101 protein-coding genes, 1 pseudogene and 1 riboswitch are annotated in these 115,343 nt (G+C 57.9%); of the genes and pseudogenes, 35 read left to right on the forward strand and 67 right to left on the reverse strand.

Going from position 1 to position 115,343, the window contains the following annotated elements; genetic code table 11:
* The first annotated feature begins 183 nt into the window (after window positions 1-183).
* Entirely contained in the window at window positions 184-435 is a 252-nt protein-coding gene (locus tag IDH41_RS11390) for a helix-turn-helix transcriptional regulator (protein WP_190861096.1), read from the forward strand.
* On the opposite strand, the gene IDH41_RS11395 is transcribed toward IDH41_RS11390, so the two are convergent.
* Window positions 423-1,172: an SDR family NAD(P)-dependent oxidoreductase gene (locus IDH41_RS11395; protein ID WP_190861099.1), complete on the reverse strand. Its 750-nt coding sequence runs from the start codon at window positions 1,170-1,172 to the stop codon at window positions 423-425. The two genes, IDH41_RS11390 and IDH41_RS11395, sit on opposite strands and share 13 nt — an antisense overlap.
* Window positions 1,173-1,534: 362 nt before the next feature.
* On the opposite strand from IDH41_RS11395, the gene IDH41_RS11400 reads away from it, so the two are divergent.
* Together IDH41_RS11400 and IDH41_RS11405 are read left to right on the forward strand one after the other, a co-directional pair.
* The gene (locus IDH41_RS11400; protein WP_190861516.1) at window positions 1,535-2,863 is read left to right on the forward strand and encodes an FAD-dependent oxidoreductase; all 1,329 of its coding nucleotides are present in this window, start codon (window positions 1,535-1,537) and stop codon (window positions 2,861-2,863) included.
* Between the two features lie 157 nt (window positions 2,864-3,020).
* Window positions 3,021-3,935: an ArsR/SmtB family transcription factor gene (locus IDH41_RS11405; RefSeq protein ID WP_190861100.1), complete on the forward strand. Its 915-nt coding sequence runs from the start codon at window positions 3,021-3,023 to the stop codon at window positions 3,933-3,935.
* Window positions 3,936-4,127: 192 nt separating this feature from the next.
* Here IDH41_RS11405 and IDH41_RS11410 read toward each other — a convergent pair whose 3' ends face one another.
* A complete protein-coding gene (locus tag IDH41_RS11410; RefSeq protein WP_190861102.1) occupies window positions 4,128-4,328 on the reverse strand; it encodes a cation transporter in 201 nt (66 codons plus the stop codon).
* Window positions 4,329-4,830: 502 nt separating this feature from the next.
* Between IDH41_RS11410 and IDH41_RS11415 the strand changes: the two genes are divergently transcribed.
* A complete protein-coding gene (locus IDH41_RS11415; protein ID WP_190861518.1) occupies window positions 4,831-5,577 on the forward strand; it encodes a glycerophosphodiester phosphodiesterase in 747 nt (248 codons plus the stop codon).
* A complete protein-coding gene (locus tag IDH41_RS11420) occupies window positions 5,574-6,776 on the forward strand; it encodes an SLC45 family MFS transporter (protein ID WP_190861104.1) in 1,203 nt (400 codons plus the stop codon). Before IDH41_RS11415 ends, IDH41_RS11420 begins: the two co-directional genes overlap by 4 nt.
* 922 nt (window positions 6,777-7,698) lie before the next feature.
* On the opposite strand, the gene IDH41_RS11425 is transcribed toward IDH41_RS11420, so the two are convergent.
* From IDH41_RS11425 to IDH41_RS11460, 8 genes are all read right to left on the reverse strand, one after another.
* On the reverse strand, window positions 7,699-8,565 hold the full coding sequence (locus IDH41_RS11425) for a YitT family protein (protein ID WP_190861106.1): 867 nt from the start codon (window positions 8,563-8,565) through the stop codon (window positions 7,699-7,701).
* A gap of 500 nt (window positions 8,566-9,065) precedes the next feature.
* Complete coding sequence (locus tag IDH41_RS11430) at window positions 9,066-10,433, reverse strand: MATE family efflux transporter (RefSeq protein ID WP_190861107.1); 1,368 nt, start codon at window positions 10,431-10,433, stop codon at window positions 9,066-9,068.
* Between the two features lie 4 nt (window positions 10,434-10,437).
* Window positions 10,438-11,277, reverse strand: coding sequence for a sugar phosphate isomerase/epimerase family protein (locus IDH41_RS11435; protein WP_190861109.1), 840 nt, complete (start codon window positions 11,275-11,277; stop codon window positions 10,438-10,440).
* 1,346 nt (window positions 11,278-12,623) lie between these two features.
* Window positions 12,624-13,679, reverse strand: a complete 1,056-nt coding sequence (locus IDH41_RS11440; protein WP_190861111.1) for an oxidoreductase — start codon at window positions 13,677-13,679, stop codon at window positions 12,624-12,626.
* A 43-nt stretch (window positions 13,680-13,722) separates the two neighbouring features.
* Window positions 13,723-14,619: an AraC family transcriptional regulator gene (locus IDH41_RS11445; protein ID WP_190861113.1), complete on the reverse strand. Its 897-nt coding sequence runs from the start codon at window positions 14,617-14,619 to the stop codon at window positions 13,723-13,725.
* Between the two features lie 24 nt (window positions 14,620-14,643).
* Window positions 14,644-15,402, reverse strand: coding sequence for a sugar phosphate isomerase/epimerase family protein (locus tag IDH41_RS11450; RefSeq protein WP_190861115.1), 759 nt, complete (start codon window positions 15,400-15,402; stop codon window positions 14,644-14,646).
* Window positions 15,403-15,490: 88 nt separating this feature from the next.
* A complete protein-coding gene (locus tag IDH41_RS11455; RefSeq protein ID WP_190861117.1) occupies window positions 15,491-16,603 on the reverse strand; it encodes a Gfo/Idh/MocA family protein in 1,113 nt (370 codons plus the stop codon).
* Between the two features lie 178 nt (window positions 16,604-16,781).
* Complete coding sequence (locus tag IDH41_RS11460; RefSeq protein WP_190861119.1) at window positions 16,782-17,615, reverse strand: AraC family transcriptional regulator; 834 nt, start codon at window positions 17,613-17,615, stop codon at window positions 16,782-16,784.
* A gap of 140 nt (window positions 17,616-17,755) precedes the next feature.
* Here IDH41_RS11460 and IDH41_RS11465 point away from each other — a divergent pair, with 140 nt between their 5' ends.
* Window positions 17,756-19,453 (forward strand): glycoside hydrolase family 2 protein, encoded by a 1,698-nt coding sequence (locus IDH41_RS11465; protein ID WP_190861121.1) that lies wholly within the window; start codon window positions 17,756-17,758, stop codon window positions 19,451-19,453.
* Between the two features lie 55 nt (window positions 19,454-19,508).
* Here the strand turns inward: IDH41_RS11465 and IDH41_RS11470 are convergent, their stop codons facing one another.
* From IDH41_RS11470 to IDH41_RS11490, 5 genes are all read right to left on the reverse strand, one after another.
* Window positions 19,509-19,787 carry a hypothetical protein gene (locus IDH41_RS11470; protein ID WP_190861123.1) on the reverse strand — a complete coding sequence of 93 codons (279 nt, stop codon included), beginning with the start codon at window positions 19,785-19,787 and terminating at the stop codon, window positions 19,509-19,511.
* A gap of 15 nt (window positions 19,788-19,802) precedes the next feature.
* The gene (locus IDH41_RS11475) at window positions 19,803-19,952 is read right to left on the reverse strand and encodes a hypothetical protein (RefSeq protein ID WP_190861125.1); all 150 of its coding nucleotides are present in this window, start codon (window positions 19,950-19,952) and stop codon (window positions 19,803-19,805) included.
* Window positions 19,953-19,968: 16 nt separating this feature from the next.
* Entirely contained in the window at window positions 19,969-20,127 is a 159-nt protein-coding gene (locus tag IDH41_RS11480; RefSeq protein WP_190861127.1) for a hypothetical protein, read from the reverse strand.
* A gap of 290 nt (window positions 20,128-20,417) precedes the next feature.
* Window positions 20,418-22,157 (reverse strand): ABC transporter ATP-binding protein, encoded by a 1,740-nt coding sequence (locus IDH41_RS11485; protein WP_190861128.1) that lies wholly within the window; start codon window positions 22,155-22,157, stop codon window positions 20,418-20,420.
* Window positions 22,158-22,160: 3 nt separating this feature from the next.
* Window positions 22,161-23,909: an ABC transporter ATP-binding protein gene (locus tag IDH41_RS11490; protein ID WP_190861130.1), complete on the reverse strand. Its 1,749-nt coding sequence runs from the start codon at window positions 23,907-23,909 to the stop codon at window positions 22,161-22,163.
* 134 nt (window positions 23,910-24,043) lie between these two features.
* Window positions 24,044-24,123, forward strand: a riboswitch (ZMP/ZTP riboswitch).
* Window positions 24,124-24,187: 64 nt separating this feature from the next.
* On the opposite strand from IDH41_RS11490, the gene IDH41_RS11495 reads away from it, so the two are divergent.
* A complete protein-coding gene (locus IDH41_RS11495; protein WP_190861131.1) occupies window positions 24,188-25,042 on the forward strand; it encodes a bifunctional 5,10-methylenetetrahydrofolate dehydrogenase/5,10-methenyltetrahydrofolate cyclohydrolase in 855 nt (284 codons plus the stop codon).
* 489 nt (window positions 25,043-25,531) lie between these two features.
* Here IDH41_RS11495 and IDH41_RS11500 read toward each other — a convergent pair whose 3' ends face one another.
* The 3 genes from IDH41_RS11500 to IDH41_RS11510 form a co-directional block, all read right to left on the reverse strand.
* Complete coding sequence (locus IDH41_RS11500; protein ID WP_190861133.1) at window positions 25,532-31,132, reverse strand: 5'-nucleotidase C-terminal domain-containing protein; 5,601 nt, start codon at window positions 31,130-31,132, stop codon at window positions 25,532-25,534.
* Window positions 31,133-31,546: 414 nt separating this feature from the next.
* Window positions 31,547-33,259 carry an ABC transporter ATP-binding protein gene (locus tag IDH41_RS11505; RefSeq protein ID WP_190861520.1) on the reverse strand — a complete coding sequence of 571 codons (1,713 nt, stop codon included), beginning with the start codon at window positions 33,257-33,259 and terminating at the stop codon, window positions 31,547-31,549.
* 73 nt (window positions 33,260-33,332) lie between these two features.
* Window positions 33,333-35,075 carry an ABC transporter ATP-binding protein gene (locus IDH41_RS11510; RefSeq protein ID WP_190861134.1) on the reverse strand — a complete coding sequence of 581 codons (1,743 nt, stop codon included), beginning with the start codon at window positions 35,073-35,075 and terminating at the stop codon, window positions 33,333-33,335.
* Window positions 35,076-35,303: 228 nt separating this feature from the next.
* Between IDH41_RS11510 and IDH41_RS11515 the strand changes: the two genes are divergently transcribed.
* A complete protein-coding gene (locus tag IDH41_RS11515) occupies window positions 35,304-36,338 on the forward strand; it encodes a glycosyltransferase family 2 protein (protein WP_190861136.1) in 1,035 nt (344 codons plus the stop codon).
* A gap of 166 nt (window positions 36,339-36,504) precedes the next feature.
* Here the strand turns inward: IDH41_RS11515 and IDH41_RS11520 are convergent, their stop codons facing one another.
* On the reverse strand, window positions 36,505-37,551 hold the full coding sequence (locus IDH41_RS11520; RefSeq protein ID WP_190861137.1) for an anthranilate phosphoribosyltransferase: 1,047 nt from the start codon (window positions 37,549-37,551) through the stop codon (window positions 36,505-36,507).
* 12 nt (window positions 37,552-37,563) lie between these two features.
* Window positions 37,564-38,172 carry an ANTAR domain-containing response regulator gene (locus tag IDH41_RS11525; protein ID WP_190861138.1) on the reverse strand — a complete coding sequence of 203 codons (609 nt, stop codon included), beginning with the start codon at window positions 38,170-38,172 and terminating at the stop codon, window positions 37,564-37,566.
* Window positions 38,173-38,498: 326 nt separating this feature from the next.
* Between IDH41_RS11525 and nirB the strand changes: the two genes are divergently transcribed.
* From nirB to cobA, 3 genes are all read left to right on the forward strand, one after another.
* On the forward strand, window positions 38,499-40,940 hold the full coding sequence (nirB, locus tag IDH41_RS11530; RefSeq protein WP_190861140.1) for a nitrite reductase large subunit NirB: 2,442 nt from the start codon (window positions 38,499-38,501) through the stop codon (window positions 40,938-40,940).
* Window positions 40,941-40,994: 54 nt separating this feature from the next.
* Window positions 40,995-41,309 (forward strand): nitrite reductase small subunit NirD, encoded by a 315-nt coding sequence (gene nirD / locus IDH41_RS11535; RefSeq protein WP_190861142.1) that lies wholly within the window; start codon window positions 40,995-40,997, stop codon window positions 41,307-41,309.
* A 96-nt stretch (window positions 41,310-41,405) separates the two neighbouring features.
* Window positions 41,406-42,182 carry a uroporphyrinogen-III C-methyltransferase gene (cobA, locus tag IDH41_RS11540; protein ID WP_223829657.1) on the forward strand — a complete coding sequence of 259 codons (777 nt, stop codon included), beginning with the start codon at window positions 41,406-41,408 and terminating at the stop codon, window positions 42,180-42,182.
* Between the two features lie 336 nt (window positions 42,183-42,518).
* On the opposite strand, the gene IDH41_RS11545 is transcribed toward cobA, so the two are convergent.
* Both IDH41_RS11545 and IDH41_RS11550 read right to left on the reverse strand, forming a co-directional pair.
* Window positions 42,519-43,325 (reverse strand): alpha/beta hydrolase, encoded by an 807-nt coding sequence (locus IDH41_RS11545; RefSeq protein WP_190861143.1) that lies wholly within the window; start codon window positions 43,323-43,325, stop codon window positions 42,519-42,521.
* A 138-nt stretch (window positions 43,326-43,463) separates the two neighbouring features.
* A complete protein-coding gene (locus IDH41_RS11550; RefSeq protein ID WP_190861144.1) occupies window positions 43,464-43,934 on the reverse strand; it encodes a divergent PAP2 family protein in 471 nt (156 codons plus the stop codon).
* A 173-nt stretch (window positions 43,935-44,107) separates the two neighbouring features.
* On the opposite strand from IDH41_RS11550, the gene IDH41_RS11555 reads away from it, so the two are divergent.
* Together IDH41_RS11555 and IDH41_RS11560 are read left to right on the forward strand one after the other, a co-directional pair.
* On the forward strand, window positions 44,108-44,797 hold the full coding sequence (locus IDH41_RS11555; RefSeq protein ID WP_190861145.1) for a Crp/Fnr family transcriptional regulator: 690 nt from the start codon (window positions 44,108-44,110) through the stop codon (window positions 44,795-44,797).
* Window positions 44,798-44,824: 27 nt separating this feature from the next.
* Window positions 44,825-45,253, forward strand: coding sequence for a DMT family transporter (locus IDH41_RS11560; protein ID WP_190861146.1), 429 nt, complete (start codon window positions 44,825-44,827; stop codon window positions 45,251-45,253).
* Here IDH41_RS11560 and IDH41_RS11565 read toward each other — a convergent pair.
* Entirely contained in the window at window positions 45,246-46,088 is an 843-nt protein-coding gene (locus tag IDH41_RS11565; RefSeq protein WP_190861147.1) for an MBL fold metallo-hydrolase, read from the reverse strand. The two genes, IDH41_RS11560 and IDH41_RS11565, sit on opposite strands and share 8 nt — an antisense overlap.
* A 231-nt stretch (window positions 46,089-46,319) precedes the next feature.
* Here IDH41_RS11565 and IDH41_RS11570 point away from each other — a divergent pair, with 231 nt between their 5' ends.
* The 3 genes from IDH41_RS11570 to IDH41_RS11580 all read left to right on the forward strand — a co-directional run bounded on the left by IDH41_RS11570 (window position 46,320) and on the right by IDH41_RS11580 (window position 47,674).
* Entirely contained in the window at window positions 46,320-46,760 is a 441-nt protein-coding gene (locus tag IDH41_RS11570) for a hypothetical protein (protein ID WP_190861148.1), read from the forward strand.
* A gap of 37 nt (window positions 46,761-46,797) precedes the next feature.
* Entirely contained in the window at window positions 46,798-47,208 is a 411-nt protein-coding gene (locus IDH41_RS11575; RefSeq protein WP_223829658.1) for a DUF402 domain-containing protein, read from the forward strand.
* Between the two features lie 85 nt (window positions 47,209-47,293).
* Window positions 47,294-47,674 (forward strand): SET domain-containing protein, encoded by a 381-nt coding sequence (locus IDH41_RS11580; protein WP_190861149.1) that lies wholly within the window; start codon window positions 47,294-47,296, stop codon window positions 47,672-47,674.
* Between the two features lie 613 nt (window positions 47,675-48,287).
* Here IDH41_RS11580 and IDH41_RS11585 read toward each other — a convergent pair.
* The 5 genes from IDH41_RS11585 to IDH41_RS11605 all read right to left on the reverse strand — a co-directional run bounded on the left by IDH41_RS11585 (window position 48,288) and on the right by IDH41_RS11605 (window position 54,173).
* Window positions 48,288-49,301, reverse strand: a complete 1,014-nt coding sequence (locus tag IDH41_RS11585) for a zinc-binding alcohol dehydrogenase family protein (protein WP_190861150.1) — start codon at window positions 49,299-49,301, stop codon at window positions 48,288-48,290.
* A gap of 17 nt (window positions 49,302-49,318) precedes the next feature.
* A complete protein-coding gene (locus tag IDH41_RS11590; RefSeq protein ID WP_190861151.1) occupies window positions 49,319-50,269 on the reverse strand; it encodes an aldo/keto reductase in 951 nt (316 codons plus the stop codon).
* A gap of 76 nt (window positions 50,270-50,345) precedes the next feature.
* The gene (locus IDH41_RS11595) at window positions 50,346-51,857 is read right to left on the reverse strand and encodes a UxaA family hydrolase (protein ID WP_190861153.1); all 1,512 of its coding nucleotides are present in this window, start codon (window positions 51,855-51,857) and stop codon (window positions 50,346-50,348) included.
* Window positions 51,850-53,346, reverse strand: a complete 1,497-nt coding sequence (locus tag IDH41_RS11600; protein ID WP_190861154.1) for a tagaturonate reductase — start codon at window positions 53,344-53,346, stop codon at window positions 51,850-51,852. The genes IDH41_RS11595 and IDH41_RS11600 overlap by 8 nt, the downstream gene beginning before the upstream one ends.
* The gene (locus IDH41_RS11605; protein ID WP_190861156.1) at window positions 53,343-54,173 is read right to left on the reverse strand and encodes an amidohydrolase family protein; all 831 of its coding nucleotides are present in this window, start codon (window positions 54,171-54,173) and stop codon (window positions 53,343-53,345) included. Before IDH41_RS11605 ends, IDH41_RS11600 begins: the two co-directional genes overlap by 4 nt.
* Window positions 54,174-54,325: 152 nt before the next feature.
* Between IDH41_RS11605 and IDH41_RS11610 the strand changes: the two genes are divergently transcribed.
* Window positions 54,326-55,183: an AraC family transcriptional regulator gene (locus IDH41_RS11610; RefSeq protein ID WP_190861158.1), complete on the forward strand. Its 858-nt coding sequence runs from the start codon at window positions 54,326-54,328 to the stop codon at window positions 55,181-55,183.
* An 85-nt stretch (window positions 55,184-55,268) separates the two neighbouring features.
* On the opposite strand, the gene IDH41_RS11615 is transcribed toward IDH41_RS11610, so the two are convergent.
* The gene (locus IDH41_RS11615; protein ID WP_317890732.1) at window positions 55,269-56,267 is read right to left on the reverse strand and encodes an EamA family transporter; all 999 of its coding nucleotides are present in this window, start codon (window positions 56,265-56,267) and stop codon (window positions 55,269-55,271) included.
* Between the two features lie 196 nt (window positions 56,268-56,463).
* Between IDH41_RS11615 and IDH41_RS11620 the strand changes: the two genes are divergently transcribed.
* Window positions 56,464-57,654 carry an acyltransferase gene (locus IDH41_RS11620; RefSeq protein ID WP_190861160.1) on the forward strand — a complete coding sequence of 397 codons (1,191 nt, stop codon included), beginning with the start codon at window positions 56,464-56,466 and terminating at the stop codon, window positions 57,652-57,654.
* Window positions 57,655-57,707: 53 nt separating this feature from the next.
* Here IDH41_RS11620 and IDH41_RS11625 read toward each other — a convergent pair whose 3' ends face one another.
* Window positions 57,708-58,544: a helix-turn-helix transcriptional regulator gene (locus tag IDH41_RS11625; RefSeq protein WP_190861163.1), complete on the reverse strand. Its 837-nt coding sequence runs from the start codon at window positions 58,542-58,544 to the stop codon at window positions 57,708-57,710.
* 162 nt (window positions 58,545-58,706) lie between these two features.
* Between IDH41_RS11625 and IDH41_RS11630 the strand changes: the two genes are divergently transcribed.
* The 3 genes from IDH41_RS11630 (at window position 58,707) to IDH41_RS11640 (ending at window position 63,642) form a co-directional block, all read left to right on the forward strand.
* On the forward strand, window positions 58,707-60,764 hold the full coding sequence (locus IDH41_RS11630) for a beta-galactosidase (protein ID WP_190861165.1): 2,058 nt from the start codon (window positions 58,707-58,709) through the stop codon (window positions 60,762-60,764).
* An 827-nt stretch (window positions 60,765-61,591) separates the two neighbouring features.
* Entirely contained in the window at window positions 61,592-62,521 is a 930-nt protein-coding gene (locus IDH41_RS11635) for an ABC transporter ATP-binding protein (protein WP_190861167.1), read from the forward strand.
* Window positions 62,521-63,642 carry an ABC transporter permease gene (locus tag IDH41_RS11640; protein WP_223829659.1) on the forward strand — a complete coding sequence of 374 codons (1,122 nt, stop codon included), beginning with the start codon at window positions 62,521-62,523 and terminating at the stop codon, window positions 63,640-63,642. Before IDH41_RS11635 ends, IDH41_RS11640 begins: the two co-directional genes overlap by 1 nt.
* Window positions 63,643-63,714: 72 nt before the next feature.
* On the opposite strand, the pseudogene IDH41_RS31315 reads toward IDH41_RS11640, so the two are convergent.
* Window positions 63,715-64,653, reverse strand: a pseudogene (locus tag IDH41_RS31315) (cation diffusion facilitator family transporter); the annotation flags it as partial.
* Between IDH41_RS31315 and IDH41_RS31320 the strand changes: the two are divergent.
* The gene (locus tag IDH41_RS31320; RefSeq protein WP_223829695.1) at window positions 64,600-65,208 is read left to right on the forward strand and encodes a hypothetical protein; all 609 of its coding nucleotides are present in this window, start codon (window positions 64,600-64,602) and stop codon (window positions 65,206-65,208) included. The pseudogene IDH41_RS31315 and the gene IDH41_RS31320 sit on opposite strands and share 54 nt — an antisense overlap.
* Before the next feature lie 932 nt (window positions 65,209-66,140).
* On the opposite strand, the gene IDH41_RS11650 is transcribed toward IDH41_RS31320, so the two are convergent.
* Window positions 66,141-66,506 (reverse strand): ArsR/SmtB family transcription factor, encoded by a 366-nt coding sequence (locus IDH41_RS11650; RefSeq protein WP_190861171.1) that lies wholly within the window; start codon window positions 66,504-66,506, stop codon window positions 66,141-66,143.
* Between the two features lie 104 nt (window positions 66,507-66,610).
* Entirely contained in the window at window positions 66,611-69,280 is a 2,670-nt protein-coding gene (locus tag IDH41_RS11655; protein ID WP_190861173.1) for a glycoside hydrolase family 78 protein, read from the reverse strand.
* Window positions 69,281-69,458: 178 nt separating this feature from the next.
* On the opposite strand from IDH41_RS11655, the gene IDH41_RS11660 reads away from it, so the two are divergent.
* From IDH41_RS11660 to IDH41_RS11670, 3 genes are all read left to right on the forward strand, one after another.
* Entirely contained in the window at window positions 69,459-70,376 is a 918-nt protein-coding gene (locus tag IDH41_RS11660; protein WP_190861174.1) for an AraC family transcriptional regulator, read from the forward strand.
* Complete coding sequence (locus IDH41_RS11665) at window positions 70,364-70,525, forward strand: hypothetical protein (protein ID WP_190861176.1); 162 nt, start codon at window positions 70,364-70,366, stop codon at window positions 70,523-70,525. The genes IDH41_RS11660 and IDH41_RS11665 overlap by 13 nt, the downstream gene beginning before the upstream one ends.
* 81 nt (window positions 70,526-70,606) lie before the next feature.
* Window positions 70,607-71,251, forward strand: coding sequence for a metal-dependent hydrolase (locus tag IDH41_RS11670; protein WP_190861178.1), 645 nt, complete (start codon window positions 70,607-70,609; stop codon window positions 71,249-71,251).
* A 425-nt stretch (window positions 71,252-71,676) separates the two neighbouring features.
* Here the strand turns inward: IDH41_RS11670 and IDH41_RS11675 are convergent, their stop codons facing one another.
* Window positions 71,677-72,606 (reverse strand): DUF4871 domain-containing protein, encoded by a 930-nt coding sequence (locus IDH41_RS11675; protein WP_190861180.1) that lies wholly within the window; start codon window positions 72,604-72,606, stop codon window positions 71,677-71,679.
* Window positions 72,607-72,611: 5 nt separating this feature from the next.
* Window positions 72,612-73,166 (reverse strand): RNA polymerase sigma factor, encoded by a 555-nt coding sequence (locus IDH41_RS11680; RefSeq protein WP_190861181.1) that lies wholly within the window; start codon window positions 73,164-73,166, stop codon window positions 72,612-72,614.
* Window positions 73,167-73,357: 191 nt separating this feature from the next.
* Here IDH41_RS11680 and IDH41_RS11685 point away from each other — a divergent pair, with 191 nt between their 5' ends.
* Window positions 73,358-74,149, forward strand: a complete 792-nt coding sequence (locus IDH41_RS11685) for a CAP domain-containing protein (protein WP_190861183.1) — start codon at window positions 73,358-73,360, stop codon at window positions 74,147-74,149.
* A 135-nt stretch (window positions 74,150-74,284) separates the two neighbouring features.
* Entirely contained in the window at window positions 74,285-74,998 is a 714-nt protein-coding gene (locus IDH41_RS11690) for a GT-D fold domain-containing glycosyltransferase (protein WP_190861185.1), read from the forward strand.
* A 27-nt stretch (window positions 74,999-75,025) separates the two neighbouring features.
* Here the strand turns inward: IDH41_RS11690 and IDH41_RS11695 are convergent, their stop codons facing one another.
* From IDH41_RS11695 to IDH41_RS11710, 4 genes are all read right to left on the reverse strand, one after another.
* Window positions 75,026-75,916 (reverse strand): hypothetical protein, encoded by an 891-nt coding sequence (locus IDH41_RS11695; protein WP_223829661.1) that lies wholly within the window; start codon window positions 75,914-75,916, stop codon window positions 75,026-75,028.
* A gap of 203 nt (window positions 75,917-76,119) precedes the next feature.
* Window positions 76,120-76,776: an HAD-IA family hydrolase gene (locus tag IDH41_RS11700; protein ID WP_190861187.1), complete on the reverse strand. Its 657-nt coding sequence runs from the start codon at window positions 76,774-76,776 to the stop codon at window positions 76,120-76,122.
* 480 nt (window positions 76,777-77,256) lie between these two features.
* Window positions 77,257-78,309, reverse strand: a complete 1,053-nt coding sequence (locus IDH41_RS11705) for a M42 family metallopeptidase (protein ID WP_190861189.1) — start codon at window positions 78,307-78,309, stop codon at window positions 77,257-77,259.
* A 105-nt stretch (window positions 78,310-78,414) separates the two neighbouring features.
* A complete protein-coding gene (locus IDH41_RS11710; RefSeq protein WP_190861531.1) occupies window positions 78,415-78,837 on the reverse strand; it encodes a VOC family protein in 423 nt (140 codons plus the stop codon).
* A gap of 106 nt (window positions 78,838-78,943) precedes the next feature.
* Here IDH41_RS11710 and IDH41_RS11715 point away from each other — a divergent pair, with 106 nt between their 5' ends.
* Together IDH41_RS11715 and IDH41_RS11720 are read left to right on the forward strand one after the other, a co-directional pair.
* Window positions 78,944-79,903, forward strand: a complete 960-nt coding sequence (locus tag IDH41_RS11715; protein WP_190861191.1) for a helix-turn-helix transcriptional regulator — start codon at window positions 78,944-78,946, stop codon at window positions 79,901-79,903.
* 61 nt (window positions 79,904-79,964) lie between these two features.
* On the forward strand, window positions 79,965-80,144 hold the full coding sequence (locus IDH41_RS11720; protein WP_190861193.1) for a small acid-soluble spore protein H: 180 nt from the start codon (window positions 79,965-79,967) through the stop codon (window positions 80,142-80,144).
* Window positions 80,145-80,480: 336 nt separating this feature from the next.
* On the opposite strand, the gene IDH41_RS11725 is transcribed toward IDH41_RS11720, so the two are convergent.
* The 5 genes from IDH41_RS11725 to IDH41_RS11745 all read right to left on the reverse strand — a co-directional run bounded on the left by IDH41_RS11725 (window position 80,481) and on the right by IDH41_RS11745 (window position 85,869).
* On the reverse strand, window positions 80,481-80,930 hold the full coding sequence (locus IDH41_RS11725; RefSeq protein WP_190861195.1) for a cell wall hydrolase: 450 nt from the start codon (window positions 80,928-80,930) through the stop codon (window positions 80,481-80,483).
* A 167-nt stretch (window positions 80,931-81,097) separates the two neighbouring features.
* Window positions 81,098-81,778 (reverse strand): hypothetical protein, encoded by a 681-nt coding sequence (locus tag IDH41_RS11730; protein ID WP_190861197.1) that lies wholly within the window; start codon window positions 81,776-81,778, stop codon window positions 81,098-81,100.
* Window positions 81,779-82,633: 855 nt separating this feature from the next.
* A complete protein-coding gene (locus IDH41_RS11735; RefSeq protein ID WP_190861199.1) occupies window positions 82,634-83,479 on the reverse strand; it encodes a copper amine oxidase N-terminal domain-containing protein in 846 nt (281 codons plus the stop codon).
* Window positions 83,480-83,977: 498 nt separating this feature from the next.
* Window positions 83,978-84,982 carry a LacI family DNA-binding transcriptional regulator gene (locus tag IDH41_RS11740; protein WP_190861201.1) on the reverse strand — a complete coding sequence of 335 codons (1,005 nt, stop codon included), beginning with the start codon at window positions 84,980-84,982 and terminating at the stop codon, window positions 83,978-83,980.
* 47 nt (window positions 84,983-85,029) lie between these two features.
* Window positions 85,030-85,869 carry a phytanoyl-CoA dioxygenase family protein gene (locus IDH41_RS11745; RefSeq protein ID WP_190861203.1) on the reverse strand — a complete coding sequence of 280 codons (840 nt, stop codon included), beginning with the start codon at window positions 85,867-85,869 and terminating at the stop codon, window positions 85,030-85,032.
* A gap of 312 nt (window positions 85,870-86,181) precedes the next feature.
* On the opposite strand from IDH41_RS11745, the gene IDH41_RS11750 reads away from it, so the two are divergent.
* Both IDH41_RS11750 and IDH41_RS11755 read left to right on the forward strand, forming a co-directional pair.
* Window positions 86,182-87,405 (forward strand): peptidase, encoded by a 1,224-nt coding sequence (locus tag IDH41_RS11750; protein WP_190861205.1) that lies wholly within the window; start codon window positions 86,182-86,184, stop codon window positions 87,403-87,405.
* Window positions 87,406-87,556: 151 nt separating this feature from the next.
* Window positions 87,557-88,225: an SIMPL domain-containing protein gene (locus IDH41_RS11755; RefSeq protein WP_190861207.1), complete on the forward strand. Its 669-nt coding sequence runs from the start codon at window positions 87,557-87,559 to the stop codon at window positions 88,223-88,225.
* A gap of 446 nt (window positions 88,226-88,671) precedes the next feature.
* On the opposite strand, the gene IDH41_RS11760 is transcribed toward IDH41_RS11755, so the two are convergent.
* The 3 genes from IDH41_RS11760 to IDH41_RS11770 form a co-directional block, all read right to left on the reverse strand.
* On the reverse strand, window positions 88,672-89,256 hold the full coding sequence (locus IDH41_RS11760) for a hypothetical protein (RefSeq protein ID WP_190861209.1): 585 nt from the start codon (window positions 89,254-89,256) through the stop codon (window positions 88,672-88,674).
* Window positions 89,253-90,008, reverse strand: coding sequence for a hypothetical protein (locus IDH41_RS11765; RefSeq protein ID WP_190861210.1), 756 nt, complete (start codon window positions 90,006-90,008; stop codon window positions 89,253-89,255). Before IDH41_RS11765 ends, IDH41_RS11760 begins: the two co-directional genes overlap by 4 nt.
* A 219-nt stretch (window positions 90,009-90,227) precedes the next feature.
* Window positions 90,228-90,980, reverse strand: a complete 753-nt coding sequence (locus IDH41_RS11770) for a C40 family peptidase (RefSeq protein ID WP_190861211.1) — start codon at window positions 90,978-90,980, stop codon at window positions 90,228-90,230.
* 246 nt (window positions 90,981-91,226) lie between these two features.
* Between IDH41_RS11770 and IDH41_RS11775 the strand changes: the two genes are divergently transcribed.
* Window positions 91,227-91,709 (forward strand): hypothetical protein, encoded by a 483-nt coding sequence (locus IDH41_RS11775; protein ID WP_190861212.1) that lies wholly within the window; start codon window positions 91,227-91,229, stop codon window positions 91,707-91,709.
* A 92-nt stretch (window positions 91,710-91,801) separates the two neighbouring features.
* Here the strand turns inward: IDH41_RS11775 and IDH41_RS11780 are convergent, their stop codons facing one another.
* The 9 genes from IDH41_RS11780 to IDH41_RS31935 all read right to left on the reverse strand — a co-directional run bounded on the left by IDH41_RS11780 (window position 91,802) and on the right by IDH41_RS31935 (window position 98,444).
* On the reverse strand, window positions 91,802-92,833 hold the full coding sequence (locus IDH41_RS11780) for an HD-GYP domain-containing protein (RefSeq protein WP_190861213.1): 1,032 nt from the start codon (window positions 92,831-92,833) through the stop codon (window positions 91,802-91,804).
* A 95-nt stretch (window positions 92,834-92,928) separates the two neighbouring features.
* Window positions 92,929-93,537 carry a DedA family protein gene (locus IDH41_RS11785; protein WP_190861214.1) on the reverse strand — a complete coding sequence of 203 codons (609 nt, stop codon included), beginning with the start codon at window positions 93,535-93,537 and terminating at the stop codon, window positions 92,929-92,931.
* Between the two features lie 34 nt (window positions 93,538-93,571).
* On the reverse strand, window positions 93,572-94,213 hold the full coding sequence (locus IDH41_RS11790; RefSeq protein WP_190861215.1) for a permease prefix domain 1-containing protein: 642 nt from the start codon (window positions 94,211-94,213) through the stop codon (window positions 93,572-93,574).
* A gap of 14 nt (window positions 94,214-94,227) precedes the next feature.
* Window positions 94,228-94,542 (reverse strand): PadR family transcriptional regulator, encoded by a 315-nt coding sequence (locus tag IDH41_RS11795; protein ID WP_190861217.1) that lies wholly within the window; start codon window positions 94,540-94,542, stop codon window positions 94,228-94,230.
* 516 nt (window positions 94,543-95,058) lie between these two features.
* On the reverse strand, window positions 95,059-95,601 hold the full coding sequence (locus tag IDH41_RS11800) for an AAA family ATPase (RefSeq protein ID WP_190861219.1): 543 nt from the start codon (window positions 95,599-95,601) through the stop codon (window positions 95,059-95,061).
* A 65-nt stretch (window positions 95,602-95,666) separates the two neighbouring features.
* Window positions 95,667-96,206, reverse strand: coding sequence for a hypothetical protein (locus IDH41_RS11805; RefSeq protein WP_190861221.1), 540 nt, complete (start codon window positions 96,204-96,206; stop codon window positions 95,667-95,669).
* Between the two features lie 26 nt (window positions 96,207-96,232).
* The gene (locus IDH41_RS11810) at window positions 96,233-97,027 is read right to left on the reverse strand and encodes a helix-turn-helix transcriptional regulator (RefSeq protein WP_190861223.1); all 795 of its coding nucleotides are present in this window, start codon (window positions 97,025-97,027) and stop codon (window positions 96,233-96,235) included.
* A gap of 109 nt (window positions 97,028-97,136) precedes the next feature.
* Complete coding sequence (locus IDH41_RS11815; RefSeq protein WP_190861225.1) at window positions 97,137-97,514, reverse strand: VOC family protein; 378 nt, start codon at window positions 97,512-97,514, stop codon at window positions 97,137-97,139.
* Between the two features lie 81 nt (window positions 97,515-97,595).
* Window positions 97,596-98,444, reverse strand: coding sequence for an AraC family transcriptional regulator (locus IDH41_RS31935; protein WP_190861227.1), 849 nt, complete (start codon window positions 98,442-98,444; stop codon window positions 97,596-97,598).
* Window positions 98,445-98,537: 93 nt separating this feature from the next.
* Here IDH41_RS31935 and IDH41_RS11825 point away from each other — a divergent pair, with 93 nt between their 5' ends.
* Window positions 98,538-99,641: a GIY-YIG nuclease family protein gene (locus IDH41_RS11825; RefSeq protein WP_190861229.1), complete on the forward strand. Its 1,104-nt coding sequence runs from the start codon at window positions 98,538-98,540 to the stop codon at window positions 99,639-99,641.
* Between the two features lie 75 nt (window positions 99,642-99,716).
* Here the strand turns inward: IDH41_RS11825 and pruA are convergent, their stop codons facing one another.
* The 6 genes from pruA to IDH41_RS11855 all read right to left on the reverse strand — a co-directional run bounded on the left by pruA (window position 99,717) and on the right by IDH41_RS11855 (window position 107,175).
* Window positions 99,717-101,264, reverse strand: coding sequence for an L-glutamate gamma-semialdehyde dehydrogenase (gene pruA / locus IDH41_RS11830; RefSeq protein WP_190861231.1), 1,548 nt, complete (start codon window positions 101,262-101,264; stop codon window positions 99,717-99,719).
* Window positions 101,265-101,318: 54 nt separating this feature from the next.
* Window positions 101,319-102,221 carry an arginase gene (gene rocF, locus IDH41_RS11835; RefSeq protein ID WP_190861233.1) on the reverse strand — a complete coding sequence of 301 codons (903 nt, stop codon included), beginning with the start codon at window positions 102,219-102,221 and terminating at the stop codon, window positions 101,319-101,321.
* The gene (locus IDH41_RS11840) at window positions 102,218-103,444 is read right to left on the reverse strand and encodes an ornithine--oxo-acid transaminase (protein ID WP_190861235.1); all 1,227 of its coding nucleotides are present in this window, start codon (window positions 103,442-103,444) and stop codon (window positions 102,218-102,220) included. The genes rocF and IDH41_RS11840 overlap by 4 nt, the downstream gene beginning before the upstream one ends.
* A 560-nt stretch (window positions 103,445-104,004) precedes the next feature.
* Window positions 104,005-104,301, reverse strand: a complete 297-nt coding sequence (locus IDH41_RS11845; protein WP_190861237.1) for a DUF6509 family protein — start codon at window positions 104,299-104,301, stop codon at window positions 104,005-104,007.
* Window positions 104,302-104,404: 103 nt separating this feature from the next.
* Window positions 104,405-105,337 (reverse strand): manganese-dependent inorganic pyrophosphatase, encoded by a 933-nt coding sequence (locus IDH41_RS11850; RefSeq protein WP_190861239.1) that lies wholly within the window; start codon window positions 105,335-105,337, stop codon window positions 104,405-104,407.
* 116 nt (window positions 105,338-105,453) lie between these two features.
* On the reverse strand, window positions 105,454-107,175 hold the full coding sequence (locus IDH41_RS11855; RefSeq protein WP_223829662.1) for a methyl-accepting chemotaxis protein: 1,722 nt from the start codon (window positions 107,173-107,175) through the stop codon (window positions 105,454-105,456).
* 225 nt (window positions 107,176-107,400) lie between these two features.
* On the opposite strand from IDH41_RS11855, the gene IDH41_RS11860 reads away from it, so the two are divergent.
* Window positions 107,401-107,952 carry a hypothetical protein gene (locus IDH41_RS11860; RefSeq protein WP_190861241.1) on the forward strand — a complete coding sequence of 184 codons (552 nt, stop codon included), beginning with the start codon at window positions 107,401-107,403 and terminating at the stop codon, window positions 107,950-107,952.
* A 120-nt stretch (window positions 107,953-108,072) separates the two neighbouring features.
* On the opposite strand, the gene IDH41_RS11865 is transcribed toward IDH41_RS11860, so the two are convergent.
* Together IDH41_RS11865 and IDH41_RS11870 are read right to left on the reverse strand one after the other, a co-directional pair.
* On the reverse strand, window positions 108,073-108,528 hold the full coding sequence (locus IDH41_RS11865; protein WP_190861243.1) for a hypothetical protein: 456 nt from the start codon (window positions 108,526-108,528) through the stop codon (window positions 108,073-108,075).
* Between the two features lie 43 nt (window positions 108,529-108,571).
* On the reverse strand, window positions 108,572-110,017 hold the full coding sequence (locus tag IDH41_RS11870) for a serine hydrolase domain-containing protein (RefSeq protein WP_190861245.1): 1,446 nt from the start codon (window positions 110,015-110,017) through the stop codon (window positions 108,572-108,574).
* A gap of 228 nt (window positions 110,018-110,245) precedes the next feature.
* On the opposite strand from IDH41_RS11870, the gene IDH41_RS11875 reads away from it, so the two are divergent.
* Window positions 110,246-110,500 carry a hypothetical protein gene (locus tag IDH41_RS11875; RefSeq protein ID WP_190861246.1) on the forward strand — a complete coding sequence of 85 codons (255 nt, stop codon included), beginning with the start codon at window positions 110,246-110,248 and terminating at the stop codon, window positions 110,498-110,500.
* Window positions 110,501-110,523: 23 nt separating this feature from the next.
* Here IDH41_RS11875 and IDH41_RS11880 read toward each other — a convergent pair whose 3' ends face one another.
* The 3 genes from IDH41_RS11880 to IDH41_RS11890 form a co-directional block, all read right to left on the reverse strand.
* A complete protein-coding gene (locus IDH41_RS11880) occupies window positions 110,524-110,952 on the reverse strand; it encodes an SRPBCC family protein (RefSeq protein WP_190861248.1) in 429 nt (142 codons plus the stop codon).
* A gap of 744 nt (window positions 110,953-111,696) precedes the next feature.
* Window positions 111,697-113,145, reverse strand: a complete 1,449-nt coding sequence (locus tag IDH41_RS11885; protein WP_190861251.1) for a glycoside hydrolase family 32 protein — start codon at window positions 113,143-113,145, stop codon at window positions 111,697-111,699.
* A 99-nt stretch (window positions 113,146-113,244) separates the two neighbouring features.
* The gene (locus IDH41_RS11890) at window positions 113,245-115,167 is read right to left on the reverse strand and encodes a type 1 glutamine amidotransferase family protein (protein ID WP_190861253.1); all 1,923 of its coding nucleotides are present in this window, start codon (window positions 115,165-115,167) and stop codon (window positions 113,245-113,247) included.
* Between the last annotated feature and the right edge of the window lie 176 nt (window positions 115,168-115,343).

A 115,343-nucleotide genomic window follows, 5' to 3' on the forward strand; every position in this document is an offset into this window, starting at 1 on the left:
TGGCGGGTTGGTGGGTTGGCGGGTTGGCGGGTTGGTGGGTTGGTGGGTTGGTGGGTTGGTGGGTTGGTGGGTTGGTGGGTTGGCGGTTGGACTGGTTGGCGGCTTGGCGGGTTGGTGGGTTGGCGGGTTGGCGGGTTGGTGGGTTGGTGGGTTGGTGGGTTGGTGGGTTGGTGGGTTGGTGGGTTGGCGGGCATAACGTTCACGGGGCTGCTGCATAAGGAACGAATCGAGCAAAGCTGCTCCCTGTTGAAGCATACGGGCAAAACGGCGGCCGAAATCGCCCAGCTCGTCGGCATGCCCGACAGGAAGCACTTTCACCGCGTATTCAAGCGGCTGACCGGCATGACGTCAATCGCTTACCGCAAGGAAGCAGACTTGCCCGAGCCGGACGTGGCGCCTAGAGAGGCCCCGGCCGGGACGCCTTATTCGTCGTAAATCATTTTGATCGTCATGCCGCCGTCGACCGTCATATGCGTGCCGGTCACGAAGTCGTTGGCGGGATCGGTCAAATACAGGCATGCCCGGGCGATATCTTCAGGCCTGCCGACCCGCCGAGCGGGATGCTGGGCGTGATCCTCGGGACGCAGCTTCCCGTAATCGCCGGTCTCGATCCAGCCCGGACAGATCGCGTTCACCGTAATCCGGTCGGGACCGAGCGAGACCGCGAGCGCATGCGTCAGCGACAGAATTCCGCCCTTCGACGCGGCGTACGCCTCCGAATTCGGCTCGGACATGACCGCCCTCGTCGAGGAGATATTCACGATCGCGCCGCCTCCTCCCGCCCGCATCAGCTTGGCCGCTTCGCGGGAGCAGAGGAACGCGCCGCGCAAATTCGTGTTCACGACGCCGTCCCACTCCTCGACCGTCAGATCGTACGGGGATTTCCATATGCCGAAGCCGGCGTTGTTGACGAGAATATCGAGGCGCCCCAGCATCGCATCCAAGTCGCGAAACAGCTGCTCGATTTGTTCGGGCTTGCCGATGTCCGCCGCGATCGCCAAGGAATCGCAGCCGGCTTGCTCCAGCAGCCTGCCCGTTTCCTCCAGTCCTTCCTCGTTTCGGTCCGCAAGGACGGGGAGGGCGCCCTGCCCGGCGTACGCCAGCGCAAGCGCTCTTCCGATGCCCGCTCCCGCACCTGTAATGAGCGCGATTTTGTCGGTATGGGTCGACATGATCGAATCCCTCCTCTTCATTGTTCTCCCCTTATATACCTTTATGCGCGGCCGAAGTCAAGCTGCCGGTATCGTTACGTCCGGATCGCCTTACTCGTTGCCTTGATCAGCGGCCCCGCGCATCCCGGAAGGCTTCCCCGACATACCCTAGAACAAAGCAGTCAGAAAATTTGATCAAGTCTTAAATTTGTCACATTTGACCCTTGTCTTTGGACGCCGGAGCGCATATGATAAAAGCAAGAAGGGATTGTGAAATAAATCACATAATAACCTACTATGTGAAAAGTTTCACCTGGTGGAGCGTGATGGAGAAAAGCGATCGCGCCCTGCGCCCAAACCATTTGGAGGCGATCATCATGGCAATGAAAATAACGGTTGTAGGCTGCACGCACGCGGGAACCGCAGCGATTACGCAAATGGCAAAGCTTTATCCGGAAGCCCGGATTACGGTATATGAGCGGAACGACAACATTTCGTTTCTATCGTGCGGCATCGCGCTTCATGTCAGCGGCGTCGTGAAGGACGCCGGACAGTTGTTTTATTCGAATCCCGACCGGCTGGCCGAGCTCGGCGTGCGGACGCATATGAAGCACGACGCGCTGGCGATCGATACCGACGCGAAGACGGTTCGCGTGCGCAATCTGGAAACGGGGGAGGAATTTACCGACGCGTACGACAAGCTCGTCATGACGACCGGCTCGTGGCCGATCATTCCGCAGATGGACGGAATCGGGCTCGAGAACGTCATGCTATGCAAAAACTACAATCATGCGCAGGCCATCATCGAGAAGGCGAAGAAGGCCGACCGGATTGCCGTCATCGGGGCCGGCTACATCGGCATCGAGCTGGTCGAGGCGTTCGAGCAGCTCGGCAAGCGGGTGACGCTGATCGATAACATGGAGCGGATCCTGTACAAATATTTGGACCGCGAGTTCACGGACGTGACCGAACAGACGCTGGCCGAGCGGGGCATCGCGATCGCGACCGGACAGACCGTCACTTCGTTCGAGGGCCGGAACGGGCGCGTCACTCGCGTCATTACGACGGCCGGCGAATACGAAGCCGATCTCGTCGTGCTCTGCATCGGCTTCCGGCCGAACACGGAGCTTCTTGCCGGCCAGGTCGACATGCTGCCGAACGGCGCCATCGTCGTCGACGAATATATGCGAACGAGCAAGGAGGACGTATTCGCCGCGGGTGACAGCTGCGCCGTCCTGTATAACCCGACCGGCAAGCATGCGTATATTCCGCTCGCGACCAACGCCGTCCGAATGGGCACGCTCGTCGCCAAAAACCTGCTGCGGCCGACCGTCAAATACATGGGCACGCAAGGGACGTCGGGCATTAAAATTTACGATTACAACATCGCGTCGACCGGCATGACCGAAACGGCCGCGCTTGCCGCGGGCATGAATGTGAAAAATGTCACAATCACGGACAATTACCGGCCCGAATTTATGCCGACCTACGAGCAGGTTTTGCTGAAAGTCGTCTACGAGGCGGACGGCCGCCGTATCGTCGGCGCCCAGGTGCTCTCGAAGGCGGACCTGACGCAAGCGATCAACACGCTGTCGGTCTGCATCCAGAACGGCATGACGATGGACGAACTGAGCTACGTCGACTTCTTCTTCCAGCCGCATTACAACAAGCCGTGGAACTTGCTGAACCAAGCCGGCTTGCAGGCGATTTAACTTAAATCCCTCAAGAACAAACTCCTTTTCGATCCGGATGGATCGGCTGGCGCCTCCAGTCGGTCACCGCGAATCGGAAGGGAGTTTGCCGCGTATTTGTCAATACATTTGATTCCATATAAAATAAGGGAATGATCAGCAGAGCGGAGTGAAACCAATGAAGATCGATCTTTCCGAATCGCATTTGCCCGTATACGAAGCGCTGGCCAGCGATGTCAGGCTCAAAATCATCCACCTTCTGGCCCGGCAGGACATGAATATCAAGGATCTTGCCCAAGCGCTCGAGCTTAGCAGCCCCATCATGACGATGCACGTGAAAAAGCTGGAGAAAGCCGGCCTGATCAGCTCCGAGATGGTATCCGGCGGCGCCGGCACGAAGAAGATGTGCAAGCTCGTTACCGACCGCATCGAAATCGACTTTCCTACCCGCAGCCGTCCGGCGTTCCGCGCCTATCACGAATCGATCGTATCCGTCGGCCATTATACCGACTTCGAGATCGAGCCGACCTGCGGGCTCGCCACGACGTCGAAGGTCATCGGCATGTTCGACGAGCCGCGGTTTTTCCTCGACCCGGAGCGGATGAACGCCAAAATTTTATGGTTCGGCAGCGGCTATATCGAATACAAAATCGCGAACTTCCTGCTGAAGAGCGAGAAGCCGGCCGAGCTCGAAATCTCGTTTGAAATTTCGTCCGAGGCGCCGCTAGCCAACGACAATTGGCCCTCCGACATTACATTCTACCTCAACGACACGAAGATCGGAATGTGGACGAGCCCCGGCGACTTCGGCGGCAAGCGCGGCAAATTCACGCCCGAATGGTGGCGGGACGATATCAATCAATACGGCCTGCTGAAGGTGCTCAAAATCACGCCCGACGGCACGTACATCGACGGCCGCCGCATTTCCCGCGTGACGCTGGACGACGTCGGGATAGGGAACAAGCAATTGAAATTCCGGATCGCCGTGGAGCCGGATGCCGAGCATGTCGGCGGCGTAACCTTATTCGGCGCGGGATTCGGCAATTACAACCAGGATATCGTATTCAAGCTCTATTACGAGCGGATCGAGTAATCGCGGGCGCGAGCGCACGCTTTTTTTCTATACGCTTATTCGAGCGCGCAAGCGTAAACGGCCGACGCTACGCACGAACCGCTAGCTGCATCTTGCGCAGCTCGGTTCTGTGCCGTCCGTTGGCGTCATAAGCTCGTTATTCCTATCTTCGAGCATCCCGCGTCGCGCACGACGGGTGAAATGCCGCATTCCTTATACGACGTCGTAGCCTTGCTCTTCGATCGCCGCTTTGACCGCGCCCAGCGACACCTTCTTCTCGTCGTACTCCACGCTAACCTTCTTGCCCGCCAGATCGACCTTGCCGGTCGCGCCGGCATCGCTCACCGCTTTCTCTACCGAAGCGGCACAATGGCCGCAGGTCATTCCTTCCACCTTCAATACCGTGTTCGCCATTCGTTTATCCCGCCTTTCTTTTATTAACCTATACCACCATGGGGTATATAATGACAACCCGATCATAACATACCCCCTGGGGGTATGTAAAGATTCTCTTCCCGCAATCCGTCCGGAGCGCTTTCCTTACGGTTGTCATTATGCTACTATCCAAGTAGTCAAGTGCAGAAACGACCAATACATAATAGATGGTATGGTACATATGGATTATTATGCGCATGTCAAATGGTCTATGGACGTCGTCCCCGGGAAAGCATCGATAACCGCCGTGTTATCGTCCGGTCTCCATGCGCCGTACGGTTATCGGCCAGATGGTGTTCGTCTCGCTCAACTTCATTTTCATGCTGGCGACGTTCGTCTTGATCCATTACCGCTTCGCATAAAGATCAGGCGGGCTTCGTTGCCCGGCAAGCGTCATGAATAACGTAACGATAATTTTGTTTTATCAATTGTCCGGTATAGTGGTTTTGATTATTCCGGAAGACGGAGAGGATGGATGGTTATCAAATCGCTCATTAATTTTGCACACCGGGGCGCAAGCGCCTACTGCCCCGAGAACACGATCGCGGCCTTCAAGAAAGCGCTCGAGCTCGGCGCGACGGGCATCGAGACGGATGTCCAGCTTACCAAGGACGGCCGCGTCGTCGTCATTCACGACGAGTCGCTGGCTCGCACGGCCGGCCTGAACCGGCTCGTCAAGGATACCGGGTACGACGAGCTGCAGACGCTCGACGCCGGCGGCTGGTTCGCGCCCGAATTCCGGGGAGAGCGCATCCCAAGCCTGGAGCAGCTGCTTCTGCTTGTCTCGGATACGGGCACGATTGTGAATATCGAGCTTAAGAATGGCTACGTCCAATATCCCGGCCTCGAGCAGAAGGTCATTGACCTCGTGCGCGAGCATCAAATGACCGAACGGGTCGTCATCTCGAGCTTCAATCATTATTCGCTCGCGCTGTGCAAGCAGCTGGCTCCGGAGATCCGCACCGGCATTTTGTACATGGAAGGGCTCTACCGTCCTTGGGATTACGCGATGTCGCTGCATGCGGACGCGCTCCACGCGTTCAAGCCCGCGGTTACGGCGGAGTGGGTGGCGGAGGCGGCCGCGCACGGCATCGACTACCATCCGTTCACGGTCAACGACCGGGAGGAGATGGAGCGTCTCATCGACTGCGGCGTCGCCGGCATCATTACGGACTATCCGGACCGGCTCGCCGAAGCGCTTACGGGGAGAGGAGCAGGATCGGCATGAGAAAAACATGGCTTCTCGGCTTCGGCTTTTTCAGCATCAGTATTACGTGGGCGCTGTATAACGCGTTCGTCCCTTTCTTCCTGGAGAAGTTTCTGACGAGCACGGCGCTCATCGGCTTCATGATGACGATCGATAATTATTTCGCGCTGTTCCTGCAGCCGTGGATCGGAAGCCGCAGCGACCGCACGAGAAGCCGTTTCGGCAAAAGAATGCCCTACCTGCTCCTCGGCATGCCGCTCGCCGCGGTATTCGGTGCGTTAATTCCTTGGCATACCGGTCTGCTGACGCTCGTCCTGTTCATGGTGCTGATGAACCTGTCGATGAGCTTGTACCGCTCGCCGACCGTCGCGCTCATGCCGGACATTACCCCGGAAGGGAAGCGGACGCAGGCGAACGGGGTCATTAATTTCATGGGCGGCATCGGTTCCATTATCGCCTTCGGGGGAGGCGCCTTCCTCTATGAACGGCATATCTCCCTTCCGTTCCTGACCTCTTCGGTTCTGACCTTGATTTGCCTGGCCATTCTTCTGTATGCGATCCGGGAGCGTCGCGACGCCGTTTCGTTCGCGCCCGCCGAGCGGCAAAGCTCCGTTTCGTTCCGCGGCGAGTGGAACCGCCCTACCGTCTTTCTGCTTTGCGCGATCTTCTTCTGGTTTCTCTCGTACCAGGGCGTCGAGGCGTTCTTCACCCTGTACGGCAAAAACCATCTGCAGCTTACGGAAGGCCAGGCTTCCTTCTCCCTGGCGTTCTTCTCGCTCGCGTTCGTGCTCGGCGCCATACCGAGCGGCCTGCTCGGCAAGCGGTTCGGCAAGAAGCGCATCATCGCCATCGGCGTCGCCGGCCTGATCGCGTGCTTCGCCGCGATTTCCTTCATCGACTCGCTTCTGCCGCTGCGCGTCCTGCTCATCGTCGGCGGACTGTTCTGGGCGATGATCAACATCAATTCCTACCCGTTCGTCGTCTCGCTCGGCAAGGAAGAAAGCATCGGCACGCGCACCGGCATTTATTATTTGTTTTCCTCCCTCGCCGCCATCGCATCTCCGCCGCTGATGGGCGGCTTGATCGACCTGTTCGGCTACTCGGCGCTATTCTACGTCGCAACGGGAGGCATGGTCGTCGCGCTGCTGTTCCTGCTCGGCGTCCGCGACAGCGGCATGACGAGGGGCGTCGCCGCCCCGGACGCGAACCGTTCCGCCTAAGCACGAAGAAGGAGGGCCTCGGCCCTCCTTCATTTTCGCATCCGCCGCAACAAAGCGACCAGATCGGCACTTTCCCGCGCTATAGCGTAATGACCCTTCCTTGCTGCGAGTTCCCAAGTCTCTGGTTGACGGCGTTGCCGAAGGGCGCTCTCCCCTGTAAAGGAACATTTGTGCACGTCCTAAACTGGCTCGCCTATGTCGATGGTGCATTCCATAGGTAGAAGATGCTAGTTTCAAAAAATGAAATTAAAGTGTCTCTAACCACCTTCACATTCGATTCAGCTTCAACATTTGAAATTAAACGGAGAAGCGAGAGCTACTCTGGTCTCTTTCAACTGGTTTTGTTTCAAAATTTGAAACTCAAATCCATCTTTCCGTTCTCCTTGCGGTTTTAATTTCAAAAGTTGAAATTGAAACCGTACTCCTTAGGGCCAATTGACGGTCACCTTTTCCTGAACCAACAAATAGGCGCCTTTTGGCCGAAGACCTGCGACATAATCAAGCAAAGAATCACGACTTGCTCCCTCACTTGATGCCCTTCCGAGCCCTGAACGATTACCCTCGCTTCACTGGCCATTCTAGCCCTATCAACTTGCCATCTCCAAAAACCTGCAATTGTGCATCTTTGAGCGTAACCTTCACCTACGATTTATCAATTCCTGCGAAAAAGCAGGTTTTGAAACATTATCCTTCAATTAAGAGGAGGATTGCGTAAAATCACCTGCACGATTGCAGGCTTTCACCGCCTTCACCCGTAATCGCAAGAAAAAGCCTGTACATTAGCAGGCTCCACGCCGGAATCGATTTTCGGGTGCTTCGCGTCGGATCGTTTTTTAAATACCGGCAAGAATCCCAGCCCCCAATTGCGCCGATACAAAAAAATCCGGCACCGCGTCTGTCGACCACGGTCCGGACGATTTCGTTAATGAATGCTGCCCTTGCTGAATCCGCCGCCCATGACGTCGGAGACATGCTCGATCGCGATGAACGCCTTCTCGTCGATGGACTGCACGATCGACTTCAGCTTCGCTAGCTCGAGCCTCGACACGACGCAATAAATGACCTGCGTCTCTTCCTTCGAATAGCCGCCCCGCGCCTGCATGAGCGTCGTCGTCCGTCCGAGACGGTCGATGATCGCTTCCGAAATTTCCTCGTACTCGCTCGAAATGATCGTGACCGACTTCGATTCGTCGAGACCTTCCACCACGATGTCGATCACCTTGATCGCGATGTAATACGTGAACATGGAGTACATCGCCGAATCCCATTCGAACACGAAGCCCGCAATGATGAAGATAACGATGTTGAAAATCATGATGATCTGGCCAACCGGCATCCGGAATTTCTTCGATATGAGAATCGAAACGATTTCCACGCCGTCCAGCGAGCCGCCGAACCGAATCGCGAGTCCGACGCCCGCGCCAAGGATCAGGCCGCCGAACAGTACCGCGAGCAGCTTCTCGTCCGTAAACGCGTGAACGTGATGCAGCAGCGACGTCGTGACGGACATGACGATAATGCCGTACAACGTCGAGATCGCGAAGGTTTTGCCGATTTGCTTGTAGCCGAGAATGAGGAACGGCACGTTCACGATGAACAGGTACAGTCCGAGCGGCAGGGGCGTCAAGTGCGCAAGCATGATCGATACGCCCGCGATGCCGCCGTCGATGACGCTGTTCGGAACGAGGAACAATTCCAAGGCGACGCCCATAAGCACCGATCCGATCGTGATGAAAATAAATCGTTTGAAAATTTCTAAAGATGATAGCTTTTTGTGCGTTTTTGCCAACAGACCAACCTCCGCTTAACCGAATTCATCATTAAATTTTAGCACAAAAAGGGGTCTTTTTCAAAAAAATGACTTTCCGGCGTACGGAAACGGCGGCTTCCGCTTACCGCTTGCGAATGCTTTTCCCATCGCGGTTTCCTCCGAGCCGGTGCGATTCGCGCCCGAATTTCACTCGCGCCGCCTCCTTCCGAACCGCTCCAATCCTTCCGGCGAAGCCGACGATCTCCGCCGCGATTCAGCCCCCTGACCTTGAGCACCGGGCTTTTCCGTCCCGCCGTTCGGCGTTCCTCTATGACAAGTGTTTCAAGCTTCACCTTCCCTACTCGCAAGACGACGGAAAGCCGATTGAATGGAGAACGCTGCGGTGGCGGGGGCTGCGCAAATAAAAAACGGTCCGGAACGCGCGGGGCGTTCCGGACCGTCTGATCAGCCATAATCCGGCTGCATGCATTTGCCTCATTCCTAACGGATATGCCAGCCGGGCTGGGCTACCGCCGGCCTCAAACCGCCGCTTCCTCCTGCCGCTGCACGAGCGCCTTCCGCTGCCATGCCTTGCTGCGCCATCGCAGCAGCAGAATCAGCCCGCGCAGCCACTCGTCCATGATGAACGCCGCCCAGATGCCGAGCAGCCCGTACCCCAGATGGATGCCGAGCAAATACGTCATCGGCACGCTGAACAGCCAGCTCACGGACACGGCCGCGTACATGGCGAACCGGGCGTCGCCCGCCGCGGCGAGCGACCGCTCGATAATAATGTTGAAGTTGCGCCCCGGCTCCAGAAGCAGCCCGAGCAGCAGCAGCGTCGCGCCCATTTGGATAATGGACGCATCGTGCGTGAACAGCTCGAGCAGCGGCACCCTGAGCAGCGCGATGATCGCCGCGGCAGCCAGCGTAATGAGCATGCTCGCGCGCAGATTGCGATACACGGTCCGGTAAGCTTCCTCCCGCTCGCCCGCCCCGATCATGTGGCCGATGATGATCTGTCCGCCCCGGCCGATCGAAATGGCGAGGATCATGACGACGAACACGAGGTTCATCGTATAGATCCGGGTCGTGAGCGCCGCCGTGCCCAATGTCGCGATGAGCGCGGTCGTCACGAACTGGCTCGCGGAATAGGAGCAGTTGTTGACCGACGAAGGCAGCCCGACGCGCAGCACTTTATCGACATGCTCCTTCGTCCAGCGCGTCAGCCGCGCCCACGTCAGCTCGACGCCGGCCACCTTGCGGAGGATGACCAGGTTGATCGCGAGGCCGATCGATTGGGCGAAGGCGGTAGACATGGCAACGCCGGTTACGCCGAGCTTCGGGAAACCGAGCGGGCCGTAAATGACCAGGTAATTGCCGAGCAAATTCAATACATTCATGCCGATCGTAACCATCATCGTGTGCCTCGTATAGCCGTGCGACTGGATGATCGCCGTGACGACCGTCAAGACCCCTTGAATGACGAGCGCGGCTCCGGCAATGCGGAGGAAGCGCAAGCCGATGTCGAATACGGCCGGGTCCAGCTTGAAAATATGCAGCAGCGGAACGCTGAAGCTGACGATCAGCACGCTGAGCAGGACGCCGAACAGAAAGTTGATCGCGACGGATGCCGAAGCCAGACTGCTGATCTCCCGATTCCGCCGCGCCCCGAGGTATTGGGTGATGACGACCGCCGACCCGACGGCAATCACGTTGAACAGAAGCACGGCGAACATAATGATCTGGTTCGCGACGCCGACCGCGGCTACCGCCTCGTCGGACACCTTGCTTAGCATGAACGTGTCGGAGACGCGCAGAAACATCTGCAGCGCCGACTCCACGAAGATCGGCCAAGTCAGCGCAAAAAGCGACAGGCTTGCAGCGGTTCGACTGCCTGAAGCCATCGGTTTAACCGACAGTTTGGACCGAGTAGGCGGCCCTCGCCTTCCCTAGTCCCAGCTTCGCGATATCGAGCGCGGAACGTCCGCCGAAATCTTCGATGAACAGCTCCAGCGACAAGTAACCGTTATAGCCGGCGCCATGCAGCAGCTGCGCGATCCGACCGGACGGCGCGATGCCGTCGCCCGGGAACACTCGGTCCTTGTCGGCGATGTCGGCGCGCGCCGGCTCGGCCGGATAATCGTTAACGTGCACGATGCCGATCCGCTCTCCGTTCAGGAACCCGATCCCTTCGAAATCGCTGCCGCCGGTGTACATGTGGAACGGATCGAGCAGCAGCTTGGCGTCCTTGACGCCGCTATGCATGGCGACGTATACCGCTTCGCTCAGCCGGTTCAGCCTTGCTGCCCTTCCCCAGAACTCGAGGTACGGCTCTACGCCGATGCCTCGCGACAGCTCCGCCAGCTTCGCGAATTGCTCGGCCATGTCGTCGAGCGGCACGTCCGACACGCTGCCGAACGGAGGCGCGGCCGCAGCCGCGCAGCCCAGCTCGGCGAGCATTTCGAGCTCGCGCTTCGCCAGCTCGAATCCTTGGCGGCGGGCCTTCTCGTCCGAATCGGCCCACGCCCAGAAGGCGATCGCGTTCACCGCCGCGATGCCCGAATCCTCGAGCCGGCGCCGAAGCTCCGCGAGCCGGCCGCCCGCTTCCAGGTACGCGTCGATGTCGCGCACCCACAGCTCGATGCCGTCGTAGCCGGCTTCCGCCGCGACGGCGATCTGCTTCTCGACGCCCAGCTTAAAAGGAAACAGCGTCGACGCATTTAGAGACAGCTTGAATGGAAAAGTCATGAACAAACGCCTTCTTTCTCGTTATTTTACGCAATGGATTGAACTAGCCGAGTTTCAACGAGGTACTTCGTGGCTTGGCGCGGCACGCCGAATTTCGCCCAGCGACTTCTCCGCTTGTCGCTCGGCGTGCTGCATGTCATCCAACAGCGCATATCGCTCGGCATGGGATGTTTACCGCCTGCCGCGATGCACCGCATAATGCTCGGCGGACCGCACCGATCTGCATCACATGATATTCAGCGGACCGTGACTCTCTGCATCACATGATGTTCGGCGAACCGCACCGATCTGCACCACATGATATTCAGCGGACCGCGACGCTTACCGTTATTACGCTCTACATCGTTTAACGTTTGACATGGCAAACCCCATACCGCTCTGCACACTACGCCTGCATGCCGTTTGACTGAATTTTATCCATCCAAACGGCCGCCTGCACAGACGCAGAACGTATTAGCATGGAATTTGTCCAATCAAATCGACCGTTATCGGTCTCAGGCATGCCCTCATCGCTTATTTGACTGGACAAACTCCAATCAAACTTACTTCAACCGTCGATGGAAGCCGGTTTGACTGGATAAAATCCACTATACCGCCAAGGCCGCTCCCTATGCACAGTTGGTCGCGCAATTCTACTAAATAAGCTGCTACGCATGCTGCTCATACGACCTCGACATGTAGCTCGGCGCCGTTTGCCTGTATTTTATCCATCCAAACGGCCGCCTGCACAGACGCAAAACGCATTAGCATGGAATTTGTCCAATCAAATCGACCGTTATCGGTCTCAGGCATGCCCTCATCGCATATTTGACTGGACAAACTCCAATCAAACTTACTTCAACCGTCGATGGAAGCCGGTTTGACTGGATAAAATCCACTATACCGCCAAGGCCGCTCCCCATGCAAAGCTGCTCACGCAATACTACTAAGATAAGCTGCTACGCATGCTACTTATACGACCTCCACATGTAGCTCGGCGCCGTTTGACTGGATAAAATCCACTCTGCCGCCCCCCTAGCGCTCCCAATAAACGAACAATCGCCCAGCTTCTGCAGAAAAGACGCGCGTCCATTCGCGCTTCCTCCGCCTTCGCGACCAGCTACGCGCGGCCGCCATACACTGCCGCCGCTACGCTGCTACGTCACCTCTACCGCGCACCTGCGAATCACGCTCCACCGGTTCCGCCAATGCGCCGTCGCCTCTACCGCGCGTTCTGCTGGCCGAGCTCGATCAGGCGCGGCCATGCGCGGCCCCCTCCCCTTCGCGACCAGCTCCGCGCTGCCGCCGCTACACTGTGCTACGTCACCTCTACCGCGCACCTGCGTAGCGCCCTGCCGATTCCGCCGCTACGGCGTCACCTCTACCGCGCGCCGCTCCCGCGCGCTCTGCTGGCCAAGCTCGATCAGGCGCACGGCCATGCGCGCCTCCTCCGGCTTCACGGCCAGCTCCGCCGTGCCGGCGATCGCTCCGGCCACATTGCGGAAGTAGTCCTGATAGGCGCCGAGGAGCGTACGGATCCGGCCGCTGTAGCGAAGGCCGCCGACGTCGGCCTCGAGCGTGCCCCAGCTGCTCTCCGGCTCGGCCCCCCAGCCGGGCGTTCCAGGCGCCAGCCCGGCGATGAGCGCTTTCTCCTGCGGGTCTTCGCCGTATTTCACGAACGAGCCGGCCGTGCCGTGCAGCGTATAGCGCGGACCGGGCACCCTGGCCAGCAGCATCGAGCGAAGCGCCAGGCGCAGGCCGTTCTCGTACGTCAGCGTCACGTCGAACGCGTCGTCGGATACGGCGCCGTCGCGAATCGCGCGGATGTCCGCCTGGATCTGCTTCGGCGTGCCGAAGAGCGACAGCGCCTGGTCGAGGAAATGGACGCCCAGATCGTAATAGACGCCCGTCCCCGGGCCGCCGCTATCGCGCCAGCGCTCCGGATTGGCCGCCGGGCTGAACCTCTCCCAGCGGAATTCGGCGTCCGTCAGCCGGCCAAGCGCGCCCTGCTTGACGAGCCGGCTTACGGTCAGAAAATCGCCGTCCCAGCGGCGGTTATGAAACACGCTGAGCACGAGCCCCTTCTCGCGGGCCAGTCCGATCAGCTCGTCCGCCTCTTCCGTCGTCGTCGTGAACGGCTTCTCGACGATGACATGCTTGCCCGCCAGCAGCGCGGCTTTGGCGAAGGAATAGTGGTCCGTGCTCGGCGTCGTCACGACGACGAGATCGATCGAAGGATCGGCGTAGAGCGTTTCCGTATCCCGGACGATCCGCACCCAAGGATATCTTTCCTTCGCGCTGTCCCCGCTGCGCTGCACGATCGCCGCAAGCTTAAGCTCCGGCACCGCGGCGATGACGGGAGCATGAAAGGTACGGCCCGCGAAGCCGTAACCGATCAGCCCGACGTTGATCGCTTTTTCCATAGCTATCATCCCCTTAGCGTTTCTACCCTCTACATGTATACCGTCATTTCGTCCAACTATTATAAAGAATCCGGTTCGGCGGATACAGCGAATCGCCGTCGCCGATCGGAGCGAGATCCTTGTAAATCGGATTCGAATGCTTCGTCCGGTATTCCGTTGCCGTCATCCCCTTCACCGACTTGAAGACGCGGCTGAAGTAATTCTCGTCCGCGAAGCCGACCGCGTAGGCCACTTCCTTCACGCTGCGCTCCTCGTGGAGCAGCATTTGGCAGGCGCGTTCGATCCGCTTATGAATGATCGCTTCGCGCGGCGTCCGCCCGAGATGCTTCACGAAGGACCGCGAAAAATGCTCGTGCGTCCAGCCCGACGCCTGCGCCAGCCTCTCGACGGACAGCGGCTCGTCCAGATGCTTCTCGATATGATCGAGCGCCTTCGCGAGCTGCGGCGGAATTCGGCTCTGGCGCAGCGCCGGAGGCCCGCCCTCCGTCAGCCCGTTCACTTCGTGCAGCAGGGCGAGCAGCAGCGCGCCGCCCCACGAGTCGACGCGGTCCGGCGCCGCATGCGAGACGAATAAAATTTGCTTCAGCATGCTAAGCGGAAGCTCGCCGCCGCCGGGCACTACCGATGGGCCCCCCGGCTTCAAAATGTCCAAATCGGGCATCACCGTCGCATTCCGCTCGAAGCCGAAATGAAGGAACAAATGCCTCGTCGGCTGCTGCGGGTCGTAGTCGTACTGATGCCGCTCGCCCGGCCTGGTCATGATGAAGCAGGGCTCGCGAAGCGTGTGGGCTTCCTCCTCCACCCGGTATACAGTGCCCGAGCCGTCCGGGAAAAACAGCAGCTCGTAATCGCCGAGAACCCGCGGGCCGAGGCCGGTTCCGGGCTTCTTCACGACATCCCCGGACACGTGAATAACCGGCAGAAACGATTGACCGTGCACCGGAACCGGCCTCCTCCCTCGAAGCTACTGCTCCATGATGCCGAGCTTCTTCAAATTGTCGTAGCTGATCCGCAAGCTTTCGAACGGGTCGCGCCGGCTTTGGTCCTGCTCCACGACGAGCCACCGCACGCCAATCTCCTCCGCGACGCCGGCGATTTCCTTGAAGTCGAGCACGCCCTCGCCGATCTCGGCGAAAAACCGCTCGTCCCCTGCCTCCATGTCCTTAATATGCAGCAGCGGCGCGCGGCCCTTCAGCTTGCGCAGGTAAGCCGCCGGATCCTCCCCGCCCTTCTTGATCCAGTACGTGTCCAGCTCGGTCTGCACCAAGGCCGGGTCGGTCTCGCGCAGCAGGAGGTCAAGCGCGTATTCGCCGCCGAATTTCTCGAACTCCCAGTCATGGTTATGGTAGAGGAACGTAATGCCGCGCTTCCGGAACGCCTCGCCGGCCGCGTTCATTTTTTTCGCCTTCTCCAGCACGTCCTCGCGGGAGGCGAAGCGCAGCGAGATGGCGACGTAGCGTCCGCCGTCCACTTCGTCGAGGTAATCGGCGATCGCGTCGACGTCGAAATCGAGCGTGTCGAAGCCGGCATGCGTGCCGACGACCTTGAGACCGAGCTCGCCGAGCAGCTGCTTCTGCCTGGCGACGGTGATGCCCTGCGGCGGACGGCCCAGCTCAATGCCTTTGTAGCCGATCTCGGCGATTTTGGCCAGGGAGCCCTCATAGTCTTTGGACAGCGCCTCGCGAATCGTGTATGGCTGTACGGCTACCGGGAATGATTTCATGGATGGATTCACCCAACCTTTCGAAAATGATATCGATATATGGCTTGTCTGCTTGACTTCAATCGATTTTAATCGCGAATCGATAACGCTACATGTCCAGCATATTGTATTTGAGCCCGAGCGGCAGCGGCTTCGGACGGTCGACGGTCGATTGCAGACGAACGTGGCTCTCCGACTCGGACGCTTCGAAAATGCCGAGCGAAATGTCCAAAATATGCCGCGCCAGGCGCCCGCTCGCACGGTTCCCGCGGCCGGACTGGATCGCGTAGGCCATATCGGCGATGCCCATCCCGCGTCCTTCCTCGGCGTACGGATGCGAATGAGGCACTTCCTTCAATTCGCCGCTCGCCGACCTCAGCTGGATCGTTCCGCCGAAGAAGTTCGGATCCGGCACGATCAGGTTGCCCTCGGTGCCGTATACTTCAAGGCGCGGCGCGTAGCCGAAGCTTTCCTTGGCCGCCTGCAGGCTGGCGACGGCGCCGCTCGCGAAATCGAGCACGGCCGTCACGTTCGTCGGCGCTTCCACCGGAACGGTGCGTCCGTACGCGTGCGACTTCGGGTTAAGTATCGTAATTTCCTTGTTCAATTGCTGGGCGGAGCCCGTGACGCGGCGCACCGGTCCGAGCAGCGCGACCAGCGCGGTCAAATAATAAGGTCCCATATCCATGATCGGATCGCCGCCAAGCTTCAGGAAGTTCTGGAAGTTCGGGTGCATGCCGCCGGAGGCGTTGCCCATAATGATCGTGCCGCTTGCCGCGTAAGGCGTGCCGATCCAGCCGTCGTCGATCAGCTTGACGCATGTCTGGATGCCCGCCCCGAGGAACGTATCGGGCGCGCAGCCGACGAGCAGCCCCTTCTGTTCCGCCAGAGCGAGCACTTCGTCCGCGTCCTCGCGGCTCAGCGCGAACGGCTTCTCCGTATAGACATGCTTGCCCGCCTGCAGCGCTTTCAAATTCAGCGGCGCATGCGCGGCCGGCGCGGTCAGGTTGAGAACGATTTCAATTTCCGGATCGTCCAGCAGCTCGTCCACGGTGTACACATTCGGGATGTTGTACTCGTCCGCCCTCTTCCGGGCATTCTCCGGCACCATATCCGCGATGGCCTTGACCTCCAGGACGTTGTCGAACATGCCGGTGCAGTTTTTCAAATAAACGTTGCTGATCACGCCGGCGCCGATGACGCCGATCTTGATTTTGCGCATGGGTATCTTCCTCTCCGCCTCGAAATGAATTAGGGCCTGCCTGCTTCTATTATGGCGCACGGCCGGGCCAGGCTCAATGGATGATCCCGCATATAAACTGGACAAATTTGATATTCGCATCCATCATATGCGCGCTTTCCTGTCAAAATCGCTTGTCTTCCCGTGACGATAGCACGACTTATTTGACATCCGACTTGTTCTTTCGGCTGCTCCTGAACTTAGCGGGGGAAACCCCGTTCCGCTTGCGGAACATTTTGCCGAAGTGGTGCTCGTCGGCGTAGCCGCACGCCGCCGCGACGACCTTCATCGGCTCGTCGGTAAGCGTCAAATATTTCTTCGCCTGCTCGTCGCGGACCCGATTCAAGTAAGCTTTCGGCGGCATGCCCAGCTCCCGGAGGAACAGGGCCCGGAGATGGGAGCCGGAAATGCCGAACCGCGCGGCAAGCTCTGCGATCCTGAGCGCCTCTCCGTAATGCGTATCGATCCATTTGCGAACCCCGGCAAACGCCTCTTCGAAAGGGTCCGAAGCCCGTCCGGCGACGGACAGGCTTGCGATCAGCGACGCGAGCTCATACCCGATTTCGGCTTGGCGGGCCTCCCGCTCCTGGACCCAGCAACGCTCGATGTATCTGATTTTCTCGTGGATTTGCCTCTCTTGCTCGGGAGTCAGCGATCGCGCGAGGGGCAGCTGCAGGCTCTCGATCGGGCCGACCCGGAGCGGCGCTCCGAAATCGCCGAACGTAAGCGCGGCCGCATCCATCAGCAGCATAAGGACGCGAAGCGGCTGCCCGAAGTCCGACTTCATCTTCAGCCGAAGCCCCGGCTTCAAATACACCATCATCCCTTTGCGCGCCTCGAAGGCGCCTTCTTCCGTCGCAAAGACGCCTTGCCCTTCATAAATCCAATACAGGCTGTGGGCGTTCAATTGATGGCGTACGTCCTCCCATCCCGGAACCGGAGGCTTGTCGAGTATGAAATGAATATGGTAGACCACGATGCCGGAGCTGTTCATGCGCTAGTCCCTTCTCTGTTGATTTTGACCAATAAAGCTGTTTTTTTGCCCTGTAAAACGGCGAACGCGTTTGTTACACTGATTGTAATTTGACCAATTCCAAGCTGTCAATCAAGCAGCGGCAAGAAGGAGTGACGGCATTGCTTCGTTTATTCAACACGCACAAAGTACGCAAGTTCGAATCGCTTGAGGGCGAATGGTCTTTCCGGCCGGTCCCGGACGGCGCTCAGGCGGCCGGCGTTGGCGGACGCGAATTCAAGATGCCGGTTCCGGGATGCTGGGAAAGCCACCCGCGCTTCGCAAGCTACCAAGGAAAGGCCGTCTACCGGAGGGAAGTGGAGATCGAGCGGGATACGGCGGTTCGCCTCTGCTTCCAAGGCGTCAGCCATACGGCGGACGTTTATTTCGACGGCCGCCATGTCGCCCATCATTACAATGCGTATACGCCGTTCAGCGCCGTGGTGAGCGGGGTCACGGCAGGGACGCACGAGCTCGTCGTCGAGGTTGACAACGGCTTCGGCGAAGCATCCGCGCTGCATGTACCGAACGACTACTATACGTACGGCGGGCTGATCCGCCCGGTATCGCTCGAATACGTGAACGAGCTTTTCATCGAGCGGATCGCTTTCACGCCTTCGATGGCGAAGGACGGCTGGCAGGCCGATATTGCCGTCTACGTGCGCAACATCGGCGCAAGCGCGAAGAACGTGCAGCTTGCGGGCGACCTCGCCGGCGTTCGCTTTCGGACCGGTGACGAGCGAATCGAAGCCGGGCAGACCAAAGCGGTCTCCGTCCGGCTGCCGTCCGTCGATGCCGCCGCCTGGTCGCCCGCCGATCCGCGGCTCTACCTGCTCGGCGTGCGGCTGTTCGCCGATGGCGGCGCTGAGCCGGTCGACGACCTGATCGAGCGCGTCGGCTTCCGTACGGTAACGACGCGCGGCGGCCGGATCCAGCTGAACGGGGAAGACATCGAGCTGAAAGGCTTCAACCGGCACGAGGACCATCCGCTCGTCGGCGCGTCGTTCCCTTATCAGCTGATGGTCCACGATTTGGAGCTGATGGCGGAAGCCGGCGCGAATGCCGTCCGGACGAGCCACTATCCGAACGACGAGCGGTTTTTGGATTTATGCGACGAACGCGGCTTGCTCGTTTGGGAGGAAAACCATGCGCGCGGCCTCAGCCTGGCGCAGATGCAAAATCCGAATTTCGAGCGGCAGTGCGAGGATTGCAACCGCGAGATGGTCGAGAGCCATTTTAACCACCCGAGCATCGTCATATGGGCGATTCTGAACGAATGCGCAAGCGATACGCCGGAGGGCAGAGTCATGTATAAGAAGCAGCTCGAGCAAATCCGGGAGCTGGACGGCTCAAGACCGCTGACGTTCGCCAGCCACCACCGCGACCGGGAGCTGTGCTTCGATCTTGCCGATATCGTATCGTTCAACTTATATCCATTGTGGTATGGCGACGAGGATCCGGGCGAGCTGTGCGACCTGGCGAGAGGCTGGGCCGACGAACTCGGCGGGCTCGGGAAGCCGATGATCATGAGCGAGTTCGGCGGAGACGGCCATTACGGGCTTCGCGATCCGATCGTCCGCATGAAAGGGTCGGAGGAGCGTCATGCCGACATTATCGAGAGCAATCTGGACGCCTATACGAAGCGGCCGTTCATCTCCGGCATGTTCATCTGGCAGTTTTGCGATTGCCGCGTATCGGAAGGCAACGGCTGGCTTCTGTCCCGCGCGGGCACCCAGAACAGCAAGGGCATCGTCGACCGCTACCGCAGGCCGAAGCTCGCCTTCGACGTCGTGAAGAAGCATTTTCGCCGGGATGGCTGAAAAAAGAAGACTCCTTCCCTGTTGCATAGGGGTGGAGTCTTCTTTCGTTTCGGACTTAGTCGACGTAACCGGCTACGCCCTTGTCCATCAAGTAATCCATCTCCGCGTCGAGGATCGCTTCGACAGTCAGCTCGCTTGCTTTCACGTCCGGCCGGCCGAGAATATAATCGACCAGCTCGTCGCTGTCGATCTCGACCTCGCCGTTCTTGTCCTCCTTGGCGCCGTTGATGTAGGCCTGCTCATGCTTCAGGACGAGCTTGATCAGATTCTCGTCGGCATCCGTCTCCGCCGCGATATGCGCGATCAGCTCGCGCTCGTTTATTTGTTCGCTCATTGTTCGACATCTCCTTTAGTGTAGGCTCGCCCTATTGTACCACAACGGCGGCGCGGTCCATTCCTTTTGGCCGGCTTTGACCGTCTTGCCGCCGATAAAGAACGAGACGAAACCGATATGCAGGATGACCATCCATCGCCTGGGCGTAGTCGGCAGTTTTCTCATGGCGCGTCCCTCTCCGCTACTCGACTTCCTTCATCATCAACTTCTCCATCGTCGTCATGCGCGCGCGCAGCTGCTCGAGCTCCGCGAGCATTTTGTCCTGGCCGGCTTTTAAGCTCCTGCTGGGCGAGAACCGCGTTTTCCGCGAGACTGCGGTACTCTTCGTCGGTTGCTTCATCGCCTTCCCGTCCTCCGACTGCTCCAGCTTGCCGGCGCAAGCCTATGCTGGATTTCTTCCAGCATAAGAGCAGGTTTACGTCCCGTTTGGCCGCTATACTGGATTTCATCCAGCAAAAAAGGCCGCAGTCCCCAGTAAAAGGCCTCGAACCCGCAAAGTTACTGCAAAAAATACAGGATAGAGCGAAAATGTGACGCGATGCGCGAAAGTTACTGTACAAAATCCAGCATAGACAGGCAATCTGTCGCGGGGCGGCGAGGCGGCGGGGCCGCGGGGCGCTCAGCCCCGAATTACGCTTCCTGCAAATGCTGGCTGTCGTGAAGCTGCGCGTACAGTCCGCCCCGCGCCAGCAGCTCCTCGTGCGTGCCCCGCTCCGCGATTTCGCCGTCCTTGATGAACAGAATCGTATCCGCGCGGCGAATCGTGCTGAGGCGGTGGGCGATGACGAAGCTCGTTCTCTCCTTCAGCAGCCGCTTCAACGCTTCCTGGATTTGCAGCTCCGACAGCGTGTCGACGCTGCTCGTCGCCTCGTCGAGGATGAGCAGCGTCGGATCGGACAAAAGGGCGCGGGCGATCGTAATGAGCTGCCGCTGGCCGTGGCTGACGTTGCCGCCCTCCGCCGACAGCACCGTATCGTAGCCTTCCGGCAGCTTCATGATGAAGCCGTGCGCGTTCGCCTGTACCGCGGCCTCCTCCACCTCCGCGTCCGTCGCGTCCAATAGGCCGTAACGGATATTGTCGCGGATCGTTCCCGCGAACAGATGCGCGTCCTGCAGCACGATGCCAAGCTGGCTGCGCAGCTTGTTTTTGTCCCAATCGCGGATATCCTTGTCGTCGATCAGAATTTGGCCTTCCCGGATTTCGTAGAATCGTCCGATCAGGTTCACGATCGTCGTCTTGCCCGCGCCCGTCGGCCCGACCAGAGCGATCGTCTCCCCGGGACGCGCGGTGAAGCTGATATCCCGCAAAGCCGCCGCGCCCTCGCCGTATCCGAAGCCGACCCGGCGGAATTCCACCTTGCCGGCTACCGTCGATGCCTCCTCGCCTCCATTCGCACCGTCATACTCCGAAGGAATATCCATCATTTCGAACACGCGCTCGGCTCCCGCAATGCCCGATTGAATCAGGTTGTACTGATTCGCGACCTCGTTCAGCGGGCCGCTGAACTGCCGGGAATACGCGAGGAAGCTGATGATGACGCCGACGGTCGCCTGGTCGCGAACGGCGAGCCAGCCGCCGACGCCGGCAATGATCAGATAGCTGATATGGCCGAACATATTCATGAAGGGCCCCATCGAGCCGGAATAAATTTGCGCCTTGATGCCGACCTTCTTCAGCTTGGCGTTCGACTCGCCGAACCGCGCGGCCGTTCGCTCCTCCTGGCGGAACAGCCGGGCGACCCTCTGCCCGGACACCGCCTCCTCGATGAAGCCGTTCAAGGAGCCGAGCTCCTGCTGCTGACCCTTGAACTGCCGCTGGGTCGCCTTCGCGATGCGCTTCGAGACGAAGACGATAAGCGGAATGACGACCAGCGCGACAAGCGTCAGCCAGACGTTCAGGAGCAGCATCATCGCGAAGGAGCCGAGCAGCATGATGACGCTCGAAATGATTTGAATCAAGCTCTGATTCAGCGTGTTGGTTACGTTGTCGATATCGTTCGTCGTCCGGCTCATCAGCTCGCCGTGGCTTTTGGACGCGAAGAACGGAAGCGGCAGCTTCTGTAAATGAACGAATAAATCGCCCCGCAGGCGCCATACCGTCCGCTGGGACACGTCCGCCAGCAAATTCGCCTGCAGCCAGCCTACGGCGCTTCCCGCTCCGTATACGCCAAGCATGAGCAGGCATAGCGCCAGAAGGCCGTCGTATTGCCGCGCAATAATATAATCGTCAAGCGCTACGCCGATCAAATAAGGCCCCGCAAGCGCGAGCCCGGCCGCGGCTGCGGTTAGCAGAATAATCGCGATCAGCTTCACGCGCTGATAGGCTAAGTAGGAACCTAGTCTCTTCAAGGTGGAAATCGTCTGATTCATGTCTTACGCTCCTTGCTGGGATCCTTGCTGGGATAAGGCAATTTGCCGATACAGGCCGCTTTGCCGAAGCAGCTCCCGGTGCGTGCCGGAAGCCGTAATCCGGCCGTCCTCGAGCACGAGAATCCGGTCCGCCGCTTCGACGGACGCGATGCGCTGCCCGATAATGAGACAGGTGCTGTCCTTCATGATCGTCTGCAGCGACTTCCGGATGAGCAGATCGGTCTTCAAATCGACCGCGCTCGTGCAATCGTCGAAAATAACGATTCGCGGCTTAAGAAGCAGCGTTCTTGCGATCGACAGCCGCTGCTTCTGCCCGCCGGACAGATTGACGCCCCGCTGCCCGAGGACGGTATCGTAGCCCCGCTCCAGCTTCGCGATGAACTCATGCGCCTCGGCGGCTCTGGCTGCCGCCTCGATTTCCTCCATCGTCGCCTCCGGCTTGCCGTAGCCGATGTTCTCCCTAATCGTCCCGCTGAACAGGTGCGCCTGCTGCAGCACCATGCCGACGTGGCGGTGCAGCTCGGCGGGATCGATCTCGCCGATCGGCCGCGAATCGATGCGGACGACGCCTTCGGTCGCGTCGTAGAGGCGCGGGACCAGAGCGGCCAGCGTCGACTTGCCCGAGCCGTTCACGCCGACGATGCCGATCGTCTCGCCGGGCTCCGCCGTGAAATGGATATCGCGCAGCACCGCGCTCGCGATGTCCCCGTCGTAGCTGAAGCTGACATGCTCGAAGGTCAAGCGGCCTTCGCATATTGCCGGGGAAGCCGCGTGCCGTTCCGCCGGTTCCATTCCCGGCGCCGCCTTGTCCTCGGGCGCGGCCAACAGCTCGTTGATCCGGTCGGCGGAAGCCTTCGCGCGCGATATCGTCATGAGCTGGTTGCCAAGCCCGAGCGTCGAGAACAGCAGCTGCGTAATGTACGTCAAAAAAGCGGCAAGGCTGCCGACCGACATCGCGCCTTGCTCGGAGAGCAGCCCGCCGTACCACAGCGCGGCGACGATGCTGAAGTTCAGGATGATCGACATGAGCGGCGTGTTCAGCGCCGCGATTCTGGCCGCCTTCAGGCTCGCCTGAAGCAGGCTGCCGTTCGCCCGGCCGAACCGTTCCTCCTCGTAGGCCGACCGGACGAACGCCTTCACGACGCGGATGCCGGACAGATTCTCCTGCATGACCGTATTCACCCGGTCAAGCCGTTCCTGCATCTTCGAGAAGAGCGGCACCGTCAGGCGGGTGATCGCGATCAGGAACGCGGCGAGCAGCGGCAGCATGGCCAGCAAAATAACCGACAGCCGCGGGCTGATCGAGTACGCCATCGCGAAGCTGCCGCACACGATGAACGCGTTGCGCGCAAAGACGCGAAGGAGCAGCAGCACCAGGTTCTGCATCTGCGTAATGTCGCCCGTCAGCCGGGTAACGACGGAGCCGGTGCCGAACTTATCGAGGGCGCGCAGCGACAGCGCCTGCACCTTCCCGAACAGCTCCTGCCTCAGGTCGGCGCCGAAGCTTTGCGAGGCGATCGTCGCGAATACGGTGCAGCCTACGCCCGCCAGCAGCCCGACAAGGGCGGCCAGCAGCATCTTCGGCGACGTTGCGGCGATGTGCCCGAGATCGCCTTTCACGATTCCTTCGTTCACGATGCCGGCCATCATCTTCGGCTGCAGCAGGTCCATCGCGACCTCAAGCAGCATGAAGAGCGGCGCAAGGACGGCGGGCAGCCAATATTTTTTCAAAAACGAAGCAAGCTTCAGCAAACGAACACCTCAAACTTTCATCCTATGATTCCTTAGTAGTAAAGCTATTATAACACGGGTCGCCGACCTTGGGTCCGAACAAAAAAAGCGTTGTTTTTGGCGGAAGCGGCTGGTACGATAGATTTACCGGATACAAAGCTGCGCGTGACTGGCGGAACATGGGGAACCATGAGGGAGCGCGCGGATATAAGAGCCGTACGCCTGGGCGAAGGTAAGGGGACATACCCCTTGCCTTTTTCTGTTTTTCGAACAATCATTCGAAGGAGCTGAGGTACACGATGACGGAAAAAATGATTTTGGACGGAAGCCGGGTTGCCGGCGAAATGAAGGAAACGCTGAAAGGAAGAGTCGAAGCGCTCGCCGCGGCGGGAACGACGCCTTGCCTGGCCACGATTCTGGTCGGCGACGATCCCGCTTCGGAGACGTACGTCCGCATGAAGGGCAACGCCTGCAGGAGGCTCGGCATCGAGTCGAGACGGATTCATCTTGATCGCGGCACGACGACCGGGCAGCTGACCGAGGCGATTCGAACGCTTAACGACGATCCGCTCGTGCACGGCATTTTGCTGCAGCATCCCGTTCCCCGCCACATCGACGAGCGGGCCGCCTTCGAGGCGATCGCCATCGGCAAGGACGTGGACGGCGTTACGGCGCTTGGGTTCGCGCAGAACGCGTTCGGCTTTGCGGCCTATCCCTCCTGCACGCCGGCGGCGATCCTCGCCATACTCGATTACTACCGCATTCCGATCGAAGGCAAGCATGCCGTCGTCGTCGGCCGCAGCCCGATTCTCGGCAAGCCGGTCTCGCTCATGCTGCTGAACCGGAACGCCACCGTCACGACCTGCCATTCCAAAACCTCGGATTTGCCCGGCCTGCTGCGTCAGGCGGATATCGTCGTCGCCGCCGTCGGAAGGCCGAGGTTCATTCAGGGGGACTGGATCCGCGAAGGAGCGGTCGTGCTCGATGCGGGCTACAATGAAGGAAACGTCGGCGACGTCGATTACGACGCCTGCCTCGCCCGCGCGAGCGCCATTACCCCGGTGCCCGCGGGCGTCGGGCCCGTCACCATCGCGATGCTGCTAAAGCATACGGTGGATGCGGCGGAGAAGGCAGCTGCGACTGCGGGACGGTAAACTGCAGCAATGAAAAGGAGGGGGTAATTTCAGAAATTGAAATCCCCCTCCATTTTCGTTTCCTTTTGATGGTACGTATTTCAAGTATTGAGACTAATGCCGCCTTCTCATCGGAATTCGACCCCGCAGGCACGGCTTAGTTTCAATTAGTGAAACTAAGCGCTCAGTACCAGTCATTTTTCTCATTTTAAATGCAATAGTTGAACTTACCGCAGCATGTGATCCGTCAGCCGATCCTACATCCATCGTTCGCGCTTGCCGATGCAAGCGATCTGTCTGCCATCGTTCGAGTTTACCGAGTATACGATCCGTAAGTCATTCCGTTTTTCCCCGTTCGACCGACGGAATCGACCGCCCCTCCTTTACCTCGCCACCGGGTACGCCGCTTGCCCATGACCATTCCGAGCGCGAAAAAGACGCCCCGGCCACGCACGAATGCGGCGAACCGGGGCAATTGCTTAGACGGATTAAAGCTTGCTTAACGCCTAATTATTCCTTGCTCTTCATGTACTCCAGCACGGAAAGGAGCAGCGTAACGACCTCGGCCCTCGTTGCGTTTGCTAGCGGCTCGAACCGGTTGCCGCCCATCCCTTCGATTAAGCCCGCATCGTACGCGGCCGCAATGTACGGTCGCGCCCAAGCTTGAATGCTGCCCGCGTCCGCAAAAGACGGTACCGCATTCGGATCGACCGCAAGGCCCAGCGCGCGCACCAGAATGACGGTCATCTCCGTCCGCGTGAGCGGATTCGCCGGACGCAGCGTGTTATCCTCATAGCCTGCAATGACCTTGTCCTCTACCAATTTGGCGAAGAAGGCTTGCGCCCATGCCGGCACCTCGGCGGCATCCGCAAAGTTCAGTCCGTCGCCCGCCGCATCCTCGAGCTTAAGCGCTCTGCCGACCATCGTGATGAACTCGGCTCTCGACGCGTTGTCGTCGGGACGGAACGAACCGTCGCCATAGCCGTTAACAATGCCCGTCTGCACAGCTTCCACGATCGACTCCGAAGCCCAGTGGCTGCCCACATCCGAGAAATTGACTTCCGGAGTCGGGGTTGGCGTTGGTGTCGGCGTCGGAGTTGGCGTCGGAGTTGGATTCGGAGTCGGATTCCCGCCCCCGTCGCCCGGCAGCGTACCGCCTTGAAGATCGACGATCCGGCCTTCGACGGCGGAGGTTGCCGCCGTGATCGTGCCGACCCGATCCAGCTGCTCCCAGAATACTTCGTAATCCACGATATTCATCTCATGCTGGCGGCCGTCTTCCTTCGCAGTCTTCATCGAACGGTAGAAATCGCCTCCGCCTGCCATAAAGGAATTCGTAGCTACAAAATAGTAGCCATTAAGATCGATTGGACTGTATGTGCCGTTTGCGTTCTTAATCTCGACTTTGATAACCCGCTCTCCTTCTTGCGTTACATTTCCATTCGCATCTTGAATCTCCGGTTTTTTCGTCGAATCATAGTAGAACCGCATGCCGGACACTTGCGGGAAGCGTCCTTGGCCAGTCTCGAGTCCGCTTACGCCATTCTCGAGCGCTTCTACAATTTCCTGCCCCGTCATCCTTAACGCGGTCAAGTTATTGCCGAATGGCATAACCGTCAGCAGCTCGCCGAGCGTAATATCCCCATCCGTTTTGCCGTCGGCCGTCTTCGAGATCGAGGCACGAATGCCGCCGCCGTTTTGGATCGCTACAAAACCTTTCACATCCATCGCTTGGAACTCCGGAATGCTCTTTACTTTGGCTAGCATACCGTCTGCCATCAGATTGCCCAGATTCGTTTCCTTCGAACGGACATTGCTTCTCTCCCCGTCCAGGAATACATCCGTTCTTCCAATGACTTCGGCTTTCATTTCAGCCAAGCCGTCATTGTAAGGCGCCAGCAGCTGAAGCGCTTCTTCGTCAGCCTCGTACTTCGTAGAATCAAGCAGCACACCCTCCCAAGAAGTAAGCACGCCGTCTGCATCAAACGTCAAGTCCGCGCGGCCCAGGAATTTCCCGTAATCCTCAGCCTGCAAAATTATCGTCGGAACGTCGCCATTCTTCACCTCGACAGGCTCCGGCAGCTTCGTATGACTGTGGCCTCCGACAATGACGTCGATGCCCTCCACCTCATCGGCTAATTTTTTATCGAATTCATGACCCAGATGCGTCAACGCAATGATTTTATTAATCCCTTCATTTTTAAGCATTGCAACGGCTTGCCCGGCTTTCTCGATATAATTTTCGAAAACGATATTTTCGCCCGGCGATGACAAGAACTTCGTATCTTCGGTCGTTAAGCCAAATACGCCGATCTTCTCGCCGCCGACCTCGAGAATGATTGCATCGTAAATCTTCCCGTCTGCAGCCGGTTTGCCAACGGCTTGCTCAGCTACAAGTCCGCTAAGCTCAGGTTCATTGCCGAAGTCAATATTTGCGCTCACGAACGGAAATTGCGCCGCCTTTACGAAGTCTGCCAAAACTTTCGGCCCTTTATCGAATTCGTGATTGCCGAAGGTCATCGCATCGTATCCGATTTTGTTCATAAATTCGAGATCCGCTTGTCCCGAGTAAGCGTTAAAGAACAGCGTACCCGAGAACACGTCGCCGGCATCCAGCAAAATCGTGTTATCTTCTTCGGCACGAATTTCTTTGATCGCCGTCATGCGCTGCGCGACATTCTCAAGATGCGCATGCGTATCGTTCACATGCATTAACGTCATGGAGAACGGCGATTCCTTTTTCCCTTCCAGGTCAACCTGTACGAGCAGCGGATCATGATCGCTGACCCGTCCATGGCTCGTATCGAAATCGGCATTGATATGCACGATGTCGACATTGGAATAGGATTCAAGAGCTTTATTTACCAAAATATGATCCAACGTTTGAGAGTTGCCTTGATAGATGTAAGAATATCGTTCATTCTCAGGCAGCGTATCCACCAAATTCGTTAGCAGATTGCCTTTTGTCAACTCCAATGTCTTTGAAAATTGAAAATCGTTCAAATCACCCAGCACAATGACATTCTCGCTCGCATCCTGCTCGTAGATCGATTGGACAAACCCATTTACGACCTCGGCAATTTTATGGCGCTGCGCTTCGCTGCCAAGAGTATCCGGAAGAGGTTGAACCGCTCCGAACGGCGCTTCGTCTCCACCTTTGGAATTAAAATGGTTCGCGATGATAACAACCTTCTCGCTTTTGAACTCGAACTCCGCGGCAAGCGGCTTGCGGGAATCTTCAAACGCCTCATTGTTCGGATCGATGCGGCCCGGATTATGAGACAGTCCATCGTCTCCATAGCTGACCGCTGTCGTCGCGCTGCCTTTACCGGCAGTTTTCTCGACCAGTTTGACGCGATCCTTATTATACAAATAACCGACCCGGATATTGCCGCCAGGCGCCCCGCCGTCCTTGTTGTTCTCGGGAGCAACATCGGTATAGTCGTAATTAGGACCATCATTGTCGGAAATCGCCGCGATTAAAGCTTCATAGCTTTGGCTGGCATCGGTAACTCCGTCATTGGTCGTACCGTTATTGTCCTGAACCTCGATCAGCGCGACAATGTCGGGACTTTTGAGATTCGTGACAATCGCTTTCGCAATATTGTTTTTGCGCGTCGTTTCCGAGCTGCTGGGATTGTTCCAGAAATTCTCGATATTAAAAGAAGCGACCGTCAGCTTATCCTCCGCAGGTTCAATAGAAGTCACCATTCTTGAATTAGTACTAGGCGTTACAGCCGGAAGGGCTCCTTCAGGCGTCACCTTAAAATTGCTGTAATCATAGGTCATTACGCCAACGATCGATTCGTTGAACTTGTCGCCCGTTTTTACCTTTTGCGGAGTCGGGTCCTTCGCGATGAGGATGCGCTGTGGATTAAGGTCTTCGCCTGTCAGGACAATGCCTCCCGCCGGAGTCATCTCTCCCGTCGCGGATGGTTCGCCCAGTACCACAGGTACTTCAAAATTAAACGGACCGACAATATGCGCATCGTTTAATTGCACACGCATGCCTTCCAGACTTTCATAAAAGTCCAACGCATCCTCGGCAGGATCGAACACAGCCATTCCGTCATTATCAATAGTGCCGGTCGGCTGAAGCCGGTCCGCTCCGATGACAACCGGTTCAGGGCGCGCGATGTCGCTTGCGATTTCCGAAATGGACGTTGCCGCGATTTGCGTCGTGGTCAAATCGTTTGCATCCGCGTAACCTTCCTCTTTCGCCTCTTGAACTGTACCTGAAATAGAAACTTGATCTCCAATACTGACTGTATTGGAGATTTTGGGCTCTACAAGAATGCCTTCCGACGTAGCGTCGTCGTTATCCCAATCCTCGATAGCGGCTTGTATATACCATTTGCCGTCACTGCGCTTCATTGTCACAATACCCTCAACAGCCGTTACCGTATGGCCGACATATGGAGACACTTGCGCCGCCGATTGGATATCATGGATCATCAAGCCATCGTAAGATTGTTGCAGCTTGTAAGAGAAGGTGAATGTCTCGCTAGTCTCCGCTCCCGCAACCACAATTGCCGTAATAACAGTGTCTTCAGTAATTACAATCGGTGCCGAATAAGCGTTTGCTTCAATAAGATCAGGTACGCTTCCATCGGTCGAATAATAAATTTTCCCGCCAACGGCAGGCGTAGTCAAAGTAACGGTCGTATTATCCGGAACCAAGCCGTCTGGCGACGGATTGGCCGTTACGGCCAGCACCTTTTCTACGATATCGGAAGCCGAGCGAGGAATGATCATATATTTGCCGAACGAATAGGTGACAACGCCGCTAATCCGCTCGTAGGTTTTTCCCTGCTCCAGCAGCGAAGACTTGACGATAAAATTGCCGCTCGCGTCTGTAACGGAATATTCGTTATATTGATTTCCGGCTCCTACCGTTACCTGTTCGACTGTGACGAACTCCGCTTCAACGGCCTCTCCTACTCCCGAGCCTTGGATAAGCTCAGGCTCTGGAACGCCTGCATTCTCATCTTCGATGGTAACCGCACTAGTATCGACGATTAGTTGAGCCAACTCGAAGTATTGCTGTACCGTGCCGGATGCCCTTATGACATCGCCAACTTCCGCGGCCAGTCCCGGTCCTCTTACGACGATGCCTCCAGATAAATCTTGTACATATAAATTCACTTGTCCGCCCGAAACTTCTTTATAGGTGACCTTCCCTTGAATAAGCGCGCTTGAGCCGGATGCCAGCACTCTGGCGTTCGCAATTTGCATGATGCCGCTTATCGCATAAGTAAAGGTCTTCGTTTCGCTGGTAGTTAAGCCATCTCTAGCAGCATAAGCCTCGATTGTCGTTGCCGAATCTACCAAAATGGGATTGCTGTAGAGAAGGAACTCATCCGTAGGCTCGTCCGCATTTAGGCGGTAATAAACACTAGCTCCTACCGTCGCTGTTTCAAGTACAACCTCCGTCCCTGCAGCCACGATGCCTGAACCGGGGCTTGCGGTTACGTTTTCCACTACGCTGCCATAAGCGGAGTTGCGGGGCGAAGGGGGACCTGTTGTAAAATCAACGCTGTTGTCGTCCGTATCCTCCCCGCGGCTGCCTACCGCCGCCCCTTCGGCCGTCTTGCGGATGGCCGCCGTCGTATTCGATAACGGAGGAGTCGGACTTGTCTCGGATAGAGTCGCGGAACCGAAGCCGACCAAATCGATTCTGGCGCCCGTGCCGTCGACCAAATCTACTTTGCCGTTCGTCCCGCTCATAGGTATCGAGCCGGTTGCATCAGGCGTCGGCAGCTCCTTCGTTCCGCCGCTGCCGGCCGCTTGCTGAACCAAATAGTAGCCTTTTGCTTCAATGGACCCGCTCAACTCGGTCGATTGAGTGAATTCGCCGCTGGAACTCCCGTAACGCACGTCCCATCCGGACAGGTCGACACTGCTATTCGTCGGATTATACAACTCAATAAAATCATTTTTATACTCGGCCCCGCTGTTGCCCCCGCCCCCGTACACCTGCGAAATAACAACATGTCCGGCCTCCGCCGCCCGTACCGGCGCACCCAAACTTCCCAGCGCGCTTGCGGCGACCAGAACAGCCGCAAGCGTCATGACGGTCTGCTTCTTTATGCGAGAAATCCAATGCCGCATGTCCCTTTTTCTCCTCTCTCAATCCCATATTGGCACCAAACTACTATTCTGCCTTTACTAGAGTAGTAAAAAAATGTAAACCGGACATCAAACGGAAATGAAGTTCTAGTAAAACGAAAGCACCGATCGACGGCGGCAGCAACAAAAATCCCCTTGCCGCCAAACATGCACGCCATCCGGTTGCAGATTGTTCGCACGATGAAGCAAGGGGATTATACGGCTATGAGCCAAAGTCGAATGAGTCCATGTTAAATAACCTAACACAATACAATTAAAATTGTATTCCGTAACCTCCCCCCCAGTCAATCCGCTGAAACTACCGACTGGGTCTGCCTTATCGACCATGAAAAAAGACATGCCCTAACGCCTAGCGTTAGAAACATGTCGAATAAGGGTGTCGCATCGTTCGTTCATTTAAGCGTTTTTTATTTCTTTCGCCGCTTCGGGCGCCGCCTTCTCACCTTTTTGAAGCTGGTACATCTTGAAATACCGCCCGCCCTGCGCCATGAGCTCGTCGTGATTGCCGCGTTCCACGATCTCGCCGCGGTGCAGCACCAGAATCTGATCGGCCTCGCGGATGGTGGACAGCCTGTGGGCGATGACAAGCGTCGTTCTCCCTTCGCTGACGACCTTCAGCGCCCGCTGGATTAACCCTTCCGTCTCGCTGTCGATGCTGGCCGTCGCCTCGTCGAGAATGAGGATCGCAGGGTCGAAGGCGAGCGCCCGCGCGAAGGAAATGAGCTGGCGCTGGCCGGAGGACAGCGTGCTGCCCCGCTCGACGACCTGCTCGTCGTAACCGCTTGGCAGCTGCTCGACGAACGGCGCCGCGCCGACGTCCTTCAGCGCGCTTTTGACCTGCTCGATGGAAATATTTTTGTTGTACAGACTCACGTTGAACTTGATGTCTCCGGCGAACAAATACGGGTCCTGCAGCACGATGCCCATATGCTTGCGAAGCTCCTGCTTCGACATTCCCGCGATATCGGCGCCGTCGATCGTGATGGCGCCTTCGTTCGGCTCGTAGAAGCCGAGCAGCAAATTCATGATCGAGCTCTTGCCCGATCCGGTATGGCCGACGAGCGCGATCGTCTCCCCGCGGCGGGCTTCGAACGAAATCCCCTTCAGCACGTTCTCTCCCTTCTTGTAGGCGAACGTCACGTTATCGAACTTCACGACGCCTTCCGGACGCTTCGCGCCGGACGCGTCCTCGACCTCCTTCCCGTCCATGTCCATGATCGCGAACACCTTCTCGGCCGAGACGAACGCCCGTTGCGCGTTCGTCAACTGGTCGAATATGCCGATGATCGGCTGGAAGATGCGTCCCAAATAATCGATGAACGCATAGAACACGCCGAACATGATCGAAGTCTCCAGCGACGCCCGGCCGAAATACCAAATGACGAGCGCCGTGACCAGGCTGCCGATCGTCCCGACGATGTTCCGGGAGGACAAGGAGAATACCCGGAACTGCTTGATTTGATTCGCATAACGGTCCTCGTTCAGCGATTCGAATTCCTCGATCGTCTTCTTCTCGCGGCGGAACGCCTGAATGATCGGCATGACGGCGATCGATTCGTTGATCATGGCGTTCATGTCGCTCAGCCTGGCTCGCATGACGGCAATATATCCTTTCGAATATTTCAGGTGCACGTACATAATGAGCGCGAACAGCGGCGGCAGCAGCAGGCAGAACATCGCTAGGCGAACGTCCAGAATGAACAGCGCCGTAAAGATGCCCAGAAGCTGCACGAAGCTTACGACGAACGTCGCCATGAAGCTCATGAACAGGTCCCGGACGGCCTCCGTATCGTTCGCGATCCGGGATACGATTTGGCCGATCGGCGTATTGTCGAAATAGTTCAGCGGAATGCGCTGAATATGCCGCATTAAATCCATGCGCATGTTTTTGATAATTTGCAGCGCCGTGGACTGAAGCAGATACGACTGCGTAAAATTGCCCGCGCCGGCAACCAGCAAAAGTCCCATATACGCGGCAAGCAGCCACAGAACGGGCGCCAGCTCTCCTGGCCCTTCCGTCAAATGCTTGTCAATGATCGTCTTGATAATGAATGGGCCGCCAAGCTCCGCCCCTACCGCGCAGCAAAGGATGAGCAGCGCTCCGATCATCCTGTACTTATAGGCGAGTGCGTAGGCGAATAGCCTTCTCCCCGTCGATTGTCCCTGCACGCTCGTCACCTCCTTATTCCTCCAGACTCGCTTCCATCTGCTGCCGTTCCCACTGCTCCTTATACCAGCCGCCGAACAGCATCAGCTCGTCATGCCTGCCTTCTTCGATTACTTTGCCTTCGTCGAGCACGAGAATCCAATCCGCATGGCTGACCGCCGACAGGCGATGGGTCGTAATGAGCGTCGTCCTGCCGGCGCGCTCCGTGCGGATGTTATGCAAAATCCGGCTCTCCGTCCGCGCGTCGACGGCCGAGAGCGAATCGTCCAGCAGCAAAATTTCGGAATCGACGAGCAGCGCCCGCGCGATCGAGAGCCGCTGCTTCTGCCCGCCCGAGAGCATGACCCCGTTCTCGCCGACGACGGTGCCGAGCCCCTCCGGCATCTGGGCGACGTCCTCGGCGAACGAAGCCATCCGGACCGCCCGGTCGATCTCCTCCGGCGAAGCGTCCGGCTTGCCCAGCGCGATATTGTCGCGGATCGGCTTGGAGAGAAGCAGATGCTCCTGCGGCACGTACGCAATCCACCGTTTCATCCGCTCGATCGCGATCCGCTCGACCGGCACGCCGGCAACGAACAGCATGTCGGAAGCTACCGGATACTGACGCAGCAGCTGCTTCAGCAGCGTGCTCTTGCCGCTGCCCGTCTTGCCTACGATCCCGAGCGTCTGCCCCCGCTCCAGCCGGAAGGAAACGTTCTCAAGACTCGGACGGGACGCGGTCGGGTACGTGAACGTCAGCCGCTTCATCTCGATCCGGGTCGGCACTTCCACGTCCGTCGGCCGATCCTGGTCCGACAGATCCGGCTGCTGCGCGAGCGACTCGTCCAGCCGGTCCGCCGATGCGCTTCCGCGCTGCAGCACGTTAATGAATTCGCCGAAGGATATCATCGGCCAAATGAGCATGCCCAAATAAATGTTGAACGAAATCAGCTGCCCGAGCGAAATTTCATTCCGAAAAACAAGATAGGAGCCGTAGCCGATGCCGATCGAATAGCTGACGCCGACGATGATCGAGATGATCGGCTGAAAGAGCGCGTTCAGAATCGATACGCGCTTGTTCTTATGCATGACCTCCGTCGTCACTTCGTCGAAGGCGGAAGTATCGTCCTTCTCCTGCACGTACGAGCGGATGACCCGGATGCCGGAGATGGATTCGAGCGCGTGATCGTTCATTTTGCCGAAAGCGGCCTGCGCGTCGAGAAAGCGGGTCCTTACCCGCTTGCCCAGCTTGCTGATCGCGACCGCCAGCAGCGGCAGCGGAATAAGGGCGGCGATCATCAGCTTGTAGCTGACGAACGAGACCATCATGACGATGACGACCGAAGCCCCGACAAGCGTGTTGACGAGCGTCATGACGCCGTAGCCCGCCGTCTGCCCGATCGCAAGCACGTCGTTCGTCGCGAGCGCCATCAGCTGTCCGGTGCTGTTGCGCTGGAAGAAGCCCGGCGTCATTCGGGTCAGATGGGCAAGCAGCTTGCCCCTCAGCACTTTCTCGATGAGCGCCGAATTGCCGAACAGCGTCGTGATCCATACGTAGACAAGCACGTAGAGCAGCAGCGCTAGCCCGATTAGCAGCAGCACGGTCTGCGAGAGGCTGGATCCGGTCAGGCTCTCGTCCCGAATCTGGTCGACCGTTCTTCCGATCAGATTAGGCGGTATTGTGGAAAGAATGCTTACAAGCGCCATAATGCTGACGGCAACCGCGTAGCTCCCCCATCTATCCTTGAAAAACCATTTCAAACGATGTACGAAAGTCATAAAATCCTCCTTCGCTTCCGGATAATGAAACGACGTTTCCTATGCGGGCGAGCCGCCATCTTCCATAATGCTTGAATTTCCTGTTTTATGCAACAACAAAATGCGAAAATATGTTCCCACCCTTCGGCCAACTTCATCTTTGTTCTTAATAACGAATATGCTATGATGGGGATACGACCGCGGGCACGCGGCCTGAACGTAACCAACCTTACAGCCGGGGTGAGTGGAATGGACTGTGCCATTAGCGTTATCGTACCGATCTACAACGCCGGGGAGCGGCTGCATCGGTGCATCAGCAGCATTTTGCGTCAGTCCTTCCGCGATTTCGAACTGCTGCTCGTCAACGACGGCTCCACCGACGACAGCGGCTCCGTCTGCGAGCGGTACGCCGCCCTGGATCGCCGCGTCAAGGTTATCCACCAGGCGAACGCCGGGACGAGCGCAGCCAAAAACGCCGGAATCGCGAACGCGGCCGGCAGCTATATCGCCTTCGTCGACGCCGACGACGAGGTGGCCGTCCCCTTCCTCTCGTCACTGTACGAAGCGGCCGAGGATCTGGCTTGCGACGTCGTCGTAAGCGGCTATGTCGCGATGCCCGGCGGCCGGATCGTCACGCCAAGGTTCAAGCTGCGCGCGCCGATGAACGGAGCGGACTTCGTGCTCAGCTCCGAGGCCGTCCATTCCAATAACGATCTGTGCTTCGCGTGGAGAAGCTTGTTCAAGCGCGAGCATCTGGCCGGCGGGCGGATCCGCTTCCGCGAGGAGCTCTCCATCGGCGAGGATACGATCTTCACGCTGGAGGCGCTGCTCCGCTCCGGGCGCGTATGCGCGATCCCCGATCCGAATTACCGCTATACCGTCGACAATCCGGGCAGCATCATGAACGCCGCCTACAAGCCCCAGCTTGCCTCCGTGCTGATCCGGCAGTACGAATGGCGCAAACGGCTCTCCGAGCAATTCGGCCTGCTGACATGCCGTCATTACCGGAAGGATATGGCGGACTATTACGTCAGATCGATCTACGGCATGCTTGTCAAAAACTTGAAGAACGGCCCCTCGCCCCCCCTTCCGGCCGACCTTGACGCCATCGTGCGCAGCCCGATGATGACGGACAGCGCGAGCGAGCTTGGCTTCATGTACAAATGCGGCAGCATGAAGGAGTATTTGCATTTTTTGGCGCTCAAAGGCAAGCTTACCCCGATTTTGTTCAACAAGGAGTTCCGGGACAAAAATCCGGCGTCGCTCTCGCCGTCGAGCAGGTGACCCGTCAAGCTTCCGCCCCGCACGAAGATGCAGAGATTCCGGCAGCGCCTTTATCTGAAAAAAACTTAACATGACATTGACATCAACCGTCACTGTTTCACGCCATGCAAACGCCGCCATTCGTATAAAAAAACTGCCGGGCATCGCCCGGCAGCCTTTCCGTTCATTAGTTCGGAAGAGATAACACGCCTTCGCTTCTCATCACATTCTGCCATTTGCGGTACAGCTCCCACGCCGCGCCGTCGTCGAGCAGCGCTTTGCACGTGTACAGCCCTTCCTCGACCGACTCCACCTTGCCCGCCAGCTGCAGCCTGACCGCGGCGTTCAGCAGCACTTGGTTGACGAACGCCAGATGACCTCGTCCCTGCAGCACCGCTTCCGATACGCGAAGCTGCACCGCCGGCGTCCATACGACGTCCGGCAGCGCCGTCTCGAGCCCGTAAGCGTCGGGATCGACGATATGAAGCCGGGACTCGCCTTCCTCCACGAAGTACGTGCGCGTCGGACGTTCGATGAACAGATCCTCCGACCCTTCCGCCCCCTGCACGATAAGCGCCTTCCGGTATTTCAGGTTGTTCGCGAGCTTCGCCATCCGCTCGAATACGGTATTGTGGTAGACGCCGAACGTCAAATACGGGGAATACGAATAATCGATCAGCTTCTCGGCCGTATTGAGCACCGTCCGCATGTCGAGCTCCACGCGAATGGAGCGGAGCGCCTTCAACGGCGGACACCATTCCTCGGCCGGAACGTACAGTACGCCGGTGCCTTCCGCGGCTTTCGTAATTTGCCCGCGCGACAGGCCGCCCGGGTCGATCCCCGCTTCGCGCAGCAGATCGTGCAGCGTAATTCCCCACTTCGGAGGCAGCGACGGCATGCCGTGAAGCGTAACCGGCAAGCCGGCGGACGCCAGCAGGAATGCGGCCGGGAACGTCGCGAAGAACGTCTTCTTCCGGCCGTCGTAAGGCCCGGCGCAATCGAGGCCCTCCTGGATCGGCGCGCGGTAAGCATGCTTCCGGCACACCGCGACGAACGCTTCGATTTCTTCCACGCTTTCCATCTTAATTCGCTCGGCGACGAAGAAAGCGCCAATCTGGGCCGGCGTTGCCTTCATTTCCAGGATCGAATCGGCCGCAAGCAGCGCCTCGTCGTAGCTTAAGTCGCGCGCTCCCCGTTTTCCCCGGCCGACTTCCTTCAGTAGGTTCGTAAACATCGCAAGGCCCCCTTATTTTTGCTCTTGAAGTAACTGATATACCTTAACGATCGACGTCGCCACGTCAACCATCCGCTTGCGTTCGTTCATCGCCTGCTTGCGCAGCACCTCGTACGCTTCCGCTTCGGATATGTTTTTGATTTTGCACAAAATCCCCTTCGCCATATCGATCCACTTCCGCTCCTCGAGCCTGCCTTCAAGCTGCTTCTTCTCGTTCAGCCACTGCTGCCTCTCGAAGCATTGCTTGGCGGCGAAGTGAAGCGCCCAGTGCAGCTCCTGCTCGGACATGGACGGCGTCAGAATGCCGTCGACCGGCACGTCGTCCTCGCAGAAGGCGGCGGACATGGATGCGGCCGACGCGCTGCACCACCACAGCATCGGAGCGGCTTTTCGCTTAAGCAGCCGCGTGCCGACGCCCTTCACTTCGTCCAAGGGCAGATGGATGACGACCGCGTCCGCCCCGCTCATCTGCAGCTCGGCCGACATTTCGTCGCTCGCGCGAATAATATGGTAGCCGTAATTTTCTAAAATATATTTTGGCGTCTCTTTCTTGGAAAGCTGATTTGACTGAGGGACCGCCGCTGCTGCCGCCCGATGATCGACCACTAACAAAGAACGCATAAAGAAGCGCCCCCTCCTCTAACGACTTTTCTATAATCATGTGCACAAGTCTTTTTCTTTGTTACTATATATAACATACAAATGCCGAAATTGTCATTACCCGAATTTTTACCGGCAAAATAATGTCAAGTATATTGACATGCGTTCCAAAACCGTTGTATAGTTACGTTATCAACTACAAATCATTCGCGAATACAACGGTGTGTTCGTTAGAAGCGGCAAAGAAGCCTGCTTTCGTCATTCACAGGAGACGTGCGTTCTCCTTCGATGCGAAGCAGGCTTTTATGATTTTCCCTACAGACAGAGTTTGAGAGGAGAGAAACACGATGGCAACTAAGAAGAAACTGGTACTCATCGGCAACGGCATGGCAGGGGTACGGGCGATCGAGCATCTGCTGAAGCTATCCCCGGAGAGCTACGACATTACGATCTTCGGCGCCGAGCCGCATCCGAACTATAACCGCATTATGCTGTCCTCCGTTCTGGCCGGCGGCGCGGACATGAAGGAAATCGTCATAAATGATTGGGACTGGTACAAGGAAAATAACATTACGCTGCATGTCGGACATAAAATTACGAAGATCGATACCGATCGCAAAACGGTCGTCTCGAACCTCGGCATCGAAGCCGCTTACGATTCGCTGATCGTCGCCACGGGCTCCAACCCGTTCATGCTTCCGCTCCCGGGAGCGGACAAGGAGGGCGTCATCGCTTTCCGGGATATCAAAGATTGCGAGACGATGATCGACGCGTCCAAGCAATATAAGAAAGCCGTCGTCATCGGCGGCGGACTGCTCGGTCTCGAAGCGGCAAGGGGGCTTCTCCATCTCGGCATGGAAGTGAACGTCGTCCACATCAACCCGTACCTGATGGATCGCCAGCTCGACGAAGCCGCCTCCCGCATGCTGCAGCGCGAACTGGAAGCCCAAGGGATGCAGTTCCTGCTCAAGAAGAGCACCGCTTCCATCAAAGGCAAGCGCCGCGCCACCGGACTCGTCTTCTCCGACGGCAGCGAGGTGGACGGCGATCTGGTCGTCATGGCCGTCGGCATTAAACCGAACGTCGACCTCGCCAGGCTGACGGGCATCGAGGTGAACCGCGGCATCGTCGTCAACGACTTCATGCAGACGAGCGTGCCGGACATCTACGCGGTCGGCGAATGCGCCGAGCATCGCGGCATCGCCTACGGTCTCGTCGCCCCGCTCTACGAGCAAGGCGCCGTGCTGGCCAAGCATCTGGCCGGCGTCGAGACGGCCGGTTACGCAGGCTCCGTCACATCCACGAAGCTGAAGGTATCCGGCGTCGACGTATTCTCGGCCGGAATCTTCGTCGAGACGCCGGATACCAAGGCGCTCAAGATCCAGGACGATCTGGGCGGCACGTACAAAAAAATCGTGCTCCAGGACGGAAAGCTTATCGGCGCGGTTCTGTTCGGCGATACGTCGGACGGCGCGGAATTGTTCTCTTACATTAAAAGCGGCGAATCCGTCGCCGGCCGCGAGAAAGAGCTGCTGCTCGGCTTCTCCGCGGACCAGCTCGGCCAATCCTCCGGAGGCAACAGCAGGCTTGAAGCGATGGCCGACGATGAGATCATTTGCGGATGCAACGGCGTATCGAAAGGAACGATCGCCGACGCCATTATGAATAAAGGCTGCAACACGGTCGGCTCCATCAAAGCTTGCACGAAGGCTTCCGGCTCCTGCGGCGGCTGCAAGCCTCTCGTCGAAGGCCTCCTGCAAATCTATGCGGGCGATTCGATAGGCGAGCCGGTCAAGGAAGGCATCTGCGGCTGCACGACGCTGAGCCGCGACGAAATCGTCGAAGAAATTACGCGCATGAAGCTGATGAGCACCAAAGAGGTCATGAACGTCCTCGGCTGGCATAATCCGGAAGGCTGCTCGAAGTGCCGTCCCGCCCTCAACTACTACCTGGGCATGCTGTATCCGGAGGAGTACGTGGACGAGAAGGAATCGCGCATCACGAACGAGCGTTACCACGCGAACATTCAGAAGGACGGTACTTACTCCGTCGTTCCGCGGATTTACGGCGGCGTAACGTCCCCGACGGATTTGAAGAAAATCGCCGAGGTCGCCGAGAAGTTCGAGGTGCCTCTCGTGAAATTCACAGGCGGACAGCGTCTCGACCTGCTGGGCGTGAAGAAAGAGGATTTGCCGAAAATTTGGGAAGAGCTCGACATGCCGTCCGGTCATGCATACGGCAAAACGCTGCGCACGGTCAAAACCTGCGTCGGCAATACGTTCTGCCGGTTCGGCACGCAGGATTCCATGGGCATGGGCATCCAGCTGGAGAAGGCGTTCGAGCGGCTTAACACGCCGGCGAAAGTGAAGCTTGCCGTATCCGGCTGCCCGCGCAACTGCGCGGAGGCGACGATCAAGGACTTCGGCGTCGTCGCGATCGACGGAGGCTGGGAGCTGCACATCGCGGGCAACGGCGGCGTGAAGGTTCGCGCGACCGATCTGCTCTGCATCGTGAAGACCGAGGAAGAAGTAATGGAATGGTCGTCTGCCTTCCTGCAATATTACCGCGAGAACGCGCAATGGAACGAGCGTACGGCGCAATGGGTCGAGCGCGTCGGACTCGATGCGGTGAAGCAAGGTCTGGAGAACCGCGAAGACCGCCTCGCACTGAAAGATCGGCTTGAGAAAGCGCTCAGCGTGACGACCGATCCTTGGAAGCAAATCGTCGAAACCGACGAGCTTCGCAAAAATTTCGAGCAACTGTCCGGCGCCGAACCGGTTAAGCTATAGCGCTTATTCTTCCTTCGCTGCCGTTTCTATTATACATTTCAGGAGGGTACATCTATGACGACAAAGCTGCTGGTAGCCAACCTATCGGATATCGATGTCAAAGGATCGCGCAAAGTCAAAATCAACGATACGGAAATCGCCGTGTTCCGGCTGACGGACGGCAGCGTCCTTGCCGTAGAAAATAAATGCCCGCATAAGGGCGGACAGCTTTCGGAAGGGATGGTGTGCGGCACGGCCGTGCACTGCCCGCTCCACGATTGGAAAATCGATCTTCGCAGCGGACGCGTGCACGAGCCCGACGACGGCTGCGTGACAACCTTCGAGACGGAAGTCGACAGCGAGAGCGGATCGATCTACGTCACCATTTAGGTAGGAACGGAAATAAGAAATTGGCACGCCTCGCGGCCGCGAAGCCGCGTACGGATGCGTCGATAAAAAAGCGATATAAGCGAGGGGGATCAGCCTATGAGAAGGATGGCTGCAGGGAAAGTGTACATTGTCGGTGCCGGTCCGGGCGATCCCGAGCTTATTACGGTGAAAGCCATGAGGCGCATTCAGGCCGCGGACGTCATTTTGTACGACCGGCTGGCGAGCGAGGAACTGTTAGGCTACGCGCGGGAAGACGCGGAGCTCGTCTACTGCGGCAAGGCGCCGGGCATGCATGCGATGCCGCAGCAGCTCATTAATGAAGCGCTTGTCCGCTACGCGCTCGATGGCAAGACGGTCGTCCGCCTGAAGGGCGGCGATCCGTTCGTCTTCGGAAGAGGCGGCGAGGAAGCGCTGAAGCTTGCGGACTGGGGCATCGATTACGAAATCATCCCCGGCATCACGTCGGCGATCGGCGCCGCCGCCGCCGCGGGCATCCCGGTCACGCACCGCGAATATGCCGCTTCCTTCGCCTGCGTGACCGGCAGCCGCTGCCACGGCGACAAGACGCCCATCCGCTGGGACTTGCTCGCGCACGGCGTCGATACGCTCGCCATCTACATGGGCGTCAGCCAGCTTCCGGCCATCCGCGAGGAGCTGCTGAAGCACGGTAAATCGGCTTCGACGCCGGTCGCCCTGATCGAGCGCGGCACGACGTCGCGCCAGCGGACGATTACCGGGACGCTGGCGGATATTCACACGCTTGCCGCCGCGAAGAAGCTCAGTAACCCCGCGCTCATCATTATCGGCGAAGTCGTGCGCGTCCGCGATCGGCTGCTCCAGGCGGAGCAGCGCGCGATTTCGATGATCGGTTAATAAAAACCGCCCTGCATGGAGGGCGGTTTTTTAATTTCAAAAACTGAAAATATAAGCGAAAGAAGGTTATTTACTGGGCGTCTAGTTTCAAATTTTGAAGCTTAATCGGTTAATACCGAATGAAGCAGCCCGAATCGTATCATTTAATCTCAAATATTGATACTAAATCGGGTGCGAGCGTGGTTAAGCGCAATTTTAGTTTCATTTTTTTTAATTAGCATTACCTTCCAGAGCTTAAATGTCGTCGTAGAAAGCGAGCGCATTGGGCAGCGTTCGAAAAACGGGGCTGTCTTTAAAAGGCCGCTTCACGACCTATTAATACAGCCCCCGCATGAACTATCCTTCTTGCACGTAACCGTTCAGCTTCAGCCAAGATGCGCAAGTATCGGTCCAGCCGTCCGCATGCGGCTCGTCCTCCGCCAGACCGAGACCGTGGCGCCCCTTCGCGTAGACGTGCAGGTCGAACAGCACGCCCTGCTTGCCGAGCGCCGACGCGAACAGAAGGCTGTTCTCGACCGGCACGGCGCCGTCGTTCGACGTATGCCAGAGGAAGGTCGGCGGCGTATCCTTCGTCACGTTCAGCTCGTTGCTGTGCCGCACGATCTTCGCTTGGTCCGCGTCCTTGCCGAGCAAATTTTCCCTCGAGCCTTGATGCGTGAACGGATCCTTCATCGTAATGACCGGATAGCATAGGACGAGCAGGTCGGGCCTGCAGGACTGGCGTTCGATCGGGTCCACCGCGTCGCGATTGCCCGGATCGAAGCTTGTCCCGGCGTTCGCCGAGAGATGGCCGCCCGCGGAGAAGCCGAGCAAGCCGATCCGGCCCGGATCGACGCCGAAGCGGACCGCTTCGCGGCGGACCGTACGGATCGCCCGCTGCACGTCAAGCAGCGCGCACGGATACTGGTACGGCGCGACTCGATAACGGACAACGAATGCGGAGATGCCAAGTCCGTTCAGCCACTGCGCGATCGGCTCCCCTTCATGGTAGGCGCGCATTCCGTAACCGCCTCCGGGACAGACGACGACCGCCGGACGATCGCTTCCTTCGACCAGGTACGGCGTAATCGCCGGACGATCCTCGTCGGTATCCCCTTGTGCGTAAGGCGCTCCGCCCGGCCATAATAAAAGCTCATCTTTCATTCGGTTAATCCTCCCCTGAATGCGCAAACCGGCTATGTCCGCCATCAGGCGGCAATAGCCGGCGCATAATTTCTGTCAGCTTTCCCCATTATATAACCAATCGGCAACCGCTGTCACCGTCCTTCGGCAGCCGTATAGCTAAGCGCGGCCTTTCGCCGACGTCAGCGCGCCGATCAGTCCGATACACGCCCCGAGCAAGGCGCCCGCGGCAACCTCGCGCGGCTGATGCCCGAGCGTCTCCTTCAGCTTCTCGCGCCTGCGCTTATGATAAATGCCGGGATGCTCGCCCGAAAGCTTCTCGACGTCCTCGTCCAAATCGTTCACCTGAACGGCGATTTCCCCGGCATGCCTGCGAATATTCATCGCGTCATACATGACGACGATGCCGAGCATGGCCGAAATCGCGAACGCCGGCGTCTTCAGCCCGTATTTGGCCGCCGTATAGGCCGCCAGCGCCGTTACGCCGCTGGAATGCGAGCTGGGCATGCCGCCGGTACCGATCAGCTTGCGCATATCCCACTCCCCCGTGACGGCATAGTGCATCGGCAGCTTCAACAGCTGCGCCGCGCCGACCGCTGAAAGCGCCGTGCAAAGTCCCCTGTTTGCCATAACCGTTCAGCCTCCTATCGTCATTCTCCCGTAGGTTGCCCTGCCCCGGACCGTTTCATCCCTCAGCCCTGCCAGCGCAGCCATAGCCGCAATTCGTTTATAATGGGACATATGTCCTTTTCAAGATTGGATGTCCTTTCTTACAATGAAGAACGGGAGGCGGCAATGATTCGATGCAAAGGGATGAACGGGTAACGGCCTATGCCGCTCGGCATAGGCTGGATGCGATATTTAGCGAGGCGGAGATCGACCGGATGCAGCTGCATACGTACGCCAGAGGCGAGACCGTCTGCTCCGCGGGAGAGCGGCTGGACCGCTTGTATTTGCTCGTAAGGGGCAAAATCAAAGTGTACACGACGCTGCCGAACGGCAAATCGGTCCTGCTTCGTTTCAATGAACCGCTCGCCGTCATCGGAGACGTGGAGCTGCTGACCGGCTATCCGGTGCAGTGCATGGTCGAATCGGTCGGGGAGAGCGTTTTTTTGGTCGTGAAGCAAGAAGACTTGCGCGAGACCGCCCTGAAGAGCCCCCATTTTCTAACCTTTATTATTCGGCTGCTAAGCCATAAGCTGTACACCGCTTCCAATGCGTCCAGCTTGAATCTGCTTTATCCGGTGGAGAACCGGTTCGCGAGCTACCTCATCTCGATTTCGCCTCCGGAGACCGGAGCATCCGCGCAGGCGGAGCTGAAGACCGGCAAGCTGACGGAAGTCGCGGAAATGCTCGGCACGAGCTACCGGCATTTGAACCGGGTCATCGCCCGGCTGGCCAAGGACGGCATCGTCGAGAGGAAGCGCGGCGCCGTCCTGATCCTCGACCCGGTTCGGCTGCAAGAGCTGGCAAGCGGCAATCTTTACAGTTGATTTTTAACGACAGGGGGTTCGTACGGCATGATAGGGATCCTTTATTCCTTGCTCGCCGGTCTCGTCATCAGCGTCCAAAGCGTGTTCAACGCGCGGATGACGGAGAAGACCGGCTTCTGGTTTACGAACGCCTGGGTGCACGGCACCGGCTTCGCCATCACGCTTATTATCCTGCTGCTGCTGAAGGACGACGGCCTTGCGAGGCTGCCGGCCGTGAACAAGCTGTACTGGCTCGGCGGCGCCATGGGCGTCATGATCGTGTTTTCCGTCACTAAGGGCATCACGTCGCTCGGTCCCGCCTACTCCGTCGCATTGCTGCTTATTATGCAGCTGCTCGTCGCCATGGTCATCGACAGTCTCGGCTTGTTCGGCGTCGACCGGGTGCCGGTTACCCCGAACAAGCTGATCGGCATCGCCGTCATGATCGCCGGCGTCATCGTCTTCAAGCTTAAGTAAAGTAAACGAACCGCTCGCCCGGCGCGAACATATGGAACTTCTGCGCCGGATAATGGCGGTACAAATAATCGACGAAATACGCCGGATTCTCGTCGTTATGCGGAAAGAGGCCATAGTGCATCGGGATGAGCAGATCGGCGCCGACTTGCACCGCGATCTCGATGGCCTCCCTATAGTTGACGTTGCCGACGATGCCTTGTTCGTTCCGGACGAAATCCCGTCCGTTGATCGGCAGCATGGCGATATCGACCCGTTTGCTTTGAAGCCACGTTACCAGCTCGGAGAAGCCGACCGTATCGCCCGCGTGATAGAGATGGATACCTTCGAAATCGGCGACGTAGCCGAGAAACTTATGCTCGCCGGACTCGTCCTGCTCGAAATTCTCATGCTTGGCGGCGAATGCCGCAAGCGAGATTCCGCCGTCCAGCGTCAGCGTCTGCCCGTGGGAAATGCCGATCAGCCGCTCGTCGGCGAAGCCCCATTCCTTCATGAGCGGGAGATGGGCCTTCGGCACGACAAACCTCGTTTTCTTCGATTGGCCGATCGCCTGCAGCGTCTGCCTGTCCATGTGATCCTCGTGGTGATGCGAGCATACGACATAATCGACGTCCAGACATTGCGAAGGCGCAAGCGGCGACGGGAACGCCCTCGACCACGGCGAGCCGCTCAGCTCTTCCACCCAATCCGTCAAATACGGATCAAACAGGATCGTCTTTTGCTTCCATTTCGCCATAAACCCTTCCTGTCCCAGCGCCCACAGCGCCAGCGCCTGCTTCGGCAGCTCCGTCTCCGCGATTTCGCGCTGAAGCGCTTCCCCGCTTTTGTATACGTTCATCGATTCTTTCATCCTCCCGGCTGCCGCGCTTCATAGGCGCAGCTTGTTTCTTCCATTATAGCTTTGCGGACGGGACAAATCTAACCTCAAAACTTCCTTTCTCCCAAAAAAAGGGCTTCTGTAACCCTATAATTCGCCAATACATAGGAGTCTTCCCGCTCATAGAATAGAATGACACGGCGAATCGCGGCCGGCAGGTTCGGAGAATGAAAGGGAGTAGGGCTCGATGGAATGCTGTCAAGGCAAGGTCATCATTTGCAAAAACGAAGGAACGATCATTATCGGAAACGTCGGATCGATCACGACGAACTCCACCACGACATCCGCCAATGGCTCGGGTTCCGAATCGTCCGGCGAATCGGGGAACTCCGGCAATTCCGGATCGACCGAATTCTCTATGCGCATGCCGATCGGCTCAGGGGAAACACGGGCCTCGTTCACCCGCATGCCGGCCGCTTCTGGGGCATCGCGGGCTCCTGCCAACCGTACGCCGGCCGCTTCGGGGGCATCGCGGGCTCCGGCCAACCGCATCCCCTTGCGCAGGCTGCTTGGCGGGAGGCGACGCCGCCGCCGCAGATAATCGCCTTCAAGGCCGATCGGACGGAGCTCCTCCCCGGGAAGGAGCTCTCGCTTATGGCGCCGGCTATTTCCCTCCACCTGGAAAAATGGTAAGCTGTGCTTAAAGCGGGGCTGCAGGAGGGAATGTCGATTGTTAAAGAGAAAGCACGGAGACCGCGCGGACTGGAAACGCGTGCTTGAGAAACGGTACGCGCAGGCTGAGCTTGCGACCGAAACTTTTGCCGGACATCTGTCGTTGCTCAGCATTGTCAAAGTCTCCGAACCTCTCTGCGTGAGCTACGGCGACAGCAAGCTATGCATTGCCGACGACGGATACCTATGGCTGCAGCAATTCCCTTCGGGCAAGCGTCATTCGGTGACAACGATGTTCGACTCGGAAGGCAGAATCGTGCAGTGGTATATCGACATATGCCAGACGATCGGCCTTAACGAGGATAACGTTCCCTGGATAGATGATTTATTTTTGGATATCGTCGTTTTGCCGTCGGGGGAAACGATTCAAAAAGATGCGTCCGATTTTTTCCCACAGCTTGCCATTTGAACATAGGTAGGTTAGTATTAACCTTTTAAGCGACATTATTCGGACAAGCAGCGTCCATAGACTATAGAATTCGCAGGTGACGAACATGATCGAAATCAAAAAATCGACGCTAAGCAACGGGGAGTTTAATCGCGGGGTATTCGCGACCCGGGATATCGCGGAGGGGGAGCTTATCCATGAAGCGCCGGTCATTCCGTATCCGAACGAGGAGCATGAGCATATCGATAAAACGATCCTCTCCGACTACGTATTCGAATACGGCGCCAACCATACGGCCGTTCTGCTAGGCTACGGCAGCTTGTTCAACCATTCGTATACGCCCAACGCGACCTACGATATTAACTTTGAAAACCACACCTTCGACTTTTATGCCTATACGGCGATTAAAGCGGGGGAAGAAATTTTGATCAACTATAACGGAGAAGTCGACTGCGACGATCCGCTTTGGTTTATCGAAGAAAAGTGAACGGAGAAGACGACCGATAACGGCCGTCTTTTTTGGTTTCGGCGTAAGGGATGATCTCCATGATCGTTCGGTCTGCTCATAGCTCGGGGCAACAGATCTAAATTTTAGACCTGATTTCGTTAAATTGGCTCGGAAGACGGCCGGTTTGGCGGAAAACGGGAGCATCAGATCTAATTTTTAGACCTGATTGCGAAAAACGGGAGGTTTTGTGGGGATCAGGTCTAATTTTTAGACCTGATTACGTTAAATTGGCTCGGAAACGTCCGGTTTGGCGGGAAACGGGAGCATCAGATCTAAATTTTAGATCTGATTGCTGAAAATGAGGCGTTTTGAAGCGATCAAGTCTAATTTTTAGACCTGATTACGTTAAGTTGGCTCGGAATCGCCCGGTTTGGCGGGGAACGGGAGCATCAGATCTAAATTTTAGACCTGATTGCGGAAAACGGGAGGTTTTGTGGGGATCAGGTCTAATTTTTAGACCTGATTTCGCCGGTTTGGCGGGAATCGGGAATCCGGCTGTGCAGCCACAATCGCGCCATGCCCATGCCAAAAGAGCCCCGCCCCAGGGCGATTGCGCGCCTAAGAGCCGGGCTCTGTGCCAGCGAATGAATGGCTACAACTCCACCATCGCTTTGATGACCTTCGATTCGGGCTTCAGCCACGCGTCGAACTCGCCGATCATGTCCGCGAACGCGGCGCGGTGCGTAATGAAGCTCGCGACGTCGATGCCGCCGCCGCGGATTGCCTCCTGTACCGCGGCAAAATCGTCCGGCGTCGCGTTGCGGCTGCCCATCAGCGTCATCTCCCGCTTGTGGAACTCCGGGTCGTTGAAGCTCAAATCCGCCTTCACCAGCCCAACGTACACCAGACGGCCGCCATGCGCCACATAGCCGAAGGCGCTCTCCATCGACCGGGCGCTGCCCGTCGCGTCGAAGACGACGCCCGGGAATTCGCCGCCCGTCAGCTCGGCCAGCCGCTCCAGCGCCTGATGCCGCGCATTCACGGTCTCGTCGACGCCCGCCCATCGCCGGCAGAAGGCGAGCCGCTCGTCCAGCAGGTCCATCGCGATGACGCGCGCGCCGCGATGCTTCGCGAAGGCCATGACGCCGAGCCCGATCGGGCCGGAGCCGATGACGAGAGCCGTCTCGCCGGCGCGTAGCTCCGAGCGGCGCACCGCGTGCGCGCCGATGCTAAGCGGCTCCAGCACCGCGGCTTGATCCAGCGTCAGCCCGTTCGTCACAAGCAGATGGGATACCGGCACCGCGATCCGCTCTCTCATGCCGCCGTCGATATGGACGCCGAGTACTTTCATATCCGTGCAGCAATTGGTTTTCCCGTTGCGGCAGGCGATGCAGCCGCCGCAATGCATATACGGGATCACGGCGACCTGGTCGCCCGCCTTCACCTTGCCGCTCGGATCGTCCGCCTGCTCCACGATTCCGGCCAGCTCATGCCCGAGCACGCGAGGATACGTGAAGAAGGGCTGATTGCCTTTATACGCGTGCATGTCCGTGCCGCAAATGCCGATTCGGCGCAGCCCGACTATTGCGGTTCCCGGCTGCAGCACAGGCTCTTCCTGCTCGACCAGCCGAAGCCGGTCAATCTGTTCGCATACGATTGCTTTCACGTCGAGACGCTCCCCCTCTATCCATTCTGTCTTCCGCCGCCGCTATATTCCGCTCTCCCGCTCGGCCAGCTCCGGTTATGGACCGGCCGCAATATCGCCAGCACCTCGCCGAGCAGCTCTTCATCCATCGGCTCGTCCGTCCATTCGATGTTGCGGCGGATGTTGGCCGGATTCGCCGTGCTGACCAGCGTCGTCGGAATCCGCTCGTTCGCGGTCGAGAACTGGATGGCAAGCTTCGCGATGTCCGCGCCTTTAGCGGCGCAATGCTCGGCGGCTTTCTTGCAGGCCGCACGAAGCTCCGCATCCGCCGGATGCCAGTCCGCCGCCGGCCTCAGGCTGAGCAGTCCCATCGACAGCGGCGAGGCGTTGACGAGCCCGACCTCCCTACGCTCCAGCAGCGGCAGGATGTCCAGCAAGGACGTATCGTTCAGTGAATAATGGCAGTACGACAGCACCGCATCCAGCTCCCGCGCGGCCAGCGATCGCTCGAATACGGCAAGCGGCAGGCCGGAGACGCCGGAGAAGCGGATCTTTCCCTGCTCCTTCAGCTTGTCGAGCGCGGGGAACGCCTCCTCGGCCACCTGCTCGAACGGCGCGAATTCGATGTCGTGCAGAAACAAAATATCGATATAGTCCGTGCCCAGACGCTCCAGGCTTTCCTCCACGCTGGCGAGAATGCGCCGGCCGGAGAAATCGAATTCGTCCGCGCCGTAGCGTCCGGCCTTCGTCGACAGGATCAGCTTCTCTCTCGGAAGGCCGGCCATCGCCTTGCCCAGCACCGTCTCCGCCTTCGTCAGACCGTAATAAGGCGACACGTCGATCAAATTGATTCCCCTATCGACGGCCTCATGCACCGTGCGGACGCTCTCCGCGTCGTCGGTCTCCCGGAACACGGAGCCGAGCGACGACGCGCCGAAGCTGAGCACGGAAACGTCCAATCCCGTTTTTCCAAGCTTCCTGTATTTCACCTGTTTCAACTCCAATCCCAAGTGTAAACGGCTGACGCCGTCCTTTGGCGGCATAAGCTCGTGTGGCAGCGCCAGCCTACAAAATAACGCCGTCTTTGAAAATCGCGATTTCCTTGAAGCCGTTGCGCTCGTTGTTCGTCCGCTCATCCCCCGAAGCAAGCCGGATCAGCTGCTCCCACAGCTCGCCCGTCAGCGTCTCCATCGACTTGTCCTCGAGCAGCGCGCCCGCGTTGAAGTCGATCCAGTTCCGCTTCCGCGCGGCAAGCTCGCTATTGGTCGCGATCTTCACCGTCGGCACCGGTCCTCCGAACGGCGTTCCCCTCCCCGTCGTGAACAGGACGATGTGCGCGCCGCCCGCTGACAAAGCCGTCACCGACACGAGGTCGTTGCCCGGCGCCTCCAGCAGGTTGAGCCCGCTGGCCGTAATCCGCTCGCCGTAAGGCACGACGTCGCGCACGATCGCATGGCCGCCCTTCTGCGTGCAGCCGAGCGACTTCTCCTCCAGCGTGCTGATGCCGCCCGACTTGTTGCCGGGTGAAGGGTTCTCGTAAATTTCCTGGTCGTGCCGAATAAAATATTGCTTGAAATCGTTGATCAGGTTCACGATCTTGCCGAATACTTGCTCGTCCGCGGCCCGGTTCATCAAGATCGTCTCCGCCCCGAACATCTCCGGCACCTCGGTCAGTATCGCCGTGCCGCCGGCCGCGATCAGCCGGTCGGACACCGCGCCGACGAGCGGATTGGCCGTAATGCCCGACAGCCCGTCCGAGCCGCCGCATTTCAATCCAAGCTTCAGCTTCGATACCGGCACCGGCTGCCGCTCGAACCGCTCGGCGTAAGCGACGAGCTCGTCGATCAGCTCGAGCGCATCTTCGATTTCGTCCTCCGCCTCCTGCGACTTCAGAAACTTCACGCGCTCCGGGCTATGTTCGCCGATCGCCAGCTTGAACGAATCGATCTGGTTGTTCTCGCAGCCGAGGCCGATGACCAGCACGCCCGCGGCGTTCGGATGGTTCACGAGCGACGCCAGCAGCTTCTGCGTATGGACGAGATCGTCGCCGAGCTGCGAGCAGCCGAACGGATGGGCGAAATGGTACACGCCGTCCACGCGCCCCCCGTACGCGGCGTGGGCTCTTCTCGCCACGATTTCGCATGTTTTGTTAATGCAGCCGACCGTGTTGATGATCCAGATTTCGTTGCGGATGCCGACCTCGCCGTTGTCGCGGACGAAGCCTTGGAACGTACGCGAGCCGTCAGCTACCGCCGCCGGGCTTCCTTTCTCCCCGAAGGCGGGCTCGTACGCGTAATCGAGAATGCCCTTCAGACCCGTCCCCATATTATGCGTATGCACCCAGCGGCCGGGCTCCAGATCCTCCTTCGCCACGCCGATCGAATAGCCGAACTTCAGAATATGCTCCCCTTCGCGGACGGCCTTGGTCAATATTTTATGCCCCTTCGGCACGTCGTCCAGCAGCGTCAGCGAAGTCGACTCCCCGCCTTCCCCGAGCGTCAGCGCATCCCCTTTGGCAAAAGGCTGCAGCGCCACGACGACATGATCGTTCCCGTGCAATTTCACCCAGCTATTCATTGGCCGACCGCTCCATTTCCGTCATATTCTTGCTCAGTATCGACGGAAGCTCCGGCCATTCCGCAGCCAGATCGCGTCCCCAGACGCTCGCAAGGCCGAGCAGCTTCCCGATCGTCGCTTCAAGCGGCCACTGCCGCTCCTCCGCCTGCGCCCATACGCCCGCGATCGTCTCCAGCAGGCCGGCGTCGTCGCGCACGGCATACGATGCGCCGCCTAGCGTCTCGCCTACGAAGCCCGCCTCCGTCCGCTTCACCTTGTAATAGCGCAGCAGGCCGGCGAACCCCCGGACAAGCCCTTGCGGCGCGTCTTCGCCGCCTCCGGCGTAATGCATAAGCGAAGGCAGCAGCCTCACCTTGAACTTGCTCAGACTGTTCATCGCGATATCGGATAAGCGATGGCGGATGAACGGATTGAGGAACCGCTCGTACACCGCGGCGGCGTATTGCTTCAGCTCCTCCTCCGCGATCGGCAGCGACGGAACGATCTCGCGCTCTACCGTGCCGCGAACGAAGGGACCGAGCTCGCCGTGCTCCATCGCCTCCCGCACCTGCTCGATGCCGTGCAGCAGGCCGATCGGCGTCATGAGCGTATGGGCCCCGTTCAGAATGCGCACCTTCCGCAGCTGGAACGGCTTCAAGTCGCTCACCCAGTGCACGTTAAGGCCCGCTTTGCGCAGCGGCAGAATCTCCTCGAGCGCAGGCTCCGCTTCGATGGCCCATAGATGATAAGGCTCCGCCGTGCTCAGCATCGGATCCGCGTAGCCCCATTCGCCGAACCAAGCCTCGGCTTGCTCTCCGCCCGGATACCCCGTTACGATCCGGTCGACCAGCGAATTCAGGAAGCGGTTATGCCGCGCAACCCACTCCTTGAACGCTTCGGGATAGCCCCAATCGTCGCTGTAGCGAAGCACGCAGCTCCGAAGCTCGTCGCCGTTGCGCTCCAGCAGCTCGCAGGGCAGGCAGATCAGCCCGCGCGCCGGATCGCCCTTGAAGTGAACGTACCTTCTATACAGCAGCTGCGTCAGCTTGCCCGGGAACGATTGGACCGGCTGCCCGTCGGCAAGCTCCTCCGGCCGGTAGGCGAGGCCCGCTTCCGTCGTATTCGATACGACGACGCGCAGATCGGCGCTTTCGGCGAGCGCGAGGAACCGGTCCCAATCGGAATAAGGATCGAACGCCTCGCGGAACACCGAAATCACTTCCGTCCGCTGTACGCTCTCTCCGTTTTCCAGCCCGCGGATCACAAGCGTGTATAAGCCGTCCTGCTCCGCGAGCGCTTCGATCTTCGGCTTGCCCCCGGGACGCGGCTGCGTCACCGCGACGCTCCCTTCGTAAAGCCCCCGCTTCCTGCACTCGTGCAGCATCCAGTCGAAGAAGCCGCGCAGGAAATTGCCCTCCCCGATTTGCAGCACGGTGACGGGCGCCTGCTTCGTTTGCTCGTATAAGGAACGCTGCTCTTCCGTCAACCCATTTCGGTTTAACTTGTTCATATCCGGTAAAACTCCTTTGCGTTTAGTCCGTATAACCTGCGCTTGTTCTCTTCCGGCCAATCCGCGGGCAGCGCCGCCTCGAGCACGCTCACCGTCTCGTCGTAGCTTGCCGCGAGCAGGCATACCGGCCAGTCGCTGCCGAACAGAACCCGCTCCGGCCCGAAGACGTCAAGCGCGTGCCGGATGTAGGCCGTGAAGTCTTCCGGTTTCCAACGCCCGTGATCCGCCTCGGTCACCATGCCCGACAGCTTGCAATACAAGCCGGGATGGGCCGCAATCCGTGCCATCTGGCTTCTCCAAGGCTCCATGACGCCTTCCCGGATACGCGGCTTCGCGATGTGATCGATCACCGCGTGCAAGCCGGGGACACGGTCCAGCAGCTCGGCGACGGGCTCAAGCTGATGCGAGACGACGAGCAGGTCGACCGGAACCTTTTTCTCCGCCAAAAAAGCGAGCGCTTCCAAAAATGCCGGCTCCAGCACCTTGCCCGCGTCCTGCATCTCCTGGATCATGACGCGAATACCTGCGAATTTCGGATGCTTCGCGAATCGTTCATAATGGTCCCGGTAATCGGGATCGCCGGGATCCAGCCACGTCACGACGCCGAGAATCGAATCCGTCCGGTCGCTCAGCGCCAGCAAATAGTCGGATTCGGCCAGCGTCGCCGCCGCCTGCACGACGATCGTGCCGTCCAGCTGATGCGCCGCCAGATGAGGCGCCAAATCCTCCGGCAGAAAATCCCGGTACAGCGCCGGGATATCGGGCGTAAGCCACCCGTAATCGCCCCGTTCGATGCTCCAATAATGCTGATGCGCGTCTATTCTCATCGCAATCGCACCTTTCTTCTCGCATTTCCTTTCATCCTCTTCATTATAAAAAACAAGATCGATGCGGGAAATGACCAGAAACCGCATATTTGTACTCTATTTTGATATTTGCTACAATCAGGCTGACAAATCCGGCAAACGAGGTGCAGGCCATGAACGCTTACCGCAAGCGATTTGACGCGCAGACCGCCTTCCCGTTCGAATGCGTGTACCGCGATACGAAGTCGGCGCAGAACGAGCTGCCCGACCATGTGCACGATTGGTACGAGCTTGTTTATTTATATAGCGGCCAAGGGACCTTCTTTATCGATCAGACCTTATACCGCGCGGCGGCCGGCGATATATTCCTCATTCCCGGCAACACGATCCACCGTTCGTTCCCCGACCCGGACGATCCGAAGACCGCGACGGCCCTGTTCTTCAGCGCGTCCCTCGTGCACGGCCAGCCTCTTGGCGATTCGTTCAGCTACCTCCTCTGCTTCGAGCGGGCGAAGCGCAGGAAGTCGTACAAGCTGTCGGCGTCCGCCAGGGAGAAGCGGCAGCTCGCCGAGCTGATCGACCGCATCCATGAAGAGGAGACGAAGAAGCTGCCCGGCTGCCGCCAGGCCGTCCTTCTGCTGCTGCAGCAAATTTTGCTGCTTCTCGGCCGGGCGGTCCCGCCTTCGGGCGAAGAGGCGCCCGCCCCCTCCGCACTCCCCGGCTGGATGACGGGCATCCTGGCCTATATCGACGAGCATCCCGGGGAGCCGCTCGGCTTGTCCGAGCTCGCCGCGCGCGCCTCCGTCACGCCAGCCCATTTCTCCCGCGCGTTCAAAAAGCTGACCGGCATGAACGTCACCGAGTACGTGGCGACCAAGCGCATCCTCCGGGCCAAGGAGCTGCTCATCGCTTCCGACGAGGCCGTCTCGCAAATCGCCGAGCGGTGCGGCTTCGAGAGCCTGCCCCATTTTCACCGGACGTTCAAGAAGCTGACCGGCATGACCCCGGCGCATTACAAGAAAAGCGAATAGCCGGCCGTAAACAAAGGGCTCCCGTACGCGGCAGAATTGCCGCGCCGGGAGCCCTAAGTTCAGTCTTCGTAACCGGCGCCGCGCCCTACGCCCCGAACAGCCGCATGAGCACGATTCCCGCGAAGGCAAGCGAAATGCCCGCTACCTCCGTCTTCTTGAATTTCTCCTTTACGACGAATCTCGTGTAGAGCAGGACGATCAAGACGTTAAGCGCCGTCACGGCGGATACGAGGCCGGCTTTGCCGAGGTCGAACGCCGTCACGATCAGCATCATGCCGAAAGCGTTCGTCGTACCGACGGCAAGGCCGACAAGGAAGGTACGCCCCGCGCTCCACGCTCCCGTCCCGGCAGCCGCCGCTTCGCCCGCGGCTTGACCCGATATCCGCAGCGCCGCGCCTTCGCGTGCCATGGCGCGGTCCGCCGCCATGCTCCTTCCTTGCCGCGCGTCGCGCAGCCACCACAGCCCGAAGCAGGAAGCGCCCGTGACGAACATGAAGAACATCGTCGGGAACAGCTCCGCTTCCGTCATCGTCGACCATTTGCCCGACAGATCGTTGCCCGCGAACAGCAGCATCGCCAGCAACCCCCACTGGGCGCCTTGCAGGTTGCGCAGCGACAAGTCGTTCGACATCCGTACGAGCAGCACCCCGCCGACGATGACGACGAACGCGACGAGCTGCATCGCCCGCAGCTCCTCCCGCCACAGCCCGTAAGCGACAACGACGACGACGACCGACGGCAGCGCCGTCAGAATGGCGACCAGGGACGCTTTGCCTACCGCAAAGCCCTTGAACATGCTCGCGTTCGCCCCGAACGAGAACAGGCCCATCTGGATGCCGATCAGCGCGGGCAGCGTCCAGTCGGATGCGAATGCGAGCGCGCACAGCCCGTTGACGATCGCCCCCATCGTGAAGGTGCCGCACAGCAATAAATTGCGGTTCAGCGGCTGCTGGCTGGTCCAATGGTAGAGAATGCCCCGCAGGCCGAAGCATACTGCCGCAAAAACCGAATACGTAAGCCACATGAGTGCAATAAATCCACCTTTCGTCTTGCCGAATCGCTCGATCGCGTTTCCACTAATCATATAGCAACCTCGCCGAAATTACACTCGCGAATCGCGAAGAGGCGAACTTCCGCTCCGCGCAAGCGATTAAGTGAAAACTTATAAAATTTTTATATTTTAAAAAACGGTTGGCTGAAATTGGGAATGCCCGTATAATAGCGATAGCCGCGCCGAAATCGGGCGCTGCGCCCATTCCACGAACAGCAAGGGGATTCCAATGGCAAACGCTGCAAAACGGCCGCATCTGCCCGAGCTCGACCTCGTCCGAGCGTTCGGCATCATCGCGGTCGTCATGATTCACGCCACGTCGTCGATCGTCAACAATTACGACCGCGCGTCGTCTTTTTACCCGATTTACGTCTTTTTGAACGTGTTCTCCAAATTCGCGGTGCCCGTTTTTATTTTTTTAAGCGGCTTCGTCCTGTTCTACAACTATATCGACAAGCCGTTCACGGCGCGGGCGATCGGGGAGTTTTACAAAAAAAGGCTGATGAAGACGGTCATTCCGTTCCTGCTCTTCTCCTTCCTCTACTGGGGCCTGACACGGCTGGCGAATTACGGCTTTACCGACATACGGACGTTTATCGGCTATTTCGCGAACGAAAATTTCCTTGAGAAGCTGCTCACCGGCAAGACGTATACGCATCTTTATTTCGTCGTCATCATTCTGCAATTCTACATACTCGCTCCGCTCCTGCTTTATGCTGTCAAGCGGCTGCCCTGGCTCGGCAAGCACATCGTCTGGCTCGGTCTGCTCGTCCAGTGGGCGTTCATCTACAAGCTGGCCGACGTCTTCGAATTGAAAAACCGCGGTTCCTACTCGTTTACGTATATGCTGTATTTTGCCGCCGGGGCGTTTATCGGCATTTATTATTTGAAGCTCGCCGACTGGATCAAAATATCGAAGCAAAGCGCGACGGCCGGCAAAATAACGGCTTGGGCCGTTCTGTGGACGCTGTTTCTGTCCGCCAGCTTAACCGAGGTGTACGTATACTACCGATACTACCTGGAAGGCCGGTTCGTGCTCAGCCCGAAGCTGCTCGAGCTGGTGAACGAGGTGCACTGCGTCGCGGCGGGGATCGCGCTTATCCAGCTTTCCGCTTGGATCTACGCCGCCTGGAACCGTACGATCGTGAAGGCGCTTATCCATATCGGGGCCGTTTCGTTCGGCATTTATTTGATCCACCCCATCGTGTTGTACGTATACAGGGAGATTGACGCAGGCGGCAACCCGCTGATCTACCATCTATGGGCCGCCGGAGGCTTCGTGCTGGCGCTGTGCCTTCCGTGGCTGCTCGTGTCGCTCAGCGCCCGCTTCAGGTGGCATTGGATTTTGTTCGGCCCGTTGCCGGCCGCGAAGAAGGCGCCTGCCGCTTCCGCGCCCAAGAAGCCTGGCATGGAAGCTTAATCAAGCAGCCGTTCGGGCCGCTTTCCCGACCGCGTGCCGTACGTCCGGGCCGCTTACCCGTAAATCGACCGGTACTCGATCGGGGACAGTCCTTCGGACGCACGGAATACGCGGATAAAATAACTCGTCTGCGCGAAGCCGCAGCGGGCCGCGATTTCCGTCACGGTTAAGGACGTCGTCGAGAGCAGCAGCTTCGCCGCGACGATCCGGCATTCCGCGACGTAACGGTTCGGCGTCTTGCCCATGACCTGCCGGAACAGCCGCAGGAAATGATAGGGGCTGTAGCCGGCAAGCTCCGCCATCCGCTCCAGGCTCCACGGCTCCTCGCACCGGCGGCGGATATGGTCGGCGGCGGCGCGGATCGCGCTTTGCTTCTCCAGCGCCGACGATCCTTCCAGCCGCTCCGAATGCTGCGACAGCTCCACCAATATTTCGTAGAGCAGCGCCGAGAGGCGCGGCTCGCTGCCCGTCGCGAACGGACTCGCGCACGCATACATTTCCTCCGTAAGCTCCTCGAATCTCTCCCTGGCCGAGAACGTGAACAGCCATCCCCCGAACGCATCGGCTTCCCGCAGCATCGGCAGCGGCAGCTGCGTATCGAAGTGGATCCAGCGCACGTCCCACGGATCGCCCGCGTTCGCGCCGTACTGCTGGAACGCTTGCTTCGGGTACAAGAAGCCGTCCCCCGCCCGGAGCTCCAGCCTCTCCCCGCCGTTCCCGCTTACCGCGTACCCGCTCCCCGAGAAAATCAAATGCAAATTGTAATGCTTCAGCTGCCCCCGCTCTCTTCGCTCCGCGTGCTGAGGAAACTCGCTGTAACGCCCGAACAGGTCCGGATAGCAGACATAATGCGGAAAAACCGGCTTCGGCACGATAAAATGCTGGCGCAAACGCTTTCCCTCCTCTTGGCTCAAATTCGCAATTTTGTATTATGAATCGCAGGATCTTATTATTTACTGCCCGGATCTTAGATTTTACTATAAATAATAGCTGCACCAATTCGCAAGATATTCTCATCACCTTATCATAATTGAACTTAGGAGGAGCATTCCATGAAGCATACCGACGCGCTTAACGATTTGCGCCTTGGCGTCTGCTACTACCCCGAACATTGGCCGGAGGAGCTGTGGGACGACGACTTCCGACGCATGCGCGAGCTCGGCTTCTCGGTCGTCCGCGTCGCCGAATTCGCTTGGTCGATCTTCGAGCCCGAGGAAGGGGTCTTTCAGTTCGGGCTGTTCGACCGCGCGCTGGACCTCGCCCACAAGCACGGCCTCAAGGTCATTCTCGGAACGCCGACCGCCACGCCGCCGGCCTGGCTGACCCACCGCTACCCCGAGGTGCTGAACGCGACGCAGGAGGGCGTTACGCTCCGTCACGGCCTACGCCGACATTACAATTACAGCAGCCCGAAATACCGCGAGCTGTCCGCCGTCATCGTGCGCCGGATGGCCGAGCATTACAAGAACCACCCGGCCGTCGTCGGCTGGCAGATCGATAACGAATTCAACTGCGAGATCAGCGAATTTTACGCCCCCGCCGATCACGACGCGTTCCGGGAATGGTGCAAGGCGAAATACGGGACGCTCGATAAGCTTAACGAAGCTTGGGGCACCGTGTTCTGGAGCCAGACGTACACCGGCTGGGAGCAGGTGTTTCTTCCGCGCCCCACGCCGGCGCACAAGCAGCCGAACCCGCATCAGGCGCTGGACGAGAAGCGGTTCATTTCCGACAATACGATCTCGTACGCCAAAGTGCAGACCGATATTTTGCGCGAGGTCGTTCCCCATCACTGGCTGACGACGAACGGGCTGTTCGGCCACCTCGACAGCCACCGGATGAACGACGACCTGCTCGACTTCTTCAGCTACGATTCGTACCCGCAGTTCTCGACGATCTATTACGATTCGAACGAGGAGAACCGGCTTGCGGACCGGGGCTGGAGCCAGACGCTCGGCACGGTGCGCTCGATCTCGCCGAACTTCTGCATCATGGAGCAGCAGGCCGGTCCCGGCGGCTGGGTGAACCGGATGGATATGCCCTCGCCGAAGCCCGGACAGATGCGGCTCTGGACGTACCAATCGATCGCGCACGGGGCGAATATGGTGCTCTATTTCCGCTGGCGGACGGCGACCTTCGGCAATGAAATTTACTGGCACGGCCTTAACGATTACCATAACCGGCCGAACCGCCGCATCCGCGAAGCGGGGCAGATCGGGGCGGAGCTTGCCGAAGCCGGCAGCCGCATCGCTTCGACCCGCTACGCGGCCGATATCGCGCTCGTCCGCGATTACGACAATGACTGGGACGGCGAATACGACGTCTGGCACGGACCGTTCGCCTGGCAGAGCGGCAAGGCCTGGTTCAAGGCGCTTACCCGCCGCCATATCCCGAGCGACACGCTGTTCATCCGCGGCGGCACGACGATCGACGAGCTGAGACGCTACAAGGTGCTTGTCTATCCGCATCCGGCGATCATGCGCGATGAGACGGCGGCGCTGCTGGAGCAATACGCGCGCGAAGGCGGCATCGTCGTCTTCGGCTGCCGGACTGGCTACAAGGATGAGCGCGGGCACTGCTACATGCGTCCGTTCCCGGGCGCGGCGGCGGGGCTGTGCGGGATCAGCGTCGAGGAGTTCACGATGGTGAAGGGCTCGCGCGAAGCGACCTTCATGCAATGGGACGGAGAAGGCGGCGCGAAGACGCAGGCCGATTCGTTCAACGACGTGCTGCAGCCGGAGAGCGATACGGTCAGCGTCGTCGCCCGTTATTCCTCCGATTATTACGCAGGCAAGCCGGCCGTCACGAGAAACGCGATCGGCAAAGGCGAGGCGTGGTACTTCGGAGCCGTCTTCAACGAGGCGTCGGCCGGCCAGCTCATCGACCGCCTCGGCCTCTCTTCGCCGGCGGCCGGCTGGCTGGAACTGCCGGAGCAGGTCGAGCTGGCGATTCGCCGGGACGAGGCCGGCGACTTATGCTTCCTGCTCAACTACGGCGAGCAGCCCGCGGAGATCGCGGTCCGCGAGGAGCGGACCGATCTGCTCACGGGCCGCAGGCTGAGCGGCTCCGTCACGCTCGAAGGCTTCGGCGTAGCCGTGCTGAGCCGGTAACCGATATCTCATCCTGCGGCGGCGATGCCGCTGCGGGATGCGTTTTTTGCGCGCTGGGGCCGGGGCGGAGAGGCGCGACGGCGTGCAGCAAGCGGATTCGTTTCAATATTTACATTTAAACCGTGTATCGTCTACAATTTAGGCGGGTAGTTTCAAAATTTGAAACTAATCCTCGCTTTTTAAGGCAGTAGGCGGGAATTGGCTGGTTTAGTTTCAGAGTTTGAAATTAAAAGGCCTCGCTGCCCTTCCTGCTCTCGTTTACTTTCAAAATTTGAATTTAAGACAGTGAACGCCCCCGTCTCATGAGACGGTCATCGCTCCCTCCATTACCATTCTTTTTTCCGCCAACGCGTGCATAAGGCTTGAAACCGTCCTCGAAGCGGCAATCGTTGCTTCCGTCCCTCCTTCACGCCAGCCTTACTCCATTTCGAACGTTCGCACAATCCGATCGGCACCACTGCCGAGCCCCTGCGGCCACGCTGTATTTTGTGCAACAGAATCGACGGGTTGTTCTTGTCCCTTAACTCCGTCATTGGGAGGAATTCTCGCCGGTTCTTTTGCATTTCTGCAACGCTACCGGACTCGCGCCTACCCGCCATACCTCACCGATATTTCCGAACTCGCGCCTGCCCGCCATACCTCACCGATATTTCCGAACTCGCGCCTGCCCGCTTGCGGCCCGGCAGCACATTCCTCCCTCCGCCTCCAGACCGAGCGCAAAAGCATGCTTCAGGAGGTAGGCTCATAAGCTGGATTTGTTTTACAATGGTTATTGCGAATAAAAACCGACGGAAATAAGCAGACGACACTTTGCAGGAGGTACCCTTATGCCCGTATTGGAAGTTCGGAATTTGAAAAAATCGTACGGCCCGGTTACGGCCGTCGCGGACATCAGCTTCTCGGTGGAACCCGGGGAGGTATTCACGATTATCGGCCCGAACGGGGCCGGCAAGACGACGACGCTCGAGATGATCGAAGGGCTCGTCACCCCGGACGGCGGACAGATCGAATTCGGCGCGCTGAACTGGGCGAGAAACAGCGAGCAGATTAAAGTGACGATCGGCGTGCAGCCGCAATCGAGCGCTCTTTTCGACCTGCTGACGGTAGAGGAGAACCTCGACCTGTTCGCGACCTTTTATCCGAAATCGCGACCGACCGCTGACGTGCTCGACATGATCAGCTTGACGGATCAGCGCAACAAATACGTCAAGAAGCTGTCCGGCGGTCAGAAGCAGCGGCTGGCAATCGGCCTCGCCATGATCAACGACCCCGAGCTGATCTTCCTCGACGAGCCGACGACCGGACTCGACCCGCAGGCGAGGCGGAACATTTGGGACATTATTTTGAAGCTGAAGGCGCTTGGCAAAACGACGATTCTCACGACGCATTACATGGAAGAAGCCGAGAAGCTGAGCGACCGGGTGTGCATCGTCGACCAAGGCAAAATCGTCACGCTCGACACGCCGGCGGCTCTGATCGACCGGCTCACGAAGGAGCGCGAGGTCAGACTCACGCTCATGGACGGCGAATCGGCCGCGATCGAGACCGAGAAGACGGCCCTTCTTCAAACCGCCGTCGTTCGGACTGCCCGCGAGGGCGATTCGCTTCGACTATGGACGACGCAGCCCGAGGAGACGCTGTATGAGCTGTTCGGCTTCACGAAGGACCGCGGCTTTCGGGTCGAGCAAATTTCGATCCGCGAAATGAGTCTGGAAGACGTGTTCATTGCCTTCACCGGCAAAGAATGGAGGGACTGATGAATAACGCAAAGCAATTTTCCAAAATGTTCGCCGCTCAGGTCAAAATGATGTTCCGGGAGAAACAGGTCTGGTTTTGGAATATTTTCTTCCCCGTTATTTTGATGGTTATATTCATGGTCATCTTCGGCGGCGGCTCGAGCGACAGCTTTAAGGCCAAAATCGCCGTCGTCGACCCGCAGCCGAACGCGACGTCCGCAAGCCTGATCGAGCAGATGAGGCAAATACCGGTGCTCGAATTCAAGGAAGCGGAGCCGGTCGCCGAGGAGCTCGGCACCGAGTGGGTCGAAGAACAGGACATCGACGCGCTGATCGTTCTTCCGGCATCCGAAGGCGCGGGCGCGATCCGGCTCATCGTGAACAAGGAAGACGAGCGGGGCGTTACGACGCAGGCGGTCGCCGGCATTTTGGATAAGCTGATCCAGCAGGCCAATCTGGCCGCCGCAGGCGCGACGCCAAGCATCAACATGACGATGGAGGCCGTGTCCACGGGCGCCGACGATTTGAGCTATGCGGATTTTCTGCTGACGGGGATGATCGGGCTTTCGGTGGCGCAGGGCGGCTTGTTCGGGATGGTCGAGCTCGTCGACATGCGGCGGCGCGGGTTAATGACCCGGCTTCGGATGACGCCGGCCAATATGACGCTGTACGGAATGGCCGGCATGCTTGTCAAGCTTATGCTCGGCATTATTCAGATCATTATTTTGTCGCTGATCGGCGTGTTCGGCTTCGGCGCCAATCTGCATATTAACGTGTTCAGCCTGGCGATCGCCTTCATTGCCGGCGGCCTGGTGTTCAGTGCGATGGGCTATCTGTTCTCGTCGTTCAGCAAAACGATCGAGGCTTATATGGGGATGGCCAATATCGTCAGCATGCTCATGATGTTTCTAAGCGGCGTGTTCATCCCGCTCGAGACGATGCCGGACTGGCTGCAGCCGGTCGCGCAGGTGCTGCCGCTCACCTATTTCGTCGACGGCATGCGCGACGGCCTGATCTATGCCTCCGGCGTGGCGTCCGGAGCCTTTTGGATCGGAATCGGCATTATGGCGCTGTGGGGCGTCGTCTCCTTCCTCGTCGGCGCGCAAGTTTATAAGACGAAGTCGATATCGGCTACCAGATAAAGGACGATGGCGGAGAACAGAAGGACCGGATGCGCGGCGGGCGCTCCGGTCCTTCTGTATGATTTGGGTCCGTTATATTTTGCAGGCTGCGTGCCCAAGCCCCGGCTTCTCGACCTGAATCGTCGCATGCTCGATGCGGAAGTCCGCCGCGATCTGCTTGATCGCCTTCTGCAGCACCTCTTGGCAGTCGGTGTTCTCCTCGACGAGGAGATGGCAGCTTAAGGCGTCCAGGCCGGACGTGATCGTCCATATATGGAGATCGTGCACCTCCTTCACGCCCTTGATGGAGCGCAGCGTCTCGGTTACTTGATCCGCGTTCACATGGGCCGGCGTTCCTTCCATCAGGATGTGAACCGTCGACGTAATGATGCCCCATGCGCTTTTCAAAATAAGGAGCGCAACAACGACGCTGATGATCGGATCGACGATATACCAGGAGAACAAGGACATGAGAATGCCCGCCACGATCGCCCCTACCGAGCCGAGCGCGTCGCCGATGACGTGGAGGTACGCGCTGCGCACGTTCAAATTGTCCTTGACGTCCGCCTTGCGCATCAGAAACCACGCGCTGGCCAGGTTGGCCAGCAGGCCGATGATCGAGATGACCATCATTGTACCGCTCGCCACGGCGGGCGGCTCCGAGAAGCGCTTGACGGCTTCGGCAATGATGAACGCGGCTATGACGAACAGCGCCGCCCCGTTGAGCAAGGCCGCCAATATTTCGAAGCGGTGAAAGCCGTACGTCCGGTTCGGCGAAGCCGGTCTCGCGGCCATCCACATGGCGACAAGGCTTAGCGCCAGCGCGGCGGCGTCGCTCAGCATATGGCCGGAATCCGACAGCAGCGCCAAGGAGTTGGTGAGCAGGCCGCCGACAAACTCGAGTACCATGATGCCGCCGGTGATCAGTAGGGCAATAAGCAGGCCCGCTTTGTTGTTCGGCGCATGCGAGTGGCCGTGATGGCCATGGCCGTGATGGTGACCATGGTGGTGTCCGTGATGATGTCCGTGATGGGCGTGGGAATGGCCTCCGGCTCGATGATCGCGGGATTTGTCGCCGGCGCGGCTGCTTGCGGCATGGGCGTGATCATGGTCGTGATCGTGCCCGTCGTGGTCGTGGTCGTGCTTGCACGCTTCGCCATGCTCGTGCGCGTGGTCATGATCATGACTGCCTGCTTCCCTATGCTCATGCGCATTATCATGGTTGCACGCTTCAACTCGCTTGTGCGAGTGGCCATGATCATGACTGCTCGCTTCGCCTCGATCATGCGCGAGATCATGGTCATCACTGCTCGCTTCGCCTCGATCATGCGCGAGATCATGGTCATGGCTGCTCGCTTCAACATGCTCATGAGCTTGATCTTGATTCGGCTTGCTCGCTTCACCATGCTCATGTACTTGGCCGCGGTCCTGAGCTTGGTCTTCTCCTTGCCCGTCAGAAAGGCCGTCATGCCGCTCCTCGCTGCGTCCTTCGTTGCCTGCCTTGTCCATCCGCTCTCCCCCGTTCGATTCCTGAAGCGGCAGCGCTTCAACCTTAGTCGTGACTTTTTTAATCGCAATAACATATGAACACTTGTTCATATATATTATATGTAAAACGGCAAAAGCTTGCAACAGCTTTTTTTATCTGTCATTCGGCGCTTTTACGATAAACCGTCGTTACGTTGAATGAAGCCATGGGCAAATTGATCGCAACCGCGCCACTTCTTCAAATGGAGTATTGGCTTTATAGCTTCCTTTTTATGAGTTCCCCCGCCAAAACGCGCTCCATTCCGCCGCTTTCCCCGAATCAGATCTAATTTCTAGACCTGATCGCCCCAAACGCGCCAATTTCCCGCCATCAGGTCTAAATTTTAGACCTGATCCCCGCTTCCCCTGCCAATACGTGCTCCATTCCGCCGCTTTCTTCGAATCAGATCTAATTTCTAGACCTGATCGCCCCAAACGCGCCAATTTCCCGCCATCAGGTCTAAATTTTAGACCTGATCCCCGCTTTCCCCGCCAATACACGCTCCATTCCGCCGCTTTCCCCGAATCAGATCTAATTTCTAGACCTGATCGCCCCAAACGCGCCAATTTCCCGCCATCAGGTCTAAATTTTAGACCTGATCCCGCTTCCCCTGCCAATACGTGCTCCATTCCGCCGCTTTCTTCGAATCAGATCTAAATTTTAGACCTGATCATCGCTCACCTCACCAAAACGCACTTTATTCCGCCGCTCTCCGAGTCAGCGTCCCGCCGAACCCGCACATCCACCATCCTATGCGAAAATGCGGCACGCGGAAACACTTGGCCTTCGCCCCGCCAACGCGACGGCCTGCCCCAGCTCCGGATGCGAATCTCCCATCGCGAGAGGCGGCGCCGTTAAGGCCGGCAGCCGCGGCTGTGGCCGGGAGCCGTTCGTCAGTTAAAACGGCGGTGACCGCCTCAAGCCCTTGCAGGGCTCTTGAAGCGGTCACCGCCGTTTATTACGCTGCAGGCCATCCAGCGGCCGTCAGCGCCTATTCATGCTTCAAATGCTGCAGCGTCAGCAGAATGATCTGCTCCACATGGTCGTCGTCCAGCGAATAGAACACCGTCTTGCCGACCTTGCGGCGCTTCACAATGCGCATATTCCGAAGCAGCCGGAGCTGATGAGAGACGGCCGACTGGCCCATGGAGAGCACCTGCGTCAAATCGTGGACGCATAGCTCCGATTGGACGAGCGCATGAATGATTTTCACGCGCGTCGGGTCGCCGAGCGCCTTGAACAAATCCGCCAGCTGCCCGGCGGTCGTCTCGTTAATCAGCTTGCTGCGCACGCTCTCGATGCTCGCTTCGGAGCCCGTGCAGCTATCGTCGCAAGCGGCCGTAACCTGGTTATCCATCTACATCCCACCAAACCTGTCCGTATTGAAGCTATTATAGCATGATTCCGTTCACCCGGTGAAATGAAGGAAACGCTCGAAAACGGCTCAGCCGACTGCTCCTATTACCACTCGAATCGATAGCTTCCCGATCCGACCCTTACGGCCACGCCGCCCCCGGTCGCCGCGCCGTCCGACACGGCCGCGATGCCCGCCGCATCGCTTAGCTTCGCGCCGCTCTCGGTGACGGCAGCCGCGTCCGCGGCGCCCGGCAGGACGATCTCCGCCGTCGCGTTAGGCGGGATCGTTACCTCGAGCGCCATCCGTCCCTCGCCGATACGGCTCCACTTGGAGGCAAGCGTGCCGTACATCGTCTCCAGCCTGCCCTCCGCCCAGCTGAGGCCCTCTCCCGGCTGCGGCGCGATGCGGACGTGCTTGTAGCCCGGCGCGTCCTCCACGGCTTGAATGCCGGCAACCGTTCCGTACATCCAATCGCCGATCGCGCCGTACGCGTAATGGTTGAACGAGTTCATGTCCGCGCTCCAGAAGCTGCCGTCCTCCTTGATGCCGTCCCAATGCTCCCAAATGGTCGTCGCGCCCTTCGTCACCGGATACAGCCACGAAGGATACGTTTGCTGCAGCAGCAGCTTATAAGCGATGTCGCTGCGCCCGTGCGCGCTTAACGCGTGGTTCAGATAAGGCGTACCGACGAAGCCCGTCGTCAGGTGATACTCGCTCTTCTCGAGCAGCTCCGCCAGCTTGGCGATCGCGCGCGCCTCCGCCTTCCCGTCCAGCAGGCCGAACGTCAGGGCGAGCACCTGGGCCGTCTGCGTCGGTACGGCCAGCCTGCCGGAGGCCGTCACGAACTCCTCCCTGAAGGCGGCTACGACGTTGCCGTGCAGCTCGAGGTATTCGGCTGCATCGTCCGCCTTGCCGAGCGCCGCCGCGGACTTGTGAAGGAGGGATACCGAATACGCGTAGAAAGCGGTAGCGATCAGGTCCTTGTCGGTCGCGCCGACGTAATCGCCGGATTTCGCGTCCAGCCCGAGCCAATCGCCGAAGTGAAAGCCCGTATTCCACAAATAGCGATGATCGCCCTGATTTCGGATGTAATTCACCCATGCCTTCATACTGTCGTACTGCTCCTCCAAAATTCGCTTGTCTCCGTAGCTGACATAGATCGTCCACGGGCAGATGACGGCGGCGTCTCCCCAAGCGGAAGAGGAATAAGCGTCAGGCCCGAGCACATGCGGAACGACGAACGGAATGCCTCCGTCGCCCGCTTGCTCTGCCAACACATCGTTCAGCCATTTTCTAAAAAACGGCGCCACGCCCGACAAATACGACGCGGTGCGGATGAACATCTGCGCGTCCCCCGTCCAGCCCAGCCGTTCGTCGCGCTGCGGGCAGTCGGTCGGCACGTCCAGGAAGTTGCCTTTGAGCCCCCACTTGATATTGTGCTGCAGCTGGTTGACGAGCGGCTCCGAGCACGCGAACGATCCCGTATCGGGCATGTCCGAATGAAGCACGACGGCCGTAAAATCATCCGGGGACGCCGTCAACGGAAAACCGGTCAGCCTCACGTAACGAAAGCCCTGGAACGTGAACCGGGGCTCGAACGTCTCGCGTTCCCCGCCCCTTAGCACATATTTGATCGCCTGTTTCGCCGAACGTAAATTAGCCGTGTAGAAGTTCCCGTCGGCGTCCAGCACCTCGGCATGGTGCAGCGTCACCTCCGTGCCGCTTCTCCCCTCCACCTCGAACCGGACCCATCCGACGAGGTTTTGCCCGAAATCGAGCACGGCCTCTCCCTTCGGCGTCGTGAGCAGCGCGATCGGCTTCAGCTCCTCCCGTTTGCGAACGGGCTCGTTGATCTGAGGCGTCAATGCCTCCTTGCTCCGCGGAAGCGTCTCTACCGCTTGCCAGCCATTCGCATCCTCCGGATAGCCCGGCGTGCTCCAGCCGGCGCGTTCGAGCCGGGCGTCGTACGTTTCGCCGTGATAAATTTCCGACATGAGTATCGGTCCCGTCGCGGCCTTCCACGTCCGGTCCGAGACGATCATCTCCTCCTGTCCGTCCTCGTAGACGACGCGAAGCTGCAGCAGCAGCGCGAGCCGGTCGCCGTACACGCACTTCTGGTCGCTCCAGGCCAGGTTCCCTTTGTACCAGCCGTTGCCTAGCATCGCGCCGAGCGCGTTGCGGCCGGGAGCGAGCAGCTCCGTGACGTCGTACGTCTGCGTCTGAATCGTATGCTCATAGCTGGTCCAGCCCGGCGTAAAATAACGGTCGCCCACCCGCTGCCCGTTCAGTTCCAGCTCGTAGAGGCCGAGCGCGGTCGCGTACAGCCGCGCCTGTCTGACCGCTCCCCTCAGCTCGAAGCCCTTGCGCAGCATCGGAGCTGCTTCCGCTTCGGGCGGCAGCAGCTCCAGCGGCGCCGCAATCCATTCGCCTGCCCACTCGCCCGGCGCAAGGACGCCCGTCTCCCAGAACGCGGCCGCCGACCAAGGCGACGGCTCGCCCGCTTCGTCCCAAGCCCGCACGCGGTAATAATAGCGTTTACAGGATTGCGCGGCGAAATCGCCCAGCTCCGCGTGAACGGAGCGATCCGATTCGACGCGCCCCGATTCCCACAATTTGCTCTCGAAATCCGCGTCTTCCGCCACTTCGATTTGATAGGCGGATTGGCGGACGCCTCTCCTCTCCGAAAGCAGCTTCCAACTAATCCGCGGACGAACAACCCCGATGCCGACCGGATTTTTTTGATACTCGCAGCTAAGCTCCTCAACCTTGAACATGACCGAGCCCTCCCGTGAATGGCTAAATTTGCTTGGCGGCTTTCCATGCCTGCCTGCCTTCCCCTATAATTATAAAAAAGCGAAGCGAAAGATTTGCAGGCATAACGGACATGATCATTCGGTATTTCGGACTTTTCTAAAACGCGAGCCCAAATCGTCGGCAGGTGGGAGGAACGTCATGAACCGACCGGTAGAAACGTATCGCGGGGAGCATTTTTTCGGGCAAAATCTGCTGCTGTTCGTCAACCGCAATAACGAGGATTTTCTGAATCCGTACCACAACCACGATTTTATCGAATGCACGTACATCGCGGAGGGCACCGGCTTTCACCATATCGGCGACAGCGTCCACAAGGTGCGCAAGGGGCATGTGCTCTTCATTCCGATCGGGCAGCCGCACGTATTCCGGCCGGTCTCTCCGAATATCGCGAGGAACCCGCTCAGCGTCTACAATTGCGTGTTCTCCCCGCAGCTGCTGCGCAAGCTTGGCGCGTTCGCGACGGACTACGGCTTGCTTCGGTTTCTGCGCGAGATGGAGGACGGGCAGCTGCCTCCCTTCGCGTTCACGGACGCGAACGATGAATACGAGAAGCTGTTCCTCGCGCTGCACCGGGAATTCATGCTCCGGCAGAGCGGCTCGGCCGATTATATGCACGCCCTTCTGCTGCAGCTGCTCGTCCTGCTTCAGCGTTCGATGGGGCAGACCGGCGCGCAGCCCCCTCCGAAGCAAACCGCGTTCGGCGAGCTGCTCCACTATTTGGACCGGCACTGCGGGCAGGAGCTGACGCTCGCGCAGCTCGCCGAGGCCAGCCGCTGGAGCGAACGCCATCTGCAGCGGCTGTTCCGCCGGCATACCGGACAAAGCTTCCTCCGCTGCCTGCAAAATATCCGCATCCGCAAAAGCCAGGAGCTGCTGCGCGGCTCGCAGCTGAAGATCGGCGCCATTGCCGAAACGGTCGGCTACAAGGACATTCATTCGTTTAATTCGCTGTTCAAGCGATGCACGGGCATGACGCCCGGCGCATACCGCAAAGAAGCGTCCGCGGGAGCGGCGCTTCGCGACAAGGAGGAGCCGGACCTATCGTGTTTACGTTAATCGAAAAGCTCTATCTGCTGCGGCTTCTGAAGGCGCAAAGCCGAAGACGATTCTTCTTCTTCCGCAAGAAGGATCCGTCCCATGACCGGCTGGTCGAGAAGCTGGAACAAATGATCCGCAACGAGCAAGTCAACCGCGAACAGCTGTAACCGGCGCGGAAGGCCGGCGCGAGTCTTGGCGGCGCAAGCTGCGCCGCGCAACATCAAGCTTAGTCAGTCACGGGAGGCGTTATGACAGGCAAAACCCATCTTCTCATCGGCGCGGCCGTCGGAGCGGCGGTTGCCGCTTCGCATTCATACGGCGACGATCGCGCCGCGCTAATTGTCGGCGTTGCCGGATTCTCCGCCCTGGCGGCCGATCTGGACGGCACGGGCATGCTCAGCAGCAAGCTAAGCAAGCTGTCGAAGCTCCTCCGCGAGGCGGCGCTTTGGGGCGGCATTTTGTTCATGGCGATCGTCTCTTATTTGTTTCTCGCCGGGCAACCGGTATCGCCCCTGCTCGGGCTGGGCGGCGCGGCCGCTTTCCTGCTCGGGCTCGTCATGAAGCAGGGCTTCATCCGGAACGCGCTCGTCAGCTTGGTCGGCATCGGCTTCATGTACGCCGGCTACGAGAGCCGGATGATCTGGCTCATCGGCTTCGGGTTGTTCGTGGCGTGGGTGCCGTGGCTGAAACATCGCGGTCTCACCCATACCGTCTGGGCGGTTCCGATCTGGGCGGCCATCGCCTGGGGGCTCGAGCGGCAGCTTGGAGCCGAAGGCGTCATGGAGGCCGCCGCGCTCGGCTACTTGTCCCATCTCGTCGCGGATACCCTAACGCCGAGCGGCGTCAAATGGCTTTATCCGATCGTCAAGAAATCGTTTAAGATCCGACTTTGACGAAAAAGAGCAGGGCTGCGCCCGTCAACGCACAATGCTGCGCCTCACCTCTGCTCGCCGAGGGCAAAGCCTGCGATTGTGCAGTCTTTACGCGATCGATGAAGCGGCCGAATGGAGTGCCTGCATATGTACACCCATTCCGGGATGCGAGCCCCCGCTTTTGTGCTTTCCAAGCGAAAAAAGATGTACATTCGCAGGTACTTGCTTCGCTCCAAACATGAAGCGCTCTAAAGCCTGCGCATTTGCAGGATTCGAATTGCGACGCGCTGCCTGGGCAGATCGCTCGGCGGCTTTCGCGCGGCGGCTCAAGCGCGAAGCGCATCATCCGCGCAAAAATCAGACCGGAAATCACGAATGGCGATGTCCAGAACTTCGGCATCGCCATTCGTTGATCAAGCGGACCTCTAAATAAGCAACTAAATTTTTTAGGATCGTTCTTCGTCCTCTTTCACCTCTACCACGATGCTGTCGAACAGCAGGCCGTCAATAAAAGGCAGCAGCCGCCACACGCCCGCCTCCGGCAGCGCCATCATGCTCGGAAGCGTCCGGTCCGCGCCGTTCACGCCGCCGCCCAGCCCCGAACCGGAGAATACTTCGATCATTCGATCGTCGCCTTTCTTGACGGCCATCACGGTTAGCTCGCCGTCAAGCTCCCCATCCTCTCCCCAGAAATGCCACAAATATTTATTGGCCTTCCCGGCGACAAACCCGGGGTCGATGAATCCTACCTTCCCCTCTATGCCTCTCATCGAATAGCTTCCCGACTTGAACGTCGGGCTTATATCCCAGGAAGGCTCGCTCAAGGACAAGACGACGTCGCCGTAACGCTCGCCGTCGAGCGCTACTTCGTAGCGCCACAGTCCGCCAAGCGGAAGCGCGAAGCGCGCGGTAAACCGCTCCAGCCCTTCGTACCCGCTGCTTGGCTCCATAATTTCAACGGGACGGACCGCGTCTGCCTGCTGCCCCGTTCGAAGATGGGTCGCCGCGATCGACAGCTTTTTGCCCCGAAATTCGGAGAAAGGCGCCGCGAACCGAAAAATATAACCCGCCTGAACCCCGGCCCTAAGCTCGGGCTCGGGAAATACTTGAAACCTCGTCTCTCCGTTCACGTTATAGACGCTTCGTTCCGCAGCCTGGCCGCCGAGTGGCAGCATCCCGTCCATGCGGAACAGGAGAAAGATCAGCGCGCCCGCCGCCGCAGCCGCAAGCAGCCACGGCAGCGTCCTTATTTTGCGCCTGCTTTCCCGCTTGATTCGCTTCCTGATCCCGGTCTTCAACGCCTCCGTAAAATGCTGCTCGCCGAAAGGCCGCTCCTTCAAGGCTTCGGCCCAATCCGGTTTGTCCATGTCCGCCATGCCCTTCACTCTCCCCTCGTCTCCGCTTCCAGCAACGCCGCCATTTTCCGCTTCGCCCGGTAGAGACGCGACTTGACCGTTCCCTCCGAAACCTGCAGCGCGGCGGCGATTTCGCCGATCGGCAAGTCGAGGTGATAGGCGAGGATAACGGCCTCCCTGAACTTCATCGGCAGCGCCATGACGCGCTCCCACAGCTCGCGCGCCGCAAGCTTGCGAAAGGCCGTTTGTTCCGCCGAAGGCGAGCGATCGGGCTCGGGCACCCATGCGCCGGTTAACGTCACTTTTCGAATAAAAGCGTTCTTCCGGTAATTAAGCGCCTTGTTGCGCGTTATGCCGAGAATCCAGCTCTTGATCGAACACTCGCCGCGAAACGCGTAAAGCCGGTTGTAAACGATCAGAAACACGTCCTGCGAAATATCGCCCGCCGCGTCCGCGCGCCGGGTCAGGAAGAACGCGAAGTTCCATACGTCCTCGCCGTATGCCGTCATGAGGTCCTCCAATACGAGGTCCCGGTCGCAGCCCGGCGCCAAATACCGCACATAATGCTTCTCCGCATCCACATTCATTCACCTCTGACAATAAGACCGTTCGGCCTGCAAAAAAGTTCCCGCGGGTTTGCCTTTTTTTTCGATAAATCCAAATCAGCTAATTCCATCCTTGGCGGTCCGCGGCGGATAGCCGGCGCCTCTCCCGGAAAAAATACTTTTGAAACGGCCTAATGATTACACTAACTTATCGGAGGTATGACTACATGAAGAAGTACGTCGCGATCGCCGCCCTTCTGCTCGTAACCGCAGGCTGCACGGCTAACAACGATAATAATGGGATGAACGGAACGAATGGCGCGAACGGGACAAACGGAACGACGCATCAGCAAGCCGCGAAAAACCCGGTCCGCATGAACTATTCCGCTCGTTCCTTGAAGCAAGCGACCACGGTCACGCAGGCTTCTTCGGTATCAACGCCAGGGGCCAACCGTTACTCCGTTTCCATGCAGCAGCTCCCGGGCAACTTGATGGGCAATCTGCCGGACTGGCTGGTCGACTACTTCCCGGTCCGTACGCCTTCCGGCCAAGTCCCTTCGGTTGGCCGCACACCGGCCGGGCAAAATCCGGCGACTCCGAACCCGGGAGCGGGACAAAACCAAAATCCGGCGCCGAAGCAGCCGGCCAACGCATCCGCATTCGAGGAGCAGGTGCTGCAGCTCGTGAACCAGCATCGCTCCAGCGCCGGCTTAAGTCCGCTTAGCATGGACGGCAATCTGTCGAACGTCGCCTTGGCCAAAGCGAAGGACATGGTCGAAAACAATTATTTCGACCACAATTCGCCGACGTACGGTTCTCCGTTCGATATGATGAAGCAGTTCGGCATCACGTACCGCTCCGCCGGCGAGAACATCGCAAAAGGACAATCTAGTCCGGAGCAGGTCATGAACGATTGGATGAACAGCCCAGGCCACCGCGCCAACATTTTGAACAGCAGCTTTACGAAGCTCGGCGTCGGCTTCTACAACAACGCATGGGTCCAGCATTTTACGGGATAATACCGGATGCCCCGGGCATGGCAAACAGGCTGCAGCGCACGCGCGTTGCAGCCTTTATCATTCGCCCAACCCGCTCTCCTTATTCCTCATATACTGAACATGTATGCAAGGAATATTGGAAGAGAGGCAGCGAACATGTCCAAACGATTGACCATTACGCAAGTCATCAAGCGAATCGAGTATGACTTGAAGCACCGTAAGCCGCTCTCCCTCGTTCGGATCGGGGACGGCGAGAACATTGTTTTGGCCCAAAATTCGGTATGGACGATGAACAAAGTCATGAAGCAAATTTGGGCGCGCAAGGCGCAGGCGGGACAGAAGGGCATCTCGTTTCCCGACATGCAGCTTCGAAACCGATTGGCCGGCTCTATTCGCAAGGCGGACATCGTCGGCATTCTCCCGAAGAAGGACCGGATGATCAAGGCGCCGGCCTATTTGAAGAGAACGCTAACCGACCGGGTCTTCCGCCATTTCAAGCTGAAGCCGAAGCTGGTCTGCCATGCCTGCGTCAACCGCATCGTAACGAAGAGGCGGGATTTCTGGAGCATGCTTCGGAAACAAAGAATTCTCGTCATTACCAGCGATCCCTACGCCATGAAAGCCATTCTGGAGCGTTCTCCCTATAAGCTGAACGTTACCGCAGCGCTTCCCTTGATACACTTCCAGCAAATCGATTGGGTTTTGGAAAGGGTAGACGATATGAGAAACGATTTCGACGTCGCGCTCATTTCCGGCGGCGTGAACGCCGTTATTCTCGCACCCGGCATCGCCAAATTAACCGGCAAAGTCGCCATCGATTTCGGCAAGGCTCCCAAACTGATGGAAAAAAAGAAAAAGAACGGGCATTAATGACTTTCGCCCCGTTCCTTATTCAACTCAGGCGAGCCGCTGCTGAAGCAGCGAGGCCAGCCCTTCCGCCGTGTCCCAAGCGATCGGACGAATGGACGGAGACGGCAAGGCTGATAGGCCGGCCGCATTGCTCTCTACGGTCCAGATGACCGGAATATGCAGCCCAAGCGCCAGTCCCGCCGCAAAATACACCTCGGGCGAAGGAATCGTGACGTCGGCGATCACGAGCTTGCTGTCGGCTATCGCTTCGATCATATCCTGCTCGCGGCTCTGTAACGCAGCCGGATTGCACAGCTGAGGGAAATAGCCGCATTGCTCGATTCTCGGCAGCACGATTTCCGTCCAAACCGTGCCGTCCGCATAATCCGGAAGCAATACGCTGCAAGCTTTCAGCTTCCGTCCGCCCGCTCTCGCCGCGGCTTCGCTCCAGCCCTTGTCCGTAAGCTTGAACGTCACGCTTTCCCTTACGATCGACTGTTCCTCTCTCAGCTTCTCGATAATATAGACAAGCTCCTGCAGGTTCGGCGAATACGTCAGGTTAAAGCGGTGGGACAAGGGCTGTATCACGACCGGCTCCCCCGGCCCGTCGGAATGCCTGTACAAATATTGAAGCAGCCGGCTCCCTTTCTCTTCGATCGTCAGCGGAATCCGCGGCGAATTCGCGACCGTCTCCAAGTCGTCGATCGAGAGGGCGACCGTCTCGCCGCAGTCGGTCAGCTCCCGGATATAGCCCGACATTATCGGGAACAGCTGGTGTTTCTTATGATAAGGGAGGGCGCGAATATCCTCGTAGCTGTCTCTGAGCAGGCTGTAAACGCCGTCCGGCGAGCAATCGCAGCCGATATACCGGTCGTACTCGCCAATGGATTCGATCGGAACGATTTCATCGCAGAATAAACAACGCTTCTTGACCATCATCATTAATCACCCCTATATGTATCATTCGCATCAGCCGACTATTATAAGGGTGAAGGGAAAATATTACCTAAAACTTAGCGGCTGGCGCTCAAGTGTAAACGGCTGACGCTACGCACGAGCCGTTAGCTGCATCTTGCGCAGCTCGGTTCTGTGCCGTCCTAAGTGCAAAACATATAAAATTCTTATATTTTAAAAAAGGGGCGTTACGTTAACGCATGGAGCAGCGTCCGCAAATCCGTCTCTGCCAGCGAATTTAATTTCATATCCGCCTCGCCGAACGTCAAGCGTCCCGTCAAGTCGTTCGGAACGATCACGCATCTCATTCCCGCACGCTTGGCGGCCAGGGCGCCGTTAGGGGAATCCTCCAGCGCGAGCGACTCCGAAGGAGCCACGCCCAATGCGGCGGCCGCGGCCAGATAGAGCGCCGGATCGGGCTTGACCCGCTCCACGTCCTCCCGGACCCGGATGCAGTCGAAATAATCGGCGATGCCGAGCTTGTCCAAATAACCGGCGACCCAGGCTCTCGTAGAGCTCGAGGCCAGACCGACCTTCAAGCCTAGCTGCCTGGCGCTTCGCAAATAATCCAGAACGCCCGGCCGCAGCTCCTCCTTCGCGATAAGGGCGTCGTAAGCCGCTCTGCGAGCGGCTCGAATCTCTTCGCGGTTCAGCGCCCTACCCGTGAGCCGGTCCAAATGATCGTACGGGTTGAACGAGCTTGCGTCCGTCCCTACCCATTGCCCCCACGCGTCCAGCTCCAATTCAACGCCATGCGCGCGGTAGATGTCCCGGAACGAGACGTATTCGGGCGTCTCCGTATCGAGGATGAGACCGTCAAAATCGAAAATAACAGCTTTCAGCATCCATATCCTCCCCCTTTATGCACGGAATACATCGATTCCTATTCGACTTATGCTCGCCTTGGCCGAGGTGACTTCATTTGCCTGTACTTCATCCAATCAAAACCACCGAATTTCATCGTGACCAGGTTTAGAGTGGATTTCATCCAATCAAAGAGCGCTTTTTCGGGCTTAAAAAAGCCGATTCGCTCCATTTGATTGGATGAAATCCAGCCAAACTCCCTCCCGAGCTCGGGTTACCGCCTTTTGATTGGATAAAATCCAATCAAAGCACGGGTAATGCGGATAGTCACGGTTGATGCGGATGGTCACGGTGATGTGGATAGTCACTGGTGAGAAGACGGAATGCGGTCATCATCGCGCATTGGCGAAACAAAGAAGAGGCTGCCTCCATCTATAAGGCCACGTGCTGAGCGATCATGACAAAGGGCTGTCCTTGCGGCAGCAAACGCCGCGAATGAGGACAGCCCTTCGATGCTTGGCTTATGACTCCATGACATAGGCGAGCAGTAGCGCCGCCGTGTTCACGATCGCGTCCGCATGCGTGCGCTCCATCCCGTGCGAAGCGTGAACGCCCGGGCCGATCAGCGCCGCCCGGACATTGCTTCCGCCGCGCAGCGCGGCCGACGCATCCGAGCCGTAGTGCGGATAGATGTCGATCGCGTGCGGGATTCTCTCGCGCTTCGCCAGCTCGACGAACCGGGTCGTCATGTTGTAATCGTACGGCCCCGAGGAGTCCTTGGCGCAGATCGACACGTCCCGCTCCGTCGCGGACAGGTCGTCGCCGAGCGCGCCCATGTCGACGGCGATAAGCTCCGTAATGTCCGCCGGAATATGCGCGCTGCCGTGCCCGACTTCCTCGTACGTCGAGAAGATCAGCTTCAGCGTGCAAGCCGGAACTTTGCCTTCACGCTTCAGCCACTCCATGAGGCCGAACAAGGCGGCGACGCTCGCTTTGTCGTCCAGATGCCGCGACTTGATCCAGCCGCTTGGCAGCACGCGCGTCCGCGGCTCCCACGAGACGAAATCGCCTACCGCGATGCCAAGCTTCTGGGCGTCCTCCTTGCTCCTTACCGTCTCGTCGACGCGGATCTCCATATTGGCCTCTTCCCGCTTCCAATCCCGGGCGTCGGGGAAAACATGGACGGACGCTTTCGTCGACAGCACCGTTCCTTCGTACTTGCGGCCGTCCCTCGTATGGATCAGGCAGTATTCGCCCTCCACCGTATGCATCGCGTAGCCGCCGATCGGCGTGAAGCGAAGCATGCCGCTCGGCTTAATCGAGCGTACCATCGCGCCGAGCGTATCGACATGCGCGGAGATGCCGATCACTCTGCCGGCGTCCTGCCCCGGGATCGTGACGATGCCGTTCCCTTTCGGAGTCATTTCCATCCGATAGCCCAGCCTTCCGGCTTCGGCCTCGACATGCTTCATAATGTCCATGCAGTATCCGCTCGGGCTCGGAATGCCAAGCAAAGCTTCAAGCTGCCCGACGATATAATTCCGATCCAGCATCGGTTCAAGCGGCGATGTCATGATCGCGCTCTCCTTTCGTCAGCGAATTGAAAAATAGAATATGGTTAACTTTCAGTATATACCATTTTTCTTATCGCATCACGCAAAGGAGCCTTGCAAGCACCTCTATCCCCGTTTTGTGAAAATCAGGAACGTCACCCCGAACTTATCCGTCACCACGCCGTAGGCGGGGCTAAAATAAAGCTCCTGCAGCGGAAGGTTAACCTCGCCGCCCTGCTGCAGCGCTTCGTAATATCTTCTCGACTGCCCGATCTCAGAAGAGGTGATACAAATCGTCAACCGGTTCCCGCTATCGTTCGGCTCTCCGGGAACGCAATCGGCGACGAGCAGCTCCGCCTCGCCGACCTTCAGGACGGCATGCGCCACGCGCTTCTTGACGTCGTCCGTCATCGGACGTTCCGGATTTTCCGGCCCCTCCCCGAACGATTCGCGGAAGACGACGACGGCGTCCAGCGCTTGTTCGTAAAACGAAATCGCTTCGGCGGCGTTGCCATCCAGCATAATATAAGGCGTCAATTGTACAGTCATTTTGAACAGCTCCTTGTGTTTGGATAGTCGCATTGGACTTCTCCCCCATTGTAAGTCATAATAGTGACAACTAATGTCATAGTCATAAAAAAACGGAGGACAACCGATGTCCAAATCGAAACGGCTGCTGGAACTGATGATGACCGTGAACCGGAAGCGAAGGTTTACCGTGAAGGAGCTTGCCCGGGAGTTCGGCGTATCCGCCAGAACGATTTTGAGGGATTTGCAGGAGCTCGGCGAGCTTGGCGTGCCTCTCTATTCGGAGGTTGGCCCGCACGGCGGCTATCAAGTGCTGAACGAGCGCATATTGCCGCCCATCGCTTTTACCGAGGAAGAAGCGGTATCGATTTTTTTCGCTTCCCACGCGCTGCGCCACTACGCCAGCCTCCCCTTCGAGTCGGAAGCTTCGTCGGCCATGGACAAATTTTACCGTTATATGTCCGGCGACGTGCGGGATCGCATCGATCAGATGAAAAATCGGGTCGACTTCGTCACGCCCGCGCGCCATTCGGCCTCTCCTTATTTAACCGTCCTGCTAAATGCGGCCATCGGGCAAAAGGTCGTCCTGGCCGAGTATGAGTCGCGGGGAGGAAGCGGCACCCGGCACATGCAGCCGATCGGCATTTATGCCAGCAGCGGCTTATGGTATTGTCCCGCCTACTGCTTCGAGCGCGGGGCTATCCGCTTGTTCCGCTGCGACCGGATCCGCTCGGCCGCCTACGACGATTCCGGAGTCGAGCCGAAGGATCTTCGGGACGTTCATCTCGGCAACCTGAATTCGTTCTTCAAGGCAGATCGGAAGGAAGGGGCCCGCCTCCGCGCCGAGCTGAGCAAGGAAGGCGTGCAGCGCTGCGAAGCCGAGCTGTGGGCGGCGGCCATGCTCCATGTCCGGGAGGACGGCTCCGGCCGGCTGGAGGGGGGCCTCGCGGAGAGCGATCTTGCCTATTTTGCAAAATTTTTCATCGGGCTAGGCCATGAGGCGTCCGTGTCGGAGCCTCCCGAGCTGATTAGTACCATGAAACGGCTGCTTGCCGAGCTTGCGGCCAAGTACGGGCTACCCGAATAATAATGCGCCTTGGATGAAATAGTATAAACGCATGCCAAATCATGGAGGGAGGTCGAGCAGCATGAACAAACAACGGGCATCGGAGATAGCCGCTTCGCCGGTCATGGCTAACGTGACTTGCGACGGGGTTCCCGTCTATATCCAACACGTCGACGAGAGCAACGAAACCGCCAGAATCTACCCGTTGGGCCAGCCCGATCAGGAGCAAGACGTTCCGCTGGGCAGCCTGGTCGAGGAGTAAGCGTCAAAAGAAAATAAAGTATTAGACTGGACAAAAAACAAACAGCGGCGGACTAAGAATTGAAAAACGAAGTCTTAGACCGCTGCTGTTGTTATTGAATTATCGTGCCCGTTAGTTTAATCTTCTTCCGATAACACTTGAAATGATAAAAGCTCACCCTTGATTATTTAAAGTTTGGATTTGCAACTACTTTTAATTTATTTTTTCACAGTCAGGTGAGGACTCTTATCAAGAAGAGGCTGTGCTTCTTTTAAGGCAACTTTTCGTAGTCGATGGCATACCAAAGTTTTTTATTTGGCATTGATATCCTTATGGCATTCGCCCGTATAAAGTTTTTTATCGGTAAATTTCCGCGCATTCTGTGCTTGTAGGTTGGTAAAAACAATGATTTTTCCAAACACCCGCGAGCGGTTGACCGTACCACATTGCGGGGCAAGCTTGAGACGTTGGCCCCCACGGGTTAAAATACCACAGTGAGTATTTTGAAGGCCATTCTCGCCAGCCTTTTATGGTCTGTTCAGCTAGCCGCCGCTCGCGTTCCCGTGACTTCTGATAAAAATCAGGTTCTATAATGGCGTCGAACATGGCATCGCCATTCATATAATGGTAAATAACATCATTAATATTGTTGACGTTCTTGAAGTCCGAACACCTGACTACGGCCCGATTAATCACGACAGCGCCAACCGTTAACATACCCTTTTCGCCTTCCGCCTGTGCCTCGCCCCTCATAAGCCGCGCCAACAAATCAACGTCAGACGACCTATACTTAACCCTCGCACCCATGACAAAACCCCCTTTAACTGGTTAACACACTATATTCACATTTTGGCAAAATGACCGTTGGCGTGCGGGGCGGGCCACATGCATGCCAGGGTGTCAAAACTAAAAAAAGCAGCCGATCGTTTGGCCGGCTGCCGCTGTGTAATGGTTGAACTATCGTATCCGTTAGCTTAATGAGTTGTATGAAATTCTTTAGGGTCGATTTTCAACCTATCTGCGCCAAACTTTTGCGTCAGCTCAGCAATGTGTTCATCGGTTAGTTTGCCTCTGATGTCGATTACTTCTTCTCTGGAATTATATCCTACACTATATGCGGATTGTGTTTCATATTTACTAAGTATTTTAGCATGAAGGTATTCGTCAACTTCCTTCGCCATATCACGAAGTACTTTTGGATTATGTTTGGCTTTCTTAAATACAACTTTATCGCCAAGTTTTTCTTCTAGCTCCTTGCGAATTGCCATCATTTCTGTCGCGTCCTCTTTATCAACCAAAAAAACAATTTTCAGATTGTTTACATCATCATTATCGAAATAGGAAGTTGCTTGCTCTAATAATGCATCTCCATCAATATCAATGGTTGGCGTTCCTGTTTTATTAACTTTCATCGGGAATTGTTTTATCAATACTTCCTCTAAAACAGGGATAACCTCTCTCTGGAAATCAACGATCTTGTCCCACTCCGCTTTCGCTACACTATCGGCATCAGCTTGATCAGTTACTGTCGAAGCATCTTGATTTACTTTGACCTGGGGTAATGATAAATTAACTTCGTTTTCATTAGGTTTTACCCCGCAAGCGGTTAACATCAACATACATATGGATACCCACAACATTTTTTTAAAATTCATTTTACCACACCAATCTGCTGGATTAGCTTTCGTCATTTTATAGACGCAGGATATAGTTAAAATGTTTTTTTGTTACTATACTCCAAATTATGAGGGCTAAACGAGTTATCATTTATTTGACTCACATGAAAAGGGCGATGCGGGAGCATCGCCTTTAAAATACGGCAGAGAATGATGTGAGATGATCTTGGCATCTTGTCCACCATCCCCTCATTTATAGCGTATGTGGTAAACCTCAAAATTCTTGGACTTATAACTTATATCCGATACTTAGAAATACGGTTTACCCTTCTTCAACTTTCTGTCATCAGCGTAGCGAAGGGCTGCCAAATGTGGCAGCCCCTCTGAGGTTGAACCAACGTTCTTCGTTAGTTCCGATTAAAAGAAAGGTTGTTGACCATTTAATTCTGAAATTTAGTTGATGGTTTTAAGATATAGACGTTTTGTGTATGGAATAAGTTACTAATTGTTTCTACATTTTATTCCTCAATCCTGCCGTTAGACACCTATGCAGCGCAAGCGCCGCATCACAGTTTTTTTTCTGGAGGTTCATTACATAACTCCCGTTCAACTAATAAAACGGAGTCGCATTAAAGCAACTCCTCCACAATCGCATTCGTAAAAGTCTTTTGGTTTTTTTGGCATGGGTCCGTTTAAATCTGTTTTCAGCACATATCCCTCAGTGCCGTCCACACCAATTGCTTTTATTAAATCTGGTTCTTCTTCCGCGGAAGGGGCGTCAGGTGCAGAACCATATGTCACTATAGTTCTTCATTAGTGCAACGAGGATACCGATTCTTTCGTCAGTCTCTTTCTAAGTTATTTAGCTTTTTTCCGTACTGCAAGAAAACATCCTCATACAATTGTATTGCTGATAATAGTCCGAAACCCGTTCTCGGCGGCGGTATCCATTAACTGACCGATGGATTTCCTTGCGGTTTCACTAAACAAATACCATTCATCATTTGATACGTCATGAACTAAAATTTCAGGGTATCCTTTTAAAAGTTCAACTGGAAAAGGATTTAAAGAGTAAATATCGAAACGGGCTACGCTGTTGCCGTTTAGGTCAAGAAAGTCATATTGTGCGTTTTTATAATAAGATCCAGGCGTGTCTATATTAATCTTCCAGGAGTAGCTTGTGGGAGCTTCGACATTTTCGCCCTTGTTCTCGACGAAAATATTATAAATGGCTTCGGCATATGCATTCCCGTTTACTTGCTGAATGACGCCGCCCATCGTCATATGAAATTCGTGTTGCAATGCTTTTATTTGCGCGCCGTTGATGACGAGCGGCTTTGTGTCGACAGTCACCGCACGGTTGCTGTAATTGACATGGCAATCAAACGTCTCGGCGATAAAGCGAAGCGGAACAAATATTCGATTGTTTTTAATGTATGGCTTTACGTCAAGCTGGATCTTTTCACCGTTCTTCTCCGCAGTGCTGCTGTTCAACTTTACTGTCACTTTCATATCGCCTTTAGCGAGAATTGCTTCGGAGTTGGACCATTCGACGCTGGCTCCCAAATTTTCGCTAATCACGCGCAGAGGAACCATCGTCCGTTTGTTTTTGACTTCTGGTTTTGCGTCGGATGCGACGGCAACGCCGTCAACTTTGATTTGAATTTCTGCCGCATACGTTGTTGTTGAAGAAGTAAGAAGAAAAATAGAGATGAAAAAACCAAACAGCACCTTTTTCATCGTGTATCTCCTTTTTTTGTAAATTACATTACCCATATTAAGACGCAACCGGAAAGTATTTGTTGCACATGACTGCCCCGTTAGCGAAGGCCGGAGGCTGCCGATCGATGCAGCAGGAGCCTCATTGAGCTCTTGTTCTCCGTTAGTGCGGAGGTGTCATTCGGTTAAAACAATCCCCGGCGAATGAGATTAGCCGTCACAGGGACTTTGGGCAGCGCGGCGGAATAATGAGGCATCTTCACTAATTAGTGAGGTTAGCCTCACATTTCAAGCGTGCATTGGAGCAAATTTGTATTGTAGTGAGGCAAACCTCACTCCCCGTGAAGACAGCTTCATACGGAGTGAGGTTTGCCTCACTGTTTCAACCGAAAACTGCGACAAACGCAAAAATAGTGAGGCTTGCCTCAATATTTTATGAGGCTGCCTCACTATTGCCCTATCAGAAGGATGCCGGCTCCGTTGCGGGAAAACGCCGAACGGACAAGGAGATGACGCCGCTCATCCGTCCGCCCGGGTAGAACCTCTAACGATAAGCTGCCCCTGCAGCCGCACGGGCTCCCCGTCCGAACCGTTCATGCGGCCGAGCAGCATCGCCATCGCCGCTTCGCCCGCTTCCTGACGGGGATAATGGATCGCCGTCAGCGGCGGACTCAGCTGCGAGGACATCAGAATGTTCTCGCAGCCGGCGATCGCGACCCGCTTCGGCACCGCTACCCCCCGCGCGCGGCACGCGGCCAGGCTGCCGGCGGCCATCAAGTCGTTGGCGCAGACGAGCGCCGTGAACGGCAGCTCCCCCCCGCCGTCGATCAGCCGCAGCAGCTCCCGCTCCGCCGCCTCGAACCGGCCGCCTCCGCCCAGAATCGCGCTCGGCCCCGCTCCCGCTTCTTCCTCCGCCATCGCTTCGCGGAACGCTTCCAGCCGGTTCGCGTAAGCCGAATCCGCTCCGCCCGCCGTCATGAAGGCGATACGCTCATGGCCTTGTCCGCGCAGGTGAGCGACCAGGCTTCTCATCGCGGACGGCCAATCGATGTCGACGTAGGGGACGCCGGCCGTCGCTTCGCGCCCCGAGGCGGGCTGCATGGCCGACACGACGGGAACGTCCAGCGAACCGAAATAATCGAGCGTCTCCTCGCTGACCGGCTGTCCGAGCAGCAGAATGCCGTCGACCCGTCCCACGAGCAGGCTGCGCAGCTCTTCCTCACGCTCGGGCTCGTAGGTTTGCACGAAGACGAAGTAGCCGTGCCGCTTGGCCGTCTCCTCGATGTGAAGCAGAAGGCCGGCCTCGAACGGATTGCCGATGTAATGAATCAGCACGGCGATCTGGCGCGTCTTCTTCGTCTTCAGGCTGCGCGCCATCTGATTCGGGCGGTAGCCGAGCTCCTCGATCGCTTGCAGCACTTTGCGCCGCGTTTCTTCCTTGACAACCTGGCGGTTGTTCAGCACATAGGAGACGACGGCGACGGATACGCCTGCGCGGTCCGCCACTTCCTGCCGGGTTGCCATGCGTGCGGCCTCCTTCCTTGTCGATGCTTTTCGAAACTCGCTTGCCTTTAATAAACGCCGCTGCCGGCGTCTTTCCCGGCTTGGCTTGCGGTTTCTAGCTGCTTTAATGGTACCATAGATTCCTGCGGAACATAATGGTGGAACGGATTGTCGCTAATGGCGCCGAGCAGCTGCCTGCGGATCGGGCTCGCGCCTTCGAGAAGCCTCGGAGAAGCGTCCCGGTAGTCGATCGGCCGCATCCAAATCGGGCTGTAGCCGAGAAACAGCTGGCGGCGCGTATGGCTGGAGAAGTTCGGCGCCCCGGCATGCCACAGGTTTTGGGCAAAGACGAATACGTCGCCCGGTTCGCCGCACACCTGCATTTCGTCCGCCAGCTCCTCCCTCACGTTGTGGGAGCCGGGCTGATAGACGCGATTATGCGACTTCGGAATGATTTTCGTATTGCCGCGATTCGGCTCGGACATGTCGCTTAGAATGTAGCACGTTTTCACGTAATAGGTCGAGGTTAAGCCGCCGATCTTCGGAAATTGCGGATGCGGGCCGTCCTGATGCCAGTTGATGAAGCTGTTCGTCTCCGTCTTCGCGTCTTCGGGATTCGGCTTGCGCACGGTCAGGTGGGAAATATGAAGCTGAATGTTGTAGCCGAGCAGCCGGACCATGAGCGGAAGCATCGCCGGCTCGTCGATCAAGGATGCGAATTCGTCATGGCGCTCCACGCTGTTATAAATATTGTAGGATAGCGATTCCGGCTCCTCCGCCAAAATTTGATCGATCGCGGCGTTAAGGCGCGCGACCTTGTCGGCGGATAAAACCCCTTTCAGCAGCAAATACCCGTCCTCTTGAAACTGCTCCGCCAATTGCGGAATGTTCAGTTGAACTGTCGTCATGCGATGACCTCCTCGAAATTTTAAAATAAAACCCTGCCAATGGTGTCGATCTTTTATTTACACGAGTAAATTTACTCGTGTAAATTGTTGTTTCCTTTATTATAGGAGCCCGGTTCGTCGTTGTAAAGCCTAAAATTTGAAGCTGACCGAATCGCCCGCGTCGACGCGTTTTTCCTGTCTTTCAGCGCGGCCAGTCGGCGGGAATTCCGAAGCGATTGCAACATTTTCTAAATCCGGCGCGTCCAAGAGGACGTAACCATGCCGCTTTGGCAATATTTTGATGCAGCAAGGCATACTTAGGAGGAACTGCAGATGAAAAAAATGTACAAAGTGTTGACGACAGCCTCGATTCTGGCGATGGCGGCGCTGCCGATCGTCGCGAACGCGCAGGGCGTGCCGGTTCAAGGCGGGCAAGCCGTTATCCAAAACCAAGTAAAAATCGTTCCGGGCACGATGGGTCAGATCACCGATTTCGTAAAGGACGAGTCCGGCACGACCATTAAGGTAACCGGCAGAGGCCTTGAGGCGACGGATCAGAGCGAAATGATTTTGTCCGTTACCCCGGAATCGAAAATCATCGACACCAAGGGCAACCCCGTCGATTTGCAAACGATCGTCGACGAGAAGAAGACGATCAAAGCCTTCTACAGCCCCAACCTTACGAAAAGCATGCCGGCTCGCGGAACGCTGCTGACGCTCATCGTTCGCGACCAAGCCCTGAACGCGGTCGAAGGGGCCGTATCCGAAGTGACGGATAACGGAATCGTCGTGGAAGGCAAAGATATTTATACGTCGATCGAGGAAACGATCGTGCTGCATTTTGCCGACAAAGCCCAAATTTTGGATCAAAACGGCAAAGCTGTTCAAGCCGCCGACATTAAGCCGGGCATGAGCGTGCGCGCCTTCTACGGCCCTGCCGTGACGATGAGCCTTCCGCCACAAGCGACGACGAACTACGTCGTGGTGAATACCGGCGACGAGACGGCGCCGGAGGCCGCTCCGGGAACGAACGGCATCATTACGGACGCGGCCGACAATACGATCACCGTCATCGGCAATCCGCTTGAGCAGGGCGGCGTCAACTACGTCATTCTGACGGTGGACGAGAACACCGAAATCGTGGGCGAAGACGGCAGCTCGCTGACGCCGGACGCGTTGAAAGCCGACACCCGCGTCGAAGCCTACTATGGCGAGGTCATGACCATGATCTATCCGGCCCAGACGCATGCCGACAAAATCGTCGTCAAAAAAGAGGAAACGAACAAAATCGAAGGGACGATCATCGAATCCGACCGTACGACGGAGGACCAGGTCTATGTCGACGTGGACTCGGATCAGGCGGCGGGCAACGACGTCATTCTGACGATCTCGGACAAAACGCAGGTCATTCCGGCGCTTGGCGGAGATGAGGAGCTGCAACCGGGCATGAAGATCGTCGCTTACCACTCCTCGATCATGACCAAATCGCTGCCGGGCATTACCGAAGCCGAAATCGTCATCGTCGCCGCGGACGACACAGCGGAACCATCCGAATAATCGCGCATGGCAGCCAGTCGTTCTCACATGGGAGCGGCTGGTTTTTTTCAGGCGGCCGCGCGCGAATGTAAGGAAAAACGATAGCATGCCCGAGGCGCGTTTTCCATATATCAAATAATAAACAAACCTTTAACCGTGAAAGGAGTCCGCAATGCCAAATCATTCATTCCATGGGGCGCCTGCCGCCGACCGTTCGAAATGCGCTTTCTCCATCGAGGTCGTGGGAGACGGGACCGTCGACGCAGCCCCCGACCGTGCCGTCGTCGTGCTGGGCGCGATAACGGAAGGAACCTCGCTGCAGGAAGTGCAGAACGAGAACGCCGAGGCCGTCACCGCCATTATCGACGCCTTGCTTGCGCTCGGTATTCCAAGGGAAAACATCCAAACGAAAGATTTCCGGATCGAGACGCAATACGACTACGTGGACGGCAGGCAGGTTTTCCGAGGCTATCAGGTCACGCATATGCTGCAGGTGACGATCGAAGACGTGGACGATACCGGGCGCGTCATCGATACGGCCGTATCGAGCGGAGCCAATTCCGTTACGAGCATCCAGTTCACGACGGCCCAGCCGGAAGCGTATGTGAACCAGGCGCTGTCGCTGGCCGTGCGCGACGCGCATCAGAAGGCGCTGACGATCGCGGGCACGCTCGGCGTCGCCTTGGCCGCCGTTCCGAGCGGGGTGCAGCAAATTTCCCGCGTGCAGGAGCCGCCCGTACCGTTCCAATCCGCCATGCTGATGAAAAGCGCGGCCACTCCGATCGAGCCCGGGCAGCTGACCTACCGCGCCGCGGTTCGCGCTTGGTACATGTACGGCTGACGGCTGCGGTTTCCCGGGCAACACCCGGGCGGGCCATACCCGCTACGCTCGCTGCGTCGGCAGATCCTTCCCGCCAAGGCGTTTGAATGGACGGCTATAGTGGATTCCATCCAGGATCGCGCGAGACAACGAGCCGTAGCGCGGCGTTATCCTGGATTTCATCCATTCTCATGGCCGGTTAGCGGCTCAATTTAACCAACATCGGCCATTTTTACTGCAGAAAATCCAGTATAGCCATCCAAACGCGTGATTCTACACAAAATTACTGGATGAAATACAGGATAGCACGAACGCAGCAAGGATCATCCGTTTCTAGGCAAACCCCGAAAGGCCATAAACGCAGCAAGTGCCGCGTCGAGATACAGAGCTCCGGGATTCGCGCTGCGAGCGGGACAGTCTCCTCCGTCAGCCGCTATGCCAATTCCCGAGCGGCGGTCGGAGTCCCGTCAATTCGCGGGGCGCTCTTCCCCCTTCCGCTCCTTCGCCAACCGAAACGGCAGCCGCAGAAGAAGCAGCTCGGCGACAAGCATCAATGCCGCAAACGCGAACAATAACAGATGCATGCCGTCCTCGCTATTCCATAGAAACGGATAATACGCGAGCTGCAGGACGGTAACCGACAAATAGAAGTTTCTGCGATAAACGACGGAATCCAGCGTCTCGGCCCCTAGGCCGTTCTGCCGCGCGAAGGCGTACAAGCCGTTAAACAGCCAGTAGGCCATCAAGGCGTGCAAGGCAAGGCCAGCTTGCCCATAGAGATGCATATGGATCGGAACGGCTTTGAATTCCGCAATCGGAATATTGGACTTCAGCAAGAGCTGCGGCAGCGACAGCAGCAGCAGCGCAATTGCCGCCGCTTTCGCTTTTCGAAAGGCCGAATGCTCGGAAGAAAGCCGGTGCAGCGCCGATACGATCATCGCGTAACCAATGAAATCGGGCAGCAGATCGACAATGATGATATGGATATCGATCATTGGCAGAACCAAGCCCCAGCCCAGCCTTCTTAATGCTTGTTCCCGCAAGGTCGTCACTCCGTCTCGCCTCCCGAACGGACAAGCCGCTTCAATTGACTCTCGCTGAAGTACTGGTTGTAGTTGATCGGCAACGATTCGGTCACGCGCTCACCTTCCTCCGTTCGAAAGGTAAGCAGCATCTCCGATTCATAGACCCGCAGCGAAGCGGGCGAATCGTCCGGGATCGACCATTGATACGCGAACGACAGAGGATCGCCCGCCGATAGCTCCATCGGAAGCGCGGCCTCCTCGATCGGCCGGCCGGACAGCTCAAGCCTGAACCAGGGCGCCAGCTGATCGCGATAGCGGTAATCGACCGCCTCCAAGGTAGCCGGCTTCCTCATCGTAACGGTATTGCTCCCGGCGCCGTTCGAGGAAGACGAGCTGCTCACGGATTGCAGCAATCCCCCGTACTCGCTCCATTCGATGCCGATCTCGCCGATCGGTACCCGCTTCGGCTCGCCTTCGCTGTAATAGACGGTCGCTTCCCTGACGGTGAGCGGCTCTTTCTTCACGCCCATCGCCTGCGCCTCGTCCGGCCGCCATTCCGCATAAGCCTTCCTCACGACGTGGTATTGATAGGAATTGTCGTCTCCCAACGTGAACCGAAGCTGCGGAAACTCCTCGAATTGAATGCCCGTTACTTTCTTCCCCGTCCCCCTGTTCTCCAGAAACGTCAGATTGATCATCTCGCCCCGGTTGCCGTTCACCGTCATAAAATGCTGAAGAAACAGCGGTTCCTGCAGCTGCATGCTCCGATAATAGATCAAATTGCCTGCCCAGCTTCCCCCGACGAGCAGCAGGACGATTGCCCACAGCAGCGTACGCTTATGCTTGAATGCCAGCTAAACCCCTCCGTTCCAACTCCTCTAGTCTTCTGTAGAAACTTTCCTTACTTACAGACTTCGATACGCCGCCGCCCATCTCCTCCGCACGGCAAAAAGACCGCCGAAGCGGCCTTTCCCTAAATTCTATGCGGCTAAACGATATTACAGCACTCTCCGCGCGCTCACGTAGTGCGTGCTCCACCAGCCGGAGCTTAAGCTGTTGATCGCGATGCCGTCCTTGGAAGGCGTGTTGTGAATGAACTGTCCGCCGCCCATGTAGATGCCGACGTGATTGATCGCCCGATTGTTGCTTCCGATCGTATCGAAGAAGACGAGGTCGCCCTTTTTCAGATTGCTTTTGCTGACAGCGGAGCCTTGGCTCTTCTGATAACGCGTGCCCCACTTCAAGTCGACGCCGACTTTGGCGAAAATAAATTCCGTAAACGACGAGCAATCGAAGATCAGCCTGCTCGTGTTCCGGGTGCCGAAATCGTAGCTGACGCGTCCCTGGTAGCTCTTCGCCAGGCTGATGACTTGGTTGGCCTTCGAGCTCGAGCTGGTGCTTGAACCGCTGGAGCTGGACCCGCTTCCGCTCGATTTGCCGGAATAGTTCGTGTACTTGCTGCTTGCCGATATGTAACCGGTTCTACCGCTCTTCGTCTTGACCTTGAGCCAGTAGCTGTTCACCTTCGAGATAACGTGAACCGATTCGCCCGTGGACAGGAAATCGATTTTGCTTCCGCTCATGCTCGGTTTGGATCTCATGTTAACGCCGTATATGACCTTCGTTTCATAAGACGTCGCGGCCGATACCGTAGCCGCCGTCGAGGCTTGTCCAATGTCGATGGCGGTAACGCCCGCCGTAGCGCAAACGCCTAAAATCGTAACCTTCGCGATGAGTGTCTTAAGCTGCATGTTCATATGACCTCCAGTTCGTTTGATGCCTCCAATATACCAGCTTTGAGCTTACCTAAATTATTCCTCTGAGAGAAAAATATGAGCATTGGCGGCGTTTTCCACTCTATTATTAGAAAATGATGAGAATCTTTTAATTTAATGGAATGATAGGCGGGAGCTGAACATTTTGTAAAAAGTTGACGAATCGCCGTCTAGGACAAATGGCCCGCTGCATATACTGCCTGCAAGGGAGGGTGTCCGTCTATGCGATTTACCGTTCAGTATATACCGCTAAACAAGATCAAACCCGATTTGTCGTCCGGCATGACCGCGCGAATCCGCAAGCTTCGCCGTATGATGTGGGACTGCATGAATCTGCTCGTCGTGCGCAAAAACCGCAAGGACGGAAGCTATATGATTCTGGTCGGGAACGACCGTTACGATTTTCTCCGCAAGCATACCAAAAACGCCGTCGCGCCGTGCCTGGTCGATGAGAGCAAAGCGAAATCTCAAGTCAAATCATGGCTGTACCGGTTCCGCGGCAACCGGGCCATGCGCCGGTTCCCCGATCTCAAGACTCACCGTTTGTCTCCGGCGGCCCTGTCCATTTTCCTCGCTTTTTTGAAGGAAGAGCCGCGGTTCAAGGAGCTTTCCCGCAGGGAGCAAATGCAGGTGCTCATGATGGCCGTCCGCTACAAGAAGATCGTCGTCGCTTCCATGAAGTCGAAGGTGGATCAGCTGAAATAAATAACCGGGCAGCAAAAAAGTCCATTGCCTCGCAAGCAGGCAAATGGACTTTCTCTTCGTTGTTTCGTTTTAGACGGGAACTGCGCCGCGTCTTAGGTTAGCACCGTCTCGATAAATACGGTCGGATGCTCCGCCAGGTCCAGCTCGGATATGCCGAGGAGCATGTCGCCGTCCGCTTGCACGATGCGGACGACCGGACGAGCCGGCAGCCCCCGGTGCTGGCGGACGACGACGCCGGTCTCCTTCGTCGAGAGACGCACCGCCGACCCGTTCGGGTACACGGAGACGTTCCTTATAAATTGCACGAGAATTTCATGATCGAGCTGCTGCTCCGACATGGCCATCAGCTTCTCGCATGCCTCGTCCGGCCGACAGCCTTCCCCGTCAAGCGAATTGATTAAATTGTCGTACATGTTGGCTGCGGCCACGATCTTCGCGTACGGGTGTATCTCCTGCGCGGACAAGCCCCGCGGCTCGCCTAATCCGTCGACCCGCTCGTGATGCTGCAGCGCGATATGCGCCGCCATCAGGCCGAATTCCTGCTTCGTCTTCAGCAGCTCGAAGCCGCGCCACGTATGATGCTCCCTCTTGCCGCTCTCCGGCTCTCCTCCCGCGGCGCGCTCGATCTTCCCGACGTCGTGAAGCAGCGCTCCGATCGCGAGCTCCTTCAGCTGGCTGTAATTCAAGCTCATATTCATCCCGATCACCGCGGAAATGACGCAGACGTTCAAGGCATGCACGTATTGCGCGTTATCCTTCGTCCGTATTTCGGTGAGCTGCAGCAGCAGCTCCTTGCTGCTCATGACGTCTTCCAGCACCCGGCCGACGCTCGTCCGGATCGTCCTCGAGCTCCATTCCTTCCCGGAGCGGATCGCCTCGAACATATCGTTCGTCTCCTGCAGCACTTCCCGCCTCGTCACCTCGCTTACCATCTCCTCCGGCATGACGTCGTCGAAAGCCGGATCATGAATGTACAGCATCGTCACGCCGATGCGGTTAAGCGTATTGACCATATAGACGGTAAGCGGCACGCCGGCAGCCAGCAGCACCCGCCCGTTCCCGGAATAAATCGACTTGCCGAGAACCTGTCCCGGCTCTACCTGTTCAAGACCTATATATTTCATGGCGACGTCCTCCGCTGTCTACGATCTGATCTATTCCCTATTATACGTGAATATCGATTCCGATTGTATCCAACTTTGGACGAGTCTGCCTTATATTAAACCTTTTTTCTCTTGCGGATGAACCATACGAGCGCGATGACGACGCCAAGAGCAAGCAGCGCATAAACGACGTTCGAGTAAATGTCCATGTAACCGACGATCGTTTCCCACGATGCGCCTACCGCCGCGCCGACGTTAACGAGCAGCACGTTCCAGATGAGCGAACCGAGCGTCGTCAGCGCGATAAACAGCCAAAAGTTCATGCGGGTGCTGCCGGCCGGGATGGAAATGAGGCTTCGGATGAGCGGGATCAGCCGGCATAGAAACACGGTCCATACGCCGTATTTCTCGAACCAGCCGTACGCCTTGCGGACGTCATCGTTCGTAAGCCTCAGGATGCGTCCCCACCGGTTGATGATTTTTTCCATTCTCGTGACGTCTATCAAATAACCGACGAAATACAACGCGACGGCGCCCGTAACGGAGCCAATCGTCGAGGCAACGACGACTCCCGCAATCGTCATGCCGGTATACGTCGTCATAAAGCCTCCGAAAGTAAGAATGACTTCCGACGGAATCGGAGGAAACAAATTTTCCAGCGCGATCAGCAGAAATACGCCCAAATAACCAAAATCGTTCATCATATCCGTAATCCAGTTCTCCACGTCCATGCACTCCTTTTGTTTCTCTATCGTCCGATTAAGACAAATGATCGTTCAGCTTGCGATGAATAAAAGCGTCCAGCAGCTTGTAGACGACGAACAAGCCGAAGAGGCCCGCGCCGTAAGCGGCGAATACCGCCTCGACGATCATGAACCACAGCGCATTCGAATCCATCAACCAGCGCGTCATTTCCGTCAACACGGCCAAGACGAGAGCGACCGCGATCCAGCCGATCATATAATAATGGGCATGAAGCTGGAACAGCGCGGTGTTTTTGGACAAGGAGAGCAGCTCCTTCACTTTGAACTGCGAGATCGCTTCGGCCGTCGCTTCCTCCTTCGACTTTCCCTGCTCCGTCAAGTCCGCGGCGTAATCCTCCAAATAATTGCGCAGCTCCGCCTTGTCGTCCTCGCTCATCGCCAGCTGCCCGACGTAAGCCCGGATATCGTTCTGCTTCCGGTACATCGCGTTCAGCCGGATATGCCCGATGTAATTTAACGCGCCCCACAGCACGGCGGTCGCGAAGGCCATGGCATAGCCCGCCGACAGCCAGGATTGGTCGTCCGGATCGTAGTATCGGTCGCAATAAAAAAACGCGACGCACATCGCCATGGACACTATCAGCAGCCAGCCGTACCGGATATCGCCCAAACTGAATGCTTTTCTCCATAAGTTCATCTTGCTCCGCCCTTTCAAATAAATCGGTTGACGATTTCATACGTTTTTTTCCAATCATGAATGTACCGCTCGAGAAGGAGGCGTCCCTCCTCCGTGATCGCATAGTACTTCCGCCTTCCGCCGTGGGTTTGATCCCCCCAATAGGATGAGACCGCCCCCTGCTTCTCCAGCCGCTTCAACGATAAATACAACGTCGCCTCCTGCAGCTCGAAGGCGCCGTCCGTCCGCTCCTTGACCGCCTTCGAGATTTCGTAACCATAGTTGTCCTTCTCCTTAATGATCGACAGGATCAGAAGATCTACGGTCCCCTTCAACATTTCCGTATTCAATCGCCGTACCTCCGCCTTCAAATTACCTTGTATACTTAAGTACATAAGTATCATAAGTTAAAGTACTTAAAAATGCAAGGTACTTTGGATAAAAAAAATAACGGGTTCTTCGAACCCGTTACACACTGAGTAACCGATGCAGGAGAAAGCGAATCTACCTGGTTCAGATGGTTGCTTCGAACTGCTGCAAAAAGGGATGTTTCGTTGCTAATTTCAAAATTTGAAACTGAATAGCTTTTCGCTGCATCCGCGAACGATTTAATATCAATTTCTGAAACTAATCCGCTCAAATCATCTATATCGCCCCGCGTCATCACTATCTAGTCTCAATATTTGAAATTAAATCCTGTCTCTGGGGTCACGTCCATCAATTCGTTTCAAAATTTGAAACTAAACGTTTCACTCGAGGGGACCTAGCCTATGCATGCATTCATCGTTAGCTGACAGACTCTGATTTCGAGGTCGGCGACGGCTCGTTAAGCTATACGCAATAAACGGGGCCTCGTTCGAGTCTCGTTACCCAATCCGCCCTTCCGATTGCGAGCGCGCGAGAATCTCGGCAACCGTCTCCTCTGGCGACAGATCCGTGGTGTCGAGCCACATGCCGATCCGCGGCGTTTCCTCGCGCAGCACCTGGTCCAGACCGGATACGGTCCAGATGCCGTATCCCTTCTTGGAACGGGCCGCTTCCCTGATTTCAACCGCTTCGACGGAAGGACAGAGAACGACGAGCGTTACCGGCCGGCTTCGTAAAAAAGCGAGAAACTCCTCCAATAGCGGGCCAATGACGACGTCCTGCATAACGACGGTGAAGCCGGCTTCGTAATAGGCGTCCGCCGACATCGCGGCAAGACGGTAACGAAGCCGAAGCTGCCCGAGCTCGGCGTCCTCGCTGTCCGGGCGAACCTCCTGCCGGTCGTTCACGATCATTCTCCGGAAGACATCGCCCCGCAGATGCACCGACTTCTCGAACCGCTCGGCCAACAGCTGTGCGACCGTTGACTTGCCGCTCGCCATAATGCCGGTTATTAGATATAAGCTGGGCTTATCGTTTAGCATGGCTTACCCTCTCTTTCCGGCAGAACAGGATGCGTCTCGCACCCTATCGCCTCATTAGCTGCTTCTTAGGGGATGGCCGCATTGGCCTCATCCTTCATCTCGTACACGGTAAACGAATCCTGTCGGATTTCAACGGAAATGACGGTGTTATCCCGTTCAAAAAAATGCACATGCCCGAGCCGATCATCCTTCCGCTCACGCCAGCCCGCCGCCTCCAAATCTTGAAAGTAGCGCTGCGGCGGATAAAGCCCCTGCTCGCCGCCAATGTCCGCGAGTTCGTACTCTGCTCCCCTCAGAATGTTCGGGTTGTGAAATATCGCCTCCCGCTGGATAGCACCCACAGGGATCAAAAACTGCTCGTTCACGGTTGACGGTTTATACCCGAGCCCCTCTTCGTACGCGGGCTTATCCGCGTCCGCGCAGCCAATCGGCACAAGCGCGCATGCGAGAATAAGAAGGAAGAGCAGCCCCTTTCTGCGCCGCCTCGCTCTTATCTCTCCTACTGTATCAACCTTGGCGAAACGTCTGTCCGCAAGCGAGCCGGCTTCGGCGACAGCAGGCCGTAATCGCGACCTTGTATCCGCTCCGTCTGCAACCTTATTCATCCACGGACCTCCTTTGCTAACAAAGCTTATTGATTGCTCGATTGAAGAAGCTGCCCCAGAAAGTTGTTCATTAAGAGCGGCAGCGAGATGAGGATCGGGGGATCGTCCAGCTTGGGGGGATGGAGGGTTACCCGCTGATGCGGAACCGGAGAATTTGGTTCTACGACGATCGGCTCCTTCGATCTGGTCCGCAGCGTATTGTGCGGAAGGAGGACGTCGACGGCCTGCATCCCCCATGATACGGACGTGGCCAAGAGGTAATAGGTTCCGGGCTTGACGTCGGTAAAGCAAAACTTGCCCAAGGAGGAGAGCAGCGTACCGTACAGCGGAAGCCCTTCGGGAATCGGTCTCGCGAACAAGCCGATCAGAATGACGCCTTCGAAGGGAACCGTCGCCTCGACGGTCCCCTCGATGACGCCGTATCTGGAAAGAATCGGGTAAGGCGTACGCCATTCGTCAAGCTGCCGCAGGGAGCGCAGGTGGTTGTCCGCCTGAAGCTTCGAATTCCGGAAGTGGGACGGCGTCACGCCGACCCGCTCGGTGAAGCGGGACGTGAAAGTGCCCAGGCTCTGCTGGCCGATCTCGAGGCCGATATCGCGTATGCTCAAATTCGTATGGAGAAGCAGCTCCTTGGCCTTCTGCAGGCGGAGCGAGGAGACGTAATACAGGGGCGACAGGCCGATCCTTTCTTTAAAAATACGAGCGAAGTGATACTGGCTATACCCGGCGTATCCGGCCAGCCCCGCGAGCAGATGCGGCTCGTAAATATGCCGATGGATATAAACGATCACCTCGTCGATTTCCGAATACCGGTCAGCCACCTTGTCCGCACTCCCTTTCCCCCATACGTATTGTTTGAATTAATAAATACAGAACACTAGTTCGTATTTATTTTACCACATATTTCAAACAATTCAATACGAAAGTTGATTACGCGAACAGACTGATCAAATTGCCGTCCGGGTCTTTGACGATCGCGTACCGCTGGCCCCAGAACGCGTCCCACGGCTCCCTGTACCCTTCGTAGCCGTCCCGGACGAGCGCGGCGTACCGCCCGTTCACGTCCTCGCCGCTCCCGCACGCGAACGCGAGCTCGATCCGGTGCCCCGACGGCTCGTCCCAGCCGCCGTACACGCCAATCGCCGTCTCACGCGTATCGAACGCGAGCCGGAAGCCGTCCTGCGCGACTTCCACATGCGGCTCCGCATCGGCGCTTTCCGGGATGTCGAGCCCGAGCGCGCGGTAGAACGCCAGCGCTTTTTTCATGTCTTTCACGACGATGCCGACCATATCCAGCTTGATTCCCATTGCGATCACTCCTACAATATTGTTTGATTCCTATTAAGCATACTTCATGCTTGTGCTATCCTATTGGAAAAAACGGACTTGTTACATACCGCTTTCGTCCATTGGTTTGACGGCGAACGCTTGGGCCGGCGGCAAGCCGTACATCCGCTTGAAGGCGCGAATAAGGTGCGACTGGTCGAAGTAGCCGAAGGTTAAAGCAGCGTCGGCGAACCGGTGCCCCGAGCTGCCGCGAAGCTCCTGCAGGAGACTCTGGAACCGGACGATATCGATAAGCTCCTTCGGACCCGCGCCCAGCTCTCTCTGAAACGTTCGGCGCAAGTTTCGTTCGCTGTAATTCGTCAGCTCCGCCAGCTGGCGGACGGACAGCTTGCCCCGGTGCGCGTAAATATACCCCATGCCGGTTTGCAGCAGATGGCCCTGATCGAGCTTCGCTTCCGCCAATCGGACGAGCAGCCGCGATTCCGCTTTTTCAATGATTTGCGCCATGTCGGCGGCTTCCGTCAGCTCATCGACCAGGAGCTCTGCTTCCGTACCCCATAAATCTTCGAGAGAGACGCGGTATCCGGCAAGGGCGGAGACGGGCGCTTTCAAAAAATGATGAACCGATTCCGCAAAGAAACGGATGCCGAAGGAAGCCGCATCGCCCGGCATGCCGATCGTTTCAAAGGTGGTCATCAAGCCCGATGCGAAAGCCGCGTTCGCCCCGGCGGCCGCTTTCAGGTCCACGATAATGTCCACGCAGCCGTCGGGAATGACCCGGTTCGGGATCGCTTCGCCCGCCGCGCGGCAATCGATCGTCCAATAACAGGCGACATAAGGCTCCAGGCGCTTGTCCGGCAAAAATTCCCGGTAACGGAAGCCCGAGTGCGCAGGCTCGAGCCGCAAGGCGGGCGGCTGCACGGGACGACAACGGGTCAGAATGGGGATCACTTCCTTTCATCGGCGGCCAATGGCCGAACGAGTTCGCATTTTATACGCCACCCGTCCATTATAAATGAAAATCCGCGAGGAGGATAACCGCACATGCCGTTCACGTTCAACGCCGGCGAATACCCGGAGCTTCCCGGCTGTTATTTGATGAGAAACGCGGAGGGCGACATCCTGTACGTCGGCAAATCCAAAAGCCTGCGGAACCGGCTGCGCTCCTATTTCACGAAAAATCACGAGCTGAAGCGGATCCGGCAGCTCGTCGGCGAAATCGCCTCCATCGAGGTCGTTCTCGTCAACAACGAGGCCGAAAGCCTGCTTCTGGAGAACAATTTGATCAAGCTGCACAAGCCTCCCTACAATCGGGCGCTCAAGCGGGACGACACCGGCTACGCCTACCTGCGGCTTACCGCCGAGCGGTACCCCAGGCTGGAATTGTACTTCCGCGGCAGCGGGGAACAGCACGCCGACGCCGATCCGGACGGGTTGCCGCGCCTCGGTCCGATCAAGGATTCGGGCTATCGGGATACGCTCTTCGCGTTCATTTCGGACCATTACGGGCTCAGGACATGCGAGACGATGCCGAAGAAGGTGTGCCTACTGTACCATATCGGCAGGTGCTGCGGCATTTGCGAGGGCAAGGTGACGGATGCCGAATACGCGGAGCGTGCTCGGGCGGCCGCGCGGCTTCTTGCGAACAAAGGGGAAGGGTTGATCGAAGCCTTGTACCGGCAAATGGAAGACTACGCCGCCAGACTGGAGTTCGAGAGGGCGCAGAAGCTGCTCGTCGGCATTCGCAGCTTGGAGCAGGCGGCCGGCAAACAGATCGTCGAGCGGGAAGCCGACATCGATCAGGACGTGCTTTATTTCGGAGAGGACCACGTGATGATCGCCGAGGTTCGGGAAGGGATGCTGCGCGACTTTCGGCTCGAGGCGCTTGACCGGACGACGGAAGAGGCGGCTTGCGATCTTTTTTTGATCGAACGGTATGCGGGGGAGAGGCCGGACGAGCTGATCGTGAACGCCGTCGCCGACCCGAACAGCGTGCGCGCGGCTTTGCGCCGCAGAGGGGACAAGCCGCTAACGATCACGCAGCCGAAGCGAGGGGTCAAGCGCGAGCTGCTGCAGCTGTGCAAAACGAACTACGAGTACCGGCTGGACCGTCTTCGCGGCGAAGGCCGAACGGGGGGCCAAGCTTAACGCCGCCGGCAAGATCCGCATTTGAGGTCACCAGTACGGTTCTGGTCGACCTCATTTTTTTCCGAGATGCCCGCGTCAGAGCCGCTCCGACACGACCTTCGCCTGCGTGAACAGCAGCAAATAATCCCGCCCGCCCGCCTTCGAGTCGGTACCGGACATGTTGAAGCCGCCGAACGGGTGAACGCCGACGAGCGCGCCCGTGCATTTGCGGTTAAAATACAGGTTCCCGACGTGGAATTGCTCGCGCGCCTGCTCCAGCCGGAGCCTGTTCCGCGAGATGACCGCGCCCGTCAAGCCGTATTCGGTGTTGTTGGCGATGTCGAGCGCCGCGTCGAAGTTGGCCGCTTTGATGAACGCCAGCACCGGGCCGAATATTTCCTCCTGGGCGACGCGGGCGTACGGCTCGACGTCCTTGACGATCGTCGGCTCGATGAAGTAGCCGCTGCTATCCCCCGTTTTGCCGCCGTGCACGATGACGCCTTCGCCGCGGCCGACCTCGATGTATTTCAGAATGCTGATATACGCCCGCTCGTCGATGACCGGCCCAACGTCGGTATGCTCCTCGTGCGCCTTCCCGAGCCGCAGCTTCATCGTCCGCTCGACGACCTTCTCGATCACCTCGTCGTAGACGAGCTCGTGCACGACGGCGCGGGAGCACGCGGAGCACTTCTGACCGGCGTAGCCGAAGGCGGACGCGGTGATCGCGTCGGCCGCGAGGTCGAGATCGGCGTCCTCGTCGACGATGATCGTGTCCTTCCCGCCCATCTCGGCGATGACGCGTTTCAGCCATTTCTGATCCGGCTGCGCGAGCGACGCCTTCTCGTAAATGCGCAGGCCGATCTCCCGCGAGCCGGTGAAGCAGACGAAGCGGGTCAGCGGATGCTCGACGAGAAAGTCGCCGATTTCGGTGCCCGCGCCCGGCAGGAAGTTGACGACGCCGTCGGGCAGCCCCGCTTCGTCCAGCAGCTCGACGAATTTGGCCGCGACGACCGACGTCGCGCTGGCCGGCTTCAGGACGACGGCATTGCCCGCGACGACGGCCGCCATCGTCATCCCCGCCATGATCGCGAGCGGAAAATTCCACGGCGGGATAATGATGCCGACGCCGAGCGGAATGTAGACGAGCTCGTTATCTTCGCCCGTTATCGAGACGAGCGGCTGCGGCTCGGCAAGCCGTTCCATCTCCCGCCCGTAAAATTCGAGAAAATCGATCGCCTCCGCCGTATCGGCGTCGGCTTCGACCCAGCTTTTGCCCGCCTCGAAGACGAGCCAGGCGGAGAATTCGTGCTTCCGCCGCCGCAGCAGCGCGGCCGCCTTGTACAGCACCTTCGCCCTCGCGGCCGGCGGCACCCGCTTCCAATGCTCGAACGCGGCGGACGCCGCAAGGATCGCCGTATGCGCCAGCGCCGTATCGGCCTGCGACACGACGCCGACGAGCTGATTGACTTGGGACGGGTTAATCGACTTGCGCTTCGTGACCGTCTCGATCCGATCCGGCCCGATCTTCAGCATGTATTCGCGTCCCAGCTCCGACTCCACCTTCCGGAGCGCTTCCTGAAAGTCCTGGATATGATCGGTAACCGAAAAATCGGTGAACGGCTCGTTCCGGAACGGCACCCGCATCGGCCTATCCCCTCCTGTTACATGGATTTGTTAGCGCAACCTTACGCTTATCACTTACAATATCTGCTCCCCAAGCAAAGAGCCGATCAGCTCCACGGCAAGCTTCGCCGTCTGGTCGTTCGAGTCGAGACGCGGATTGACCTCCACGAACTCGGCCGACGTGACCAGCTCCGATTGATACAACAGCTCCAGCGCCAGATTGGCTTCCCGGTAGCTTAGTCCGCCCCGGACGGGCGTCCCCGTCCCGGGCGCTTCGCGCGGATCGATGCTGTCGATGTCGAAGCTGACGTGCACCCCGTCGGTCGATTTCGCCAGATGCGAGATGACGTTCTCCATGACCCTGACGATGCCGAGCCGGTCGATATCGTGCATCGTGTAGCAGACAATGCCGAGCGAGCGGATATAGGCCTTCTCGCCGGGATCGAGCGATCGCGCCCCGACGATCGCGACATGCTCCGGCGCAAGCTTCGGGATGATCCCCTTCAGACCCGTAAGCTGCGGAACCCCGCGGCCGAGGCTGATGCCGAGCGCCATGCCGTGAAGATTGCCCGACGGACTCGTATCCTCCGTGTTCAGGTCCGAATGCGCGTCGAACCAAATGACGCCGAGCCTCTCGTAATGCCGGGCCAGCCCCGCGACCGTGCCGACCGAGATGCTGTGATCGCCGCCGAGGACGAGCGGGAACGCGCCTTGACGGACGAGCTCCGATACGCGGTCCGCCAGCCTGCCGCACACGTCCAGCACTTCCGCGAGCCGCTTGGCGTTCCTCGCCTTGATGGGCGGCAGCGCGCCGGGACGGCTGATTTCGTCCGTCATTTGATAAGCGATGCCCAGTTCCTTCAGCTTCTCCGGCAAGCCGGCGGCATGGATAAGATGCGCCGGGCCGAGCTCCGCTCCGGGAATGGCCGCCCCTTGCCCGAAAGGAACCTTAACGATGGCGACGTTCCGATTGTTCATGTGCCCTGACCTCCCCCGCTCTCGCTGCCGCTGCCCGCAAAAACAAGCCCGATCCTCTCCATGGCGAAATCAAGCTCCGCTTCCGTAATGACGAGCGGCGGCGCCAGCCGGATGACGCGTTCATGCGTTTCCTTGCACAGCAGGCCGAGCCGCATCAGCTTCTCGCAGTAAGGGCGCGCCGGCGACTTCAGCTCGATTCCGATAAACAGGCCGCGCCCTCTGATCTCGGCGATGTCCGGATGGTTCAGGGTGCGAAGCTTCGCCATGAAATACCAGCCGAGCGCGTCCGACCGCTCCGCGAGCTTCTCCTCCTCGGTTACCTCGAGCGCGGCGATCGCCACGGCGCATCCGAGCGGATTGCCGCCGAACGTGGAGCCGTGCGAGCCCGGCTCGAACACGTCCATGACGCTCGAATCGGCGGCGACGGCCGATACCGGCATGACGCCCCCGCCCAGCGCCTTGCCCAAAATGTATATGTCGGGAACGACCCGCTCCCAATCGCAGGCGAAGCGCCGTCCGGTCCGACCGAAGCCGGTCTGGATCTCGTCGGCCGCGAGCAGCACCCCGCGCTCCGCGCATAGCGCGGCAACGCCGGCCAAATAGCCGTCCGGCGGAAGGCGGACGCCCGACTCCCCCTGGATAGGCTCGATCAGCACGGCGGCCGTGTTCGGAAGGATCGCCGCCTTAAGCGCGTCCAGATCGCCGTAAGGGACGATCCGAAAGCCCGGCGTGAACGGCCCGAACCCTTCCTTGTAGGCCGGCGTGGACGAGAAGGAGGTCACGGTCAGCGTCCGGCCGTGGAAATTGCCCTCGAACGCGATGATCTCCGCCTGCTCGGGCGGGATCCGCTTCACGCCGTACGCCCAGCGCCGGATCGCTTTGATCGCCGTCTCCACCGCCTCCGCGCCGGTATTCATCGGCAGCACCCGCTCCTTGCCCGTGTACGCCGCCACCTTCCCGCAGAACTCGCCGAGCCGGTCGTTGTGGAACGCCCGGGACGTAATCGTCGCTTTATCCGCTTGCTTCTTCAACGCTTCGATAATGCGGGGATGGCGATGGCCTTGATTCAAAGCCGAATACGCGCTGAGCATGTCGAGGTAGCGCATGCCTTCCGAATCCTCCACCCACGCGCCCTCCGCGCGGCTAATGACTATCGGCAGGGGATGGTAATTGCGGGCGCCGTACTTCTCCGCCAGTTCGATTTCCCTCCGTGCCCCGTTCATCGCCTGCTCCTTTCCGCGTCATTCGCAAAAAATAGCCGTTTTTGAATGTTATGCGGCCGAAGGGCGACAAATAACAGCGGGACGGGCCAAAAAAACCGAACGAAGGGAGGGAATAAGACGGCAGGCCGTCATGTTCGATTCGCCGGGGTCGGAAAAGAGGCCGTCTCCGTCTCATTGATCTCGCCTTGGGTCGATTCCGTTCCTCAGGCTGCTCGCTTACGCGAACTTTTGCAGGCGGCTGCCCGGGGAGCATTGAGCAGGGTCCGGCCGGGTCCTCCGGGTCCAAAGAACATGTCTAGTTTCAACTTTTGCAATTATTCCGGCTCAAAGGCCGCCAGGCGGCATTTTAAGTTCAACTATTGCAACAAACGAACGGGTTTACGGAGTTTTATGAGCGAGGGGAGCGCATTAGGTTCAGAATGTGAAACTACAGCGCAATCGAATGAAGCAAACATGGAGTTAGTCTCATTTTTTGATACTTCTCAACGGCGATCCAGCCATGTCAAAAGGCAGCCGACCTTTTGTCCTTTTGTCGGCTGCCTCCATCCACGCCACTGCGGTTACGCTTCCGCTTCCCGCGCATGCTCTGTGCAAAACGCGAGCACCATCCGCTCCTCGTCTTCTTCCAGCTCGAAATCGATATACTTGTTCGACGTCGTCGTCAGAAATTCGTACTTGGCGATGCGCGACCCGCTCTCCTCGTCCACGTAGACGACCCGCAGCGTAACGCCTTCCTCCTGATGCAGCTCGTCATCCTCGGGCACGTTCAGGTCAAGCAGGAACTCATACCGTGTACCGCTCAAAATTCCGTACGGGTCCAATACCCGCTCCACGCTGTATTCCGTTATCTCAAACATGCTGCCGCCTCCCTCCTTCTTCGGATATTCATACAAAAAGCAGCCTGAAACTTGGAGAACCAAGCTTCAGGCTGCCGCTTATCGATGGCCGCGCAGCGAGCCCTTACAGGCTGCTGAGCGTCTCGGTCAATACCGGTACGATTTGCGATTTGCGGGACACGACGCCTTTGAGCAGCGCTTTGTTGTCGGACAGCGTTACGTTGTACGCCTTCTCGACGGCATCGGCCTTCGCGCCGAGCGCAAGTGCAACGGAATCGTTGTTCAGGATGTCCGTTACGACGAGCACAAACAGGTCAAGGCCTTTGGTCGCGATAATGTCGTTCAGAGCCGCTTCCAGCTCCGCTTGGCGGGACAGCACGTCATTCGTGTCCACCGCGTTCACCTGCGCGATTTCGACCTTGTAGCTGCCCATCGAAAATTCTTTCGCGTCGAGCGAGATGAGCTGGGCGATCGTTTTGTCGCTCAGGTCGGCGCCGGCTTTAAGCATGTCCAATCCGTATTTCTCGGCGTCAACGCCCGCAATTGCCGCAAGCTCGCGCGCCGCCGCAACGTCCTGCTCCGTGCAGGTCGGCGATTTGAACAGCAGGGAGTCGGAAATAATCGCGGAAAGCATAAGGCCGGCGATTTCCTTGCGGATCTCGACGCCGTTTTCTTTGTACAGCTTGTTCAGGATCGTCGCCGTGCAGCCGACGGGCTCTGCGCGGAAGTAAAGCGGCGCGCTCGTTTCGAAGTTCGCGACGCGGTGGTGGTCGATAACCTCCAAAATTTGAACGCGGTCGATATCGTTCGCGCTTTGTTGGCGCTCGTTGTGGTCAACCAAAATAACGGTATCCGTCTCGTCGGCCACGTTCTCGATCAAACGAGGAGCCGCGACGCCGAAATAGTTCAAGGCGTATTGCGTTTCGCCGTTAACATCGCCCAGGCGGATCGCTTCCACGTCCGCGCCCAGCTTCGTCTTCAGCTCCGCGTACGCAATCGCCGATGTAATCGTGTCCGTGTCCGGGTTTTTATGCCCGAAAATAAGTGTTTTCGTCATTACCAGTACTCCTTACTCTTATTAGGTTGTTTTATACACCATTATAACTTTAAGTGTACCTTATTCCTATACCTTTACACCGAATTGCCACATTAATTTTATGAAACCCCATCCGATTATACAACAAATCGCTTGCCCAGCGAAGTCAGCTCGTCCGACATCGAGCGGATCGACTCCGCAGACGCGCTGACCTCGTCCATCGAGACGATCTGCCCGTTCGAGTTGTCCGCGATTTGTTCGAAGTGGAGCGCCGCCCGGCGCGAGATGCGCTCCATCTCCTCGACCGACGCCGAGACCTCCTCGGACTCGGCCGATACTTGCTCCGACGCGGCGGATACTTCGTGCAGCTGCTCGTTCACCTTGGAGAGACCCGCCAGAATCGAATGGAAAGCGGCGCCGGCGTCCTTCACCAGATGGAGCCCGGACTGCACCTTCTCCGCGTTCGTCTCCATGCTCGCCGACAGCCGCGACGTTTGCTCCAGGATCGCCTCGATCAACTCACCGATTTGCGTCGCCGACTGCTGCGACTGCGTCGCGAGCTTGCGCACCTCCTCGGCCACGACGGCAAAGCCCTTGCCGTGCTCGCCCGCGTGCGATGCCTCGATGGCCGCGTTCAGCGCCAGCAAATTCGTCTGCTTCGCGATGGCCGCCATGACCGTCGAGATGTCGCCGATTTCCCCGGACCGGCTCTCCAGATGCTTCGTCGCCCTCCGCATTTGCTCCGCGGTATCGTGAATGGCCTCCATCTCGCTCATCGCATGCACGATCATCGCGTTGCCCTTCTCGGTCTGCTCCATCGTGGCCTGGGCTACGTCGGATACGATCGCGGCCGATTCGGTAATGCGAAGCATGCCGTGCGTCACGCCCTCGACCGCCTTCGTCATGTCGGCCGCCCGAATGACCTGGATATTCGCGCCGCCCGACGCTTCCTGGATGCTCGAGGCGATCAGACGGCTCGCATCCGTGGTGCTGCGCGCATGCCGCGATACGCCATCCGACGCGCGCAGCAGCTTCTCCGAGGCGTCCCTCATACTCTTGATCGACGTGCGCGTATTGGTTACCAGCTGCTGGAACGTGTTCGCCAAGTGCCCGATCTCGTCCTTGCGGTCCGCCTTGATGAAGACCGTCAAGTCGCCTTCCCGCACTTTCGCCACCTGCGAAGTCAGCTTCTGCAGCGGCCTGGTCAAGTAGGCGGCAAGTAAAACGACAAGGATGATGCCGCCCGCGATCAGGCCGATCGTCACGTAAAGCGTCGTCTTGCGGTTCGCGTCCATGAGCGCGTACACGTTCGTCGCGTCGAAGTCCGCCCCGAGAATGCCGAGCAGCCGGCCGTCCTCGCTCCTTATCGGCACGTAGGCCGTGATCGTCGCTCCGTACTCCGGATCGTTGGTCAGCTCGCCCGTTTGCGGCGCGCCTTCGGCGAAGGCTCTCACCATGCCCGGGTATTCGTTCTCCTCCTGGTCGCCGAGCGCCGAGAAGTCCTCGCTGTCCACGTCCGGCGGCGCGCCGTCGACGACGTAATAATAGATGTCGCTCCCTTCCCGCTCCGTCTTCGCGAGCGTATACAAATATTTCAGTCCGTTCATTTCTCTAAGCTCGTTCAGCTGCGCGCGAAGCTTGCTGTAGTATTCCGTCTCGCCGGCTTCCACGGTAATGCCTTCGTAGGCTTTCGCGTCGATCAGCTTCGCGGCGTGCTCCGCCACGCGCCTCGCCTGAGCGCCCAGCGATTCCTCCACGAGCCCGGTCGCCGAACGGTAAATCGTGAAGGCCAGAATCCCCCCCGCCAGCAGGATCAGACATGAGAAAAACAATACCATCCTCGTCAATAAACGATTCAAACGAAATGCCCCTTCCTCTATGATCGAAAAATAGGTCTTTGACACTATTTTACAAGATTCGACGGCAATTCCGCTATTCATTTATTAATAGAATGGAAGGATTACTACCGTGTGCTTGAATTGAGGAGTTACCATCTTTGCTTTGCCGTATCTCGGCTAATCGCTGTAACCTTTCCCCGCCTCATCGCGTCTATCTGAAAAACCGATACGGAAGAGGGGAATGTCATGAGAGTCGGACTTGTATTCCTGCTCGCACTGCTGCTCTCGGCATGTGGAACCAAGGAGCAGATTAAGGAAATCGACGCGGATGTGCTGGAGCGTATGAACAATCCAAAGCTTGCGCACCGAGACGAATTGTTCGAGTTGAAGCTGAATATCGGGAAGACGACTTTTTCGGCCAATGAACCGATCTCGTATTCCGCCAGCCTGACGTATATCGGAGACGGAGATTCGTTCACCGTTTGGGGCAGCCATACGATTGTAGCATTCCGAATTACGAACGGACTGGATTTTGATATGGAGGGAGCAAGTACGTCGGAGCTGGCGGCTACGAAGCTGCTGAAGAACAAGACGGTCTTGTACCCTTTTGTAAAGAGTGGCGGTTATAGTCATGATGACCCCAATGCGGATTTTTGGCGACAATTTTATAGCCGGAAGGAACTCGTTTTGCCCCAGGGTAACTATCTGATTGAGGCAGTCTGCGTATTTTCACTCGATGAATCTGTCGTTGACAGTCATTATAACGAAAGCGTCTATACGATGATCACGGTGGAGTAGGAGATCATACGAGAAGGAATTAGAGCGTTAATTATCAGCTTTGCAAAAATAAAGGACGAGGCGGCAGTCCCGGACTGCTAGATCGAGTCCTGAACCGCCGCCGATTGGCCTCGTGCTTCGTTAACAGATCGTGAAGTGTTTATGCGCTACTTGGATTTGATGCCGCTCCGCCCATGCCTCCATCTGCTTGATCCCCCGGTCTTCTTGCTCGAGGAAGCGGAAGCTTAATTCGTAGGGAACCAGCTTCTTGTTGATCGGCTTGATGCCGATGACGGGCCTGAAATAGCCCATCACGAGAACCGCATCGATTCCCTTCGCTTCGACGGTCCTGCCGTCCACTACGATGCGCCCGGATTCGCAAACGACTTCGAATGGCTTCATCCGCGCTCTGCGGAACGCGATAGCGAGCATAATGACGATCGCGACGATCAGTCCGACAGTGAGATAGGAGAGGTAGAGAAGATCATGATCGGTTCCGAATAATAGATATAGCATGATGCCCAGCGTCAGACCTAGCACCAGCAGCGTTGCGATTTGAGACGGATGCCTGGCTGTACGGCTCGTGCTGCCGCTCATGCATCTCCCTCCTTCTTCCAAAGCGAAGGCTCCGTTATTTGAACTACTCCCTCGTTTCAAGCCCCCGAATCGCGGGCTGCTCGGGCATGACGTTCGACAGGTTGATCATTTCGATACGCTCCCCCTCGTCTTCAAACCGGATCCGGCTCGTAAAAGCGAACGGCGTTTCGATGTACCTCGTCGTCAGCTCCAGCGTATTCTCTTCCGGCCAGGTAAAGCTTGCGACGACGCAAGCATCCGCCGCATCGTTCAGCAGGCGGGATGCGCCTTCCGCCCATTCGCCCCGGCCGGCCGTCAAGCGATGCTCCCCATTCGCCTTGCCGATCGCGACAATGGCTTTATCCGCCTCAAAGGAGACGGACACGCTCTCCCATTGATAAGCATTGTCTTCAAGCTGGTAGGCTTTGCCGCCGACGACGGCCTCCGCGGGGGAAATCGGCCGCAGCCCGGGCGGCCGAAGGGCGAGCTCCTGAAGCGCCGCATTAAGCTCGGCTTGCAGCTCCAGGTCCGGGGCAAGCGGCGACGATGCCATGGGCGGAAGCAGATGCTCCCAAGCCGCGTTCATGACGCCTTGCATGTCGTTCGTGCCGCTCGTAATCGCCAGCACGGCATCCCGCTCCGGCATGACGATGCAGAACTGGCCGAACGCGCCGTCGCCCCGGTACAAGCCGTGCCGGCACCGCCAGAACTGATAGCCGTAGCCTTGCGCCCAGTCGCTCTCTCCGCCGTCCCCGTTCGCGATTTGTTTCGATGTCGCTTCCTCGATCCACGCTTCGGACAGCAGCTGCTTCCCGTTCCAAACGCCCTTCTGCAAATAAAGCTGGCCGAACTTCGCGATATCCTCGGTGGCGACGCTCAGTCCCCAGCCGCCTGTATGAACGCCGCGGGGGCAGCTCTCCCAGGTCGCGCCCTCGATGCCGAGCGGTTCAAGCAGCCGCGGCCGCAAGTAATCGAGCAGCGTCTGTCCGGAGGCCTTCTGCAGAATGGCCGACAACATATAGGTCGCTCCGCTGTTATACACAAAATGAGTGCCTGGGACGTGCTCGACGGGAGCGGACAGGAAAGCTTTCGCCCAGTTGCCGTCCTCGCGCTGCTGCAGCAGGCTTAGCGTATCCTTGTCGTGGCCCGTGCCCATCATCAGCAAATGGCGGATCGTCATGGCCGCCAAATTCGGATCGGCCTCCTCCGGAACTTCCTCCGGAAAATACGAGACGACCGCATCGTCCAGCGTCAGCTTCCCTTCGGCTGCGGCGAACCCGATCGCCGATGAGGTGAAGCTTTTGCTAAGCGAGAACAGCATATGGGGGAGATGCGGGGCATACGGCGCCCACCAGCCTTCCGCCACGACTTGCCCGTGCCTAAGCAGCATAAGGCTGTGCAGCTCCAGCTCCCGTTCCTGAATCGCCTTCAAAAAATCGATGACGGCCGCGGAGGAAATTCCTTGCGCTTCCGGTACGCTTCTGGGCAGACGCAGACTTGTCCGTTCCATCCTTCCATGCCTCCTTTTATTCTACCGACTCCCTACTAACATACTGCAATTGGAGAGAATCGGCAATTCAATTGCGAGCGCTCTCATCTTCAAGACCGCCGCCTTCGCGCCCGGCCTCTCTATTTCACAATTCATCCATCCGTTAGCCCTTTTCATAGAATCCGTCAAAACGTACAAGCATCCCCCCGCAAGACCCATATATTACAGAAGAACAGGAGCGTGATAGAGATGCCTCACAAAGGCAAAGACAAAGGCAATAACGACAACGGAAGCAGCAGGAGCGATCATGCCGCGATGGTTTCCCTGCTCAATCAGCTTGCGATCGGTCAAGTCGTTGACCGGGTCAACATAGATAGCGGAGCCAGCATCGTGGGGGTGAAATGGAACGGCCTTGCAGGCGGCAACGCGAACTTCGTGGCCGCCCCGGCTTTCAAAATATCGATTCCGGTCCATAAAATCATTTCGATCGAGCTATCGTCCTGAAAGGAGCTTGTCCCCCGAAATCGTTAAAACTTTCTTTCCTGATAGGGAAGCCCCTTCCCCTCTTCGCAGTACGTTTTGAGACTATACAGAAACATCGCCCAGTTGTAGTTGCAAGACCGGAAGAACGGCGTCACTTCCTTCCAGTTCATATGACGCAAAGTAATGGCGGTCTTCCCGTTCTTCTCCTCGAGCTCGAAGGAAATAACGGTATCGATCCATTCCGGATCCGAATCGACGCAGCGCCAAACGACCCGGCTTCCTGCAGCCATTTCCTCGATGCGCATCTTCGTCAGGTCGTTGCTCCCGAATCGGAACTCGTTCGTAAGGCCCGGCTCGCGATGGACGACAAGCTCGTTCGTCCATATCTCCGACAGCCCCTCGGCGGTGGTCAATGCTTCATACACCTTGGAGGCGGGCGCATGAACGGTTTGCAAATGCTCGATGTTGGCCATGTTATTCCCCTTTCCGCGCCTTTATTGGCGTCGACTCCCTTAGGATAGCATTACGCCCCTGCTGCCGTTTCTTATGAATTGCTAAGTTGGGCGCGGCATAGAACGGTCTCGATTACCCGGACGGATACTATCCTCCAGTTCCCGTAGTTGCTGAGGGCATAAGCAACTATATAACGAACGGGAGCCGCCGGGTAATATACGGAAGTATAAAATGAGTCAATGGAGGTACCATCCTACTCCCTGCCAAAAGGAGAGGTTTCTTTGTTTACTCTCGTATACGATGGTCCGATCAGCGCATACGCTGCTCGCCAGCACGGCTAGCCGAGCGCAAAGCCTGCGATTGTGCAGTCTTTGCGCCAGCGATGGGGCGGCCGGATGGAAGGCCTGCGGATGTGCAGGCTTTTCGAGACTTGAGCCCCCTTCGAGCTTATCTAAATGAAAAAAGATGCACATTCGCAGGCATTTGCTTCGCCGCTCGTATGGAGCGGCCAAAAGCCTGCGCATTTGCAGGCTCGGCATAAGATGTACCGCCGGGGGGAGAGCTCACGGCGGCCACTCGATGAACGCCTTGATCGCGGCATCGCCGAACGCGTACAGCAGCTCGGTCGCTTCCAGCTCCGCCTAAAGCGGATTTTGCGCATGAAGGAGCTCGTCGTAATAATAGAGCAGGACGCGCATCCGCCTGTCCTCGTACGTCGATAAAAAGGTCGGTGCGGGCAGGCGATGCGCCTCGTATATCCGGCACTACGATTTCGCTTCGGACAGTTCCCAGGCATCGAACCGGGCGAGCCTCGCGACGACCGAATCGCCGAACAGCCCCACCCCGGCGCTTAGCGCAAGCGTCGGATAAACCCTGGCGGATAAGCAAGCCGTCTCGTTGCCGAACACCTCGATCGTCGAATGGTCGACGAAGACATGAAGCTTCAGACGGCCGTCCGCCGGCTCGTAACGGCCCGTGACCGGCGTACGGCGCGGCAGCGGGGACAAGCTCGATCGGCTGCGGTCGATCGTCAGGAGCCCGGCCCCGGGATCGACGACGATGCGCGTCGCCTCCCGGCCGTCGCCGGAGCGGAGCACTTCGATGCCGAATGCCGTCTCCGTGCCCGCCAGGTCGAACTCCGCAATGATTTCGACGGCTCTGCCTTCGATGCCCGCCCGAACGCTCTCTCCTTCCGCGATAAGATCCGCGAGCCCGGAGCTTCGTCCGCGCAGCCGGCGCAGCTCGGGAACCGGCCGCATCGCGAGCTTGCCGGAAGCCGTCACCTCCAGCTCCCGCGGCAGCGCTTGCACGCCCGCCCAGCCTGCTTCCGGCAAGAAGTTCTCCCTGGAAGCCTCCGGCATCCACCCGAACAGGATGCGCCTCCCGCTGCCGTCTACCAGCGTATTCGGCGCGTAATAGCCGTCCCAGCTTCCATGGTCGATCACGCCCTCCGTATCGGGAATGAACGTATAGTCAGCCGCGAGCGTGCCCGTCACATACTTCACCGTTTTACCCGGAGAATAAATAAGCACGTATGTGTCGCCCTCGCGATAAAACAGCGGACACTCGCACAGCGCGACGCTCGGGTCGGCATAAAGGATGTTCAGGAACGACCAGCTGACCAGATCGGCAGACTTGTAGATCGCGACGCAGCCCTTGCCTTCATGCGCCCCTCCGACGACCATGAACCAGTCCTCGCCTTCCCGCCATGCGAACGGATCGCGCCACTCGCGTATGTCGATGCCGCCGTGAATAGAGGTTGTCATGACGGGATTTTGCGGATGCTTCGTCCAGGTCCTCATCCCGTCCCGGCTCGTCGCCAGCCACTGCTCGGCGCCGGTGGAAGCGTTCCGCTCGCCCTCCCCGATGCTCGTATACAAAATCTTCGGCTCTTCGCCGTCCAAGACGGCGCAGCCGGAAAAGCAATGAAGCTCTCCAAGCTCCTCTGACGGATACAGCGCGACCGGCAGATGCTCCCAATCGACCAGATCCGCGCTGCGGGCATGCCCCCAATGAATCGTTCCCCATTGATCGCCGTTCGGATTATGCTGATAGAACAAATGATAATAGCCTTCATGAAAAATCGTCCCGTTCGGATCGTTCATCCAGTTCCGTTCCGGGAGAAAATGATAAACCGGCCGATACATGTCCTTCTTCACGATACGTTCACCTCGCCCTGTCTGCACGGGATCGTCAGCCGGCTCCGTGCGCATCCTTCCCCCGCCGGAGGGGGGTTCTTCCAATATTTTCATGAACATTATAACTGGCCCGGGCTAGTTTTTACAGTCCTTTCCTGATCGGCCCGCTCCGGATTACTCGAGCTGATAGGCAATCAGCTTGGCGCTTCCGCCGATCCCGGATGCCAGCGCGTTTTTCCCGTATAAATTATCGAGCGTATTGGCCACCTGCAGCTCGATCGTGTTCCTGCCGGGACGCAGCATGCCGGTTACGTCCCAGTTATACGGAGGCCACAGCTTTATGCCCGCATCGCTGCCGTTCACGCTCAGCCGCGCCGTCTCTCTTATATCCTCGATCTCCAGTACGACGGCGACCGCTTTCCCGCCGTTATCGCCTTCGGCCGCTATCGGCGCCCAGTCGAAGGCTTGCCGATAAACGGCCTTTCCGGACAGATGGGGATAGCCGGCAGCCGTCCAGTACCCTGACATGCGATTGGGAGGAGCGGTTAGCGCCTCCGCGGACGTCAAGGCGAACTCTCCGACAAGGAAAGCGGGATAAGCGAAATTCGGCATGGGCTCGAGCAACGAAAAGGTTAAGATTTCAATCGTGTTATCTCCACTCTGCAGGTAAGGAGAAATATCCGCCCAATAATAGAAGCGATCCTGCCACTTCGCCGGCTCGAGCGCGGGCAGCCGCTCCCCGTTCACGAATATTTCCACGCTTCTGCGCCGGGATAAGAAGCCGATATGCGACTGGATATCCTGCCGCAAATCGTCAAGCACCAAATAAATGCCGTCTTGGCGATACTGCCGTTCCGACGGATCGGCGCCGCTGCCGTTAAGCGATTCGATCAAAGACTGTTCCGCCTTTATCGTCCTTCGGAACGTATTGACCTGTCCGGGCATCGTCGCCGATATTCTGGCTTGCCGATCGTTCAACGTCACTTCCCAGCGGTCCAGAATAAGCGCGTTGCGGTCTTCCGTCCCGAAATCCCATTCCCGCGATAGCTCGCGCGTATGCAGCATGCCCTTGGCGGATGCGATGGCCGCGTCTTGCGATCGCTTCGCTTCCGGTTGCTCCGCCTCCGGCCTAGGGGCAACGATGCGCATTTGGCCGGGAGCGAGCGCGAAGCGCTGCAGCTCTACCTTCGTAATCAACCGGATATCCCCCGTCTCCAGCTCCCATTCCTCCAGCGCTTCTCCCGGCGCCGCGTCATATTGGAGCTCCACCGAATCATCCGACCAATTCATGATCCAGGTAAACGATCGGCCTTCGAGCCTTCTGCCGGTCATAATGACATGCTCCGCGCTTTGCTCCGGCACGATCCAGCGCTCGCCGAGATCGCTGCCGGCAAGCTTCGCGCGAATTTCCTGGCACAAGCCGGCGGCATCGTCGCCGCGAAGCTGCCCGGCCGTCATGAAGAGCGTCTTGCCGCCGCCGCATTCGTGCCAGCCGCCCGCCCTGCCGGGCGCCGGGAACAATTGCTCGATATACGAGGCCAAATCGGGATCATGCGTGACGAACGCGCTGTGAACGGGCAGCTCTTCCAGGGCGATCAGCATGCCCCCCGACCGGACGAACGCCAGCAGCCGCTCCGCCGTTTCAAGTCCCAACACCTTCATCGCCGGCAAAATCACGATCGAAAACCCGCCCTCGCATTTCGGAAAACGCAGCTCTCCTGCCGATGCCGTCCCGCTCGCGATCTGGCATTCGTCCGCGTACTCGAAATCGAGCCTGCCTCGGATCAATCGGTCCGAGAGCAAGGAGAACAGCTCGTCCACGTGAAGGTTTTTGCACGCTTTTCCGCTGCGGAACATCTCCTGATAGACGGTGTGGATCGGAGATACGAGCAGAACCTTCGACGCCTGCCTGCCCAGGCTGCCAAGCAGGCTTAAGCGGCCGATATAGTCGCCGAAAGCCCGGTAGTGCTCCCAATGCGGCGCATGATAAAACTCGGTCTGCGGGAAATCGGTCTTGCGGTACCCTTCGAACGAATAATAAAACGCATGGGGAATAAACAGATTGACGCCAAGAAACGCCATGAAGTTGGCGTCCATGCGCCTCTCCCGCATCGAATACCCGTGATCGCTCGCTCCCGAACGCTTCGCATACGACCCGCTGCTTTCCTTCCAGACGAGCGACCGACGAAGCGCATTTCACGGACAAGATCCGGTAAGGGTTGTCCTTCGTCCCGATGCCTTTGGTCAAATAGTCCACGCCCGGATAATGGAAC

The sequence above is a fragment of the Paenibacillus arenilitoris genome (genome assembly GCF_014705655.1).
Classification (GTDB): Bacteria; Bacillota; Bacilli; order Paenibacillales; family Paenibacillaceae; genus Pristimantibacillus; species Pristimantibacillus arenilitoris.

What these genes read in the sequence shown, in the direction of transcription:
- IDH41_RS11475 (WP_190861125.1), bottom strand. Translation starts at nt 19,952, where the DNA reads ATGAGAAAACTGCCGACTACGCCCAGGCGATGGATGGTCATCCTGCAT.
- IDH41_RS11880 (WP_190861248.1), bottom strand. Translation starts at nt 110,952, where the DNA reads ATGGCCAACATCGAGCATTTGCAAACCGTTCATGCGCCCGCCTCCAAG.
- IDH41_RS11505 (WP_190861520.1), bottom strand. Translation starts at nt 33,259, where the DNA reads ATGATCGGAGCGCTGCTCATCCTTTGCTGCGCGGTAGGGGCGGAGCTT.
- IDH41_RS11600 (WP_190861154.1), bottom strand. Translation starts at nt 53,346, where the DNA reads ATGAACAAGTTAAACCGAAATGGGTTGACGGAAGAGCAGCGTTCCTTA.
- IDH41_RS11805 (WP_190861221.1), bottom strand. Translation starts at nt 96,206, where the DNA reads ATGAATAAGGTTGCAGACGGAGCGGATACAAGGTCGCGATTACGGCCT.
- IDH41_RS11695 (WP_223829661.1), bottom strand. Translation starts at nt 75,916, where the DNA reads ATGATGGTCAAGAAGCGTTGTTTATTCTGCGATGAAATCGTTCCGATC.
- IDH41_RS11815 (WP_190861225.1), bottom strand. Translation starts at nt 97,514, where the DNA reads ATGGGAATCAAGCTGGATATGGTCGGCATCGTCGTGAAAGACATGAAA.
- IDH41_RS11515 (WP_190861136.1), top strand. Translation starts at nt 35,304, where the DNA reads ATGGACTGTGCCATTAGCGTTATCGTACCGATCTACAACGCCGGGGAG.
- IDH41_RS11885 (WP_190861251.1), bottom strand. Translation starts at nt 113,145, where the DNA reads ATGCGCACGGAGCCGGCTGACGATCCCGTGCAGACAGGGCGAGGTGAA.
- IDH41_RS11430 (WP_190861107.1), bottom strand. Translation starts at nt 10,433, where the DNA reads ATGGCTTCAGGCAGTCGAACCGCTGCAAGCCTGTCGCTTTTTGCGCTG.
- IDH41_RS11800 (WP_190861219.1), bottom strand. Translation starts at nt 95,601, where the DNA reads ATGCTAAACGATAAGCCCAGCTTATATCTAATAACCGGCATTATGGCG.
- cobA (WP_223829657.1), top strand. Translation starts at nt 41,406, where the DNA reads ATGAGAAGGATGGCTGCAGGGAAAGTGTACATTGTCGGTGCCGGTCCG.
- IDH41_RS11650 (WP_190861171.1), bottom strand. Translation starts at nt 66,506, where the DNA reads ATGGATAACCAGGTTACGGCCGCTTGCGACGATAGCTGCACGGGCTCC.
- IDH41_RS11595 (WP_190861153.1), bottom strand. Translation starts at nt 51,857, where the DNA reads ATGAATAGCTGGGTGAAATTGCACGGGAACGATCATGTCGTCGTGGCG.
- IDH41_RS11735 (WP_190861199.1), bottom strand. Translation starts at nt 83,479, where the DNA reads ATGAAAAAGGTGCTGTTTGGTTTTTTCATCTCTATTTTTCTTCTTACT.
- IDH41_RS11435 (WP_190861109.1), bottom strand. Translation starts at nt 11,277, where the DNA reads ATGACTTTTCCATTCAAGCTGTCTCTAAATGCGTCGACGCTGTTTCCT.
- IDH41_RS11560 (WP_190861146.1), top strand. Translation starts at nt 44,825, where the DNA reads ATGATAGGGATCCTTTATTCCTTGCTCGCCGGTCTCGTCATCAGCGTC.
- IDH41_RS11485 (WP_190861128.1), bottom strand. Translation starts at nt 22,157, where the DNA reads ATGAATCAGACGATTTCCACCTTGAAGAGACTAGGTTCCTACTTAGCC.
- IDH41_RS11550 (WP_190861144.1), bottom strand. Translation starts at nt 43,934, where the DNA reads ATGGCAAACAGGGGACTTTGCACGGCGCTTTCAGCGGTCGGCGCGGCG.
- IDH41_RS11710 (WP_190861531.1), bottom strand. Translation starts at nt 78,837, where the DNA reads ATGACTGTACAATTGACGCCTTATATTATGCTGGATGGCAACGCCGCC.
- IDH41_RS11570 (WP_190861148.1), top strand. Translation starts at nt 46,320, where the DNA reads ATGCTGTCAAGGCAAGGTCATCATTTGCAAAAACGAAGGAACGATCAT.
- IDH41_RS11870 (WP_190861245.1), bottom strand. Translation starts at nt 110,017, where the DNA reads ATGGAACGGACAAGTCTGCGTCTGCCCAGAAGCGTACCGGAAGCGCAA.
- IDH41_RS11450 (WP_190861115.1), bottom strand. Translation starts at nt 15,402, where the DNA reads ATGAAATCATTCCCGGTAGCCGTACAGCCATACACGATTCGCGAGGCG.
- IDH41_RS11400 (WP_190861516.1), top strand. Translation starts at nt 1,535, where the DNA reads ATGAAAATAACGGTTGTAGGCTGCACGCACGCGGGAACCGCAGCGATT.
- IDH41_RS11555 (WP_190861145.1), top strand. Translation starts at nt 44,108, where the DNA reads ATGCAAAGGGATGAACGGGTAACGGCCTATGCCGCTCGGCATAGGCTG.
- IDH41_RS11470 (WP_190861123.1), bottom strand. Translation starts at nt 19,787, where the DNA reads ATGAGCGAACAAATAAACGAGCGCGAGCTGATCGCGCATATCGCGGCG.
- IDH41_RS11670 (WP_190861178.1), top strand. Translation starts at nt 70,607, where the DNA reads ATGACAGGCAAAACCCATCTTCTCATCGGCGCGGCCGTCGGAGCGGCG.
- IDH41_RS11420 (WP_190861104.1), top strand. Translation starts at nt 5,574, where the DNA reads ATGAGAAAAACATGGCTTCTCGGCTTCGGCTTTTTCAGCATCAGTATT.
- IDH41_RS11860 (WP_190861241.1), top strand. Translation starts at nt 107,401, where the DNA reads ATGAGAGTCGGACTTGTATTCCTGCTCGCACTGCTGCTCTCGGCATGT.
- IDH41_RS11825 (WP_190861229.1), top strand. Translation starts at nt 98,538, where the DNA reads ATGCCGTTCACGTTCAACGCCGGCGAATACCCGGAGCTTCCCGGCTGT.
- pruA (WP_190861231.1), bottom strand. Translation starts at nt 101,264, where the DNA reads ATGCGGGTGCCGTTCCGGAACGAGCCGTTCACCGATTTTTCGGTTACC.
- IDH41_RS11460 (WP_190861119.1), bottom strand. Translation starts at nt 17,615, where the DNA reads ATGAACAGCTCCGGCATCGTGGTCTACCATATTCATTTCATACTCGAC.
- IDH41_RS11730 (WP_190861197.1), bottom strand. Translation starts at nt 81,778, where the DNA reads ATGAATTTTAAAAAAATGTTGTGGGTATCCATATGTATGTTGATGTTA.
- IDH41_RS11565 (WP_190861147.1), bottom strand. Translation starts at nt 46,088, where the DNA reads ATGAACGTATACAAAAGCGGGGAAGCGCTTCAGCGCGAAATCGCGGAG.
- IDH41_RS11875 (WP_190861246.1), top strand. Translation starts at nt 110,246, where the DNA reads ATGCCTCACAAAGGCAAAGACAAAGGCAATAACGACAACGGAAGCAGC.
- IDH41_RS11755 (WP_190861207.1), top strand. Translation starts at nt 87,557, where the DNA reads ATGCCAAATCATTCATTCCATGGGGCGCCTGCCGCCGACCGTTCGAAA.
- IDH41_RS11660 (WP_190861174.1), top strand. Translation starts at nt 69,459, where the DNA reads ATGAACCGACCGGTAGAAACGTATCGCGGGGAGCATTTTTTCGGGCAA.
- IDH41_RS11525 (WP_190861138.1), bottom strand. Translation starts at nt 38,172, where the DNA reads ATGCGTTCTTTGTTAGTGGTCGATCATCGGGCGGCAGCAGCGGCGGTC.
- IDH41_RS11685 (WP_190861183.1), top strand. Translation starts at nt 73,358, where the DNA reads ATGAAGAAGTACGTCGCGATCGCCGCCCTTCTGCTCGTAACCGCAGGC.
- IDH41_RS11655 (WP_190861173.1), bottom strand. Translation starts at nt 69,280, where the DNA reads ATGTTCAAGGTTGAGGAGCTTAGCTGCGAGTATCAAAAAAATCCGGTC.
- IDH41_RS11640 (WP_223829659.1), top strand. Translation starts at nt 62,521, where the DNA reads ATGAATAACGCAAAGCAATTTTCCAAAATGTTCGCCGCTCAGGTCAAA.
- IDH41_RS11675 (WP_190861180.1), bottom strand. Translation starts at nt 72,606, where the DNA reads ATGGCGGACATGGACAAACCGGATTGGGCCGAAGCCTTGAAGGAGCGG.
- IDH41_RS11850 (WP_190861239.1), bottom strand. Translation starts at nt 105,337, where the DNA reads ATGACGAAAACACTTATTTTCGGGCATAAAAACCCGGACACGGACACG.
- IDH41_RS11510 (WP_190861134.1), bottom strand. Translation starts at nt 35,075, where the DNA reads ATGACTTTCGTACATCGTTTGAAATGGTTTTTCAAGGATAGATGGGGG.
- IDH41_RS11620 (WP_190861160.1), top strand. Translation starts at nt 56,464, where the DNA reads ATGGCAAACGCTGCAAAACGGCCGCATCTGCCCGAGCTCGACCTCGTC.
- IDH41_RS11720 (WP_190861193.1), top strand. Translation starts at nt 79,965, where the DNA reads ATGAACAAACAACGGGCATCGGAGATAGCCGCTTCGCCGGTCATGGCT.
- IDH41_RS11890 (WP_190861253.1), bottom strand. Translation starts at nt 115,167, where the DNA reads ATGGACGCCAACTTCATGGCGTTTCTTGGCGTCAATCTGTTTATTCCC.
- IDH41_RS11580 (WP_190861149.1), top strand. Translation starts at nt 47,294, where the DNA reads ATGATCGAAATCAAAAAATCGACGCTAAGCAACGGGGAGTTTAATCGC.
- IDH41_RS11405 (WP_190861100.1), top strand. Translation starts at nt 3,021, where the DNA reads ATGAAGATCGATCTTTCCGAATCGCATTTGCCCGTATACGAAGCGCTG.
- IDH41_RS11700 (WP_190861187.1), bottom strand. Translation starts at nt 76,776, where the DNA reads ATGCTGAAAGCTGTTATTTTCGATTTTGACGGTCTCATCCTCGATACG.
- IDH41_RS11690 (WP_190861185.1), top strand. Translation starts at nt 74,285, where the DNA reads ATGTCCAAACGATTGACCATTACGCAAGTCATCAAGCGAATCGAGTAT.
- IDH41_RS11725 (WP_190861195.1), bottom strand. Translation starts at nt 80,930, where the DNA reads ATGGGTGCGAGGGTTAAGTATAGGTCGTCTGACGTTGATTTGTTGGCG.
- IDH41_RS11740 (WP_190861201.1), bottom strand. Translation starts at nt 84,982, where the DNA reads ATGGCAACCCGGCAGGAAGTGGCGGACCGCGCAGGCGTATCCGTCGCC.
- IDH41_RS11780 (WP_190861213.1), bottom strand. Translation starts at nt 92,833, where the DNA reads ATGAAATATATAGGTCTTGAACAGGTAGAGCCGGGACAGGTTCTCGGC.
- IDH41_RS11410 (WP_190861102.1), bottom strand. Translation starts at nt 4,328, where the DNA reads ATGGCGAACACGGTATTGAAGGTGGAAGGAATGACCTGCGGCCATTGT.
- IDH41_RS11440 (WP_190861111.1), bottom strand. Translation starts at nt 13,679, where the DNA reads ATGGAAAAAGCGATCAACGTCGGGCTGATCGGTTACGGCTTCGCGGGC.
- IDH41_RS11635 (WP_190861167.1), top strand. Translation starts at nt 61,592, where the DNA reads ATGCCCGTATTGGAAGTTCGGAATTTGAAAAAATCGTACGGCCCGGTT.
- IDH41_RS11745 (WP_190861203.1), bottom strand. Translation starts at nt 85,869, where the DNA reads ATGACGACAGTTCAACTGAACATTCCGCAATTGGCGGAGCAGTTTCAA.
- IDH41_RS11520 (WP_190861137.1), bottom strand. Translation starts at nt 37,551, where the DNA reads ATGTTTACGAACCTACTGAAGGAAGTCGGCCGGGGAAAACGGGGAGCG.
- rocF (WP_190861233.1), bottom strand. Translation starts at nt 102,221, where the DNA reads ATGAACAATCGGAACGTCGCCATCGTTAAGGTTCCTTTCGGGCAAGGG.
- IDH41_RS11480 (WP_190861127.1), bottom strand. Translation starts at nt 20,127, where the DNA reads ATGAAGCAACCGACGAAGAGTACCGCAGTCTCGCGGAAAACGCGGTTC.
- nirD (WP_190861142.1), top strand. Translation starts at nt 40,995, where the DNA reads ATGACGACAAAGCTGCTGGTAGCCAACCTATCGGATATCGATGTCAAA.
- nirB (WP_190861140.1), top strand. Translation starts at nt 38,499, where the DNA reads ATGGCAACTAAGAAGAAACTGGTACTCATCGGCAACGGCATGGCAGGG.
- IDH41_RS11455 (WP_190861117.1), bottom strand. Translation starts at nt 16,603, where the DNA reads ATGCGCAAAATCAAGATCGGCGTCATCGGCGCCGGCGTGATCAGCAAC.
- IDH41_RS31320 (WP_223829695.1), top strand. Translation starts at nt 64,600, where the DNA reads ATGGCCATGGCCGTGATGGTGACCATGGTGGTGTCCGTGATGATGTCC.
- IDH41_RS11790 (WP_190861215.1), bottom strand. Translation starts at nt 94,213, where the DNA reads ATGAACTTATGGAGAAAAGCATTCAGTTTGGGCGATATCCGGTACGGC.
- IDH41_RS11775 (WP_190861212.1), top strand. Translation starts at nt 91,227, where the DNA reads ATGCGATTTACCGTTCAGTATATACCGCTAAACAAGATCAAACCCGAT.
- IDH41_RS11865 (WP_190861243.1), bottom strand. Translation starts at nt 108,528, where the DNA reads ATGAGCGGCAGCACGAGCCGTACAGCCAGGCATCCGTCTCAAATCGCA.
- IDH41_RS11610 (WP_190861158.1), top strand. Translation starts at nt 54,326, where the DNA reads ATGAACGCTTACCGCAAGCGATTTGACGCGCAGACCGCCTTCCCGTTC.
- IDH41_RS11845 (WP_190861237.1), bottom strand. Translation starts at nt 104,301, where the DNA reads ATGTTTGAGATAACGGAATACAGCGTGGAGCGGGTATTGGACCCGTAC.
- IDH41_RS11630 (WP_190861165.1), top strand. Translation starts at nt 58,707, where the DNA reads ATGAAGCATACCGACGCGCTTAACGATTTGCGCCTTGGCGTCTGCTAC.
- IDH41_RS11750 (WP_190861205.1), top strand. Translation starts at nt 86,182, where the DNA reads ATGAAAAAAATGTACAAAGTGTTGACGACAGCCTCGATTCTGGCGATG.
- IDH41_RS11840 (WP_190861235.1), bottom strand. Translation starts at nt 103,444, where the DNA reads ATGAACGGGGCACGGAGGGAAATCGAACTGGCGGAGAAGTACGGCGCC.
- IDH41_RS11770 (WP_190861211.1), bottom strand. Translation starts at nt 90,980, where the DNA reads ATGCAGCTTAAGACACTCATCGCGAAGGTTACGATTTTAGGCGTTTGC.
- IDH41_RS11715 (WP_190861191.1), top strand. Translation starts at nt 78,944, where the DNA reads ATGTCCAAATCGAAACGGCTGCTGGAACTGATGATGACCGTGAACCGG.
- IDH41_RS11705 (WP_190861189.1), bottom strand. Translation starts at nt 78,309, where the DNA reads ATGACATCGCCGCTTGAACCGATGCTGGATCGGAATTATATCGTCGGG.
- IDH41_RS11395 (WP_190861099.1), bottom strand. Translation starts at nt 1,172, where the DNA reads ATGTCGACCCATACCGACAAAATCGCGCTCATTACAGGTGCGGGAGCG.
- IDH41_RS11500 (WP_190861133.1), bottom strand. Translation starts at nt 31,132, where the DNA reads ATGCGGCATTGGATTTCTCGCATAAAGAAGCAGACCGTCATGACGCTT.
- IDH41_RS11545 (WP_190861143.1), bottom strand. Translation starts at nt 43,325, where the DNA reads ATGAAAGATGAGCTTTTATTATGGCCGGGCGGAGCGCCTTACGCACAA.
- IDH41_RS11605 (WP_190861156.1), bottom strand. Translation starts at nt 54,173, where the DNA reads ATGAGAATAGACGCGCATCAGCATTATTGGAGCATCGAACGGGGCGAT.
- IDH41_RS11495 (WP_190861131.1), top strand. Translation starts at nt 24,188, where the DNA reads ATGACGGAAAAAATGATTTTGGACGGAAGCCGGGTTGCCGGCGAAATG.
- IDH41_RS11615 (WP_317890732.1), bottom strand. Translation starts at nt 56,267, where the DNA reads ATGATTAGTGGAAACGCGATCGAGCGATTCGGCAAGACGAAAGGTGGA.